Origin of the sequence: Candidatus Chlorobium masyuteum (genome assembly GCF_011601315.1) — a bacterium.
Taxonomy (GTDB): Bacteria; Bacteroidota; Chlorobiia; order Chlorobiales; family Chlorobiaceae; genus Chlorobium; species Chlorobium masyuteum.
The window spans coordinates 519,042-634,384 of the sequence record NZ_JAAORA010000002.1 but is presented as its reverse complement, the minus strand read 5'-3'; the positions used below and the strand labels follow the sequence as shown (position 1 = coordinate 634,384).

Here is a 115,343-nt window from a genome sequence, read left to right as displayed (position 1 = left end):
CATGCGGCAAACATCTTTTTGTCTGAAATGTTATGTGGGCGGCCATCCGTGCTCTGAGCATCAGCAAGCATCACAGTCAAAACGTTGCGATGCTCTGCCATAACTTTTTGTATTTATTCATTGCAGCGGCAGGCTTGAGGAAGCCATACCATATTTTCCGGCAGTCCCGGATGAAAAGGGGAATAAATCTTAAACGGCAAAAACAAACTCAGAAAGGTAGCTCTTGATTGATTGATGTGTTCCAAGCTTGAGCTTTTTATGCATCCGGTAGCGGATACTCTCCATCCCCCTGATCGAGACATCAAGAGTGCGGGCAATATCGCCAGGATCGTAGTTCATCTTTAAAAGCAGACAGACTTTCAATTCACGTTCGTTGAGCGCGGGATGTATTTTCTGAAGTCTGATGATAAAATCAGTATCCGATTCAGTCAGAGACATCTTCAGCATTTTCTCGAACTTTTCTACCTCTATGAGATTGAGACAGATATCTGTTATCATCTGCCTGGCCTCTCCATCAATCCCGAGCAGATTTAGCTGATCGAGAAAATCCCTGAGTACAGCACCTTTTCCGTCAAATAGCGATCCCAGTCTGCTCAACTCCTTCTCTCTGGATGCTATTTCAGCCTTAAGCGCTTCTATCACCCTATCGGATGGATTACTCATCACTACACTGTTCGGACATGCATGCGTAATCATAGTTATTACCATCACCTATAACGGCTTTACGACCCATAAAAAGCAATGTATAAAGCACCTTCCATTCACTCTGTTTTTTAATGTACGTATAAGACACACCGCGAACAAGAAAGAAAGGAATATTCAGGAGTTGACCCCGGTCATCAGGCTCAGACTGAAAGCAACTCTTAAAAAAAAAGAATTTCAGCTCTTCAATTCCTTGTCAAATAACCCGTTTCATCAATAACAGCAGAAAGTAAAAAGAGCCATACCGCATATCGAAACACAAATAAGATAGCAGTTCATTATGATCTGAGGTGTTTATGATACATAGGTGAGGTAAATAATCATGTCGATCGATATCGGATCTCAATAACGGGAAGCAACAAAAAAAACGATACCCCGATTACACTCTTTTAGTTACAGAACATATATCAATGTATACGATATTTCAAAAAAAAGCTGATCTCTCTATTTTTTCTGCCTGTAACAATCAGATAATTAATGGCACTCAAACGTAAGAGTAGATTGGCAACAAATCGGATTAATCCGGAAAAGCTTTTAGCAGAAAAATCGAGAAGCCTCTTTTCAGCCTGAACCTAAAAAGCCCCGACTGATAGAGGGGGCTTTTGAAGCTCTTTAATTGGTCACTTTATCTTACAGAAACTGCGGCTCTGACGGCAGGTGATGATAGTCCGCCTTGATTTCAATTCGGCTTATTTGCGACCGCCAAGCTTGCGTAACAGTTCAGCAACGTCTGTATGATGGTTTGCCTCAGCAAGCTTCAACGGCGTCTCTCTGTTTTGATCTACCGGGTTGATCTTTGCTGCATGACCCAGCAGCAGCTCCACCACCTCCGGATACCCTCTCAACGCTGCAATGTGCAGCGGGGTCCTGCCGGTTTTGGTTGTAACATCAACATCTGCACCTTCACAGAGCAGCAGTTTCGCTATTTCAGCATGTCCATTATCCACTGCACAGTGTAACGGCGTCAAATCCACAATTTTGCACTTCGCATTGACATCGGCCCCCTGGGCGAGCAACTCTCTGACCCTTGGCAGATTATCGTAACAAGTTGCATCGATAAGCTCTCGATTAAGAGTGGATTGCACCGTATTATTCGGGTTTGCCGGTTATTGCAAGATTTAATTCTTAAAGCAATATAGCAACAGGAGGGAAGGTAACTATCTCTTTTTTCCGATTTTTTACGAAATATATACTCTTTTTAAACAAAAACCGGCACCTGTATACATTGCATATACAAGAGAAAGGAAGATCAGCGAAGTAATCAAATCGCGTAACAAATCAAGTGGGGTGCTCATGCTCAATACAGTCGCGACGAATGTATTGCGGGTTGTTTACCCTTGTGGAAACCGGGTAGATATCGAGAGTACCCTCAGCGGATGGCTCCAACAGTATTTCAGCACCCGGCTTTCCGGCCTGAAGCCACTTCCGCCAATTTTCCGGTTCAAGAATCACCGGCATCCGGTCATGAACGGGTGCCATTTGATGATTGGCTCTGGTGGTAATGATGGTGCAGCTTCGAACCGGCGGTGCAGCGGCATCAACCGGCTGCCAGCTCTCCCAAAGCCCGGCAAAAGCCATCGGCCTGCCATCCACGCGGTGAATGTAGTATGGCTGTTTTTTTGCTCCTCCGCTCCGCTGCCACTCGTAGAAACCGCTTGCAGGAATGAGACAGTGGTGGCGGTTGAGTATGTGACGGAAGTAAGGCTTAAACGAAAGGCTCTCGGCCCGGGCATTGATCGGGCGTATTTTCGGCATTGCACGAGCCCAGTGCGGAATCAACCCCCAGTGCGCTTCGGCAAGGGTGTAGCGGCCGCTCTCCGCAAGAAGGGTGACAATATTGGATTCGGGAGCAATGTTGTAGCCCGGATGAAACGCAAACCCCTCATCCTCCTCAAAAGGAAGCTCAAGCTGGCGAAGCTGCTCAATGAAGAACTTCAGCTCAAAAAAACCGAATCGTCCGCACATGGATGGAAATGATTGACTGCTTTTGAGAACAGTGCCCGGATATTTCAGGCTCTTGTATTGTAAATACCGTTGATCGTACAACAAATGATCAATCCAAAAAAGTCCGGATATATTCATTCATTTCGTCTTGTCGCATCTATGTTGAGTTCAGGCTGTAACAGCCGGAAATATCCAGTCGATGCTTGACGATCATCACCCTGATCCTGAACTTATAGCCCTTGTACTTCGTTTTTTAAAGTATTAATCAGAAAAAAGAGTTAACCGTTACGAAAAGTCCCATCATAGCCTGCCACCGAAGTCAAAGAACAGGCATGTATTGATCAGCGGGTCCGGAGTTTTCCACTGATCCGAGGGCAGATTTTGCCTCCGGTAGCGAATTGATGAGGGGGTGCATGACAGTGACCGGAATCAGCGAAACAGGGAGCAGAAAAATTTCCACGGGTGTTGAGCGTATTTGTAGTGGTGAAGGAGATAATTTAACCGATAGCAGAAATGAACACGATAAAGATAGTTGCGATCGTCCTGATGGCATCCGGGATACTGGGGCTGGTTTTTGGCAGTTTCAATTACACAAAAGAGAGCGAAGAGGTAAAGTTGGGACCGGTCGAACTCACCATAAAGGAAAAAAAGACGGTCAATATTCCGGTTTGGGCCGGAGTGGGGGCAATTGTTGCCGGAGGAGTACTGCTGGCTTACGGCAGCAGAAAAAGTTAATACGTTAGTCAATGGTTTAAAATCGGTTTCCTGCAGCGACCCCATGGGAGCTCTCAGAGGGAAACGGATGCCTTAACAGAAATTTTGCCGACCTGATGTCATTTGCCGCGCAAACTTTCAAATTCAATCATGTTGCATCTTCTTACGGGGAGCTGGCATCTAACTTTCCATCGCCCTTAAAGAACATCCTATGCACCGTGATAATGAAACCGTCCGTCTTGAAGCATTCAGTGATGGCGTATTTGCCATCGCCATGACCCTGCTTGTCCTGCAAATCAAGGTTCCCCGCCATGAGGTAGTCGCACTCAAAGGGCTGGCGCAATCTATTGTCGCACTTTGGCCAAGTTATTTAGCCTTCTCGACCAGCTTTATCACCATACTGGTTATCTGGATACACCATCACTGGATCTTCAAGTTGATCAACAGGGATGGTCATGCCCTGTTTTACTGGAATGGCCTCCTGTTGTTTTGTGTCTCGTTTATACCATTTCCGACGGCTTTGCTCTCAGAGTACCTGATCCACCCCGATGCAAGGGTGGCATCAACCCTCTATTCAGGAACATTTCTGGCTACGTCAATCTCCCTGTTTGCTCTATGGAGGCACGCTTCACTCCATCTGCTTTCACCTTCAGCATCCGAGCAGAAAACAGATGAAGCTGTTCAGCTCACCAATCAATACCGGTATGCTCCTCCGCTCTATTTACTGGTATTCATTTTATCGTTTTTTTCGGAATCTTGGAGTGCGGGACTCTGTTTACTGCTCGCCTTAACATTTGCGTTCGGGGGATGGCCTGACAAAGGAAATCATTGACCAAATTACTGAGGGCACCGCGCTAAAACTACTTTATCACCGTAACAATCCCGTCATCAAGGTCATAGTAAGCCTTGACGATCCTGATCTCACCCTTTTGAAGCGCTTCGGCAATAATCGGCGATTTGGTGGATAACTGACCGGCGACGATCTCCACGTTTTTATGCATGCAGCGCTCAAGCAGTTCGGCTTTGGTTGCTTTCGCTCCTTCAGCCATCACCGCCGTAATGGCCGGGTCGATGGATGTAATGAGTGAGCCGATGTTGCCTTCAACTGTGCCGCCGGAGAGCCGGGCCTCATAGGCTGCCGTAACCGCACCGCATCGCTCATGACCAAGCACCATCACCAGCCTTGCACCCAGATGCTCGACCGCATACTCAACCGAGCCAAGCTCATGGGCTCCGACAATATTTCCGGCAACCCGAACCACAAACAGCTCTCCAAGCCCCTTGTCAAAAAGGATCTCGGGAGAGAGGCGTGAATCCGAACAGGCAATGATAACGGCAAAAGGGTGCTGAGCGGTGGCGAGCGACTTGCGATAACTGACTGAAGCGTGACGAGTGAGGTTGCTGACCTCTCCTTTTTTGGCAAACTGCCGGTTGCCGTCAAGCAGCAAATTCAGTGCTTTTTGGGGCGCAACACCCTCCGCTTCAGCATGCCCGGCATGAGCCGTTTCTGCAGAGAGCAGAGAGAGAAGAGTAAAACAGATCGCAACCAGTTTTCGCATTGTACCGCTTGATTATCTGATTAATTTAATTGGAAATCCGCCACTCCGGAAACCTGATCCATTCCATAATATACGCCTGCTGATTCCATATTTCCCGGAGGTGTGCACTGGTGAATGAATGCTCTCTCTACCCGCGCAGGATTGCGGATTGCGTAATGCAGGCTCTCTTCTTTTCCGATCACAACCTGCCTACTAAGGAGTGGTTGTCAAAAGTCACAAAAAGTATTACCTTATAACAAAAGGAGAGAAGATCATGACTCAGACTAAAAGCGTCAAGTTAGACGACACAACCCAGCAACGCCTTGCAGCTTTGGCTCGTGTACGCGACAGATCACCGCACTGGCTCATGAGGAAGGCAATCGAAACATTCCTGGACAGCGAAGAAAATTACGAGCGGGAAAAACGCGAGGATTTGGAACGATGGGAACGGTATCAATTATCCGGTGAAACTATCCCCCATGAGAAAGCTGCTGCATGGATTGAAAATCTGGCGAAAGGAAAGGTGACCTCTTGCCCCAAATAAAGTGGCTTCCGGAGGCATTAGCCGATGTTGAGCGGCTTCATGCGTTCCTGCACGAAAAAAATCCCGGTGCGGCAGCTCGGGCAGCACAAGCAATTCTTGACGGAGCGGGTTTGCTCAAATCAATACCGGACATTGGTCACCCGATGAACGATGACACGGGAAGGCGCGAATTGGTGGTATCTTTTGGAACGGGCGCTTTTGTTCTTCGCTACATGCGGGATAGGAACGATACGGCTGTTATTATTCGCGTCTGGCACAGCAAGGAAAACCGGGCTTAGAGCCGGTTAAAAGTCAACTTGGGCACGTCCCCCTCTAATCAAATTGAAATTTTATCGGAACAGTCAACCATACCTTTATGGGACGGCCATTCAGAATAGCTGGAGAGTATGCAGATTCCATTACGGACTTGATAGCAACCTCATCAAATACATAACAGTCAGCCGGAATACGCTTCATAACTTTTACCTTTTCTGGTCGACCATCTTTTCCAATCAGAACATTTACAAACAACTTGCCAGTAATTCCTTCAATTCTTGCAATCTCGGGATAGACGGGTTTTTTCTGATCAAGAAAACCAGGCATTTTGTCACATGGAACAAATATAGGAACTTCATCATCGGTGGATGAACTAGATCCTTTTGAACCTAAACCCTGTCGTTCCACAGATTCAGTTCCGATAAAACTTGGATTGCAATCTAATGAACACCCATGAGCATGGTAATAGTGTAAGTTATACTGTTCTGCATTTACTGTTGCAAAAAGCAACACAGAACATAAGACCGGCATCAGTATTTTTTGTGCATTGCAAACGAGGGAGAATACCTGTCTATGGAGAATGAAGGAGTATGTGGGCATCTTGATAGATGGATTGTGCTGACTGCTGAAAAATTGAATAATTCACCATTATCACATCGAAGTTTAAGAAAAATACTTGTGACATGGAAGTAAAGACGGAAGCCTTGATGTAATATAAAAGAGTTTTTTGGATGCAAAGTGTTACATCAGGAGAGCACCAGAGCAGTATTACCCGTATGCTTATCATTTCATAAGGTTCGTCTACTCAATCCACCAGACCATACTTCCTTTCAATCCGTCTTCTCTTGACCACCGTGGCGGAGGAACAATCCAGATACTGTGCTATTTCAATCACCAGTCTACCTGCCTAAACCAAAATCGATCGATGCATGATCATCTGTTTTACCGAAGCTCAAGTCCAATTACAGACAAATAGCATGTAAAACTGTGCGGAAAAAGGTGCGGATTTTTTTAAATTCACTGCCGTCAGCCACAGGCGAAACCGAAAGCATCAGTTCAGGAGAGGTGGCAGAGTGGTTGAATGTGACGGTCTCGAAAACCGTTGTGCGCGCAAGTGTACCGTGGGTTCGAATCCCACCCTCTCCGCATAAAAAGAAAGCTTCCGTAAAACCGGGAGCTTTTTTTGTTAGTGACTGCCCCATGAAAATGAGGTGGGATGAGAACCCACGGGAAGTGGAGTTCGACAAATGGGCCGCGCACGCGGAACATTTGGACGGCGACCGAAGGGTAGCCGCCCCGCAGAGCGGGGTGAGATGCCGACGAAGTCGAGCATCGAATCAATTCCACCCTCTCCTACAGAAAACCCGCGCCCTAAGGGCTTTCGTGTTCATGCTATCAGTTAAGAATCGTTTCCTGCAGTAGTCGTGCCCCCGTCATAGATTTACAGAACATTTGGGTTTAGAAAGTTCAGCTCACGGCCCTGAGGTGCAGATTCTAGTTAATTGCATTATCGCAAAGCGGACATTTTAATACAACGTAAGCAGCCTGAGTATTTTTTGTTCCGGCTTATATTCTAAAGCAGCGAGCAAGCGAGTGGGTTCTTCCGATGATCGTGATGGCAATTCAATGATTATATTAAATTTTGCGATATCGTATTCTTCAAGAACAACAAGGTTGTAGATGTAGCTTCCTGAAATTTTGGCTTTAATAAGTTCGCCTAGTTCATTAGACGTGATCGCCTCTAACCCGGCCCGCTCAACCGAGTTCTTCTTAATGGTCTTCACGTAATTAAGTCTTGCCGCTTCCACTTCTACCACAAAATCGTCTAAGGGAAGAGGTAGGAGGCTTATTGCGTTCAATGCTAACTCGGTATCGACTTCAAAGCCAGAGAATACCGGGCGTTCGATTTTAAAGCTCAGCAGCACTCCCTCCAGATCCGAGGACACGCTTCGACAGGTGAAGCCTGTCTCCTCGAACGGATACCCACACATATTCAAATCGTCGGCATCAGGACGATCCGGTTCATGACCTTGGATAAAAATGTGGCCATGTTTGATGCCAAGATTCACCAGCATGGTCGACAAGTACAACTTGAAAGCGGAGGCATAGGTCGTATCAGCAAAGCCGACATAAGCCTCATAACCTGCCAGCCCTTCATCAAATCGGCGTACCATCGCGTCGGTCAGGTTGTTTAGGTAAACAATGTAAAACTGGGAAGGGTGCCGAAACTCGACGTTCCGACGTAGCCGCACCGATTCCTCAAAAGCAGAAAACAGCTTTTCTATCTCGCCAGGTCGATCAAGATAGTCTCCAACAAGTATGCTGTGATTGCTTCTTTTGTCTAGTTGAGGAATAATCCGCTCGAAAACATCCAACCCATACCAGCTTGATTCAATAGCTGTTGTGTCGAAAACAAGAGCTATTTCCCGGCGCTTCCTGTCGGGAACAAGCGCACTCCTCAAATTCGAATAGGAGATACCCTTCTTTGAAAGTATATCTTCCAACGTTGCACGCATGCCCTGAATCTGTCGGTGCATGTGGTGTGGAGTAAGTTTGAAATAATTGCGGATCACCTCCAGCATGACATTATCGCGTGCATTCAGAGTGTGAATTGGTTTGGTCTCAGTCATAGCCAGAGCCTATTTCTAAGGGGTTAGAATCGTGAAATCAGATAGGTTCACGCCATAGAATTTATTAAAGATCTCGTTTGCCCAGCTTGCGAAATGGCCTGAATTATAGTGGTCAGACATCCAACTAAAGTCACAGTTAAATGGTCCATCACGTAAAATCCATTGCTCAGTGAGTTCATATAGCGGCATCATTCCATAGAATTGATCAAATGTCGTCTGTACCGCCTTCTCTGATCGGTTTGGCCATTTTCGGGGATAAACGCCATCCTTGTCAGCTTTATCACTGAAGAGAGACAGATGACGAAGCCAAGTCGATTGCACGTCCATATCGCTGGGATGGTCCGCCATGTAAGCACCGGGCCAGCAGAAAAAATGGGGGGTTTGAAGTTTGTCCAGACACATTGCAATGAATTGAGCGAGAAAAACCCTGACGTTCAAATTTTTCGGTATGAATTCAAACGACCTATACTCTTCCATGAGTTGCTGAACACTTGGATAGTCTTCCACCCATTTTGAAACTTCCCTTAGTGCTGTAAGAGGGTGATCGTATCCGCAAGGGGATGTCAGTTCCGCCGCAACTTCATTATATTCATCTCGCGACAGGTCCTTTATTGCTGTTTTGAGATGCGGCTTGGCTTTGATCGTAAAACAGAACTCTGCGAAGCGTATCCCCACGTCGACGTCATGGATCAGGTTTTCAAAATAATCGACATTAAAGGGGAAGCCGCGCGTCGGATTTATTGAAATATCGCATACGAGAAGGAACAGTGGGATGATAGGATCAAAAAAACTCGTCGGCCAGTCCGTTTCCGAAAGTTTGAGGAAGCTCTCAAACGCTTGCACATATATGCCTGACAGATAACCCTCCATGCGCCACTCTTCACAGGAAAGCGGCTCACTTCTTGCTCGATTTAGGAAATCCAGTTGGATGAAACGCGCTTGTCCTTCATATATCGCCTGCAGACCGAGTGGCGGAAGTATGACGTTCGATCCCTTGTGGAATCCCGGATACTCTTCTGCATGAAGCCTAAGTGTCTCAGTATCCAAATGCTCCATGCTGGGCAGGAATTCAAATTCAGGATCAATGGAAGCTGAGACCATTCCCACCAACTGACCGTAAACGATGCTATACGTGTAACCAATATCTTCAAAATGGTTCTGCTTTATCATCCATTGAATGGCCTCCCTTGGTCTTAAAGCGTAGGATGTATAATAAAAAACATCGAGAGCATTGTTAACGGCGAAATTCGCAGCAGCAAGTTTTTCCTGCGCCACCCAGCCTTCATCTAAGAGAACATTATCTGTCCATCGCTTAAGTGATTTTATTGGACCAAATTTTACTAGAACCTCCTTTAGCTCTGCCATCGTGGAATGGCACTGTGAGAAATAGCTAAGGCTCAATAGCAGACCTGATGTCGATCCGCAATGCTGCCACCAGTGAACGGTTTCATGGATATAGGTTGAGTATGCCTGCAGAGCTTCCCAAGGAACTGGGCCGTTACCGTAAGCGTTGGCTTCGATCTTATCCATAAATGCATGATTTATGGGACTTAGCCGTAAAACAAAGCGAGTGGTTTCGTAAGACCCGTGCGCTTTAAGCGTGGCCGCAAAGGTTAGGGGCACATCAAACTGATCGCCTTGGGGATTCAGCAAGTCAGGCTGTAGGTCGGAAAATTTCAGCGAGCTAGTCATAGATCACTAAATCTTAATATAGATGTCGTCTCCAGGTTAGAGGTTCTGTTCCAATGAGCGTCACAGTGAGCTGATAAAGCATGATCTGATCGGTCAACAGTTCCATCTGACGTGAATCACCTTGAAATGTAATTATTTTCACAATGATGCGTTAAGAACAACAAAGGTACTTCCCTGTTATTCCCTGATATTTTTTTGTGTAACTGTAAGAAGCTCAGCATTGACAGGGATTGTCAGGTTTCGCGCATGCTTTAAAAAACGTAAAATTAGCTAATAATTTCCCTGTTAGCAGGGATTTCTTTGGCAGAGAGAAGTGATCGGAGGACTACCAGCACCGCGGAAGTCCGTTTCCGACGGAATTGCCCGAGAGCCCGCCGTGAGCGGGCTTTTGCATTCAAGGGGCTGAGTTCTGCACGTTTGAGGTAGCCGGACTCAGCCCTATGAACCCCGGAGTGCAGCTATGCGTTCTTCGAGGCTCGGGTGGGTTGCGAATAATTTTTTCAGGCCGCGGGCTGTTTTGCCCGATATGGCGAAAGCGGCTATTTGAGCGGGCATGACCGTAGTCTGCTGCATCAGCTGAAGCTTTTCAAGCGCCGCAATCATCTTTTGCCTTCCAGCCAGGGTTGCCGCGCCTGCATCTGCACGGAACTCCCGTTTGCGCGAAAACGACATCACAACAATCGAGGCCAGTATGCCAAGCATTATTTCGGCGATGATTCTGGTTATGAAAAATGCCGGCCCTGTGCCCCGTTTGGTGTTAAAAACCGCTTTATCCACGACGTATCCGATAAGGCGTGAGAGAAATATGACAAAGGTATTCAGCACGCCCTGAATCAGAGTCAGCGTCACCATATCGCCATTGCTGATGTGTGAAATTTCATGCGCAAGTACACCCTCAGCCTCCTCGCGGGTCATTGCACTGATCAGGCCCGAAGAGACCGCTACCAGCGAACGGTTTTTTGTCATCCCTGTAGCAAATGCATTGACTTCTGCAGAGTTGAATATGGCAACTTCCGGCATCCCGATTCCAACCCTTTGCGACTGGGTTCTCACGGTATTCAAAAGCCATATTTCAGCTTCGTTGGCGGGATTTTTAATAACAACAGCTCCGGTAAAGCGCTTGGCCGTCCACTTTGAGAGCGCCAGGGATATAAACGCGCCGCCAAAGCCGAAAATAAGCGAAACAACCATCAGACTGCCGAGATCAAGACCGCCTGCATTCAAATATGGCTGTACACCGAGCAGGCTCATGGTAATGGAGAGCACCAGAACAATGGCCAGATTGACGACAAGAAAATAGAAAACACGCTTCATAGTAAACTCCACTCTATTTGCGGTAATAGCGCATCGCTTCAGGAATTTCCGACTGAATCTGGCGAATCCGGGATTCCGGCGCCGGGTGGGTACTGAGAAATTCGAGAGGCCGGTTTCCCGGTTGTGCGGCCATACGGCGCCAGAAAGGGACGGCTTCATTCGGATCATATCCCGCCATAGCCATAAAGATCAGCCCGATATGATCAGCCTCAGTCTCCTGCATGCGGCTGTAGGGCATAAGGAAACCAAAAGTAGTTCCGATACCATATATCCCGGCCCAGAGATCTTTGGTCTTCTGTGACTGTGACGAAAGCGCCTCATTTAACGCTATGCCTCCCATCTGGCTGATCAATGCCTGACTCATCCGCTCATTGCCGTGACGGGCAATCACATGGGCGATCTCATGCGACATGACAACGGCGAGCCCCGCATCAGTTTTGGTAAAGGGAAGAATGCCGGTATAGATGACAACCTTTCCGCCGGGAAGGGCAAAGGCGTTGACATCCTTTGACTCAAAAAGCTTGAACTCCCAGAGATAGCCATTAACCTCCGCTGCCATGCCATTAGAACGTAAATAGTGCTCAACGGCGAGCTGCAAACGGGTACCGACATTTTTGACCAGAGCTGTATTTTTCCTGTCGGCGCTCTCCTGATTCGATTTTTTGAATTTGCCGTACGTTTCGTTGCTCAATGCGAGCATCCCCGAAGAGGAGACAATATTGAGTTGTGAACGGCCGGTAATCGGCACGGTCACACATGATGAGAGCAGCATGCAGTGCAGCAGCAGCAGAAGAGCCCATGAGCCCTTGTGCTTGAAAGCGCACGCCAGAGAGGTTTCAGGCTTCGTTTGCATAGAAACAGCAGTAAGTGCCAGGAGCGTTGTCGGCAATGACGACAAGGTAAATATAGCTCTTGTCCGATCAGAAAGTCAACCAGAGAACATCTGCTTTCCGCAGAGCAGGGACATGCAAAATCTGATGACGGTCATTCAGGGGGATCGATTGTATCGACCGGCAGTATTTTTGAGAGGATTTCACCGGAAGATTTAAGCAGCTCCTGACTTTTGGGGTGCAATGCCAGGGAAGCCGCCAGAACGCCGATTCCACCCACTCCAATTCCATGAATGGCATGCAATGCCAGAGGAAGGGCGAAAGGAATCGCCAAAGGGAGGGCGAGGGCGATGGGTGCCAGTTTTACAATGCCGGAAATATCCTCCTGTGTTACCTGTTCTTCTGCTTCCTGCTCTTCAAACATGACCAATGCCGGTTAGTTACCGTTACCACTCCACATAGCCTCATTAACCACCTTGAAACTTATCCTTTTTTATGCTCATGCACTAAAAAAAATAATACGCCATCACAAGACGTCAAAACAGGTAATTCATTGCAACAGCGAAACCTGATTGCCGGTTACCCGACTGCGCCTGACGAAATCCCTCTGCGGAAATAAAAAACTCCCTGGAGAGCGCTGTTTCAATACCTGCCCTGCCCGTAAACATTTGAGTGGTTCCGATAGCTGCCGATGTTGTAAAAAAGTCACTCCTGCCGTTCATGGAGGCGGTAACCTCCTGTGCATCAAGACGTTTGGCAAAGGCCCAACCGATTACGACATAGGGGGTAATTGTTTTCTGTCCATCCAGCAGGATCGCTCTTTCAAAGCGCACATCCGCCCTGCCATGCAGGGTCGCGGCATGAGCGGCTGCGACAGTCAGGTTCAGACTTTCGGCTCCGGTTTCAGTAAAACTGTTTCTTGACTGATAAAGCCACCCGAAACCGAAAGAGGGGCGGATGTTCAGCATACCGGCATTAACCAGAACACCTGCACGCAAGCCGATATCCGCATTCCATCCTTTATAATCAGCATTTGCTGTTCTTGCTATGCCGCTGAGCGGAGAGAGCAGGGGTCCATGCAAAGAGGGCAGATAGAGGGTACCGATAGCGATATTTCGCGATGTCTCTTCCGCCACTGAACCCACACTCACCTCCCCCTGCAGAAATGCCCGGTCGATAAGCACTGCCGAATAGGCCTCTGCCCGGTAATAGTCCGCAACCGCCTGCCCGCCGTTGTCAGCCCAGTAAACGGTACCATGCATCCATGCAAGCGAGATCCCTGACAGCGTACGATCGGAACTCTTTCTGTCGAAACCGAGAATCATCGCATTGATATCGCCGTCATATCCCGAGTCGGGCGAGTGCTGAAAACTCCTTGCGGCTTTTATCCAGAAACCGGGCGTTGCATTGTTCACTACAAATCGGTCGATACGGTCGTCTGTGGCTTGATTTTGCAGCTCCACAGCATAGTGTGCCGAGGAGGCAAGGTTATCAAAGCGTTGAGCCGTAAGCGTACCAAGTGCGCTGTTGAACAGGTCGCGACTCGCGGGATTACAGAGCACGTCGAGCGTATTGTAAACCGTTTCCATATCAGAGTATGCCGCAGGTATAGACGAGTCAAGGTAAGCTCCAATTTTACGACCATTATCGGTATCTGCCACGCTCTGGTAGGAGAGCGCCGCATCCATCACCGGTTGCGCATTAAAAAAAATGGTATAGGGGCCGCCGTTTGCCTGTGATTGCTGGCCGCCGCCATCTCCCCATCCCTCAATCGGACCGGCAATGCCGGTATAGAATGATTCGCCGGTGACGGATAAACCAAGCGTCATCATGGAGGGTGTGTTCGGCAGGGCAAAGAGATCGCGGATTTTTTGAGCACTCAAGCCGCGAACAGAGCTGATGCGCATCACCCAGCTTCCCTCCTGACCGGAAGCGTTTGATGAAGCTGAAGGATTATAAAAACGGATAAAAAACTGGGGCGTCGTTGTTGTAATGCTGGTCACGCTGGTGGTCAGTGCCCAGGGCCCTTTGTCTGCAGCGTAAGCGGCATTGAGCAGTGCCGGGTCGACAAGAAAAGGGGTGTTTCGGGTTCCAATCGGTTGTGTAAGGGCTCCCCACTCTGCCGCACGGGAAGGTAGAGGCAGCCCCGCAAACGTCAACAGGAGCAAAAGATGCAACACAGAGCGAATCACAGGAGCCTCACACATACTCAATCAACCGGGATAAAGCCGTTTTCAGTGAGCCTCTCCTTGCCTTCTGCGGTTGACGAGTACTCAACAAACCGCTTGAGTACGCCGAAGGGCTTACCATTCGTGTACATGTAGAGTTTTCTGCAAAGAGGATAGATCTCGTTTTTTATGGTATAGGACGTGTGATCGATACCATTGACCAGAAGCGGTTTGACTGATTTATCTATCCAGCTGTGTCCGATATATCCTATCGCATTCGGTGTCAGATTGATGCGGCTTCTGATTTCGCGATTGTTGAAGAGCGTTATAACCTTCATTGACAAGGGTGTTTTTCCCATAACGATGTCGTTGAAGGTCTCCACCGTACCGCTCCCCTGCTCCCGCTGAAGCAGCACAATCGGTCGATCCTTTCCCCCAACCTCCTTCCAGTTGGTATAGGCTCCTGAATAGATTTTGCGGAGTTGATCAATTGTCAAACTTTTCAGAGAATTACCCGGATGGACGACCATGACGATCGCGCCCAGGGCAACCGTGTGCGGAACCGGATTTACCCCCAGAGCCCTTGCCTCGGCCAGCTCTTTATCGTTCATCAACCTTGTCGTGCTGGCAATGTCACAATTTTTGTAGAGCAGCGTGTATATGCCCCGTTCAGAGTCACTCTCATTGACTCTGACAATAACTCCATCACTTTTGAGAAAATCAAAGGCAAAAAGGTTGGCGATAAGACCGGGTGAAGGGGCTCCGTCTATAACAATGGAGTTACCGGAAACAAGACCGGTTGGAGAGGCGGGCGTTCCTATCTCAAAACTCTCGGCTTTGAGCGTTCCGGCAGCACCAATGCTGAAGAGGAGAGCACGTAACAACATGCTCCTGATAACACTGAGAGTTTTTTTCATGAAACAACCCGTTTTATTAAAAAAACAAACCGCGTTCTGCCTTTCAATTAATCAAAATTCCTGATCCGGAAAAATTTTTGCCTGAGCGGAGCACGTTCAAAAGCACTCAGTCAGCGGAGACATAACCGTTTTCAATGACCGCTTTTTGGCCTTCGTACGTTTTTGAGTACTCAACAAATCGCTGGAGAACACCGAAAGGCTTCCCGTTTGTGTACATATAAAGCGGCCTGCAAAGTGGATAGGTGCCATCTTTGATGGTTTCGGGAGTGTGATCGATACCATTAACCAGAAGCGCTTTGACTGAACTATCAATCCAGCCGTGCCCGATATATCCTATTGCATTCGGAGTTTCGTTGACCCTGCTTCTGATTTCGCGATTGTTGAAGAGCGTTATAACCTTCATAGACAAGGGGGTTTTTCCCATAACGATGTCGTTGAAGGTCTCCTCAGTACCGCTCCCTTGCTCCCGCTGAAGCAGCACAATCGGGCGATCCTTTCCCCCAACCTCCTTCCAGTTGGTATAGGCTCCTGAATAGATATTGCGAATCTGATCGATACTCAACTCTTTTATGGAATTAGCGGGATGAACCACAATAACGATCGCACCCAGTGCAACCGTGTGCGGAACCGGATTCACACCCTGACTCCTTGCCTCGGCCAGCTCTTGATCGTGCAACAGCCTGGTCGTCGTGGCAATGTCACAATTTTTGTAGATCAGGCCGTAGAGCCCCCGTTCAGAGTCACTCTCATTGACTCTGACAACGATGCCATCCGTTTTGAGGAAATCAAGCGCAAAGAGATTGGCAATAAGACCGGCTGAAGGAGCCCCGTCTGCAATGATTTTATTATCGGATACCAGTCCGGAGGTAATCGCTTTGTTGCGGGCATCTACATCTACTGAAGTGAACATGCTGAAGAGAGCCGCACCGATACCTATCCTCTTAATAAAACTGATAGTTCTTGTCATGAACGGAAGATTTTATTAATAAAGAGCATGGCGTGTGAAGAGCAATTGTAAAAGAGAGAACACACAATGAGCTCTCATAATTCAATCACAAGAAATTCTTGTTACAATTACAACTATCGGGGGAGAGGATTACTCGTTGACAACGGAGGAGTTACAGCGGAAAGAAGCCCGCTGGCACGGGCTTCTTTGTTAAAACGTATGGTAAAAGTTGTTCAGATCCATCTCATTTACCGGTTTTCTGCGATAAAACCGTTTTCGCTGAGTGCTCTCTGGCCATCAGGTGTTGTTGAGTACTCCACAAACCGTTTCAGTACGCCGGTCGGCTGACCATTTGTATACATGTAGAGGAGCCGGTGAAGCGGATAGCTCTTGTCCTTGATGGTTGTCGGCGAGTGATCCACGCCATTGACGAGAAGCGTTTTGACCGAGTTATCAATCCACCCGCGCCCGATCATGCCAATGGCGTTGGGTGTAGAAGCAATGCGTCCGATGATTTCGCGATTGTTGAAGAGGGTTACCGCTCTCATTGAAATCGGTGTTTTTCCCATCACAACGTCAGTAAAGGTCTCCTGTGTACCACTTTTATTCTCGCGCTGAAGCAGCACAATCGGACGATTCGGCCCGCCAAGCTGGCTCCAGTTGGTATAGGTCCCGGTATAAATTTTGCGAATCTGGTCAATTGTTAAACCGGAGAGCGTATTAGCCGGGTGCACGACCATAACGATAGCATCATGGGCAAGCACGTTCTGAACTGGTTTTACACCCTCCCGTTTGGCCTCGGCCAGCTCCTGGGGGCGCATAGGTCTTGCGGTCGTGGCAATGTCACAATTTTTATAGATCAGGCTGTAGATCCCCCGCTCGGAGTCACTCTCATTGACCTTCACAACAATGCCTTCGGTTTTCAGAAAATCCATCGCAAAAACATTGGCGACAAGACCGGCAGAGGGGGAACCATCAATGATTATTTTATTGTCGGCAACCAGACCCGTCGGCTGAATGCGTGCAGTAACAACTGAATCCGCCCCATAGGCCACCATAGTTCCGGAAGAGAAAAGGCTGAAAAAAGCTGCGCTCTTAAAGATCTTCTTTACAATACTGATAGTTCTTTTCATGTAGGGATGATTTCATTAGATAAATCAACATGGAATCTGTAGCGAAAATTAAAAAAAGCACAACACACTGTACTGAATCTTCATATCAAGAAAAAAAATTATCTGGAAATATATAAGAATCTTAAGTCATTTGAATCAAGAGTTTCATCAGCTTTTGTTGTATTTTTTTTAATCTTCGAAAAAAGATATTGAAAAAAAAACCTGTATTGATGCCGAATTGAACCAGTAAAGTAACTTACATCCCCTATGAAAAAGCCTCTCCTGATCGTCAAAAACATCACCCACGAGGCTCCGGGACTGATTGAAACTGCTCTTTCTGACAAGGATTTCACATCGCACGTCGTGGATCTTGCTGCGGGTGACAGCTTCCCGGATCCACGAAGCTATAAAGCCGTTGTGGTACTTGGCGGCCCACAAAGCGCCAATGACCTGACCCCATCCATGCTGATGCAGCTCGCCCGGATAGAGGTCGCGCTTCAGGAAGAGATCCCCTACCTCGGCATCTGCCTCGGCATGCAGACGCTGGTTAAAGCGGGAGGCGGAAAGGTGCTGAAATGCCCCGTTCAGGAGATCGGGTTTACAGATCAGGAAGGCGAAGAGTACCGCATGCTGCTCACAGCCGAAGGAAAAGAAGACCCTCTTTTTTGTGGGCTTTCAGAGAGTATCAGGGTCTTTCAGCTTCATGGAGAGACGGTTGAACTTGCTGCGGGGATGAAGCTGCTTGCCTCCGGCAGGCTCTGCCCGATACAGGCTGTAAAGGCTGGAGAAAAAGCTTATGGATTGCAATGCCATGCTGAAATGACATTGAGCATGTTTTTGTCATGGCTTGCTCTTGATGCCGACCTGAAAAGCATGGATCGCACGGCCCTGATCGAACAGTTTGAATCATTCCGGCATGAGTACACCGCAACAGGGATACAGCTTATCAACAATTTTCTCCGTATTTCCGGCCTTGCTCATGATTGATCCCCGCCGTATAACACTCCTCAATAACTGCCGGGATAGGAGCGGCCCGGTCATCTACTGGATGTCACGTGACCAGCGGGTCCGGCATAACTGGGCACTCCTGTTTGCCCGAAAAAAGGGAGAACTGTTGCAGCAGCCGCTGATGGTGGTTTTCACCCTTGCACCATCCTTTCTCAATGCCCCACTCCGCCATTACGACTTCATGCTTAAAGGGCTTCAGGAGGTTGAAGGAGCGCTCCGGAGACTGAACATTCCCTTTTATCTCCTGCAGGGTGAACCGGAAATCGAGCTTTCCCGCTTCGCCCGTAAGATGAAGGCCGGAGTTGTGGTTACCGACTTTTCGCCACTGAAAATCAGCAGAAAGTGGAAAACAACGCTTGGAGCTCAGCTCACGCTGCCGCTCTATGAAGTCGACGCTCATAACATTGTTCCCTGCCGGATCGCATCCGGCAAACAGGAGTATGCAGCCAGAACATTCCGGCCGAAAATCAAGAGCCTGCTCGGCGAGTTTCTGACCGGATTCCCTCAGCTTGAACCGCTTGATGCAACAACTGAATCGCTTCCTGTTGATTGGAACGGGATCCGCAGCAGCCTGAAAGCTGACCACCAGGTGGCGCCTGTCGATTGGCTTAAACCGGGAGAGGAGGCTGCGGCTCACTGCCTTGAATCATTTCTCAAAAACAGACTCTCTACCTATGCAGAACGGCGCAATGATCCGAACAGCGGTGTCCTCTCCAATCTCTCTCCCTACCTCCATTTCGGTCAGATCAGTGCGCAGTTTATTGCACTTCAGGCTTCAGAAAGCAGCGTGCCGGATGAGAGCAGAAGCGCTTTTCTTGAAGAGTTGATCGTTCGCAGGGAGCTTTCGGATAACTACTGCTTCTATAATGACCGCTACGACTCCTTAGATGGCTGCCCGACCTGGGCAAAAGAGTCACTCATAAAACATGCTGCAGATCACCGGGATTACATCTATTCACAAAAAGAGTTTGAAGAGGGGGCCACACACGAACGGTTATGGAACTCAGCTCAGCTTGAGCTGGTTACAACCGGTAAAATTCACGGCTACATGCGCATGTACTGGGCAAAGAAGATTCTTGAATGGAGTGAAAGTGCGGAACAGGCCTTTGAAACAGCCATTGCACTCAATGACCGCTACGCTCTTGATGGAAGGGATCCAAACGGCTATACAGGAATTGCATGGTCAATCGGCGGAGTGCATGACCGCCCATGGTTTGAGCGGCCGGTTTACGGCAAAATCCGCTATATGAACGCATCCGGCTGCGCAAGGAAGTTCGATGTGAACCGATACATCGCCCGATTTGAAGAGATTCCGGATTTTGAATTCTGAATTTTGGATCAGGGAAAAAAGAGGGTTATCCACGAATACTGTAGGGGGCAAACCTGTGTTTTTGCCCTGTGAATGGAATGGATGGCCCACCAGAGGAAAAGGATTCCGGGTTATCATCCCGAACCCTCCCTCTGTGTCATCTTGAACCCTCCTCTTTTGTCATCCCGAACGCAGTGAGGGATCTCATGTCAATCGGAATCAAGATTTCTCACCCCCCCCCCGACCTGTCGGGAGGATTCGAAATGACACTGCTTAGAGTTACGATTCGGCTGATTTCGTGTCAGATTTGCTGTCATCGATGGCAAGATCGATGGTACGGCGCTGAATATCGACGCTGTGGACCATAACCTTGACGCGTTGACCGATCTGGAGGCGCTTCTTGCGGCGTTTGCCGACAAGTGAGTAGGTAGCCTCATCATATTCGTAATAATCGTCGGTAAGGTTGCGCATGTGCACCATCCCCTCGATAGCAAAATCAACCATTCTGACATAGATACCGTAGTCGGTTGCACCGGAAATAACACCGGGATAGACCTTGCCGACATGACTTGCCATATACTCCACCTGCTTGAGCTTGATGGATTCGCGTTCAGCTTCGACGGCACTTTTCTCGCGCTCGTTGGATATCTGGCAGACGGTCTGGATTTTATCGGTCAGCTCCGCGAGGCGCGCGCTTGTGATTTTGCGGCGTTTCTTTCTGAGACCCTCATACTCAAAGAGCAGGCGGTGTACAATAAGATCCGGATAGCGCCTGATGGGTGAAGTAAAGTGGGTATAGTGCTCGAACCCGAGACCGAAATGGCCAAGATTGTCGCCGGTATAAACCGCTTTTGACATGGAGCGGAGCACAAGCTCGCTTACGAGAAACTCGACATTGGTTCCCTTGACCTGCTGCAGGAGCTGACGGAGAGCCTTGGCGGTAACAATCGGCCCCTCTTTGCCACGGTTGAGCTTGAGATCAAAGCCGAACCGTTTGACGAAGTTGGAGAGAATGATCACCTTCTCCTGCTGTGGAGAGCCGTGCACACGGTAGATGACCGGCTGGGCCTCTTTTTTGTTCTCCTTGAAGGTGCGGGTCAGATACTCTGCCACCTTGCGGTTGGCAAGCAGCATAAACTCCTCAATAAGCCGGTGACTGCCGAGCCGCTCTTTTCTCATCACCTCAAGCGGTTCACCCTTGCTGCCGAGCTTGAAACGAACCTCTTCGGTTTCAAAGTCCAGACCGCCATGTTTGAAGCGCTTTTCACGAAGCAATACGCTGATACGGTCAAGCAGCTTAAGTTCGTCTGAAAAATCACCCTTGCCCTTCTTCAGAATCTCCTCAACATCTTCATAGGCATAGCGGCGCTTGCTGTGGATGACCGTTTTCTGAAACTCGTGCTTGCGGACTTCCCCCTCTCCGGTCATGGTAAAAAAGACCGAAAATGCCATCCGGTCAACACCGGGATTGAGACTGCATATCTCTTCGGAAAGCCGGGAAGGCAGCATGGGAATGACACGGTCCACCAGATAGACCGAGGTTGCCCGTTTGAGTGCCTCGCGATCCAGCGGAGAGTTTTCGGGCACATAATGCGAAACATCGGCAATATGTACGCCTATTCGGTAAAGTCCATCTTCAAGCGTCTCAACAGAGAGCGCATCGTCGAAGTCTTTTGCATCAACAGGATCGATAGTAAAGACAACTTTGTCGCGGATATCAAGGCGTCCTTCAAGATCCTTTTCGGTAATACCTTCACGGATGGATGAGGCAAAATCAACAATCTGTTTGTCAAAGGTTTCATCAATGCCTTTACTGCGTGCAATTGCGCTCACCTCAACCGATGAATCACCGGCCTGGCCAAGCACTTCGAGCACCTTGGCCTGTATTACCCCTTCCCCGGTAAAATCAAGCTCACCGACCAGTACCTTCTGACCAGCCTTTGCTTTTGCGGAGAGACGGATCGGCACAACGATTTCAGGAAGCAGCTTCCTCTCGTCAGCCTTGAGGGTGAACCTGCGGCCTGACTTTACGAGCGTACCGACAATGGTGGTGATGCGGCGGGAAATAACTCGCTGAACAAGACCTTCGCAGCGCTGATGGGGTGTGGATTTCGAAGAGTAGGTATCAGGAACCTTGGTAACCAGTACCTCGACTTCATCACCATGAATGGAAAAATTCAGGTCACCCGCCTTGATGAACACATCATCATCAAATCCCTCGACATCAATGAAACCGTAACCGTTGGGATGGGTGATGAGTCGACCGGTATAGCTCTTGTCCACCTTGTACTGCTCCTTTCCGGGCACGGGAAAAGGCTTTATATGAACAAGATGGTCTTCATAGGTTGCCGCATCCACACCCGACATTCCGTAACAGCGGTTGGAATCCTTGTCAACCGTACCCTCCTCCTGAAGCTTGTGGAGTACATACCAGAAACCGGGAAGCTGCTTTGACTCCGTATATCCAAGGACTTTGGCCAGATCAACCGACCGGAACCGTTCACCCTCATGGTCGGTAAAAAAGGTGATAATTTCAGCTGCAAGTGAACTTTCACCCCGTCTGAACAAAAATTCGTTGATCAGAATATGATCATTTGCCCTTACCCGCTCGCCGGTATGCGACGAAGTCTGCCGCGACCTCTTGCCCGCGACGGGGCTCTTTGATTTTCGGTTAAACCGCTGCTGTCTTGCCACTACATTCAATCGTTTATGTTAGCATTCTCCGAAAGCCATGCCTGTTTCGGATGGTTCCGGCTCCGCTCAGTCAAAAGCTCATCATGTTCCTGAAAGTTAATAACATCAGGAACTTCAGCAAAAAATCAGCACTTTGAGGGTGTGAAGAGTTGAAATCCGGATGCAGCAATCTGCCGGGGAAAAACCCGGCTCCCTGAGGAGAATGATGTACCTGCAACAAACATGAAATCCCTGTTTCAAAAGAGTTCAGGCCATATGCAGGTTACAGACTTAAACTTCAGTTTTTTAACATAATGAATAAGAGACGATAAAACACCCTTTCCTCCCGGTGATTTTCCGTATTACCGCTCCGAATAGCTTTTTATTATCGATTATTACCATCGGGGCAGCTCGCCTTATTACGTTCAAAGGCACCCTAAAACCACTTTCTTGTCCGAAAGTAAACCATCATTCCGGCAACAATCATCCCCATGAATCCAAGCAGGACAAAGAATCCCCACTGCCATTCGAGTCCCGGCATCGAACGAAAATTCATTCCGTAGACTCCGGCAATAAAAGAGAGCGGCATAAATACCGTAGCGATGGTGGTCAACACCTTCATGATTTCGTTCATCCGGTTATTGACAATGGCAAGCCATGTATCGTACATGCCGATAACGATATCACGATAGGTTTCAATGGTTTCATTGATAAAAATGACATTGTCGTAGACATCCCTGAAAAAAGGCCAGGTAGCTTCATCATCAATGACCGTATAGTGCTCCCTGCTGATACTGTTGATGATCTCCCTCATCGGTCTTACCGATTTTCTTAAAAGAATAAGCTCCTTCTTCAGTAGATAGATAGACTCAAACGTATCACGCCCTGAGGTTTCAAACAGCTCCTGGTCGAGAAGTTCAATCCGGCTTTCAAGCTGCTCAAGTATCACAAAATAACTGTCGACGATAGCATCAATCAGAGCATAGGCAAGGTAGTCCGCTCCCCGCTTTCTGATTGATGTCCCGGTGCTTGTTATCCTTGCCCTGAGAGCGTCAAACATGTCTCCCGGTTTTTCCTGGAACGTCAGAACAAAATTACTGCCGATCACCAGACTCATCTGCTCTTCAGTGATCTCGCCTGTTTGAGCATCATAATCAAGTGCTCTGAACACAAGAAAAAGGTAGTGTTCAAAGTCCTCTATTTTGGAGCGCTGCTCGGTATGCAGAATATCTTCGAGGGTAAGCGGATGGATATCGAAAAGCTTGCCAAGCGCTTCAATGACCGACACATCATGCAGACCATCAATATTCACCCAGAGAACCTTCTGCTTATCCTTTAATTCTGCACATTCCGCAATGCTCTTGAGCGGCATGTGAAATTCGTGATCTGAATCGTAACCAAAAACCGTTATGGCCGGGAAATCGGTTTTCTGCTCTCCGATGTGCTGGAGTGTACCGGCAGGCTGCCCTATGGTTTTTGAAATGTTCCGCATCACCTTTTTTATCGGCTTCACGGTCGGGTGAGCTGCCCGGACTTTACGCAAACTTTTTTTACCTTTCATAATACACCGGTTTCCATAGCGAGACTGCCGACATTGGTCCGGCTTTGCCGGAGGCAGAAGAGTAACACCGTACGATATCATTTATGGAAATATACATGCCGTACAGTCAGATTTACGATAAAACTGAAATGACCTGCTTTCAGACCTGACGATTTTGCATTAAGTCAACACACCCGGAGAAAACCATGAAAGTTCTTACAATCATCAAATATCTCTTCACGACTTTTGGCATTGCCATGCTCCTGGGCACCTTCTGGATCAGTGACAATACCCGCACATTCCTCTCAAAAGCCGTAACAACAGAGGGTAGTGTTGTGCACCTCATCGAATCCTGGTCCGGCAGTTCAAACATTTCACATAATTCAAAAATATACCGGCCTGTCATTCGTTTTACTGATGGAAATGGTTCACCGCAGGTGTTCATCTCATCAACAGGCAGCAATCCTCCTGCCTACTCGGAAGGCGAAAAGGTCGAGCTGCTCTACCTGCCTGATGACCCTCAAAAAGCTCAAATCAATGATTTCTTTTCACTCTGGGCAGGCTCCATAATTCTCGGCGGGTTGGGAGGGGTGTTCTTCATCATTGGCGCAGGTATCTTCCTCGTCCCCATGCTCAAAGGAAAGAAAAACGACTCCCTCAGAGAGCAAGGCACCTCTGTTGAGACAGAGTTTCAGTCGGTTGTAATGAATACCGCCGTTTCAGTCAACGGGAACTGCCCGTTTCAGGTCATAACGCAGTGGAAGAATCCCGCAACATCAGAGATCCATGTTTTCAAAAGCGACAACCTCTGGTACGATCCGACGCAGTACATCCAGAACAGGCGGATACGGGTGTTCATCGACCGGAGCAACCCGAAGCGATACTGCGTCGATCTCTCCTTCCTGCCAAAACTCGCCGAATAACAGACATCGCCCGGACTGAAAGGTCATACAATCTGCACGCTCAATTCCCGGATTGTATGACTCATACCGGGCATGTATCTCAATCCGCTCCCTGCTCTTCAAATCACTCCCCGAACCTGAAATAATCCCCCGGAAAAGGCTATTTGGCAAAAATAAACACACAAATCAACATTATTGTCTGATTTATTACTATATTTTACCTTATAGACCTGATTTATTTAGTGTAAAAAGGTAGATTGCCTAAATAAACACAATTACCGTACTTTACTTTTTCCGAAGTGACCTGCTGACAGAATAAAGGACTCTTATGCATACATCCGGCTCCATACCATCAAAATCCGGCATCAGGCCCTGGATTATCGATACAACCCTGAGGGATGGTGAACAGGCTCCGGGAGTAGTATTCAGCAGTGCGGAAAAAATGGAAATCGCCCTGGAGCTGGCTGATACCGGAGTCAACGAACTTGAGGTGGGGTACCCTGCCATCAGTGAAGAGGAGCGCCAAAGCATCAGAAAGATAGTCTCCCGGCAGCTTCCGCTTCGTCTTTCATCCTGGGCAAGGGCAAAATGGCAGGATATAGAGGATGCATGCCGTTGCGGCACTGAAGGTGTACATATCAGTTTTCCTGTATCAGCGCTCTACCTCCAGCTCATGGAAAAGGATTATGCATGGGTACAGCAGCAGTTACATGAACTCGTCCCGAAAGCAAAAAAATATTTCACCTATGTCACTGTGGGCGCCCAGGATGCAACAAGGGCGGAGCCTGAACTGCTGAAACAGTTTATTCTCGATGCCGATGCATGCGGCGCAGACCGGATACGGATTGCCGATACGGTCGGCATTGCCAATCCGGTATCGGTTATGACGCTTGTCGGACTCCTGAAATCAGCCAGTCCGGCGGCACTTGAATTTCATGCACACAATGATCTCGGAATGGCTACAGCCAATGCATTTACCGCTCTTGAAGCCGGATGCAGTGCCGTCAGTGTCTCGGTCACCGGACTCGGGGAGCGGGCGGGAAATGCTGCACTTGAAGAGCTGAGCGTAGCGCTTGAACTCTCCGGAAAGTATGATACCCGTATTGATATGACGAAGCTTTCGCGACTCTGCGCAACCGTCAGCAAAGCATCAGGAAGAGTGATTCAGGATCAGAAACCGGTTGTCGGAAAGTCCGCGTTTCAGCATGAATCGGGCATTCACTGCGCTGCTCTTCTGAAGCATCCACTCTCCTACCAGCCCTTTCTCCCGGATCAGGTTGGCAGGGAACATCACGAGCTGGTGATCGGAAAACACTCGGGAAGCGCTGCCCTGCAGCACTATTTTTCAGGTAAGGGGCTCGTGATAACAAGAAACGAAGCCAATCATCTGCTTCCGATTGTCCGGACCACCGCAAATGAAAAGAAAAGAGCTCTGAAAGCACATGAGCTTGAGAGGATTTACAGCACGTTAGCGGTAAAACAGTAATATTTCAGACCAGAGAGACTATGCTTATAGCCCAGGAACAGGATCACGGCAGTATCAGCCTGCTTGCCGAAGTGAGCAGAACCATCACCAATGAGAATGACATCAACAAGGTACTGCGGCTTGTTCTCTTCATCATGTCCGAGCACATGGATATGCTCCGCGGGATGATTACCATTCTTAACCGCGATACGGGTGAAATTGTGATTAATGAATCATTCGGACTGACAACAGAAGAGAAAGAGCGAGGCCGCTACCGCATTGGTGAAGGTATCATCGGACAGGTTGTCAAAACCGGCAAAACCGTCATTGTACCAAGTATCAATAATGAGCCGCTCTTTCTTGACCGTACCCGCTCCCGGACAAAAGCAAAAAAAGAGAGCCTCTGCTTTATCTGTATTCCGATAAAAACGGGCACTGAAATCATAGGGACCCTGAGCGCGGATCGACAGATTGAACAGGAACCGTCACGAGAAAAATCAAAAAAATCAAAAGCCGGCGAAGAACGCATGGATATGCTGCAGCACTATGTTGACCAGCTCTCCATTATTGCATCCATGATCTCGCAGGCGGTCCGGCTGAAGCAGCTTGCTCATGAAGAGAGTTCAAAAACCACAGCAATAGTCACCGGCAACGGAAAGCTTCCGCTCCTGAAACACCAAAAGGAGGAGCATGAGGAGGAGAGTATATCAGAAGCCGAACGTCCGGCAAATATCATCGGCAACACCAAACCGATCATCGCGCTTTTCAAAATGATCGAGAAAATTGCAAAAACCAACGCAACAACCATTGTGCTTGGAGAGAGCGGTGTTGGTAAAGAGCTTGTAGCAAGTGCCATTCACTTCAAGAGCCGCCGGTCGGATAAACCGTTTATCAAATTCAACTGTGCCGCTCTGCCGGAGAGCATTGTTGAAAGCGAGCTTTTCGGACATGAGAAAGGCGCGTTCACCGGCGCATCGGCTACCCGTCACGGCAGGTTTGAGCTCGCACATACCGGAACAATCTTTCTTGATGAGGTTGGAGAGCTGAGCCTTCCGATTCAGGCAAAACTTTTGCGAATCATACAGGAGAAGGAGTTTGAGCGGGTAGGCGGATCAAAAACCATCAAGGTTGATGTCCGGGTGATAGCCGCAACCAACCGCAATCTTGAAGAGCTGATCCGCAAGGGGCTCTTTCGCGAAGATCTCTACTACCGGCTGAATATCTTCCCGATTACCGTTCCCCCGCTCAGGGAGCGCAAAACCGATATTCTGCTGCTTGCCGATTATTTTGTCGAAAAATACAATACGGCCAACCATAAAGGGGTAAGGAGAATTTCGACAACATCGATCGACATGCTCATGCGCTATCACTGGCCGGGCAATGTCCGCGAACTTGAAAACTGCATTGAACGGGCAGTGATCCTGAGCGAAGACAATGTCATTCATGGCTACCATCTTCCCCCGACGCTCCAGACTGCCGAATCCAGCGGAACACCCTATACAGGCTCCCTCCAGCAGAAGCTTGACGCGATTGAAAAAGAGATGATCATGGAGGCGCTCAAACGTACCAAGGGAAATATGTCACGTGCGGCCATGCAACTCGGGCTTTCAGACCGGATTATGGGGCTGCGTATAAAAAAATTCGAAATCGACTACCGGAAATTCCGGATATAGCGCATCCTCCTCATATCCTCCTGAAATACCTCCTGACCGAGTTGGTATCGTTGAATGTATTGCATAATTGCTCTTTGTGCTATAAATTTCACAGGTAGTGTACAACGATCACCAACGACAGGGCAACCCCGTCTCTATTCTATCGAAGCGGCTTGTCGGCAGACAGCAACGGAGTCAAGAGCAGTTCCGGCAGAACCGGTTTGGAATCCGGTGATGTGTAGGGAATTTCACCGACCACCCGCTATATTCTCAATAGCAGAAACCATGAAGCTTCCGCCCCGCCATAAGAGCGGTTTGCAGAGTGCTGCATCAGCACAAGCAGTATTGAAAAGGTTTTGGAACGTAATAAAGAGACCATGAACCCCAATCCGAAAAACAGCACATCCGGCAATCAACTCACCCTTGAGATGGTTGATTTCAGACCCGAATGGCAATTTGAGGAGAATCAAACGGGTGTGTTCTACAAAAACGGGGTCATCCCCGGTCAACTCTTTCTCACGCTGCTTGGTGGAGATATTCAGCCTGAAAGTGCCAAAAAAGCACTTGCCGTGCTTGAAAACCTGTTTAAAAGCGGCGTGATCACCAACAGTGACTATATCAGAATTGCCGATTACTCAGCCGTTTTACGAGCGCCGATCAGCACAAGAATGATCTATGCCAATGAGCTGAACCGCTTAAACAGTGAATATCATTGCAAACCGGTTATCACCTATATCTGCGGGGCTTCCCTTCTTCTTAAAACAATGCTGCGCCTTTTTGCATCCTACGTAAAACAGCAGTTCATTTTTGTGCCGACACTTGCGGATGCCTTTACGCTGATAAACGCCCGAAGGGAGAAGAGCCGTTCAGAAAAACCACATCAGGTACGTATTACAACAGAGGATATTGAGCACTTTGCAGCCATGTGCGGTCATATCCTCTTTGACGAGTTCTATACTGTTGATGAAAAACAGAATATCGTCTCTCCGGACCATCCTCTTCATGAACTTTATACCATTATCTCCCTGCTGAACAATGATCTCAGGGAACTAAAAAAGACGGAAAAGGAACAGAAAGAGAAAATCAATGAATCCCTTGAAAATGCCCGCATACTGAATAAAAAACTTTCAGAAAAGAAAAAAAGTCTGGAAGACAAGGAACAGATCCAGCGCATTCTGATTGAAAGCCTGAAAAAATCCAGAGTAGAAGCTGAAATTGCAAACCGGGCAAAAAGTGAGTTCCTGGCCAATATGTCACATGAAATCAGAACGCCACTGCACGCAGTAGTCGGAATGACAGAGCTGCTGCTCGATACCCCGCTCAACTCAACCCAGCGGCACTATACGGACACCATACAGGCCAGTACAAAACAGCTCCATCAATTGATCAATGATATTCTCGATTTCACCAAAATCGAATCGGGACAGCTTGACAAGGTAAAATCGCCGTTCAATCTTCGTGCCCTTTTTACTGAACTCTCCTCCATTTTGACTGGCAACGCAGAAAAAGCCGGCCTGCAGTTGAGCTTTATCATTCCCGAATCAGTTGCAGGCGATCTGATCGGTTACCCGATCTATTTGAAGCAGGCGCTCATCAATCTGATACAGAATGCCATCAAGTTCACCTACAAAGGGGGGATTGATGTCCGGATTGCAACCGAATCCGAAACTCCCGGTGAAATCACGCTCCGCATATCGGTCAAGGACACAGGAATCGGAATCCCTGATGAGAAAAAAGAGCTGGTGTTCCAGCGGTTTACCCAATTGGACTCTTCGGCAACAAGAAAAGCGGGTGGAGCGGGACTCGGCCTGGCCATTTCCACTCAACTTGTCGAGTTTATGGGCGGCAAGCTGAATCTCAACAGCCGGAAAAATGAAGGCTCCGAGTTCTGGTTTGTTATCTCTTTTCTGAAACCAGTCGAAAGCAATAAAATTCAGGAGAGTGAATCCCGCAAAACACAACACTCCACACCTGTTTTGCCAAACCTGAACACTTCGACAGCAAACACCCGTATTCTGCTGGTTGAAGACAATATCATCAACCAGCAGGTTGCCATTGCAATGCTCAGCAAGCTCGCCATTCATGCAGATATTGCAGCAAATGGTTTAGAAGCAATTGATGCCCTGAAAACAAAGCCCTATGCACTGGTGATCATGGACCTGCAGATGCCTCTCATGGGAGGGATTGATGCTGCAAAAAAGATAAGAAACACCGGCACAGGAGTTATCAATGCCGATATTCCGATTATTGCCATGACCGCAAATGCAACGCAGGAGGACAAATTGAACTGTCAGAATGCGGGTATGAATGACTTTATCACGAAGCCTTTTGTCATCAAAAACCTTCGTGACATGCTGGAGAAGTGGATCCCGAGTGCTCAGGGTATCGCGGAATAGATGGATAAATGAGCCCTTTACTTTGGCATTCCGGCGATATGCTGATCAATAATGCCGATCTCCTGCTGACTCAGCCTGAACTCCCCCGCACCGATTATCCCCTCAACCTGGGAGGCATTGCGACCTCCGACTATTGCTCCGCTAACCGCCGGGTTTCGCAGGGTCCACGCTATGGCCACCTCTCCCGGCGAAAGTTTATGGGGCGCACCTATGCGCAGAAGCAGTTGAACCAGTTCGAGATTGGCCGATAGACGAGGCTCCTGAAACTCCTTGTTCTGGCGACGCCAGTCATCCACTGAAAATTGTGCTGCGCGTTCACGGGTCATGGCTCCGGTCAGCATACCGGAAAGCATCGGTGAATAGACAATAACTCCGATGTTATGCTCCAGGCAAAACGGAAGGAGTTCAACTTCAGCGGCGGGTCGAAGCATTGAGTATGGCGGCTGAACTGAAGCTACCGGTGCAAGAGCCATAACCCGCTGCAATTGAGCAACTGAAAAGTTGGAAACACCGATATGGCGAACCAGACCCTCCTCCTTTAGGCGGGCCATCTCCTGCCAACCCGCTTCCATATCAGCCTCCGGATTCGGCCAGTGGAGCTGGTAAAGGTCAATGGCGTCAACCTGCAACCGCTTCAGGCTCGCTTCACACTCACGCCGTATTGAATCAGGCTTGAGACTATTGCTGATCTGATGCTGCTCATTCCATACAAGAGAGCATTTGGTGAAAATATACGGCTTGTGCTTCATACCGGCGACAGCCCTTGCAACCAGCTCCTCCGAATGTCCAAGTCCGTAAACCGCAGCCGTATCAATCCAGTTGACGCCCAGCTCAACCGCACGCTGAATTGCCTCCACGGCATCGCCGTCATCCTGCGCACCCCAGCTATAAGCCCAGCCACCGCCCCCTATAGCCCAGCTTCCGAAACCGATGGGAGTAATGCGCATATCCGTATTGCCAAGCTCTCTTTTATGCATAACATCATGTATTAAATTTTAACATCTGAACTATTCCCCATTCACTTCCCGCAGCAGGAGCTCTCCGACCCATCAGCACCCTGATGGCATCCGCACGCACAATTCTTAACATGCAGTGTACCAATGTCAAGTCGGGCAATTCTTGCTTTACCGATAACGAGTCTGCCGATAGCCAGTGCGCCGACAGCAAGTGCACCAACAGAAAGCGCCCCCAACGCAAAGAGGCCGAATGTGGTCATAGGTGAGGAGGTGAAACCGACCGGCTTGAGGGGTTCAGCAGTTTGCGAATGCGAAATGGAACCGGAATCACTGCTCCCAAATTTTGCGCCTCTCACTCCTTTCATGCCGGGATCGAGATGACGATGCAAAAATGATTTCATGAGCAACTATAAATTTAATTGCATAACCGCCGCGTAAAAAGAGCACAGTACTATCATAACGCCTTTGAAAAGAAAATCCGCTCCCCTCTTTATAAAAAAATATTTTCCCCGCCATCCACCCATACTCCTCAGGGTTCAGGGCCGTGTTAAACGTACCGGCACAAATCCCTAAGCTGAAATCATGTCGTCACAACCGCAATACAGAATCCTCTCAAAACGCAATAATCTACATTTCTGTATTTTTTATCAGAAATCAAGCATGAGGACTCCGCAACCGCCTCACGGCTTAACCCCTCTTTCATCAATACGCTCTGATTGCCGGTTGGGATAAAAATGTTCCCGTCTCCAGAAAAATCCGGACAGCGTAGTCACCGCTATTTCCGGTAAGCACAGAAAAACTACACTTTCCGCAATATTTCATACGACTTTGTAGGTTTTCTGGTTTTCCTACAAATTTGTAGCGATTACTAACCCAGGTAAAGAGCTGCTAACCTATAATTTAAAATGCGTTATAAGAAATTCACCTTCACAGAAAACCCCGAAACCCTCTCCCTGTGCGGGGTTATGAGCGCCCCTGTTCCCGCGCTTCAACCATTCTGATAAAAACACGAAGTCTGGCACGCATATTGCTAACTAATATCATAACTATTCAGGTTAAAGATTAATAATACCTGAATATCTTACGAAGAAGGCAGCTATAACCTTAAATGTTACAAAAATGAGAAAAGTCGCTATTTACGGAAAAGGTGGCATCGGCAAGTCAACTACAACACAGAACACGGTTGCCGGTCTGGCTGAAATGGGAAAAAATGTCATGGTTATCGGTTGTGACCCGAAAGCTGACTCAACCCGTCTGCTCCTTGGCGGACTTCAGCAGAAAACAGTGCTCGATACGCTTCGCGAGGAGGGTGAAGAGGTCGAACTTGAAGATATCATCAAAGAGGGATACAGAAATACCCGCTGCACCGAATCCGGCGGTCCTGAGCCAGGTGTAGGCTGTGCCGGTCGCGGTATCATCACCTCGGTTAACCTGCTTGAGCAGCTTGGCGCTTTCGATGATGAATGGAATCTCGACTATGTTTTCTACGATGTTCTCGGTGACGTTGTCTGCGGTGGATTTGCCATGCCGATCCGTGACGGAAAAGCTGAAGAGATCTACATCGTCTGTTCCGGTGAGATGATGGCCATGTACGCTGCCAACAACATCTGTAAAGGTATCCTGAAATATGCCGATACCGGTGGAGTACGTCTTGGCGGACTTATCTGCAACAGCCGTAATGTTGACAACGAACGCCAGATGATTGAAGAGCTTGCCAAAAAGATCGGTACACAGATGATTCACTTTGTACCCCGTAACAACTTTGTGCAGCGCGCCGAGATCAACCGCAAGACGGTTATTGAATACGATCCGACCCATGAGCAGGCTGATGAGTACAGAGCTCTTGCACAGAAGATTCACGACAACAAGATGTTTGTCATCCCCAAGCCGCTTGAAATCGAAGAGCTTGAAGCGCTTCTCATTGAATTTGGTATCGCTAACTAATAAACACGGAGTACACACACATGTTAATGATCAGAACAATCGTAAGGCCGGAAAAGGTACATCAGGTCATGCAGGGGCTGCTTGAAGCAGGCTTCCCGGCTGTTACAAAAATCTCGGTTGTCGGACGTGGAAAGCAGCGCGGACTTCGTGTCGGTGATGTTGTCTATGATGAAATCCCCAAAGAGATGCTGATTGTGGTGGTTCCGGATAATGACAAGGATTTCGTGATCCGGGCCATCATCGAGAATGCAAAGTCAAGCGGTGAAGGAAAATTCGGTGACGGCAAGATCTTTATTTCAAGTGTCGAAGAGGTCTACACCATCAGCAGCGGTGAAAAAGAGACCGAACCGTTGCTCGCAACAAAGGAGGCCTGATGAAAGAGATTATTTCAGTAATCCGGATCAACAAGGTAAATGAAACCAAAAAGGCGCTTATCGATGCAGGCATCCCTGCATTCACCGCAACCGGAAGGGTTATGGGTCGGGGAAAAGGCCAGGTTCATTTCGACATTCTCAAGGGGGCCGAAGCAGGACATCCGGAGGCAATCGCTCAACTTGGCGGTGCACCGAGGCTGGTGGCAAAAAGAATTCTGACCATCGTCGTTCCTGATGAGTTGTGCAGCATGGCAATTGAGACCATCATCAAGACCAACCAGACCGGCAATCCCGGTGACGGAAAAATCTTTGTGACACCAATTGTCGAAACTCTAAGAATTAGAACCGGTGAAGCAGGCGACGAAGCGCTGAATTAATGCAGAACATTTAACAGGTGTAAAAGGAGAGAGTTACATGGAGGCGAACACACATTTTCCGGATCCTTCCCAGGTTAGGGAGGAGCTGATACAAAGATATCCGACCAAGGTCGCAAAAAAGCGGGCAAAGTCGATTATTGTTAACGATCCTCAAATCATTCCGGAAGTACAGGCCAACGTCCGTACCGTTCCGGGAATCATCACACAGCGCGGCTGCTCCTATGCCGGTTGTAAAGGTGTGGTACTCGGACCTACCCGTGATATCGTCAACATCGTTCACGGCCCGATCGGGTGCAGTTTTTATGCATGGATGACCCGCCGTAACCAGACGAGAACCGAGTCATTGATGGATGCCAACTTCATTCCCTACTGTTTTTCAACTGACATGCAGGAGGAGAATATTGTTTTCGGTGGTGAAAAGAAGCTGAAACAGGCTATCCAGGAGGCTTACGACCTCTTTCATCCGAAATCCATCGCTATTTTTTCGACCTGTCCGGTTGGTCTGATCGGTGATGACGTTCATGCAGCATCGAGAGAGATGAAGGAAAAACTCGGCGACTGCAACGTTTTCGGTTTCAGTTGTGAAGGGTACAGGGGCGTCAGCCAGTCGGCAGGCCACCACATCGCCAACAACGGTGTTTTCAAGCACATGGTTGGCCGCGACAACACCCCGAGTGAAGGCAAGTTCAAACTGAACCTTCTGGGTGAATACAACATTGGCGGTGATGCGTTTGAAATCGAGCGCATTTTCGAGAAAGCAGGTCTGACACTGGTCTCATCGTTCAGCGGCAACTCAACGGTGAAGCAGCTTGAAAACTCTCACACTGCTGATCTTAACGTGATCCAGTGTCACCGATCAATCAACTACATGGGTGACATGATGGAGACCAAGTATGGAATCCCGTGGATGAAGGTCAGTTTTGTCGGTGCCGAGTCGTCAGCAAAGTCATTGAGAAAAATTGCCGAGTACTTTGATGATGAAGAGCTGAAGGCACGCGTTGAAGCGGTAATTGCCGAGGAGATGCCGAAGGTAAAGGCGATCATTGATGAAATCCTGCCTCGCACGACAGGAAAAACTGCGATGCTCTTTGTCGGCGGTTCACGCGCCCATCACTACCAGGATCTCTTTACCGAACTTGGCATGACAACGGTTGCTGCGGGTTATGAGTTTGCTCACCGTGATGACTATGAAGGCCGGGATGTGCTGCCAAACATCAAGATCGATGCCGACAGCAAGAATATCGAGGAGCTGAAGGTTTTGCCTGATCCGGAACTCTACAATCCGAGAAAAACCGAAGCGGAACTCGCGGCGCTTAAGGAGAAGGGTCTTGAGATCAATGGCTACGAAGGCATGATGAAGCAGATGACCAAAAAGTCTCTCGTAGTCGATGACCTCAGCCACTACGAGTCTGAAAAGCTGATCGAGATCTACAAACCCGATATTTTCTGCGCAGGCATCAAGGAGAAGTATGTGGTACAGAAGATGGGTGTTCCGTTGAAGCAGCTTCACAGCTACGACTACGGCGGACCATATACAGGCTTTGAGGGTGCAGTGAACTTCTATAAAGATATCGATCGCATGGTGAACAACCCGGTATGGAAGCTGATCAAGGCTCCATGGGAAAAAGCCGGAAACGGTGCAGCGCTCGAAGCCACTTACGTTACACAGTAATCAGGAAAACGGAGATTATTCCATTATGCTACTAAGACATACGACAAAAGAGGTTAAAGAGCGTGAAGGGTTGACGATCAACCCGGCAAAAACCTGCCAGCCGATCGGCGCGATGTATGCCGCACTCGGTGTTCACGGCTGTCTGCCTCACAGCCACGGCTCTCAGGGGTGCTGCTCCTATCATCGCAGCACCCTCACCCGCCACTACAAAGAGCCTGTAATGGCGGCTACCAGTTCTTTTACCGAAGGTGCATCGGTGTTCGGAGGCCAGGCAAACCTGCTGGCTGCAATCGAAACCATCTTTTCGGTCTATGATCCTGATATCATTGCCGTCCACTCTACCTGCCTGAGTGAGACTATCGGTGATGACTTGCAGCAGATCACAAGAAAAGCAAGGGATGACGGCAAAATCCCGGAAGGCAAGCATGTCATTTTCGCCAGCACACCAAGCTTTATCGGTTCACACGTTACCGGTTATGCAAACATGGTAACCGGCATAGCTGAACAGTTTGCGGTTTCAACCGGCAGCAAGAAAAACCAGATCAACATTATTGCCGGGTGGATGGAGCCTTCGGACATGCGCGAAATCAAGCGTCTGTCAAAAGAGCTCGGCGTAAACATTGTGCTCTTCCCGGACACCTCTGACGTGCTTGATGCACCGCAGACCGGAACCCATGTCTTCTACCCGAAAGGCGGCACAACTATTGCGGAGCTTCAGAGCACCGGCGACAGCCTCTCTTCGCTTGCTCTCGGAAGCATCAGCGCTGAACCGGCGGCCATTGCCCTGGAGAAAAAGTGCAAGGTGCCGTTTGAAACGCTTGACATGCCGATAGGCCTCAGAGCAACAGACCGCTTCATCATGGCACTCAGCAAGGCCGGAAATGTAACGGTACCTGATGAGATCACTGCTGACCGGGGACGTCTTGTCGATGTTATTGCCGATATGGAGCAGTACCTCTACGGGAAAAGAGTTGCGCTCTTCGGCGACCCCGACCAGATCATTCCTCTGACCGAGTTCCTGCTCGACCTGAATATGAAGCCGGTTCAGATTGTCAGCGGCACACCCGGGCAGCGTTTTGAAAAACAGATGCGCCAGATTCTTGATGAACGCTCACCGGAGACAAAATTCAAGAATGGTATTGGTGCAGACATGTTCCTTTTGCATCAGTGGATGAAGAATGAACCGGTTGACTTGCTGATCGGCAACACCTACGGCAAGTACATGGCCCGTGACGAAGATGTGCCGTTCATCCGTTTCGGTTTCCCGATTCTCGACCGTATCGGCCACAGCTACTTCCCGAGTGTCGGGTACAGCGGCGGCTTGAGGCTGGTAGAGAAGATCCTGACCGCGATTCTGGATCGCCAGGATAGGGATGCGTTGGAGGAGAAGTTTGAACTGGTGATGTAACAGGGAACCGCTATTTATTTGTTCCGCGATTTGATTGCTTCGTTGGACGGTGGTCGAAATCCTCATGTACTCGCGTGTACACTCCGGTTTCTGCGCTCCGTCCGCCTTGCACTCAAAACGCTCACGACAACAAATAGCGGCCCCCAAAGAAAGATCAGGTACTACAACGACCTATAGGACGAATAAATCTCCCGGTTTTGCCGGGAGGTGTCCTGGAAAAGGACAACATTTTTATCAGGAGTAGCGGCTATGGAACATATTGGTATTCTTGAGGGAAGAGAGAAGCAGGTTTTCGAAAAAAAGGGGGGTATTGAGACCTCCGATATAGCTTGCGAAACCTCCAGTCTTTCCGGGTCAGTAAGCCAGCGAGCCTGCGTCTTCTGTGGATCAAGGGTCGTGCTCTATCCAGTGGCCGATGCCATTCATATTGTTCACGGGCCGATAGGGTGTGCCGCATATACCTGGGACATCCGTGGAGCCGTATCATCAGGACCTGAACTGCACCGGTTAAGTTTTTCCACCGACCTGCAGGAGATGGACGTCATTTACGGCGGTGAAAAAAAACTCTATTTATCACTCATTGAACTGATTGAGCAGTATAAACCGAAGGCTGCCTTTATCTATTCGACCTGCATTGTCGGCCTTATCGGTGACGATATAGACGCGGTATGCAAAAAAGTTGCCGCAGAAACAGGAATTCCTGTACTGCCGGTTCACTCCGAAGGGTTCAAGGGAACCAAAAAAGACGGCTACAAAGCTGCCTGCTTTGCCCTGATGAAGCTGATCGGCACAGGATCAACCGAAGGGATCAGTAAACAGAGCATAAACATCCTCGGTGAATTCAACCTTGCCGGCGAGGCATGGATTATCAGAAAGTATTATGAAAGAATGGGTATCGAGGTTGTCTCCACCCTGACCGGTGACGGTCGTATTGATGCGGTAAAGCGTGCCCACGGGGCTTCACTTAATGTTGTGCAGTGCTCCGGCTCCATGACTTCGCTTGCCAAGGATATGGAGGAGAAATATGGTATTCCCTATATCAGGGTATCCTACTTCGGTATTGAAGACATGTCAAAATCGCTCTACGATGTTGCTCTCCATTTTCCGGAGCATCCGGAAATCATGGAAGCAGCAAAGCAGGTCGTCAGTGAGGAGGTAAAAAAGCTTTACCCTGAACTGCAGAAATTCAAAAAAGCACTGACCGGCAAAAAAGCAGCCATCTATGTCGGCGGCGCATTTAAAACATTCTCTCTTATCAAAGCCCTGCGTTCAATCGGCATGTCGGTTGTACTTGCCGGATCGCAGACTGGCAATAAAGATGATTACCGGCGGCTCAAGGAGATGTGCGATGAGGGTACGGTTATCGTGGACGACTCAAACCCCGTTGAACTCTCGAAATTCATCCTTGAAAAAGAGGCCGACCTGCTCATCGGTGGCGTCAAGGAGCGTCCTATTGCCTTCAAGCTCGGCATCGGATTCTGCGATCATAACCATGAGAGAAAAATTCCTCTCGCCGGATTTGTCGGTATGTACAATTTTGCACTGGAGGTCTACCAGTCGGTCATGAGTCCGGTATGGCAGTTCGCTCCAAGAAAAGGAGGTAACCGTTGAAACACGCAAAAACAGCAACACAGAATGCCTGCAAGCTCTGCAACCCGCTCGGAGCATGCCTTGCATTCCGCGGCATAGAGAACTGCGTGCCGTTCCTCCATGGCTCCCAGGGGTGCGCTACCTACATTCGCCGTTACCTGATCAGCCACTACAAGGAACCGATTGATATCGCTTCGTCCAACTTCCATGAAGAGAGCGCGGTTTTCGGCGGCAGCCATAACCTGCAGGTCGGCCTGAAAAACGTCACTGCGCAGTACAAACCGGAAGTTATCGGCATAGCAACGACCTGCCTGAGCGAAACCATAGGTGATGACGTGCCCATGATCCTGAGGGAGTATACAAAGACGTACAGAAACGGCTCCCCCATGCCGATCATGATTCATGCTTCAACACCAAGCTATCAGGGCAGTCATATCGACGGGTTCCATGCTGCGGTAAGGGCTACCGTCGAGACATTGGCAGAGAAGGGAGAGCGGCAGAACCTTGTCAATATGTTCCCGAACATGGTTTCGCCGGCAGATCTGCGCTACCTCAAGGAGATCTTCACTGATTTCAGGCTCCCCTGCATGCTCCTGCCGGACTATTCACAGACAATGGATGGCGGCCCCTGGGGTGAGTACCACCGTATTCCGCCGGGAGGAACTCCGGCAAGCGCTATAGCAAATGCCGGAAAAGCAACAGCAAGCATTGAGTTCACCTCAACGCTTGCTGATTCAAAATCGGCGGCCGGGTATCTTGAAGGGGCTTTTGGCGTACCACGCCACAAGCTCTCTCTGCCGATCGGCATCAAGGAGAGCGACAAGTTTTTCGATCTGCTCGAAACCCTGACAGAGCAACCCCGGCCGGAAAAATATGAGGATGAGCGCCGCCGTCTGGTTGACGCCTATGCCGATGGGCACAAATATGTCTTTGAGAAAAAAGTAATCCTCTACGGAGAGGAGGATCTTGTTGTAGCCATGACCGCATTTCTTCGCGAAATCGGCATGACGCCTCTGCTCTGCGCCTCGGGAGGAAAAAGCGGGCAGCTCAAACAGCGGCTCATCGAACTGATTCCCGACCTGGAGGAACAGGGTATCAAGGTGCGTGAAGGGGTCGACTTTATGGATATAGAGGATGAGGCTAAAGTGCTGAAACCGGATTTTCTGATCGGCAACAGCAAAGGCTATACCATGTCACGCAAAAACAATATCCCGCTGCTCAGAATCGGCTTCCCGATTCATGATCGATTTGGCGGACAGAGAGCGCATCACATCGGCTACAGAGGAACCCAGGAGCTCTTTGACCGGATTGTCAACACCGTTATCGAACAGCGGCAGAATGCTTCATCAATAGGCTATACTTATATGTAAAAGGGAGGAAACCATGACACTTAAAATCGCAAATCACCCCTGTTTCAACGATGCATCGCGCCACAAGTTCGGGCGTATCCACCTCCCTATTGCGCCGAAATGCAATATCCAGTGCAACTACTGCAATCGTAAATTTGATTGCATGAATGAAAACCGCCCGGGCGTCACGAGTAAAATTCTCTCGCCCCAGCAGGCCATGCACTATCTGGATCAGGCAATGATCCTCTCTCCGAACATTGCCGTCGTCGGTATTGCCGGTCCCGGTGATCCGTTCGCCAACCCGACCGAGACCATGGAAACCCTTCGGCTGGTAAGGGCAAAATATCCCGAGATGCTGCTCTGTGTGGCAACCAACGGTCTTGACCTGCTCCCTTACATTGATGAACTTGCCGAGCTTCAGGTCAGCCATGTCACCATCACCATCAATGCAATCGATCCTGAGATCGGATCGGAAATCTATGCATGGGTGCGCCATAACAAGAAGATGTACCGCGACATTGATGCCGCAAGATTGCTTATCGGCAACCAGCTTGAGGCCCTCAAACGGCTCAAGGAAGCCGGTGTAACGGCAAAAGTAAACTCGATCATCATTCCCGGCATCAACGATACCCATGTGATCGAAGTTGCCCGGAAAGTGGCTGAACTTGGTGCCGATATTCTGAACTGTATGCCTTACTACAGCACAACCGAGACGGTGTTTGAAAACATTCCGGAACCATCTCTCGACATGGTTGCTGAAATCCAGAAAGCCACAAGCGAATATCTGCCGCAGATGAAACACTGCGCCCGCTGCCGCGCCGATGCAGTCGGCATAATCGGAGAGATCAACAGCGAAGAGATGATGCAGAAACTGGCTGAAGCCGCAGCACTTCCAAAAATCCCGACGGACGTTCGGCCCTTTGTTGCCGTCAGCTCTCTGGAGGGTGTGCTGATCAACCAGCACCTTGGTGAAGCCGACCGCTTTCTGATATACGCTATGGATTATGACAAAAATGAGTGTGTGCTGGTTGACTCAAGAACAGCGCCCCCAACCGGAGGCGGCCAGCAACGGTGGGAGGAACTGGCCGGAATTCTCAAAGACTGCCGTGCACTGCTCGTCAATGGAGCTGGTGGTTCACCGACCAAGGTACTCAACGAGCATGGCATAGAGGTGATGGTACTCGAAGGGATCATTGAAGAGGCGGTCTACGGCGTCTTTGGCGGCCAGGACCTGAAACATCTCATGAAAAGCAGCCAGATCCACGCCTGCGGTTCAAGCTGCAGCGGAACAGGCGGCGGGTGCGGGTAATATCAAACGATCTGAAAAAACAACCAAACAAAAAAACATCATGGACAAACCAAAACATCACATTCTTGTCTGCGCAAGCTTCCGTGCACAGGGCACTCCCCAGGGTATCTGCCACAAAAAAGAGTCGCTCAGCCTTATCCCCTACATTGAAAGCGAGCTCGCCGACCGCGGCATGAGCGACGTTGCCGTCTCGGCAACAGGGTGCCTCAACCTCTGTGAAAAAGGCCCGGTGCTTGTCGTTTATCCGGAAAACTTCTGGTACGGCGAAATTGACAGTGAAGGTAAAATCGACGACATTCTTGACGCACTTGAAGAGGGTGAAGCTTGCGAAGATCACCTGATCAACTGATATTTTTTTTGATTGTGCTATCTGTTGTAACCCTAACAGATAGCACTCCCCTTTTTTTAAACATCGTTATATTCCTTGATACATAGCGAAAACAACAACGATTCATGCCATGAAAAAGATCACCATACTGATATTCACCATGCTTGTGATGAGCTTGCCGGCAATGGCCGGGGAGCTGAACCTCTCGGTTGCCGCAAGCCTTAAAGAGGTCATCAGTGAATTGACCGCAAGCTATACCGCTAAACATCCGGGTACTCTGTTTCTGAAAAATTTCGGACCATCAGGAACACTGGCCGGACAGATTGAAAATGGCGGACCGGCCGACATCTTTATTGCAGCCAACACCGAATGGGTAGATTATCTGAACAACAAAAAGCTTGTCGACAGTAAAAGCATAAAGACCTTTACCTGTAACTCGCTTGTTTTTGCCGGTTCAACCGGTAAAAAAGTAACATCAATGAAGGATCTCGTAAAACTCGAAAAAATCGCTATCGGAAGCCCGAAGAGCGTTCCGGCTGGCGAGTACGCCATGGCTGCCATGACAAAAGCCGGAGTTTTCTCGAAGCTCACCAACAAGCTCGTCATGGCCAAAGATGTCCGCGAGTGCCTTATGTATGCCGAACTCGGTGAAGTTGATGGCGCTTTTGTCTATAAAACTGATGCACTGCTGGCAAAAAAAGCGAGACTGCTCTTTACGGTACCCCAGGAGCTCTATCCCCGTGTTGTTTATCCGATGGCGCTGACCAATAAAGCCGCACAAAACAAGGAGGCAAAAGCATTCATTGCTTATCTTCAGGGCAAGGAAGCCAAAGCGGTTCTCACCAAATTCGGTTTTATCCTGAAATAATTCTGTTGCACCTCTGAGTGATCGCAGAAAAACTGTATGAATTTTACCATGACGCAGCTGACACCGGAAGATATAACTGCCATCTGGCTGTCGCTGAAAGTAGCGCTTACAGCGACAGCACTCTCTTTGCCTTTTGGTTTTGCCGTCGCATGGCTGCTGGTATTCAAATCACTTCGGGGAAAGGTTGTTGTGGAAGTTCTTGTCAACCTCCCGCTCACCCTGCCTCCGGTTGTTATTGGCTATTTTCTCCTTTTGCTCTTCGGCAAAAACGGCTGGGCAGGTAAACTGCTTGCTGAATGGGGAGTGGAGTTGATCTTCACCTGGAAAGCCGCTGTTATAGCTTCTGCCGTCGTCGGATTCCCCCTGCTTGTGCGATCAATTCGCCTTGGCATGGAGTCGATCGACCGGAAACTGATTGAAGCATCTCGAAGCCTTGGGGCATCATGGTATGACAGCCTGTTAACCATTATTTTGCCGCTATCCATGAAAGGCATTTTCGCCGGCGCCTCCCTGATGTTTGCAAGAAGTCTCGGCGAGTTTGGAGCGACAATCATCGTTGCCGGCAATATTCCGGGAGTGACACAAACAATTCCTCTGGCAATTTATGACTACGCCAGTTCCCCTTCAGGCACAGCAATGGCTCTCTCACTATGCCTGGTTTCGGTCATTATTTCAGTAGTGGTTCTCTCTCTGCATGAAATGCTGGGAAAACAGCTACAGAGGAGTACCGAATTATGAGAGTGCGAATTGATGCTGAAAAAAAAATGGGCGCATTTTCCCTTCAAATGCAGGCCGATGTTTCAGGAGAGCGGATCGGAATTTTCGGAGAGTCGGGCAGCGGTAAATCCACAATAGTCAATCTTGTTTCCGGATTACTGAAACCGGACAAAGGCGAGATATTTATTGATGATGAATGCCTCTTCAGCAGCAAACAAAAAATCGATATCTCCCCTGAAAATCGGCGCATTGCCATTGTTTTTCAACACGCTATGCTCTTTCCTCACCTGAGTGTCAAAGCAAACCTTCTGTATGGCTATAAACGGTGTAGTGCTGAAAACAGAAGAGTCAGACCGGAAGGCCTGATCAATCTTCTTAACCTCGAACCGCTTCTGCATCGCGGAGTAAAACATCTTTCCGGTGGTGAAAAACAGCGTGTCGCTCTCGGCAGAGCTATTCTTGCAAACCCGCGCCTTCTGCTTATGGATGAGCCGCTCTCTGCTCTTGATGACAAACTGCGGTTCCAGATTATTCCCTACCTGAGAAGTGCAAGTGAAGAGTTCGGAATTCCCTATCTCTTTATTTCGCACTCACTGACAGAGATGCAACTGATGACCGACCAGGTTCTGGCCGTTACCAGCGGACAAATCACGGAAACAACAACTCCTGAGCGGCTGGCCCGAAACAGTATGGCTCACAGCCCGAATGGCTACCTCAACCTCCTCCATCTGGCAAATCCGGTTATACAAAGCTGCCTGTTTTCATACCGATGGGGGAAAAACACCCTCTGCATCTCGGATGGAGAACTCAGCAAAGAATCACTTTTCGAACTCTCTTCCCGCGAAATTATTCTTTTTAAAAACCATCCCGAAGCAATCAGTGCACGAAACCTTCTGGAGTGCCTGGTCACAGAGATGTTCAATTCCGACGGAAGAGTCGGTGTTGTGCTCTCTGCCGATGGAGAAAAACTTGTAGCGGAAATTGTCCGCCCGGCAGCGGACGAACTGGATATTACAACCGGTTCCACCCTCTTTGCCGCTATCAAGGCCTCTTCATTCAGAAGGCTTGGCTGAATCATCATCACAATCTGAACGTAACTGAACCTGGAAAAATGATGTTATATCACATAGCAGAGTCTGAAATTGAGCGCTTTATCGAAGAGGATCTCCCGTATGGTGATCTGACAACGTCACTCCTCGGCATCGGCTCTCTACCAGGTGAGATAATCTTTTCAAGCCGTGAGAACACCGTACTATGCTGTACCGAAGAGGCTGCCCGGGTACTTGAGCGATGCGGCGCTTCAGTGAAATCATGCATAAAAAGCGGAAGTTCAGTTTCAGCGGGAGTCACAATACTCTCTGCAAGCGGAAGTGCTGAAGCGCTTCATGGCGGATGGAAGGTAGCCCTTAACCTCCTTGAGTACGCGTCGGGCATTGCTACCAGAACAGCGGAGATAGTTTCCCTTGTCAAGGAAATCAATCCACACATCGCGGTTGTGACAACCCGGAAATCTTTTCCCGGAACAAAAAAAGTCGCACTGAAGGCTATCATGGCTGGAGGAGCACTTCCACACCGGCTTGGCCTTTCAGAGTCCATCCTTGTATTCCGCCAGCATACCGAATTTCTTGGGGGTGTTGAACGATTTCTTGGTTCGATTACCGCACTGAAGGCAAGGGCTCCGGAACATAAAATCATTGTTGAAGCAGAAAGTGCTGAAGATGCACTGAAGGCCGCCATGGCGGGTGTTGATGTCGTGCAGACAGACAAGATATCACCGGCTGAACTGGCACTACTGGTTCCTGAAATCCGGAAAAAGACTCCATCAGTAAAAATTTCTGCCGCAGGCGGCATCAATAAGAGTAATGCTGCCGATTATGCAAAAAGCGGGGTAGATATTATTGTTCTTTCATCGGTTTATTTCGGCAAGCCATCTGACATCGGTGTTGCGATATATCCCGTCTGAAACTGTCCTTTTTTCATTTCCGGCAGCAGTTTCAGAGCACTTTATCCCTGAGCCGTTGAAGTGAAGAGTTCAGGATTCTGAACTTGCAAGAATGTATTCGAATAAGCTGTGACGGTATTGTCATAATGCTTAAGATGAAAGGGGCAAACGAAACGCAGTGAAGTTTAAGTCCGAACGAGTGCCTTGTTATGTGTTTTATCGTTTTTAGTTTCTCTATGCCTGATAACGGAATAACCGGATACTCATAGTTCGTAGCCGGTACCCCCATTATTCGAAATAATGCCTATTTATTTCAGCTTTTACCCGAGACATATCAACACCGTTAGCTTCTGAAAACCCAATCAAATCCTCTTCGATCAACTGTAAAAGCTTCTGTGATTGTATTGAGATAGCTTTTATTCTACTAATCATTTTTTCTCTGGAAATATTCAAATCCCATTCATCTCGACCTTGCGCAATACTTTTATGAATAAGCCAATTTCTCTCTGACAAAAATTCTTTAAGTTCTTTCTGTAGCGACTCAGGATATAAACTTGCTCGTTCGGCAATCTTGATTGCTTTGCCAAGAGTAAATGATCGGTGTTTCTCTAAAAGTTTGTCAGCTTCTGACTTTAACCGTGGTTTTGCCTTTTTTAACACAATCGAATGACTAAGGGCATCTTCCACATGCTGTACTGCACATACTGCCTCGCCAACAAAACAATATAACGATAGCTCTTGTTGTGAAGCTGGTTTAAAGCTGTATTTTCTGCTCATTATAAACCCTCAAGGATATTCGCGGTCCGCCCCCTGTTACTTTCCCAAAATACATAACGTCGCTACGGATTTACAGCAGACGTTCACGCGAGCCTGCTCGCGAAGTTGGTTGTCTGAAATTGCAACAAAAAAATATGGCCACCCTAAGAAGCCAAAGTTATTAGTTGTTATTTAAGGCATGGTAGCTCGACAGGGGTCTTATACCTCAATGTTGAGTGCTTCCGGTTGACCGTAGGGTTCGGTCACATTTCACCCGCTACGGGAATGGCGCGTTACGTACTTACGAAGCACACCATCCATTCTCGATTGCCAACCTTCACCGGTTGACTTGAAGTATGCGATGACCTCGGGGCTATAACGCACCGACACAAGCAGCTTCCTGTTTTCAGACCTCGGACGACCACGCAGGGCGCGGATTGGCACCATCGCCTTCAGTTGCTTTGACGTGAGTGGCTGCGCGTCAGGATCACTTTTAGCTGCCGCAGTAATGACCTTGTCCTCTTCCGCAGTGGGCATGAGGATAGTTGAACGCTTAGAGATTTTCGACATAGTGTTTTACCTCGCGACGATTGGCGCGGCGCAGGCTTATGACCCTTCGCACATCGCCCCGGTCTACAAATGCCACGCAGTACAGGTTTTCTTCCAACTAAACTTGCTGTCCTATTTTTCAGTAAGCGGCTGGTTGGCAATTTTGTACAAGAATATAACCGTTAATGATTGTTTTTAGTTGGGCTTCCTTCGTCAGCAGTAGGTACAAAACCAGCAATTCGTGTTGCTCTCGTCGGTTCATAAAGGCAACAGACACGGTTATCGAAAGCCATCCGAACTACCAGCTTTTGTGAAGCAGGTATATTGAGTGCAGTCCGAATAGCGATTGCATTCTGCACCACTATATTTTGATAATGTTCAAGTTCTGCAAAAATCTTACGCAGTTTATCCTATCCTCCATAGAGTCACCAGACGCCATTGTGCCCCCTGCAAGTGGAAAATAAACAGTTCCATCAGAAACAGTAACCGGAAAGTTTGCATTATAGCTACGAAGAGTGTAACGTTTGTCTGCCGAAATAGCTTCTGCACAAAGGCCATTATGTTTTGCACGAAGAATCAGCTTTGGCCAATTCCTGTGCAAAATCTCAACAAGCTGAGTATTTACCCATAGATATTCCTCGTTATGAGGCAACGTCTGGATAACGAACACATCTGATTCTGCTACTACGCAGAATAATAGTGGATCTGATCCCTTTTTGCGGAAGTGCAGATGTTGTATCCCCCAAGAGTTGAGCAAGGCGTCATTATTATCAGGGTGCTTCTTTTTGAGAATGTCACGGCTAAGATATGGTTTGAGATCGCCACCGGCCTTGATGAGAGCCACAAGTTTTACATAGTCCAGACTATATTCATTTGGTACCGAAAGTTCCCGCGACTCATGAACGATCCTGGGCTTCATTTCCGGAATGCGTCTATACGCATTAAGATAACGCATGGTGTTCTCTTCAGGCGAGCGTATGTCCTTGTATTTGAGACCACAGGCTGGAAGTCCGGTAGTTCGTAGGTTTCCGACCCAATCATTCTTGAAATCCGCATCGATCTGGTCGGGAGCAGCATTTGCGTCGAACTCCTCGCTGGCAACGTCATTAACCATTGGAATGAAATTGTCTGAAAAGCGAAAATACAAACCCTCTTCTTGACTACGAGCAGCAATATTCCCCGCTAAAGCAGCAGAAGCATAAGGGTTTGCATTGGAGTGAATCACGAAAGTTCTTTTGAAACCCTTTATCTTTGATAGAAACTTTTCGTCCATTTTCGCTCCCTTCTCGACAATATGGTGTTGCTGATCGGCTTTGTATCAACATTGCTTAGACTGATCGGCCTAAAAATGAAAAAGCAGAGAATTCCTCTCTGTAAAAGAACTGCAATACCTGCTAATTTCAGCTCTGCTCCATCCTTCAACAGTTCGGGCCGGTAGCGCCCGTTTGCATTTATATTTATCACAAAGATATCGCTGAAATACGGCAAGTACAAGCAGATCAGCCATAGAATCACCTGTTTTTGTGCTCATAATGGCGGATTGTGTGCGTCAAAGAGGTATTCGATGATAAATCAAGTGGCAATGATGGTGACTTTTTCGCTTTCGACGATGGCGACGTTTTTTTGTAGTCTGGGGTGAGGAGTCGTTCTCCGAAGAGGCATTGGTTGCGCTATAATCGAATACGTGTAGAGTAAAATCGTAATAGCAGATTACCCGGAAAACTTATATTCCGGTTCGAGTGTGTGCGCCAGAAACCAAATACGGAACCGTTTATAACCAATGCGGGAGAAGGATTGTGAAAAGCAGAAGAGATGCAATCGGCCTTGAAGGGTCAATCTGGTTTCAGAAAGCCGAGAACAAATATCTTGGCGGAGAGAGAATTGCCCTGCTTGAAAAAATCGATGAACTTGGCTCTATCAACAGTGCAGCCAAAGCCGTCGGGATCAGCTATAAAACCGCATGGCATCTGGTCAATTTGGTGAACAACCTCGCTGAAAAGCCCCTTGTTGACCGTGTAACAGGAGGAAAAGGCGGAGGCGGCACCGTTCTGACAAGGGAGGGGAAAAAAGTTATTGAACAGTTCCGGATTGTTCAGGAAGAGCACCGGAAGTATCTCCACAATCTTGAAAGCCGTCTCGGAGACGCAAGTAATCTTTATCAATTCTTACAAAGGATATCCATGAAAATCAGTGCAAGAAACGTTTTCTCAGGTACTATTGAAAGCATCACAAAAGGGACAGTAAACGCTGAAGTCACGCTTCTGATCGGCGAAGAGACCCGCATCACAGCCATCATAACCAACGGTGCAGTTGACAACCTCAGCCTGAAAGAGGGTATGAACGCCTATGCCATCGTAAAATCAAGCTCAATCATTATCGCCCAGGAGCTGCACGATGCCAAATTAAGCGCTCGAAACATCATGCCCGGCATAATCAGCAAACTTATCGAAGGTCCGGTAAGTACAGAAGTTGATGTAGAAATCGGTGACGGCAACGTCATATCGGCAATAATCACCCATGGCAGTTCTGAAAAACTCTCTCTCAAGGAGGGTGATCATGCCTGCGCACTCTTCAAGGCATCAAGTGTGATACTGGGAGTAAACTGAACAGAAGCTACGGTTTCCCTCTGTTTTTTCTGACAGAGGGAAACAAAAAAATGAGGCTTTATTTGGAAAGTTCCGGAAAAATGGTTAACAATCGTTAATAAGCAAACAACAAAAGACGAACTCATGAAAGCAATGACCTCCAACATAATCTGTACAAGCTGTTGCTGTTGCGCAAAACAGTCAGCGTCTGATACAGGATCTTACCGGAGGAGATGGTAGCCCAACATGATTTCATGAAGTGCATACACTCGAATTATAAGCCGGTACTGACTGTCAGTACCGGCTTTTTTTATTGTCACCCGACTTTTTTACAATCGAAAAAAAACAAACAACCATGTCCAATTTATCCCCGTCAAACACTGCTGCAACAAAAGTGTGCACAGGAATACCTCTTCCAATTGTGAAACTGAACCGGGTTGTGCTGCTCACGGGTATTGTGACCGCCATTCTCGCTCAGCAGCCGGTTATCACCACACTGCTCTTTGTTATCATTCTCGGCGCTGTAGTGTTTGGGCAGAAAGGAAGCCTGATTTTCATTATCGGATCGAGAATTTTTGCAGAACAAAACAAGAGCGCTAAAACGGAAGATCCGAAACTGATGCGCTTCAATAACTCCATAGCGGCAATATTGCTTGGAAGTGCCCAGATTGCATTCCTTCTTGGTGCTGACCTGACAGGATGGATTCTTTCAGGATTTGTTGCTGTGGCTGCGGCAGTAGCCCTCGGGGGGTTCTGCTTCGGCTGCTACTTATTCTATCAGTTCAACCTGCAGCGCTTCAAACTGTTCGGTATATCCCGGGCTGATGAAGGTAAAAACTGATTCTGTTGAAACAAATGAGGCTAACGTATTAATAAAAAAAGAACAATAAAAAACAATCACCATGAGTACACCCAACTACCGTTTTGAAACACTCGCCCTGCATGCAGGCCAGAGTGTTGATGCTACCCAGTCGAGAGGAGTTCCTGTCTACCGTACCAGCTCCTATCTCTTCAAGAACACTGAGCACGCAGCAAACCTCTTTGCCCTGAAAGAGTTGGGCAACATCTACACCCGACTGATGAACCCGACAACCGATGTGCTTGAACAGCGGGTTACACAGCTTGAAGGCGGCGCTGCATCTGTAGCTCTCGCATCAGGCACCGCAGCAATTTTCAACACGATCATCACCATTGCCGAAGCCGGGGATGAGATTGTATCGGCAAACAATCTCTACGGAGGCACTTACACCCAGTTCGATGCGATTCTCCCAAAACTGGGAATTACCGTAAAATTTGTCGACCCGAAAGACCCTGCCAATTTCGAGCGCGCGATAACTGAAAAAACAAGAGCACTCTATATTGAAACCATCGGCAATCCCGTCCTTGATTACAGCGATGTTAAAGCAATTGCCGAAGTGGCTCACAGAAACGGCCTGCCGCTGATTGTCGATGCAACCTTCACTACCCCCTATCTGCTCAAAACTATTGATCTGGGAGCTGACATTGTCATAAACTCTCTCACCAAATGGCTTGGTGGCCACGGAACAGGAATCGGCGGTATTGTTACCGATGCCGGGCGTTTCAACTGGAAGGGAGGAAAGCACCCGCTCTTTACCGAACCGGACAAGAACTATCACGGACTTCGCTGGGGCATTGACCTTCCGGAACCACTGGCACCGATAGCATTTGCCCTGAGAGTGCGCACGGTTCCGCTCAGAAATCTTGGCGCAAGCATTTCACCCGATAATTCATGGATCTTTCTTCAGGGTATCGAAACCCTGCCCGTCAGAATGGTCCGTCACAGTGAAAATGCACTCAAGGTTGCTGAATACCTTTCCGCGCATCCGGAAGTGGCATGGGTACGTTATCCCGGCCTTAAAAACGACCCATCCTACCCTCTCGCCTCACGGGACCTTAAAAACGGATTCGGCGGTGTCGTGGTGTTTGGTGTTAAAGGGGGATATGATGCCGCTGTAAAAATCATCGACTCCATCAAGCTCTTCTCTCATCTCGCCAATGTCGGTGATGCCAAAAGCCTGATCCTCCACCCGGCAAGCACCTCACACAGCCAATTGTCTGCAGAACAGCAGCTTGAGAGCGGTCTATCACCCGACCTGATCCGCCTCTCCATCGGCCTTGAACATCCTGATGATCTGATTGAGGCTCTTGATGAAGTGCTGCACACAGAGGAGTCGCAAAAACAGGGGTGGTTGTCGAAGCTGATCAAGAAATAAATCCCGGGCAGCTCTATAAATCTATTTATTAACAACACAACCATGGTGAACAAGCATCTCACAGTAAAAACTCCTCACGGCCTCCATTTCAGGGCTGCTGCAAAAATCGTCAGGATTTCCAGGGAACAGCAGTGCTCCATTTTGCTTGAGAAAAAAAATGGTGAAACAGCCAGCGCTGAATCTTTACTTGAGATGCTCACCCTTTGCGCAATTTCAGGAACAAAGCTCAAGGTAACAGCTGAAGGCCGGAACGGAAGCAGAGCTCTTGCAATGATAGAAGAGGTTTTTGAAAACGGGGCAGGTATCTGACCATGAACAATCATAAAAGAAATATCTCTCTTGTAGTTGCTGATACCCAGTTTTTAACGAACGAAGCACTCAAGTCAATTCTCTCTCCGCTTTACCAGGTGGTACACCTTGTTTCAACCAAGGCCGGTCTCATGCAGTATCTGCAGCAGGAGAAGATCTCGCTGGTCATTACGGATTACACGCTTTTCGATTTTGATTCAATCGACGATCTCGGCGAGATAAGAAAGCACTACCCTGATATGGGAATAATCATATTGACCAACGCAATAACGCACATCAAGATCAAGGAGCTGAACGACAGCGGCATTAAAAATATTGTACTGAAAACGGATGATGGCGATGAGCTTTTTCATGCTATTGAAGCGGCATTAAAAGGGAAAAAATACTATTCCGGTGACGTGCTTGATATTCTTTTGAAAAAGGATGGGCCGATGGAAGATGCGAGCCTCCTGACAACATCAGAAATTGAAATCGTCCGTCTAATTGCCGCAGGCTTGTCAACAAAAGAGATAGCAGTCAAAAAACATATCAGCTTCCATACGGTCATGACGCACAGAAAAAACATTTTCCGGAAACTGAGCGTTTCAAGCAGTCCGGAGCTCATGATGTATGCCATTAAAGCCGGATTGATTGACAATATTGAATACCACATTTGATACGCATATACCATGTTTGCGGTATAAAAGATGCCCTTTACAGGGGATTTACAAAACGAGGCATATTTTTGATCTTAAACCATCCTTAAAAACTTAAACAATCAACATCCATGGGACGTATTGCAAAAAAACTGACCGACCTGATCGGTAACACCCCTCTGCTTGAACTGGGTAATTTCGCACTTGAACATGAGGCTGTTGGCTCAATCATCGCCAAACTTGAATACTTCAATCCCGGCGGCAGTGTCAAGGACCGTATCGGTTTTTCCATGATCGAGGATGCCGAGAAAAAGGGTCTGCTCAACAAGGATACCGTCATCATTGAACCGACCAGCGGTAATACCGGTATTGCACTGGCATTCATTGCCGCGGCCAAAGGGTACCGCCTTATTCTCACCATGCCTGAAACCATGAGTATTGAACGACGCAACCTGCTCAAGGCTCTTGGAGCCGAACTGGTTCTTACTCCAGGACCGGAAGGTATGCCCGGTGCCATCAGAAAGGCTGAAGAACTTCACTCGGAATATACAAACTCCTTTCTCCCCCAGCAGTTCAAGAACCCGGCCAATCCTGATATCCACCGCAGAACCACAGCCGAAGAGATCTGGAATGACACCGATGGCAAGGTCGATATCTTTGTCAGCGGTGTAGGTACCGGCGGCACGATCACCGGTGTCGGTGAGGTGCTGAAGCAGCGGAACCCCGGTGTAAAAATTGTTGCCGTTGAGCCATTTGACTCTCCGGTCATTTCAGGAGGAAAACCCGGACCGCACAAAATACAGGGTATCGGTGCCGGTTTTATTCCTGACATCCTCAATACCGGTATTATTGACGAGATCATCCAGGTAAAGAACGAGGATGCTCTGCGTACAGGACGGGTTCTGGCCAGAACGGAAGGACTCATTGTCGGTATCTCATCGGGAGCTGCGGCATACGCGGCTCTGCAACTTGCTCAGCGTGAGGAGAACAAGGGTAAAAAGATTGTCGTTATCCTTCCTGATACCGGCGAACGCTACCTCTCAACCCTTCTCTACCAGTTTGAACCAGAGCAGGTCAATATATGAGCATAAATCTCTTGCTGCTCTCTCAGGGGCATCAACAGAGAAGGATTTGCGGCAGGAGATCGGATTTCCTCCTGCCGTCCGATCCCGATGACATCAATTTTTCAAATACAATGAACTATCCGGAAAAGCATCCGGCTCGGGGAGATGGGTAATCATGGAAACAAAAAGCAGCAGTATCATTGAGAACACCATACAGCTTTTAGCCGTTTCCGGTGGTGCTGCATGTGATTTTCTGCCCGATCATGAGCGGCTGCATCCATCGATTGAAAAGCTCAAGGCGATCGTTGAATTGCTCCGTTCTATTCTCTTCCCCGGCTATTTCGGGGAGCCGATTCAGCGACAGAACTCTCTTCCCCACATCCTTGGCGTTCGTGTGGAAAAGCTCTACCTGCTGCTTGCAGAGCAGATCCGAAGTGTTCAGCAGTTCAACCACGAGAACAATCACACTGCTGACTCCGGTGAAAATTCCGAGGGAGTTGCAGAGCAGTTTATCGGAATTCTGCCGGAAATACGGAGGAAATTGTGCACTGATGTCAGAGCTATCTTTGATGGTGATCCTGCCGCCAAAAACTATGGTGAAATCATCTTCTGCTATCCCTCTATCCGGGCCATGATCAATTACCGCGCAGCACATACACTGCTCTCGCTCGGTGTACCGCTTATTCCGAGAATCATCTCCGAAATGTCTCATTCGGAAACCGGTATAGACATACATCCGGGTGCCCATATCGGCGAATATTTCTGCATTGATCACGGAACCGGTGTCGTGATCGGAGAGACCTGCATTATCGGCAACCATGTACGGCTCTACCAGGGGGTAACCCTTGGGGCAAAAAAATTCACGCTCGACAACGACGGAAATCCTGCAAAGAATGTTCCCCGTCATCCGATTATCGAGGACAATGTCGTCATCTACTCCAATGCCAACGTCCTTGGAAGAATAACCATCGGCAAAAACTCCATTATCGGAGGCAATGTCTGGCAGACAAAAAGTCTACCGCCAAACTCAAGGGTACTGCAGCAGAAAGCCGTTGAAAGCAGCTTTACGGACGGCGGCGGCATTTAGGCTGAGCATAACCCGGTATTAAACAGTCAGACTAACCCTCTTACACTCTTAAACCAGCATACAACTCATGTCAAACGCACAACGGGAATCGAACAGTCATTTACAGCGCAGTGTAACCACTACTGTAGCAAGAAATCTGGCGAACACGACCAAAACCGTTCCACAGATGATGTCAATCACCCCGAGGTGGCTGTTGAAGCTGCTCCCGTGGGTGCATGTCTCATCCGGTACGTACCGGGTAAACCGCACCAAAATAGAACTGCAGAAACCGGAACGGATCGGTATCAACTTTCAGGAAGGAATCGCCTCGTTCAAACCTGAAGCCCTTAAAAGCATTCCCCTCTTTGCATCCTTTGAAGATGATATCATCAGCCAGATCGCCAAAAAGTTTGTGCTTGAAGAGGCGGAACTTGGCAGTACCCTCATTCTTGAAGGTGAAGACCGCCATAAACTCTTCATCATCGCGCATGGCCAGGTAGAGATATTAAGCAAGGGGCTCCATGGCGAAGAGCTGCGAATCGCACTACTTTCTGAGGGTGAGTACTTCGGAGCCGAGGATCTGGTCTCCGATAAACCCTCTTCGGTTACCATCCGGACCATCACTCCCGGCTCGTTTTTCTCTCTTTCGAGTGTCGATATTGAAAAACTCTTCCGCCAGTCCCCTTCCCTGAAGGAGTCCTTCCAGAAAACCGTTGCCGAGTACCTTAAAATCCGCTCCACCGTCAACACGCATGGTGAAAAGCATATCGACCTTGTCGCTGGTTTTGCTGAAGATGTCGAGATCCCTGAAACCTATGTAGACTATACAAACAAGCCCCGCGAGTACTCGCTACAGGCAATTCAGACTGTAGTCCGCGTTCATACAAGGGTTTCCGACCTCTACAATGAGCCCTACAATCAGATAGAGCAACAGATGCGCCTGACGATCGAGGGTATCAAGGAGCGTCAGGAGTGGGAGTTTATCAATAACCGCGAGTTCGGTCTACTCTACTCCGTTGATCCCGGACAGCGTATCAGCACCCGCTATGGCACACCGACACCTGATGACCTTGACGATCTCTTGACAAAGGTGTGGAAAAAACCGGCTTTCTTTATCGCGCATCCAAAAGCCATCGCGGCTTTCGAACGGGAGTGCACCTGGCGCGGTGTTCCTCCTGCCACTATCAACCTTTTCGGAACGCCGGTTCTGACCTGGCGGGGTGTTCCGCTTATTCCGAGCGACAAACTTGAAATCAACAAAAACAACAAATCGGGTCATGGCACCACAAATATCATTCTGCTTCGTGTCGGTGAAAATGAGCAGGGTGTGGTGGGTCTGCATCAGGCCGGTATTCCCGGAGAGATCAGCCCGAGCCTCTCGGCAAGACTGATGGGTCTCGACAAGCTTGGGGTCGCATCCTATCTCCTGACCCTTTACTCCTCACTGGCTGTGCTGACCGATGATGCACTTGCCGTACTTGAAAATGTCGAAGTCGGCTACTATCACGATTACGAGCATCGCAAAACAGCAGCCAAAACCAAGTAAAGGGAACCGAAAAACCACCATACCAGTCAGGAGCTGAAAATCCTGACCGGTATGGATTACCAAATGATTTATGCCGAGAGAATACGAACAACCATACATTCCGGGAATCGAGAGTGAAGCGATCAACCCGACACTCATTGCAGAGATCGCCAGCAGGCTGTTCAATGATCTTCCCGAGGCCGGAAGCGTTCCGAAATATGAAACCGATATCACTACGGCACCCGCTTCACATGCAGAAATCCTCAGTAATAAAACAGGGGTGGCCTCTGATCACGGGGCTGTGCACCTCCCCGACAATTCGCAGCTGCAGGAGCTGCCGGCATACCCGGAAATCCCGTATTTTCAAGGTGATGCCCTCCCCTCTCCAGAGCATGATCTCTATTTTCTCTCCCCTGCTCCGGCAAAAAAAGAGGAACCGCTTGGACACCATGCCAACAAGCTGACCGACCAGCAGAACTACTCAGAGAACAGTAACGGCTCATACGGACTCGATCAGTTTATACGCCGTACTCTTCCTCCAAAACCGGAGAGTGCTGACGGGTTTGCTGAGACCAGCCCGGAGAGTATTGCCCCGTTTTTCACCACGCTGAACAGCGGTCTTCCGGGTGAGGATGATTTCTCCTTCAATTTGCTCCTTGCCGCTGCTCAGGATCCAACCTCGGCAGTTGCTCCTCGAACGGAAGTCAACCCGCAGGCTGTTACCCCCGAGGCTTTTGCTGACCACCTGCCTCAGCAGCAATTTCCCGGAGTACCGGAAACTTCCGGAGGCCCGTCAGCGGGTCAATGCTACGCCGAAAAGCTCTACCGGAACTTCGAATTTGAACAGGGGACTCCTGATCTTTCACTGGTTTTTCAGTCGCTTCGCGGTGCCAATGGAGTTACTTCTCCTGCTCTTCCCGACATCCCGGAAGCAGGGATACCGGCAAATGTCAACCCAACCTCCGCTTCCCGGCCTGAACTTCCAGGAAAAGCTCCGGCACCAGTCTGGCCGAACAGTGGTTCTTCATTGCCGGATGCAACCAGTTTCCCATTCAGCATTCCGGAATCTTCGCTTGTTGATCCCTACTATTTTCTGCGTGAACCCAAAGCTCCGGTGCATACTCCTGAAGGGTTTAATGTGGCAGCCATCCGGAAGAATTTTCCTGTGCTGCATCAGAAAATTCACGGCAAACAGCTTGTATGGTTTGACAATGCAGCCACAACCCAAAAGCCGCTGAGCGTCATCAATGCCGTTGCGCATTTCTATGCTACCGACAACTCCAATATTCACCGGGGAGCTCATACACTTGCCGCAAGAGCAACCGATGCCTATGAGGGGGCCCGTGAAAAGATCCGACAGTTTATAGGCGCTGCTTCAACCTCGGAAATCATCTATGTACGGGGCACCACCGAAGGGATCAATCTGGTGGCACAGACTTGGGGGCGCAAGTTTCTCCAGCCGGGCGACGAGATTGTGCTCTCCATCCTTGAGCACCATGCCAATATTGTTCCCTGGCAGATGGTTGCTCACGAAAGGGGTGCACGGATCAAGGTTGTACCGGTCAACGACCGGGGCGAGATTATCCTTGAAGAGTATACCAAGCTGCTCGGCCCGCGCACAAAGTTTGTCTCGCTCACCCAGGCATCAAACGGCCTTGGAACCATACTGCCCGTCAGGGAGATGATTCAGCTTGCCAAACGCTTTGACGCAAAAGTGCTGATTGATGGTGCCCAGTCGGTAGCACATATTCCGGTCAACGTGCAGGATCTCGATGCTGATTTCTTTGTCTTCTCTGGCCACAAAATTTTTGCGCCGACCGGTATTGGTGTTGTTTACGGTAAACGGGAGCTGCTTGAGCTCATGCCTCCATGGCAGGGCGGCGGCAACATGATTCAGGATGTACGGTTTGAAGAGACCATCTACAACGAACCGCCGGCAAAGTTTGAAGCCGGTACTCCCTCAATCGGTGACGCTGTCGGTCTCGGAGCGGCACTTGACTACGTGCGTAAAATCGGCCTTGAAAACATTGCCCGCTACGAGCATGAGCTGACCGAATACGGAACCGAACGCCTCAAGGGAATTCCCGGACTGCGTTTGATCGGTACCGCGCGCAACAAGGTCGGAGTTCTCTCCTTTGTACTGAACAATCTTCCCAATGAAGAGGTCGGAAAGCTGCTTGACCAGGAGGGCATTGCCGTACGCACCGGCCATCACTGCACACAGCCCTCACTGCGACGCTTCGGAGTGGAGGGCACCATACGCCCCTCACTTGCATTCTACAACACCAAAGAGGAGATCGACCGGCTGGCGGAGGTCATCAATCATATACAGCGCCGATGAGGGTTATCTCTATAAATTTATTCCGCGATTCGATTACTTCGTTTGGCGGTGCTCGAAATCCTCATGTACTGCGTAGTACATTCCGGTTTCTGCGCTCCTTCCGCCTTGTACTCAAACCGCTCATGAGAATTAATAGAGATAACCACACGAGTAATTGTTAAAAAGTGTTTTCGGTAAAAAAGGAAAAGAACGGTTATCTTTGTTCCCGGCGACTCCGGAAAAACCGGAATCCGGGCACAAAGAATAACCGATTGCAAGGCAAATATTATGCAGTTTGAAACCATAGCCATTCATGACGGACAGGCCCCCGACCCCCATACCGGTTCGGTAACTGTTCCTGTCTACCAGACATCAACATTCGAACGTGAAGACCTTGAGCATCACCGTGATTTTTTCTACTCAAGAATCGGCAATCCCACAAGAAAGGCGCTTGAATCAACCCTTGCCCTGCTTGAAAACGGCAAATACGGACTGGCTTTTGCGTCAGGAGTTGCGGCAACCATGGCAGCTCTCCAGGTTCTCAAGCCGGGTGACCATGTTGTAGCGAGCAACGATATCTATGGCGGCTCCTACCGCATCTTTGAGCAGCTCCTTCGTCCCTGGGGTGTATCAACCACCTATGCGGAAAACGAAACTACCGAAAGCTATGCTGCCTGCATAACACCGGCAACAAAGCTTATCTGGCTTGAAACCCCATCCAATCCCCTGCTCCAGCTTTCGGACATCTCAGCCCTTGCAGAGCTTGGAAAAAAACAGGGAATCATCCTTGCAGTCGATAATACCTTTGCCAGTCCCTACTTTCAGCGCCCGCTTGAGCTCGGAGCGGATATTGTTGTGCACAGCACCACAAAATACCTCGGAGGGCACAGCGACGTGATCGGAGGTGCAGTGGTGACCTCTAACCCTGCACTGCACACCATCATAAAAAACTATCAGGCAGCAGCGGGCGCGATACCTGCTCCCTGGGACTGCTGGCTTATCCTGCGCGGACTGAAAACCCTGAAAATCCGCATGAAGGAGCATGAGGCAAATGCCCTGCACCTTGCAGGAGTTCTTGAGCGGCACCCTGCTGTGGAACGGGTCTTTTACCCCGGTCTCCCCTCTCACCCGCAGCATGAACTTGCGAAACGACAGATGAGCGGCTTTGGAGGAATGCTGACCATTGCACTCAAAGGCGGGCTTTCGGCAGTGAAAACATTAACCGCAAACCTGAAGCTCTTCATTCTGGCCGACAGCCTCGGCGGAGTGGAGTCGCTCATCGCCTCACCGCCGAAAATGACGCTCGGGGCACTTACCCAGGAGGAGAGGCGGCGCAGAAGATGCACCGACAACCTTGTTCGGCTCTCTGTCGGCCTTGAAAACGCGGCAGATCTTGAAGCGGATATTTTGAACGCACTCGATATCCCCATATCAATTTGACGATGAAAGAAATGGCACAAATGATTACTATTGAGCTGAATGGAAAGGAAGAGCAGCTCCCGTCGGGTTCTGACCTGAACGGGCTACTCTCAATCATAGGATCTGACGGAAAAAACGTGGCAGTATTAGTAAACGACCGAAGCGTCCGCCCCGAAAACCGCTCAACGCACCTGCTGCAGGAAGGTGACCGGGTTGAGATACTGATTTTTGCCGGCGGTGGCTGATCTGCCCCAGAATAGATACAACAGTTATGGACTCATTGCAGTTAGGCTCTTACAGCTTTACCTCCCGCCTGATTCTCGGAACTGGTAAATTCAGCAACGCCAGGGTTATGCTTGATGCCGTCCGGGCTTCCGGCACCCAACTCGTCACCGTGGCTCTGCGCCGCTTCAACCGCGAACAGCTTGAAGACGATCTTTTCGGTCCACTGTCACAGCTACCGGGAATAACCTTGATGCCGAATACTTCCGGAGCATCGACAGCAGCAGAAGCTGTCCGTGCTGCCCATATTGCACGGGAACTCTCCGGAAGCCCTTTCATCAAGGTTGAAATTCACCCGAATCCCCAGCATCTGATGCCGGACCCGATAGAAACATACGAGGCTGCCCGGATTCTGGCAAAAGAGGGATTCCTGGTCATGCCCTATATTTCCGCTGACCCTGTTCTGGCCAAACGCCTTGAGGATGCAGGCTGCGCATCGGTCATGCCGCTCGGCTCGGCAATCGGCAGCGGTCAGGGGCTTTCGACCTCAGAAATGCTCGGCATCATTATCCGCGAAAGCGGCATTCCGGTCATCGTTGATGCAGGGCTGCGCTCCCCTTCAGAGGCTGCCGCAGCCATGGAGATGGGGTGCGGAGCCGTGCTTGTAAACAGTGCTGTTGCGGTTGCATCTGACCCCCCGAAAATGGCGGAGGCCTTTGCCGGTGCTGTTGTTGCCGGAAGAAAGGGATTCAACGCCGGATTGATGCAAAAAAGCGGTTCCGCTGTAGCAACCAGCCCTCTCACCTCTTTTCTCGGAGCAAAAGCGTGAGCACAGTACCGGAGTGGCTGACCGACGAGCGGGAGTCGGCAGCCCTTGCCTCCATGCTTTCGCCCTCTTCGTCAGCCTCACTTGAAGCTCTGGCCGCTGAGTCAAAAGCGATCACCCTTCGCCGTTTCGGACGAACCATTTCGCTCTACGCACCGCTCTATCTCTCAAACCACTGTTCAAGCGGGTGTATCTACTGCGGCTTTGCATCCGACAGAACAACCCTCCGGCGACGGCTTGAGCCGGATGAGATCGAGCGGGAACTGATCGCCATGAAAAAACTCGGCATCAGTGATATACTGCTCCTGACCGGCGAACGGACAAAAGCGGCAGATTTTGACTATCTGCGCAAGGCAGTCGAGATTGCCGCCAAACGCACACAAAAAGTATCGGTTGAAGCCTTCCCCATGAGTGTCGCTGAATACCGAACTCTTGCAGAGTGCGGCTGTACCGGCATCACCATCTACCAGGAGACCTACAACCGCGAGCGCTACGAAGCACTTCACCGCTGGGGTCCGAAAAAGGATTTTCTTGACCGGCTTGAAACCCCGGCAAGAGCGCTTGAAGGAGGAATAAAAACCGTAGGCCTCGGCGCGCTGCTCGGCCTTTCGGAACCGGTGGAAGACGCCCTGATGCTCTACCGCCACGCGCGCCATCTCAGCCGTACCTACTGGCGTGCAGGCATCTCAGTCTCCTTTCCCCGCATGAGGCCGCAGACCGGAGGCTACGAGCCGCCTTTTCCGGTTGATGACCATCTTCTTGCCCGCATAATCTTTGCTTTCCGGATTGCGCTGCCCGATATTGAACTGGTACTCTCCACCAGAGAGAGTGCTGCCTACCGTGACGGAATGGCCGGACTCGGCATAACACGCATGAGCATAGCAAGCCGCACCACAGTTGGTGGTTATGACGATAACAACACCGACAAGGGGCAGTTCGATGTTTCTGACGACCGCTCGGCTGAAGAGTTTTGCGCGGCCCTTCGTGCAAGAGAGATTGAACCGGTATTTAAAAACTGGGAACCGGTTTTCAACGGCCCTTCAGGTACGCAAAGCCGCACGGTAATACAGGAGGAAATGCACTCATGCCACTGAACGACAACCAGCGCCAGCGTTATCTGCGCCACCTGACACTGCAGGAGATCGGTGAATCCGGACAGGAAAAACTCGCTCAGGCAAAAGTGCTCGTGGTCGGAGCCGGAGGTCTTGGCTCACCGGCCGCTTTTTATCTTGCAGCAGCCGGTATCGGCTCGCTCGGCATTATGGATGGTGACACGGTTGAGTTGAGCAATTTGCAGCGCCAGATCCTACATACGACAGCTTCACTCGGAGAAGAGAAAGTGAACTCGGCAGCAGAACGGATTAACTCTCTTGACCCCGATATCCGCCTCTCACTCTACCCCTTCCGGCTTACTGAAGAGAACGCCCCGGAACTCCTTGCCGGTTTCGATTTTGTGCTTGACGCAACCGACAATTTCGAATCAAAATTCCTGATAGCAAAAGCCTGCCATAATGCGGCTAAACCATACTCGCACGCCGGAATCCGGCAGTTCCACGGCCAGATGATGACGGTTCACCCCGGAAAAACCGCCTGTTACCACTGCGTTTTCCATGAAGAGGGAATCCCTGCTGCTTCCACACCCTCCGGACCGATCGGGGCTCTCCCCGGGGTCATCGGCTCCATGCAGGCTATCGAAGCGATAAAGTATATTCTTTCCATTGGCACACCACTCGTCAACACACTCCTGACATACGACTCACTTACCACAGAGTTCCGGAAAGTCCCACTGAGCCGCGACCCCCGCTGCCCCCTCTGCGGAGTTGAGTAACCGTTCAAACCTGCATCTGATACCTCAAAAAAAAACCTTGATCTCTCAGGAACAATCCAGCAAAGAAAAGAAGCTTCAAACCCGCCTGAAAAATCTGATCAAAAACAGCAGTAATACGGCACCGATCGTCGCTGACACTATTGTACCTAAAATACCTCCACCCAGGCTTATTCCCAGCAATCCGAAAAGGTACCCGCCTAAAATCGCACCGATAATACCAATAACGATATCACCCAGAAGACCAAAACCATACCCTTTCACAATAAGACCAGCCAGCCAACCCGCCAATGCGCCGATCAGAATAAAAATCAGCAATCCTGTGATGCTCATAATGGCCTCCCCTTCATTTGTCGTTATGATGCAAATCATGACAAACAATAGGAACACTGGTTTAACACCTTAAATTCCCAAAACGAAGGGGGAGATGATCGACTTCATGCCCGCTACAAGATAGTAAGCTGTTTGCAGGTAAAACTCCAGAGGAGCGCCATATCGGCAGGAGTCCCGACAGGATCAGGACTCAGCAGATACGCGGAAGCTGTTCGCCGAGAGGCAGATCGACAATGCGGCGGCTGCCGAATGCGGTTCGCATGACTACCATGCCGTGGTGGTCGTCAACAACCGAGCCGATAATGACGGCATCCCGACCCTCTTCGGTACCGCGCATCACCTCAAGAACCCTGTCGGCATCTCCGGCGGCAACTGCCAGCACAAGTTTGCCTTCGTTGGCAACATGAAGGGGATCAATCCCGAGCAGCTCACAGGCACCACGGACATCGGGTTGTACCGGAATTGCGGTCTCGTTGATCTCAATGCCGACTGATGAGGCTGCGGCAAGTTCGTTGAGTGTTGCCGCCACACCGCCTCTTGTTGGATCTCGCATGGCATGAACCCCGGGCACGGCATCAAGAACTGCTCCAATCATCCTGTTGAGAGAAGCACAGTCACTCTTGATTGTCGACTGAAATGAGAGATTTTGACGGGAGGTCATGATCGCCATACCATGATCCCCGACCGATCCTGAAAGAATGAGGCTGTCTCCCGCCTTCAGGTTTCGGCAGGAGAGATCTACACCCTCCCTGATTGCGCCAACCCCCGCTGTATTGATAAAGATCCTGTCACACTGACCTTTACCGACAACCTTGGTATCGCCGGTGACAATCATAACCCCGGCTTTCAGGGCTGCTGCAGCCATACTCATGACTATGGTTTCAAGATCGGCAAGGGGAAAACCCTCTTCAAGCACAAAGCCGGCGCTGAGGTAGAGGGGCCGGGCACCGCCTACCGCCAGGTCGTTCGCCGTACCATTGACCGCAAGCTCGCCGATGTTGCCGCCGGAAAAAAAAACCGGACTCACTACATAGGTATCGGTTGAAAAGGCTGTTCGACCTGGGGGGAGATCAAGCTTTGCCTGATCGTCAAGCAGATCGAGAAAATGGTTGTGGAGGTGCGGCATGAATACCCTCTGCATAAGTACCTGCGACAGCCGTCCACCCGCGCCATGCGCCATCTGGACGGTTTCATGCTGTGTAATGGGAGCCGGACAGACCGGTGCAATTGTCATGGAGTGAAGTTCCTGTGATAGTTATAATATGCTGCACACGCCCCTTCGGAAGAGACCATGGTCGCTCCGAGAGGATGCTCCGGAGTACACTCTTTTGCAAATGCCGGACAGCCGTCAGGCTTGAGTGCACCCTGAAGAACCCGGCCGCTCATGCATAGGGGTGATTCCGAAGCACAGATATGGGAAACATTGAACTTTTTTTCAGCATCAAAACGGGCGTAGGCATCTCTCAATCCAAGACCGCTCGCCGGAATCATGCCGATACCGCGCCACTGCCGGTCGATCACCTCAAACACGTTACGGATAATCTCTGTGGCCGCCCGGTTCCCCTCACGGCTCACCACCCGGGCGTAGCGGTTGACCACCTCCGCCCTGCCAGCTTCAAGCTGTTCAACCGTTGCAAGAATTCCGGCAAGAAGATCAACCGGTTCAAAACCGGTAGGCACAATCGGCACATGAAACTCGCGCGCTACAGGCTCATACTCTTCATATCCCATCACAGCGCAGACATGACCGGCGGCAAGGAAGCCCTGAACCCGGTTTCCGGGAGAGGAGAGAATGGCACGCATGGCCGGAGGCACCATGACCTGGCTCACCAGAACACTGAAATTCTCAATACCTTCTCTCTTTGCCTGCCAGACCGCCATGGCATTGGCCGGTGCCGTGGTTTCAAAGCCTACCGCAAAAAAGACCACCTCTTTTTGTGGATTGTCGCGGGCTATCTGCAGGGCATCCAGCGGTGAAAAAACAATGCGCACATCCCCCCCCCGGCTCCGCACCATGAAAAGATCCATTGCACTGCCGGGAACACGGAGCATATCGCCGAAACTGGTAAAAATCACCTCTTTTTGGATGGCAATTGCGAGCGCCCGTTCAATCGACTCAAGCGGAGTAACACAGACCGGGCATCCCGGACCGTGAACCAGCTCTATTGCGTCAGGCAGCAGTTGATCAATGCCGTTGCGGATAATCGAATGGGTCTGTCCACCGCAGATCTCCATAATGGTCCATGGCCGTGTGGTAACTCTGTGGATCTCGGCCAGAAGATTACGGGCAAGCTGCGGGTCGCGGTATTCGTCAATATATTTCATGGCAACCTGCGTCAAACATCCCCGGATTCCCCGGATTCCCCGGATGAAGGCGGCTCTTCAAGAGGTTCAAACGCCCCTTTCTCTACCAGCTCCTCCCAGAGTTTCAGGCTTTCTGCAGCTTCCTCCTCATCGATGATTTTCAGGGCAAACCCCGCATGAACAATGGTATAATTGCCAACCTGAATTTCCGGTACATACTCAAGACATGCTCTGGTTTTAGCACCGTTCACATCAATGGTGCCCATCATCAGTCCGTTTTCAGAGCTGATTTCAAGAAGTTTTCCGGGAATAGCGAGGCACATTGCTGCGTTGGTTTGGTTTAATTGGAAAAGATAATAATAAAAACAAGGACAATAAGGACTACAACGACAGCAAGGACGAATAATACGAGATCAGATTTCTAATAAACTCCACGATAGTTGCCTTTGAGGTATTCGCGGCCGATCATGGCCTGACCGAGGGAGAGACCTCCGTCATTTGAGGGAACAAGGGAGTGGGCAAGCACCCGGTATCCTCCGGTTTCAAGCTCCCGGATCAATGTTTCAAAAAGAAGCGCATTCTGGAAAACTCCGCCGCTCAGGGCGACTGTTTTTATTCCGGTTACCATCGAAGCCTTGGCGATGATCTCCTGAAAACAGTCAAGAAGAGTCCGGTGGAAGCAGCGGCTGATTTCAGCAGCACTCACGCCACTCAGTACCGCTGCTGCCGCATCGCGGATAATCGGTGAAACAAGCATGATCCAGCGGCCGTTGTCCTCCTGAAGTCCGTAACTGAATGCGCTGTCGCCGACGCTGCCTCCTGCTGCATGCGTCAGTGCAACTGCGGCCTCTCCCTCATAGCTGATCTCTCCCTTCAAGCCGCAAAGAGCAGCTATGGCATCAAACAGTCTTCCGCAGCTCGATGTTTCATAAATACCGACATGTTTTTGCAGCAGTTCGACTACCGGGTCAACGCACCTTTCGTTCATAAACGGCAGTTCAGGCATCTCCGGAAAGCTTCTGAACAGGTAGCCGATCGCAGCCCGCCATGGCTGCATGATGGCCGCTTCCCCGCCCGGCAAAGGCATGGGTTCCAGGGATGCAAACCGTTCGGCTCCTCCGGCGTCGCCAATGAGCAGCTCTCCGCCCCAGATCGTGCCGTCACTGCCGTAACCTGTTCCGTCAAGGATAAGCCCGATTACCGGCCCATCCTCTCTCTGTTCGGCAAGGCAGGATGCAAGGTGCGCATGATGGTGCTGAACACCAAGCCGGGGCAGTTCCTGCCGGGCTGCCCAGAGCGTTGTCATGTAGTCGGGATGCAGGTCATGCACAACGAGCTCGGGTGAGGCCTGAAAAAGGTGCTGCAGATGCAGGGCTACATGCTCGTAATGGCGATAGGACTCAAAGTTTTTCATGTCGCCGATATGCTGGCTCAGGATAGCATGAGAGCCCTTCAGCAACGTTATGGTGTTTTTCAGCTCTCCTCCGGTTCCAAGCACAGAGGGACCGCTCTCCCGAAGGTAGACCGGTGCGGGAACATACCCTCTGCTCCGCCGTAACTGTCGGAGCTTGCCCGAAAGGTAAATGGTTACCGAATCATCACACTTCAGATAGATCGGCCGGTTATGCACAAGAAAGGCATCGGCAATACCCTGGAGTCTCTTGACCGCATCATCATTTTCACTCGTAATCGGCTCCTCACTGAAATTCGCGCTGGTCATCACGAGAACCTCCGGACTCCCATCGAAAAGAAGCGCGTGCAGAGGTGAATACGCAAGCATAACGCCAAGCCGGTCACTGTCAGGAGCCACAGAGGGTGCAAGAGCAGTTCCATCTCTCTTTTTAAGGAGCACAATCGGCGCTTCCGCTGCGTTAAGCGCAGCAAGCTCCCCGTCACTCAGCTCGCAATATCTGACGGCAAGAGATGCATCAGGCATCATGACGGCAAAAGGTTTGGCTTCACGACCCTTTCTCGCTCTGAGCCGCTGAACCGCTTCCTCATTGGAGGCATCAACAGCCAGATGAAATCCACCCACTCCCTTCAGAGCAATAATACCACCGCTTCGGAGAATGGCAGAGGCTTCCACCAGAACATTATCAGCATCAGAAGTTCTGCCCGATGCATCAAGCAGCTGAATGGCAGGGCCGCAAACCGGACAGGCTGTCGGTTCCGCATGAAAACGGCGGTCAAGTGGATCCATGTACTCCCGCTCACACTCCCCGCACATCGCAAAGGCGTGCATGGAGGTGAACTGACGATCATAGGGAAGCCTGCTGACTATGGTGTAACGGGGGCCGCAGTTGGTGCAGTTGATGAAGGGGTACCGGAACCGGGGGTTTGCCGGATCGAAGAGCTCTTTCCGGCACTCTTCGCAGATAGCAATATCCGGCGGGATGAGTGTTTCAACCTCACTTCCGGCACTGGAATATCCGATAACAAAATCCTCTTCCGGGAGAGAATCGATGCGCTTCTCCTCCACTGTTTCTATCCTTGCAAGCGGAGGGGCATCCTGGCGAACTGCATGGCTGAAGAGGTCGAGATGGGCTGATGCACCCTGCACCTCAATCAATACTCCCGATGGCGTGTTCCTGATAAACCCTTTCAAACCTGACGAGACGGCAAGGCGGTAGACAAACGGCCGAAATCCTACCCCCTGCACAATACCACTGATACTGAGACGCCTCCTCTCTTCGACGGCGACAGCCGCGCTACTCAGCGCTGTTTCAGTTTGCTTTCGATCCACTGCTGCCATACATCAAACCCTTCGCCGGTTTTGGCTGACACTTCCATCCATTCGAGATGGTGATTAACACGAAGAGCATTCTCCCTGCACTTCCGGGCATCAAAATCAACATAGGGAAGGAGATCAATTTTGTTGAGAATGCAGAGATTCGCTTCATGAAACATATTCGGGTACTTCAGCGGCTTGTCGTCACCCTCGGTAACACTGATAACAACCACTTTCAGTGCTTCTCCGAGATCAAACATAGCCGGACAGACAAGATTGCCGACATTTTCGATGCAGAGCAGAGAGTTATTCTGCAACTCAAGCTCCTTCACTGCACGATTGATCATCATCGCATCAAGATGACATCCGGAACCGGTATTGACCTGAATGACCGGGACACCAAGTGCATGAATCCGCTCAGCATCATTGGTGGTCTGCTGGTCACCCTCTATAACGGCAACCGGAGAGTGTGGAAGAATCAAGGGAATGATTTTTTCCAGCAGAGTGGTTTTTCCTGAACCGGGAGAGCTCAGAAAATTAAGCGCAAAGATGTTGCGTGCCTCAAAAAAACCACGGTTTCTTTCAGCCAGAAGATTGTTCTTCAGTAAAACATCCTGCTCAAGCAGAACCTTCCTTCCACTGCTCTCTTCATGGTGATGGTGATGCGAGTGATCATGACTATGAGCCTCATCATGGCTATGGATCAAGCTTTCGTGATCGCTCTCGATGATATGTAGATGGTAACCGGTCTCGCCGGGCTTACGGAGCACCACCCCGCCCTCGGTTGAACAGCCGCAGGTATCGCACATAGGTATTAATCTCCCTCTTCCGCTATTGTGATTGTCTGAATTGTAAACTCCTCACCCGACACAATCCCGATCTTCAGAGAACGGCATTCGGGACACTCCGCATAATAAAAAGAAACCGGAAACTTCCGGCCGCACTCCATGCACTCTCCGATACCTTCAGGTTCCTCTATCTGAAGCAGTGCTGACTCCGCCATACTCCCTTTTGCCGCTGCCGAAAAACAGAATCGCAACGATTCAGGCTGAATACCAGCCAGTTTGCCGACAACCAGATCTATACCGGAAATCCTTTCGGCTCCCTCTTCGCGAGCTTTTGCCTCCACTGCCTCAATAATTGAAAGCGCAATACTCATCTCGTGCATAACTTCATTCAGGAACGGTTCGTTCAAAATAAACAGATAAAACTGCCCGGATAAAATTTCCGGAACCCCTCAAAAGGTAAGGTAGTTCTTGATCATCAATTTTTTTGTAACTTCGCGGAAAGAATCTTTTTTGAACAGCTACAATTATAAGTCGGATTTGAAGCACCTAACAGGACTATGCAATGTTCCGGCCTCTGAAATCACCGGACTTCTCGACATGGCTGCCGGGTTCAAGAAAGAGTTGATAACCGGCTCACCCTCTTTTGAAGCCACACTCAAAAACAAACGCATTGCCCTGGTTTTTTTTGAAAACTCAACCCGAACCCGATTTTCCTTTGAAATAGCCGCACGCCATCTTGGTGCAGGAACACTCAATTTCAGCGCCTCTTCAAGCAGTGTCACCAAGGGAGAAACCCTGAGTGATACCATCAGAAACCTTGAGGCCATGCAGGTCGATGCCTTTGTACTGCGCCACCCCTCTTCGGGAGCTGCGGATCTCATCACAGGAATCACTGCAAGAAACGTCATCAACGCCGGAGACGGTGCACATGAACATCCTACCCAGGCTCTACTCGACATGTTTACGCTCCGGGAGTATTTTGGCACAATTGCCGGGCTTAAGGTTATTATTATCGGCGATGTTCTGCACAGCCGTGTTGCACGATCCAACATCTTCGGACTTCTGACTGCCGGAGCAGAAGTGGGACTCTGCAGCCCCGTAACCCTGCTGCCTACCGATCCCGACAGACTCGGAGTAACATTGTTCACCGATCTTGACGAAGCCATTGGATGGGCTGACACCGCTATCGTGCTTCGCCTTCAGCTTGAGCGCGCAACGGGAGGCTACCTGCCCTCTCTTGAAGAGTATTCCGTCCACTATGGATTGAGCGATGAACGGCTCGAAAGGATTCAGAAACATCTTCTGGTACTTCATCCCGGACCGATAAACCGCGAAATAGAGATATCCAACCATGTTGCTGACCGCATACAGCCCCCCGGATATTCAAAAAGCATGCTCCTTGAGCAGGTAACAAACGGCGTTGCCGTGCGCATGGCGGTGCTGAACACCCTGATAGCCGAATCATAAAACTTCATCTTCATGACCGGATACCACACTATAATGCAACAACTCCCCACCATGAAAAGCAACTGCTGGCGCTACTGCAGGGCATGCTTCACGCTTGCACTCCTGATCCTGATCTCTGTAAAAAAAGGGGAAGCTGAACCACTCCTTAACCCGACTTTTCAGACAATCTTCACCCCGCTTCAGGCCGATCCGATGGAGCCGAGAATAGCTGTAATGCCTTCGTTAAGTGACCGAACGCTCCAGCTCGACATCGGCTCCTCAGCAGATCTCTATCAGAGTAAAAACATGGATTTTGCAGTCGGGGTTGATTTCGGTACCTATTCCCGCCTGCGCCGGAGCGAAAGCTTCAAATTTCCGGTTGATGCAATCGACTACATTTTCGGTATCAACACAAGCTGGAAAAAGCCAATAACCAGCGACCGTCTTCCGTTTGATGAATTCAGTGCAAGAGCCAGATTCAGCCATATCTCCGCCCATTTTGAAGATGGCCACTACGATGCTGCTGCCGGTCAGTGGATTCAGGGTGACTGCCCCTTTCCTATCCCCTTCACCTACAGCCGGGAGTTTATTAATCTCGTTTTCGCATTGAGCTCGCCGAATAACCGTATCTATGCAGGTTACCAGTTAGTCTATCACACCATTCCCGGCGGCATCAGCCCACACTCTTTCCAGGCAGGCGCTGAGCTCAACACTCCGGGCAACACCTATGTGGCGGCTGATCTGAAATTACTGCCGATCTGGCATGATAACCTGAATGAGACCAAAGGATACAGAGGCACATGGAACCTTCAGGCGGGAGTGCGGCTCAAGGCGGCAGGTCTTGAAAACGTTCGGGTCGCTTATAACTATTTTTCCGGAATGAGCCGCCACGGCATGTATTTTTACCGTCCGGAGAGCTTCAGTACGGCAGGAATTATCATCGATTTCTGAAGGGCACCTCTATCAATTTATTCCGCGATTCGATTGCTTCGTTGGGCGGTGCTCGAAATCCTCAAGTACTCTTGTGTACATTCCGGTTTCTGCGCTCCGTCCGCCTCGCACTCAAACCGCTCACGACAATTTATAGAGGTGCCCTGAAGAAAAAGAGAGTGGACGAGAACGCTTCTCTCTTGTCCACCACGTCCACTCAGTCCATAATTTCTTCGTCCATTCCGTCCACTGCGTTTCACTTCTTCTTTTATTCCGGGGATCGAAAAAACTCCGGCACTCCCTTTTCAAACCCCTCTTCGGGTTGAGTGCGAATATAGTCGGCAAGAAATGGAGGATAGAGATCATAATGGTCAAGATCATGCAAAGGAATCCAGCTCACCGTTATAATCACCTGTTTGTCATCGGGATATTCCGGATCCTTTCCGGTTATCATCCGGCCTCCCGTCACCTCACAAAAGAACCCGAGTGATACCGAGTGATGTAGGGTACCCTGTGCCGAAACTCCAGGATGGGGATAGAGCAGCTCCTTTATAAACAGCAGGTTACCCACCCTGCACTCAAGACCGGTCTCTTCCATCATCTCACGCTGAACAGCCGCTTCAAGCGTCTCTCCCCTCTCAACAACTCCTCCGGGCAGAATCCAGTAACTGGAAGGAAGCTTCGGATCATCCGGAGCAAAGCTTTTGTGTTCAACAAGCAATACCTGACCATCCTTTATACATAAAGCACTGACCCTGAGCCTTACCTGTGACATGCGCTAATTACTGCATAGTTATAAAAAGCAAAAATAGATTCTGTCTATTTTTTTTACGCTTATTCTATTTAATAAATAAATGAGATATGAAAGGATCCGCAGCAGAATTCTCAAAATATAAAATATTAGCCGGAGGTACTTCTGTCACAATCAACATTTGACCCTGATAGATATTTTTATTATTATTGAAAATATTGTTACCAAAAAGTTCTTTTTTGATTTCTTCTGCAGAACTATATTGAATAATTATTGTAGGATTTTTTCTGTAAAAAAGCACACACACACAAACCTAACGGAGAAAGTTATGAAAAAAATGCTATCACTTGCTGCAATGTTTGCAGTACTGTCATACGCATCACCCGCATCTGCTGAACTGAAAATCAGCGGCGATGCTGCAGTTCGTGAAAGGGGCCAGTGGAACAACAAAACCACCGACAAAGATCTTAAAACCCAGTACCGTGTTCGTTTGAATACAGCTGCTGACCTTGGCAGCGGCTATTTCTTCAAGGCTATGATACAGAATGAAGGTGTTGCAGGTGGATGGCAGACTGTAGCAGCCAATAACAGTGAAAGAAATCCGCTTGAAGTTTCAAATTTCTATTTCGGCCGTATGCTTGAGGATTGCCACTATATGCTTGGCCGCATTCCTCTGAACAGTGTCAATAACCCGATTTATGACATCACCCTCTATCCTGTCCCGACTGCATTTACCTCAGCTGGAATTTATGCGGTTGATATCCCGGTCGCCACATGGAACTACGATCGTGTATTCGGCGTCAACTACGGCACCAAGGTCGGCGGTGGCGAACTGAATGCAACCATTGTTATTTTTGACAACAACTCAGTCACTGAAAACACAACGGCTACCGGTGACGGTCTTTTCAATGACGGCTATGCTCTGAACCTTGCATACAAAACAACTCTCGGTGATGTCACATTCGAACCGCAGGCAATCATTTCGCTGACTGATGTGAGAGGCGTTACCTATCAGAAGGTTTCACCGAACACAGCCGGTGCCAACGTTACGATTCCTGCCGGCAAGTCCAAAATCGGCCTCAGCGGATTCTACACCATCTGCCGTGACACGAAAGGCGAGAGCAACCTTGTTGCAACCAATGTCAACTATGACGGTTATCTCCTCAGGGCAAAAGGTGAATCCGGTCCTGTAAAGGCATGGGTTGACTACAACAGAACCAAAGACAAATCACCTGCTGCAGATGTAACCTATAATAACGTCTTTGTCTGGGCACAGTACAACGTCAAGCTGCATGAATCTGCAGCCGGAACCCTGAGCCTGACTCCGACGGTGCGCTACCGTGCAAGCGGAAAAGATGTTGTGGGGTCTGCCACAGTGAATAACAACCAGCTTCGCACAGAGCTCTATGCGACGGTAACCTTCTAAGCAGTACTTTTCGACGAAAAAGCCGCAGGCAACTGCGGCTTTTTTTTGCTTGCCCGAACGGCTTATTAATATGACAAAGCCGCACTACATAACAATTGTTGTGTTGTTTTTTTTTTAAGATATTATTAAGTTCGTATTACAAAAGATGTGTGCCGCATGAAACAGATCTCACACATTTTACTTCACCCTGATTTTATTTAACAGATAAAGAGATTTCCCTCATCTCTCTTTTGTTCTGTTGCGCTACGTATACTCTCATTTTTTTGCATAGAGAGTTCAGTCTCTCATAATTGAATGCCCTGGCGTTTTTTCGGTACAACTCGATTTTCTGGGAAATATTTTTCAACTGTTCTTGTTATATAATTTTCATTCCAACAACCAAACAACAATAGCGGAGCTATGATTACAATTAAAAAAATCATCTGCCCGGTTGATTTCTCTGAGCTGTCGCGCAAGTCGTTGCAATACGCCAACGAGTTTGCAAAACTGTCAGGCGGAGAGGTCTTTCTGGTCGGCGTCATCGAAAACGATCCAACCATCAATTATTCACATGGACTGGATGCTGAACGAGCCGAAGCTGAAAAAAAACTTGCCCTGCTTATTGATGAAGAACAGATGGCAGGTATTGTGTCCGACTATGTCATTTATGAAGGATTTGCTGAAGAGTGCATCATTGACTATGCCAAACGCAAGGAAGCCGATGTCATTGTGATGGGATCACATGGGCGCCGCGGACTGAAGCGTATGATTCTCGGAAGCGTTGCTGAACACGTCGTTCGCCGTGCACCATGCCCGGTGCTTATCGTCAAGGAGAACGAGCACGAATTCATCAAGTAATAGTCGCAGCATGCCACTGGCATCCTGAGAAAGAGCTTACAACTACTATTTTTTAACATTCAAAGAAAACCTTTATGGCACAAAATGTCACAAACGTTTCCCATACCGAAGAGGTGTCCAGCACCCGGCGGGTTATTGCCGCGTCTTCGGTCGGAACGCTTATCGAGTGGTATGACTTTTATATCTTCGGTACTCTGGCAAAAATCATTTCCGAACAGTTCTTCCCCAAAGACAACCCGACAGCCGCACTGCTGGCCACACTGGCGACATTTGCCGCCGGTTTTGTCATCAGACCTTTCGGTGCACTTTTCTTCGGTCGCCTCGGTGACCTTATCGGCAGGAAGTACACCTTCCTTGTTACTCTTGTTATCATGGGTGGTTCAACCTTTGCCATCGGTCTTGTTCCCGGTTATAAAACAATCGGATTTTTTGCTCCGGCAATAGTATTTATTCTTCGGCTTCTGCAGGGTCTTGCTCTTGGAGGTGAGTACGGTGGTGCTGCAACCTATGTAGCCGAACACTCACCCGAAGGAAAAAGAGGCTTCTGGACCAGTTTTATCCAGACAACAGCTACCCTTGGTCTCTTCCTTGCACTCGGTGTCATTCTTACCGTCCGCCAGATGCTCGGTGTTGAAACCTTTACCGACTGGGGATGGCGTATTCCGTTTATTCTTTCCGCACTCCTTGTTGGTGTCTCGATCTTTATCCGCATGAGAATGTCGGAATCACCGCTCTTTGCAAAGATGAAAAAAGAGGGAAAAACTTCCGCAAATCCTCTGGCTGAGAGCTTCAAACAGAAAGATAACCTGAAGATGGTTCTTATTGCACTGCTCGGCGCAACCGCCGGTCAGGGTGTTGTCTGGTACACCGGTCAGTTCTATGCACTCTCCTTCCTGCAGAATGCCTGTAACATTGAGTTTGTACAAAGCAACATAATCATCTCTATCGCACTGCTTATCGGAACGCCATTCTTCATTGTATTCGGTGCGCTTTCCGACAAGATCGGACGCAAGTACATCATGATGGCCGGTATGCTGATCGCTGTTATAGCCTACAGACCGATCTATACCATCATGTACAACGATGCCAATCTCAAGACCAAAGAGGTGATCGAAGACAAAACGGTCAACAAGATGAAGTATGAGGTCAAAGGTACCGACTCGCTGATCACCTCCGTCACAACCAAACTTTATACCGACGGAACCAGCTACAAAGAGACCGTCAAGAAAAAGTTTCCGGTTGATCCTGCCGTTAAAGCTGCAATGCCGAAAGACAAGCTGAAACCTGAAACAAAGAAGGAAGTAACCCTTCCCCAGAACCTTTACTACAAGATGATCGGTCTGGTTCTTATCCAGGTTATTTTTGTGACCATGGTATACGGCCCGATTGCTGCGTTCCTGGTTGAGATTTTCCCGACCCGTATCCGCTATACCTCGATGTCCCTGCCCTACCATATCGGCAACGGCGTCTTCGGCGGTCTGGTTCCGCTTATCTCGACCCGTCTTGTTGAAGCAACCCGTCCCGGTCCGGATCTTCCGCCTGCCGACCCGCTTGCCGGTCTCTGGTACCCGATCCTGATTGCTGGCGTCAGCTTTGTCATCGGTTCGCTGTACATATCAAACAAGACAAACAACCTTGACGTAGAGTAATCAAGAACATTTAAAATCAATCTATTATGTCAGCAATAAAAAGGATTTTCGGTCTGCTCTGGACGGTCATGGGAGTGGGAATTATCCCGCTTGTGATCATGCAGGCGATGAAAGAGATCGCAGCAAAACCCAGTGAAGAGAACTGGATATTCTGGTCTATCGTGATTGTCGTGCTTATGCCGATTATCGCTTTCAGCCTGATTACCTTCGGGATCTTTGCTCTGAAAGGTGAATATGATGTTATTGCATAGCATTCACCAGTAACTGCATGTTCTTTTTTTCAAGGGAAAGCCGCATCTTTCGTGCGGCTTTCCCTTTTTTTATTTATTGTTTTTTTACCCCGGGCATCGGGAATAAACATCACTTTCCAACCGCATTTGATCATGGATAATCATGATGAGCATGATGAACATAACGGCAGAACAAAAGTTCTGAAAGAAAAGCTCTCTACCCTCCCCTCATCTCCCGGTGTCTACCAGTTCATCAATGACAAAGGGAGAGTTATCTATGTCGGAAAGGCAAAAAACCTCCGGAACCGGGTGCGCTCCTATTTCAGAAATCCTCAGCAACTGTTCGGCAAAACGCTTGTCCTTGTATCGCATATTGACAATTTTGAAGTCATCATAACCTCTTCGGAAGTTGAAGCGCTTATTCTTGAGAACAATCTCATCAAGGAGCTGAAACCGCGCTACAATGTTAATCTGAAAGATGATAAAACCTATCCCTACCTGGTCATCACCAATGAACCTTTTCCAAGAATCTTTCTGACCCGTCAGGTCAGAAGGGATGGATCAACCTGGTTCGGCCCCTACACCGAGGCAGGACAACTGCGAACCATTCTTGATCTGCTCGGCTCTCTCTTTCCCATCCGGAGCTGCAAGCATCGATTGAGTCCGGAAAATATTGCCGCACATAAATTCAAGGTCTGTCTGGACTACCATATCCATAAATGCAAAGGCCCATGCGAAGGGCTTCAGCATGAAGAGGAGTACCTTTTCATGATAGAGGAGATCATCCGGCTCCTTAAAGGAAGAACCTCCTCAATGATCAGAACCCTCGCTGAACGCATGCAGCACTTCGCGGCAGAACTGAAGTTTGAACAGGCGGCAGAACTGAAGGCACAGCTTGACAGCCTGAAACGATATGCTGAACGCCAGAAAGTAGTCTCCGGTGACGCACTCGACCGGGATGTATTTGCGGTTGCGTCCGGAGAGGATGATGCCTGCGGAGTGGTGTTCAAAATACGGGAAGGAAAACTGCTTGGCTCACAGCGGATCTATATGAACAATACCTTCGGAGAAACCGATGAGGTACTGCAGTCGAGAGTGCTTGAAAAATACTATCTGGAAACCCTTGAGCTTATTCCCGTTGAGATTCTGCTCCGTAAACCACTCACTGATGAGGAGGAGAGTGCTCTGCGGGCGCTCCTGACAGAAAAACAGAAAGCGGAGAAACAGGAGAAAAAACAGATCCGGTTCCTGGTTCCGCAGATCGGCGAAAAAGCTCATCTCATGGAGATGTGCCACCAGAATGCGCGTCACCATCTTGAGGAGTACCTGATCCAGAAACAGAAGAGAGGGGAGGCCGCCAGAGAACACTATGGCCTTATCGCTTTAAAGGAGCTGCTCCATCTCTCCGTTATGCCACAGAGGATCGAGTGTTTCGATAACTCTCACCTGCAGGGTACGGATTATGTCAGTTCGATGGTCTGTTTTGAAAAGGGAAAACCCAAAAAATCCGATTACAGAAAATTCAAACTGAAAAGTTTTGAGGGTTCGGATGACTATGCCGCCATGGAAGAGGTTATCCATCGCCGGTATGGCGGCTCTCTGGCAACAGAACTCGCGCTGCCTGATCTGATCGTTGTTGATGGGGGCAAAGGCCAGGTCAATGCCGCCTTTAACACACTCGATGCTCTCGGTATTGATCTCCCTGTAATCGGTCTTGCCAAGCGCATTGAAGAAATCTTTACCCCGCATGCCCGGGACCCGTTCAATCTGCCAAAAACCTCTCCGGCGCTTAAACTGCTGCAGCAGCTTCGCGATGAAGCTCACCGGTTTGCCATCACCTATCACAGAAAACTCAGAACAGAACGGACACTTCAAACGGAACTCACAACAATAGAAGGAATTGGAGAAAAAACCGCATTCAAGCTGCTGAAACGGTTTGGTTCGGCTGATGCGGTGTCAAGGGCAAGTATAGAGGAACTACAGGCTGCAACCGGAGCAAAAAGTGCCCAATCCATCTATCTCTTTTACCATCCCTGAATGCTATCGATCTTCCCCATCTCCTCTTCTCATTTATATTTTCTTAAGAAAATTCTGTTATATTTGCTTATGATGATTATGATCGACGATAGAGAAACTCTTATGTTTGCTTATGAACCTGCCTGATTTCTTTGACGATAACCACCGCCATAGCCAATCGGATCCATCAGGAAAGGAACTGCCCGACCTTGATGGTCTTGATGCGATGTTTGACTCAGAGGAGCTGGTTGACCGGCTCAATCAGTACAATGAGGACGGCTTCGTTATTGAGGCTCTTGCGGTAGCTCGTCGTCTTGAAGAGATTACCCCTTATAATACCGAGACCTGGTTCCACCTTGGCAACTGCCTGACACTCAATGGCTCTTTTGAAGAGGCGCTTGAAGCTTTTCAGAAAGCGGTTGTTCTCAGCCCTTCAGACAGCGAAATGGCTCTGAATCTTGCCCTTGCCTGGTTCAATACCGGACATCTTGATGAGGCGCTTGAAGAGCTTGAAAAAATGATTATCGACTCCTCCATTGAAAAGGAGTACCATTACTACCGCGGAATAGTCCTTCAGCGCCTTGAACGCTTTGTTGAAGCTGAAGAGGACTTTGAACGGGCTCTTGAGCTTGACGCCGAGTTTTCAGACGCATGGTATGAACTTGCATACTGCAAGGATATTCTCGGCAAACTTGAGGAGAGTACCTCCTGCTACCGCAAAACCCTCGATCAGGATCCATACAATATCAACGCATGGTACAACAACGGTCTTGTACTGAGCAAAATGAAGCGTTACGATGAAGCGCTTGACTCCTACGATATGAGTCTGGCCATCTCCGAGGACTTCAGTTCGGCATGGTATAACCGGGCAAATGTTCTTGCCATTACCGGTCGTATCGAGGAGGCTGCTGAAAGCTACATAAAAACCCTTGAACAGGAGCCGGATGATATCAATGCGCTCTATAATCTCGGCATAGCCTATGAAGAGCTTGAGGATTACAGTGAAGCTGTTCATTGCTACCGCCGCTGTATTGAGATAAACATTGAGTTTACCGATGCATGGTTTGCTCTTGCTTGCTGCCACGAAGCCCTTGAAGAGTATGAAGAGGCCATTGCCGCCATTGACCAGGCACTGACGGCCCTGCCGGAGAGCATTGAGTTTCTTCTTCTGAAGGCAGAAATCGAGTATAATCTCAATGATCTGGAAAACTCCATATCGACCTATCGGGAGATCATCATGATTGATCCCGAAAGCCCCCAGATATGGGTCGATTTTGCCATGGTACTCCGCGAAGCGGGTGATGTCAACGCCTCCATTGATGCATTGCAGCAATCACTGAAACTTCAGCCCTTTTCAGCCGAAGCCCATTTTGAAATTGCTGCCGCCTATTTTGCAATGGGCGACAAACTCAGCACACTCAAAGCGCTGAGCAAGGCATTCAAGATCGATCCGGATAAAAAACTGCTCTTCCAGAGCACCTTTCCGGAACTTTACCAGCAGGATTCCGTCAGGCGGATGCTCGGCATTTCATGATCACATACAGACCGGAACACCTGCATGACGAAAACAAGAAAAATTCTTGGCCTTATCGGCCGTGCCGTTGATTATTCCTGGTCTCCGCTTATTCATAACACCGCCTCTGAACTGCTCGGTCTTCCCTACTGCTACACCATTTTCAACATTGCTGATCCTGAAATGATCGGCGATGCGCTCCGGGGCGCAAAAGCTCTTGGTATAGCCGGGTTCAACGTAACCATCCCCTACAAGAAAACGGTTGTCCCCTTTCTTGATGAGCTTTCAAGGGAAGCGTCAACAATCGGTGCGGTCAATACCATCATTATTCGTGACGGCAAAATGACCGGCCATAATACAGATATTGAAGGATTCGCAACACCGCTTAAACCATACGCCAGCCTGATAGAGGGAAATCCGGTCTCTGTTTTCGGCTGTGGTGGCGCCGCACTTGCCGCCATTGAGGCATTCAGGCTGTTTTTCTCTCCCCGTAAGATCATTGTATATGCGAGAGATCCTGACAAGGCAGCAGCGATGCTTGACGGGTATGAATACAAGGAGCTGGTGACGATCTGCCATCAGCGTCTCGTAGAAGAGCAATTGCGGAGCTGTGCCGTTATTGTCAATGCTACGCCGATCGGCACAAAGGGTGGCAATAATGACCAAACAGAGAGTATTGTTCCCCTCGACCGGGAATTGATTCACAAGGGTCAGATTGTCTATGACATGGTGTACAACCCTCTTGATACCCCTCTGCTTCTGGAGGCAAAACGCAAGAGTGCCACAACCATTTCAGGCATTGAGATGCTGCTCGGTCAGGCCGCACTCTCCTTTGCGCTCTGGACCGGCAAGGCTATGCCTGTAGAAGCCGTAAAAAAAGTGATCATGCAGGAGATCAAACAGAAAGAGAACGACTGAACTGACCACCTGACTAACTAACACGCTTATTCCTCCAGAAAATGAAACTGTTTCTCTCCCTTATTCTCCTTGTCATCACTGCTGATCAACTGACAAAAAAACTTGCAGTCACGCTGCTTCGGGACAGCGCTCAAACCTTCACCATCATCCCTAACCTTTTCTCCCTGACCTATGCTGAAAACAAAGGTGTAGCCTTCGGTGTTGAATTTGCTCCACCGGCGGTACTCCTGCTTCTGACCGGCCTGATAACCGCTACTGTCGTTTTCTATGTTATTCGCTCCAAAAACAGGAGTCCGCTCTTTCTTCTCTCTTTCGGCCTCATTGTCGGCGGAGGAATCGGCAATATGATTGATCGCGTAAGCATCGGCCATGTCATTGATTTCATTTATTTCGACCTCTATCACGGCAATATTTTCGGAACCTGGGTATCCCTTTGGCCCATATTCAATGTTGCGGACTCCGCTATCACCACAGGTGCATGCATGCTGATCCTGTTTTATAATCGGGTCTTTCCTGACGCAACAGCAAGAGAGCAGAACAATGCTGGTTGATACTCATGCTCATCTCTCTTTTCCTGATTTCGATAATGACCGGAAAGAGATCATTGAACGACTTTACCGTGAAGGTGTTCGACTGCTGATTGATCCCGGTATTGATCTTCCGACAAGCCGGAAATCTATTGAACTGGCCTTCGGATATGATTTTATCTATGCCAACGTCGGACTCCACCCGCATGAAGCTTCGAGTCCTGTAGATGAAGAGATCTTTGCTGAACTTGCATCACTTGCCCGCTCACCGAAAGTTGTAGGCATCGGCGAGATTGGGCTGGACTATCACTACCCTGATCATAACAAAGCCGCCCAGCAGGATGCATTCCGCCAGATGCTCAGAGTTGCCCGTACACTTGACCTTCCTGTCGTTATCCACTGCCGGGATGCCTGGGAGGATATGCTGCGTATACTTTCCGAAGAACAGCACGCATCAATGCACGGCATGATGCACTGTTTTTCGGGTGACACAACCATTGCCAGAGAGTGCATCAGAATGGGATTCAAGCTCTCCATTCCCGGAACAGTAACCTACAAGCGGTCACTGCTTCCTGAAGTTATCAGGGAGGTTTCACTTGATGATCTTCTCACTGAAACCGATGCTCCCTACCTTGCACCTCTCCCCTTCCGCGGAAAACGAAACGAGCCCGCCTATGTCCGGTTCGTCACCGCAGCCATTGCCGAAATCCGCGGGATCACGCTGCATGAGACCGCGAAACGTATAGCAGAGAATAGTATCGAATTGTTTAGATTACCGGCACTTTGAGCGGTGAGGAAACAATCACGACGGCCATAAACCCGGACCTTATTACATTGTTTTGAAATTCATGCAAACTTGCTTAGGTTTGTGGCCGGAATAGCGGGGTTGAAATCCCCCGAACATAACCGAAGCAGCAACCAGAAAAACCAGTTATGAACGATATAAAAACAACTACACAGGCTCCTCAAACCGTTAAACCGGCGGCAGAAGAGAATCTTCTCTACATTGCCATCAAATATAAAAACGCCCTCATCGGCGTTGTTCTCTTCCTTCTCTGTCTCGGTGCCGGCACCTATTTCTGGATGCAGCAGCGACAGGCAAACGAACAGCAGGCATCACTCCAGTTGTCGAGAGTGGCGCCGTTTCTTGACAGCGGCAAATTCAGCTCAGCCATCAATGGAGAAGGGAAAATTCCGGGACTGAAAAAAATTGCAGCGGAATACCCTGGAACACCGAGTGGAAATATGGCCGCCCTGCTGCTGGCCAATGCCTGGTACTTATCCGGCGACTATACCAACGCCCTGAATACCTTCAAAACAGTATCGATTGCCAACAAAGACCTTGCGGCGGCCGCACTTGCCGGTGCAGGTGCCTGCTACATCAACAGAAATCAGTTTATTCAGGCGGCAGAGAGCTACCAGGAAGCATCAAAAAAGGCTGAAAATGAAGTGCTCAAGGCACAATATCTTGTCAAGTCGGCAGAAAGTCTCCAGCAGACAAACCAGATTAAAAAAGCAGCCGAACTCTATACAAAAATCATAGCCGATTATCCCGGTTCAACAGCAGCAGCTGTTGCACAACGATCACTCTGGCAGGTTTCAGGAAAACTTTAATCAACCCGTCTCTTAACTACCCGTTCCTATGCCCGAAAAATTCACGATCAAAACAAGCCTTGGCGATATCACCATCGCCCTCTATGACGACACCCCCCTTCACCGTGACAACTTTTCCAGACTTGTCAGCGAAAACTACTACGATGGTATCCGCTTTCACCGCGTTATCGAAGGGTTCATGATCCAGACCGGAGATCCTCTCTCGCGCCATGAGGAGAAGCGTGCACTGCATGGTACCGGCGGTCCGTCACAGCAGATACCTGCCGAAATCCGCCATCCGAACAAAAAAGGAACACTTGCTGCGGCTCGCAACAACAATCCACAGAAAGCGTCTTCTGGCAGCCAGTTCTATATCAACCATAAGGATAACGGTTTTCTTGACGGAGAGTACACCGTATTCGGCATTGTAGAAGCAGGTATCGATGTAGTGGATAAAATTGCCGTTGTCAAAACCGACCCCAATGACAACCCGCTTGTTCCGGTCATCATTGAGACCATTGTTCCTGCTGTAGAGCCATAAGCGGAACCACTCATGCAAAGCATTGCAGCAAATCTTCAGTCCATACGTGAACAGATAAAGGCTGCCTGCATCAAAGCAGGCAGGCAGCCTGATTCGGTTCGCCTGATCGCTGTCTCCAAAACCAAACCGGCAGCGCAGGTAAAAGAGGCTCTTGATGCCGGCCAGATAGAGTTCGGGGAGAGCTATGTCCAGGAGTTTCTGGAAAAAGCAAGGGATCCCATTCTTGAAAACACTCCGATAGCATGGCACTTTATCGGCCATCTGCAATCGAACAAGGTACGCTCAATCATCGATAAAGTGACTCTCGTTCACGGTATCGATAAACTCTCAACGGCCGAAGAGCTTTCAAAACGTGCACAGCAGCACAACCTGCAGATCGACTACCTCCTTGAAGTCAACACCTCCGGTGAATCTTCAAAGTACGGCATGCCGCCGGATGAGCTGCTTTCAACAGCAGAATCCCTCTTTAAACTTCCGAACATCACGCTCCGGGGGTTGATGACCATCGCTTCTCCCGAGATAGAATCGGCAAAGAAGGAGTTTCGCAACCTTCGCCTGCTGCTTGAATCGTTGAAAAACATCGCTCCTGATCCACAAAAGCTTACCGAACTCTCCATGGGTATGAGCGGAGATTTTGAAGTAGCTATTACAGAAGGCGCTACCATGATCCGCGTAGGTTCCTCCATCTTCGGCTGGCGCTGAAACAGGAATACACAGCAGAAGCTCTCCCGCATTTTTTTCTGACATCTGAAGAGATTATATTACGAGTCAAATTTTACAGGCAGTTACCGCCTGCCGCCAGATGCCTCAAGGGGAAGGAAAAGAGTCTCCCTGTTTCGGCTCTTTACCGTTTTCTGACAGAGGAATCAGAACGGTCTTTAATTATCTCATAGTCAATTAACCAGTAAACCTGACCTACCATGATCTCACAGAAGGTAAAAATCGAGGAAGCAGTTGCCTTTATCAGAAAGAAAACCCAGGATAACTACCCTGTCGGTATTGTTCTTGGAACAGGACTCGGCGCACTGGCAAAAGAGATCAAGGTAGAGTTTTCGCTCGACTATGGCACCATCCCGAATTTCCCTATCTCAACGGTTGAAACCCACCATGGAAAACTGATTTTTGGAACCCTTGCGGGGAAAAAAGTAGTAGCCATGCAGGGCCGCTTCCATTTTTATGAAGGCTACACCATGCAGCAGATTGCCTTCCCGATCAGAGTCATGAAACACCTCGGTGTTAAAACCCTCGGCATCACCAATGCCTGCGGCGGCCTCAACCCTTCCTACAAAAAGGGCGATATCATGCTGATCGACGACCATATCAACCTCCTTGGCGGCAATCCCCTCATCGGCCCCAACGATCCGGAACTCGGCTCACGCTTCCCTGACATGTGTGCCCCGTACTCCATGCGACTGCTTGATCTGGCTGAAAAGGTGGCTCTTGACCTTAAGCTCAAGGTTCAGCGCGGAGTCTATATTGCACTTTCAGGACCCTGTCTGGAAACGCGTGCCGAATATCGCATGCTGAGAAATCTCGGCGCAGATGTAGTCGGCATGTCAACAGTGCCTGAAGTTATCGCTGCCGTACACCAGGGAACAGAGGTTTTCGGCATGTCCATCATTACCGACGAGTGTTTCCCGGATAACCTGAAATCGGTCAGCATTGAAGAGATCATCGAGGTTTCAAACCAGGCAGAGCCGAAAATGACCGCGATATTCAAGTCCGTTGTTGAAAATCTTTAACCCTTTTTTACAGCATGATAGACGCCATCTCGTTCAGTAACGACACGCTTCACTACCTCGACCAGCGGTTCCTGCCGCTCAGGGAGGAGTATGTCTCAACAAAGAGCCATCAGGAGGCCATTGAAGCCATTAAGACCCTTGCGGTTCGCGGCGCACCCCTGATCGGTGTTGCAGCAGCCTATACGATCATTCTCGGGATCAACAGCTTCAGGGGGAGCAAGGAGGAGTTCCCTCTCTTCTTCAAAACACTTATTGCGGATGTGGAAGCATCAAGGCCGACTGCGGTCAACCTCTTTTTTGCCTCTGCCCGTCTGCAAAAGGTCTATGACGACAATTTCGAGAGCGATACGATTGACGTGCTCTTTGCAAAAATGAATGAAGCCGCAAAGAAAATCCATATTGACGAGATTGCCAACTGCGATCTGATGTCGCGCCACGGTGTTGACCAGATCAGGATTGACCTTGCCGATATCCTGAAAAAACGAAAACTCAACGTGCTGACCCACTGCAACACCGGCACCCTTGCCTGTTGCGGCACCGGTTCTGCATTAGGAGTTATCAGACTTGCCTGGAAGGAGGGGCTGATCGAGCGCGTCATCACCTCCGAAAGCCGTCCGCTTCTTCAGGGACTTCGTTTGACTGCATGGGAGCTTCAGCACGACGGCATACCGTTTGTCTCTATTTCCGACTCCTCATCGGCATTCCTGATGCAGAGAGGCATGATTGATTTCGGCATTGTCGGTGCCGACCGGATTGCCGCCAACGGCGACACCGCCAACAAGATCGGAACCTGTGCCCATGCAATCAGCGCCTACCATCACAACCTGCCGTTCTACATTGCCGCACCGGTATCAACCATCGACATTACCATTCCTGACGGGACACACATCCCGATCGAAGAACGGAATGCCGATGAGCTGAGAACTATTTTCGGTACACAGGTTGCAATGCCCAACACACCGGTACTCAATTATGCCTTTGATGTCACTCCGGGCAAGTTCCTCCGCGGCATCATCACTGACAAAAAGGCTGTTGTCGGCAACTATGTCGAAGAGCTGAAAACACTCTTCGGACAGTAACACAACTGCACACAACACAGATCACTTCAATAAAAAATCCGGATGATAAAAATCCGGATTTTTTATTTCTCGCATGATTAAATCCCTCTTTATCCTTACATTTATAGTATAAAGTGAACTTTCAAAAGTTGTTCACCCCGTTCTCTCTCTATACTTTTTCACCAAGAGCACCTCTCTTGATTGCTCTATCTTTCGACTGAGTCACATCAGTGCGGAATAATGAACAGAGGCGCAAAAAGAACTGGAGTAAGGCATGAATGAAGCAGTAGTGTACAATTACAAAACTGTTCGCGGTTTTGCCTGGTCAGCGGTATTCTGGCTGGTCATCGGCCTTCTTGTCGGACTGTGGATAGCATTTGAAATGTTCAATCCGGCGCTGAATATCACGCCATGGCTCAGCTTCGGCCGTCTCCGGGTCGTCCATACCAACGGTCTGGGGCTTGGTTTTGCCCTTGCCGGTATTTTTTCTGCATCATACTACATGCTCCAGCGACTGACCAGAGCACCCCTTGCCTTTCCCCGTCTCGCCCAGGCACACCTCTACTTTTTCAATGCCATCATAGCCCTGGGAGCACTGAGCCTCTTTGCGGGAATGAATACCACAAAAGAGTATGCCGAGCTGGAGTGGCCAATTGATATCGGTGTGGTGGTTTTCTGGGTCATGTTTGCCGTCAATGTCTTCGGCACACTCATCAAGCGCCGCGAAAAACAGATGTACATCTCTCTCTGGTACATTATCGCCATGACGGTTGCCATTGCCATCCTCTACATAGTCAACAATCTTGAAATACCCGTCACCCTCTTCAAATCCTACACCGTCTATTCCGGAGCAAACGATGCCAATGTGGAGTGGTGGTACGGCCATAACGTTGTTGGCTTCATCTTTACGGTTCCGATACTGGCGATGTTTTACTATTTCCTTCCCAAGTCAACGGGTCTTCCTATCTACAGCCACCGCCTCTCCATAGTCTCGTTCTGGGCACTGAATTTTGCCTATCTCTGGACCGGAGCACATCATCTCATGCTGACACCCCTGCCGGAGTGGATCCAGACCGTCGCGATGGCCTTCAGCATCTTCATGATTGCACCATCATGGGGTTCAGTTGTCAACGGCTATTACACCCTACAGGGCAACTGGGATCAGATGCGCTCCAACTACCTGGTCAAATTCTTCATCGCAGGCATAACCTTCTACGGTCTCCAGACCCTCCAGGGACCTCTGCAGGGACTCAGAACCATCAATGCCTTCTTCCACTATACCGACTGGGTTGTAGGGCATGTACACATGGGGACGATGGGATGGGTCACCATGATAGTCTCGGCATCATTCTACTATATGATTCCGAACATCACCAACACGGTGATCTACAGCATCAAACTTGCAAACATACAGTTCTGGCTTATGATGGTTGGTCAGGTTATCTGGACTTCCGCCATGTGGATTGCAGGTATCCAGCAGGGGGCAATGTGGAAGGCCACCAACCCTGACGGATCACTGATGTACAACTTTCTTGATACCGTCGCATCGCTCTATCCCTACTACCAACTGCGATTTGCCGCCGGACTCATATTCTTTATCGGTATCCTGATCTTCGTCTGGAATCTGGTCATGACCGTACGCCAGGAACCACGTCAGGCTGAAGCATAACCGACAAATCAACAAACAGGAGCTGTAATCATGGGGATCACTTCAAAACCGGTTGTTTTCGCACTGCTTTCAACCGTTGTCATCCTGATCGGCACAACCGTAACCGTCTTTATTCCGCTCTTCATGCCCTCAACTCAGCCGGTGAGCGCCTATATCAAGCCCTACACGGCTGTTGAACAGGAGGGACGGGACATCTATATGCGTGAAGGGTGCAACAACTGCCACACCCAGACCGTCCGGCCACTCCGGACAGAGGTGCTGCGCTACGGCGAATACTCAAAACCTGAAGAGTTTGCCTATGACCGGCCATTTCTCTGGGGCTCCCGCCGCACTGGGCCTGACCTGAACAGGGTTGGAGGCAAATATCCCGATTCATGGCACTACACCCACTTCCGGAGCCCGCAAGCCATGTTTGAAAAATCAAATATGCCTCCCTATGCCTGGCTTGCAAACAACCGGCTTGACGTCGCGAACTCATTCAAAAAAACATCAGTTCTCGGTTATGGCTACTCTGAAAACGAGGTTCAGCAGCAGATCGACCAGTGCCGCTCAACGGTGACCAATGATAACTATCCATCAAAAGTGAGTCGCGACAAGGTCACTCCTCCTGAACTGCAGAAGGAGCTTACGGAGATGGATGCCCTCGTTGCCTACATCCAGAAGCTTGGACGGGATGTAAAAAAAATGGAGGCCAATAAATGAATTTTTCCGGAATAGCATACCTCATTTTCACCATCGCTCTGGCTACTGTTCTTGCCGGAATAATTTTTTACTACTACAATCCGAAGCGAAAAGAGAAGGTCGAGAAACCAAAGCAGAGCATGCTTGATGACGACCAGTGAAACCTCGAACAGCTCAAACAGATCTTTAAATGGAGACCTCAATGCATGATTCCGGTGAGCCCCAGGATGGCCATAACAAAATCCCCAAAGGGTGGCTGCTGTTTTTTTTCGGAGGAGTTATCTTTCTCGTCGGCTACACGGTATCCTATACCCCGGCCATCTCGGGATGGTCATTCTACAAGGAGTATGAACAGGAGATGGTTGCTGCATCCAAAACGGTAAAAACGGATACGGTCAAGGATTATGCCGGGGACAACGATGCCATTGAGGATGGAAAGGAGATTTTTGCCACCACCTGTGCACCATGCCACAATGCCGATGCAACCGGAGGCATCGGCCCCAATCTTACCGCAGCAAAACTCAAATACGGCTCTGCCCGGAGCGATCTCTACGAAACGATTACCAAAGGGAGACCAAACGGGATGCCCTCTTTTCTTCCCCAGATCGGAGCCGAAAAGATCAGCAAGGTTATAGCATATCTGGAAACCCTGAGAAAACCATAATCTCCGCAAACTCAGGAGCCTCTCATTTTGTGGAAAAAAAAGAGAAACGTTATAGCAATCCTGCAGGCGGTCATCCTGACCGGCCTGCCGTTTCTTTTCATAAACGGCCAGAGTGCCTTCCGCTTTGACATTGCGACCCTAAAGCTCCATCTTTTCGGATCAGTTATATGGATGCGGGAGTTTTATCTTATTCTTGCCGCTGCCCTCTTTTTTCTCCTCTTTATCGGCCTGGTTACCATCATTTTCGGAAGAGTCTGGTGTGGCTGGTTCTGTCCGCAAACCGTCCTGCTTGATTTGAGTGAGCGTATTGCAGGGAAAGAAAAACGACGGAAACCCTTGCAGAAAATTGTACTGCTCCCCCTCTCTGCCCTCGTGTCGATTACCATGATCAGCTACTTTGTTCCACCTGCAGAAGCATTCAGAACCCTTTTTTCAGAACCGGTCATTACCACTTTTTTCCTTGTTCTCTGGCTGCTCGTCTACCTTGAACTGGCCTTTCTCGGAAGAGGTTTCTGCACCTCAATATGCCCTTACGCCATGCTCCAGAATGTGCTTTTTGACAAGGAGACTCTTGTTATCGAGTATGATGCCACACGGGATGCGACCTGCATGAGATGCGATGCCTGCGTTCAGGTTTGCCCTGTCGGCATCGACATCAAAAAAGGGTTGAGCTCCGCCTGCATTGCCTGCGCCGAATGTATCGACGCTTGCCGGACCATGACTGAAAAGAGGGGTATGCGCCCTTTCCCGAACTATAAAGGGCGAATCGTCCGACCGAAAACATTCTGGCTCGGCGGGGTAACCGGCTTTGCCGCCATTGCCCTTATAGTGCTTCTGCTCTGCCGTCCTCCGGTTGATTTTCTTGTCATCCGTGACAATGCATCACTGCCACCGGGACTGAACCGTTACTCCTTCACTATCCATAACAACGGAGCGGAAAAACTGACGCTGGAGCTATCCTCATCTGATTCCGGTGTAACCCTTATTGGGGAGCACACCCTTCAGGTGGAGCCATTTTCAGCACTTCATGGAACTATTCTGGTCAAATCGACCGGCAAACGGGAGCTGCTCCATCTCAAAATTTCCGGTAACGGTATGGTCATCAACAGGGAGGCCGGTTTTCTATGAAGCTCTTTTTCTACATCATCTATCCGCTTTTTTTCTTTGCCATGGGCTGCGGCATCTATGTAGCATTCAGGGATGCCGAAGGGATGGTGGACAACAACTATTATGAAAACAGCAAACGCTATTTTCAGGCAAAGTCGGCAGAAGAGCGCCTTGGTATAGCAATCCAGTCGCCAGCAGCACTGAAGAGGGGAGAAAATGAGATCAGAATTTCCGTCACCTCAAAGGGAGTGCCGCTTGAACATGCCGATCTCACCCTCTTTATCGGAAACCTCTCCTCTTCCGGTTATGACTCCACCATAACTATGCGTGAACGCTCACCCGGAGTCTATCAGGCAACTGCTGACATTCCATTCAAAGGTGTCTGGTTCACACGAATTGACCTGAAGCAGCAACAACAACTCATTGCCACAAAAAAATGGTTTTCAGAGATAAAATAAAAGGTATGGCGGCTCTGGCGCTCTTTGTATCGCTGTTGAGCACAGCAACTCCACTCCCGGCAAAAGAGCTGGAGTGCAACATCAATGATGGCCCCTGCTCGGTTACCTCCGCTCAGCGCACGGTCACACTGAACATTGAGCCAAAGCCGGTAAGTCCGATGCAGGAACTCAGCTTCACGGTAACCATTTCGCCATGCGACAGGCTTCCAGACAAACTGCTGCTTGATCTCAGCATGCCGGGTATGATGATGGGCAAAAACCAGGTCACTCTTCAGAGAACAACCGGTTGTACCTACAAGGGCAAAGGGGTAATTGTCCGATGCATGAGCGGACGCACTCTCTGGCAGGCAACATTGCTTTCCGAGCTGCTTGACAATCCGGCATTTATCTTCAATGTCAGAAAGTGAGACCACCGCGGCTGAATGCGTGCAATGCGATCACTGCATGCAGGAGACCGGCAGAAATACAGCCGTAACCGCAAGAATTGACGGCCAGACGAAATATTTCTGCTGCCATGGCTGTCTCGGGGTCTACGAGCTTGTCAACAGCAGCTCGCTTGATGCATTTTACCGCCAGCGGTGCGACTGGCAGCCCGGCCCTCCGGCCACCGGAGTAAAGCTCCAGAGTGCCCACTTCAGCGATACCGTTACCATTGCAGGTGATGAGCACCGCATTGAGCTTTTACTCTCCGGCATACGATGCGCTTCATGTGTATGGCTTATCGAAAAGTTTCTCGTAAAAGTTGAAGGGGTACTTTCAGCAAGAGTCAACTATGCAACCCACAAGGCCATCATCACCTGGAGTGGGCGTAAAACAACGCTCGACACCATCCTGAATGCTGTACGGGATATCGGCTACCTTCCTCACCCCTGCCATCAGAACGCAGGCAGCACTGTTTTTGCTGAGGAGAAGCAGGACCTGCTCCTTCGCTTCGGAACTGCCGGATTTTTCTCCATGCAGCTCATGCTCTTTACGGCAGCGCTCTATGCCGGTTTTTTCCAGGGCATGGAGAGCCGCTACAGAGTCGCGTTTCAGCTCATCTCCTGGGCTCTTGCCTCCCCGGTTCTCTTTTATGCCGGATTTCCATTCCTCTCAAACGCATGGCGTTCGCTGAGGCGGCTCACACTCAACATGGATGTTCTTGTAGCGCTCGGTTCACTCTCGGCATACCTCTACAGTATTGCGATGATCCCCCTCGGAGGGGAGGTGTTTTTTGACAGTGCCGCCATGATCATCACCTTCATCCTTCTCGGCCGTTTCCTTGAGGCCGGTTCACGCCTCAAGGCGGGCAACGCCATGGCTGAGCTTGCCGAACTCCAGCCGCAGGAGGCCCTGCTTCTTTCCGAAAGCGGCCAAACCACGATGGTGCCGATTTCTGCGGTCAATCCCGGCGACCGGATCGAGGTGATCCCCGGTGACCGGATACCGCTTGACGGCGTCGTGATTGAAGGCGAAGCCGAAGTAAATGAATCAATGCTTACCGGGGAGTCCCGCCCCGTTCTGAAAGAGCCTGGCAGCAGCATCTTTGCCGGAAGTTTTTCCATGAACGGACGGCTCACGATCAAGGTCACCGGAAAAGCATCCGCTACCCTGCTCTCACGGATCATCAAAACCGTCGAGGATGCACACGCCCGCAAGGCACCAATACAAAACATTGCGGATAAAACCGCCGGCTTTTTCGTGCCGGTAACCATTCTTCTGGCTTTCGCCACCTTTCTCTACTGGAAACTCTCCAGCGGCAGCACGGTCAGTGCACTCCTGAATGCCGTCTCGGTGCTCGTCATTGCCTGCCCCTGTGCTCTCGGTCTGGCAACACCACTCGCTATTCTGGTCGGCACTTCCGCATCAGGCAAAAAAGGCATTCTTGTAAAGGGGGGAGATATTTTTGAAACTCTCTCAAAAACCACGACTGTTGTCCTCGACAAAACCGGCACCATCACCAGGGGAAAACCCTCCATAACCGATCTTCACGATTTTGCCCGAACCCCTGCTTTTCTGCAGCATGCAGCATCACTTGAAGCCTCTTCGGAACACCCGACGGCTCATGCTCTTGCCGGAGCATGGGATGGTGATCTCCTGAAGGTTGAGCGCTTCAGGGCAATACCGGGCAGAGGTGTTTCCGGCACTATCGAGGGCGAATCCTGGCTGGCTGGCTCGGAAGCGTTCATGCAGCAGGAAAACATAGAGATCACTCCTGAACAGCAAGCAATTGCATCACGGCTTGACACCGAAGGAAAAACCGTGGTGATGGTTGCCTGCAACAAGAGAGTTGCCGGAGTGATCGGCCTGATCGACGACCTGCGTGACGACGCCCTTCCCATGATTAAGCTGCTCCGTAAAAAGGGGATGAAACTGAAGATCCTGACCGGCGACAACCGGGGAGTGGCCGACTATATCGCAGCAAAATGTGGCATCACCGATGTTCAGGCCTGCCTGGGTCCGATTGAAAAGGCAGCGGTTATCCGCGAGCTGAAAGAGAGGGGTGAGTGTGTCATGATGGTCGGAGACGGAATCAATGATGCCCCTGCCCTCACAGAAGCCGACACGGGAGTGACCGTCGGCCAGGCATCGGGCATAGCGCTCGAAAGTGCTGGAGTGGCCATTCTCAAGGATGACCTCCGGCTCATCAGCACCCTCATTGACAGCTCTTCAAAATGTTTTTCCGTCATCCGGCAGAACCTTTTCTGGGCCTTTGCGTATAATCTGATAGCCCTGCCGCTTGCCGTCACGGGTGTGCTGCATCCCATCATCTCCGCAATGCTGATGGCGACAAGCTCGCTGGTGGTGGTGAGTAACTCTCTTCGATTGAAAAAACCTTGACAGCAGAGCCATGTACACTATATTTTTTCTTATCGGTATCGGGCTGTTTGTCGGTGTGGCGGCATGGTTCCTCTTTATCTGGGCAGTCAAAAGCGGGCAGTTTGACGACCCCGAGGCACCCAAGTACCGGATGCTTGACGATGACGATGAACCGGCAAAAACAGCCGAACATGGAAAGAGAGAAGAAAAATAAAATGAAAAGGGCATCTCTATAAATTGTCGTAAGCGGTTTGAAGATTTTTGGACCACAAAACAGACGAAATTACACGAAATTGCGCCAAGGAAAACCATCCAGATGTTCTCTTCGTCCCTGACGTCCTTGTTCTCTTTTTGAGCACCGTCCAACGAAGCAATCGAATCGCGGAACAAATTAATAGAGATGCCACTATGACTATTCCACCACTGCTGGCCATGATGCTCTCCGGGATCGCCGGAGGATTCGGCCACTGCATCAGCATGTGCGGCCCGGTTGTCGGCGCTCTCTCGGTCGGCGAAACCCGAAAAGGTCTACTTCATCTTCTGCTCTACAACCTCGGCAGAGTAACCACCTATACCATACTTGGAGGTATTGTCGGCCTCTCCGGCTCATTTCTTCTGCTTGCCGCCTCCATTGAGGCTCTACAGCGCACAATCATGATCATTGCAGGGCTCACTATCATCCTTATGGGGCTCTCAACAGCAGAGTGGCTGCCGCTGCCAGTTAAAAGCAGTGGTTGCAGCTCCGGCGGCAGCGTGATGCAAAAGATCATGTCGCTCTTCAAGGCCCCCCGCTCAATCGGCAGCTACTACCCGATGGGTATCGTCCTCGGATTTCTCCCCTGCGGCCTCACCTACACCGCCCTGCTCGCCTCAGCAAGAGCCGCCATGGATGCGGAAAACCCCTTTGCCGGAATGCTCATGGGAGCCCTCATGATGCTCCTCTTCGGCATCGGTACCGCCCCTGCCCTGATTCTGGTAGGAAAGGTGGTCAACACCATCAGCCACACCACCCGCAAACGCTTTTACCGGTTTGCCAGCCTGATTATGATTGCCACAGGCGTATGGTTTATTGTTTCGGCATGGTGAGGGATGCAAGGCATCCGCTGGAAAGAGTTGAAATTTTATAGTGCCTGATATTTGCGTATTTTATAGCATAAAATCTATAAAACCATTTGTTATGCGAACAAACCAATCTATGGTTCGGTGATATCACACTGAAAAATAATCATTTTTTTAAATCTCTATGGACGATAAAATTCCGAGTTGGCTAAAAGCAATGCAAAATGGCGCTTTAGGGGAAGTCAGAGCGAAAGCATTCCTAATGGATAGATTTTGGATATTAGAACGGTCTATTGACATTGATGGTGCCGATTTAATAATTCAAAGACGTATAACGAATAAAAACTTGTTGGATAAAAACCCTCCTATACTTGGATTCATTCAAGTCAAGTTTTTTGAGTCAGAATAAACGACACACTATATTCATCAAGATTACATATTTGATAACGACAATAAGCCGAGAGACGAATTTTTTCTTTTATGTCACACCGGATTTGAAGAAAATTCTCGAATATTCTTTTTAACTTCAGAAATGATTAATTCTGACTTTGAACTTGTAAAAATATCAGATATCAACAAATTTAAAATAAGTGGTTCAAAAGTGCTAAAAAACAAAAAGTATCTCGTACAATCTAAATCATTTACCTTAAGTAGAATAGAAAGAAATTTATCCTTTGCAGACTTCAAAAGAAATAGGGAATTTATTTCATGGAAATTACCTAAAACACAACTCGACTTATCAGGAATCATGCCTGACTATAGCGAACCTATTGAAAATTCTTGGGGAAATATACCTATTGAATTTCAAAAGATCAAAGAGAACGCATTAAACGCAATGGAAAAAAAAGAATCACTGTACCTCTACCTAAAAGCTATTGCAGAAGAAATCGATCCACTGAAAGCTTTCGATAAAATAGAACTAATATGTAATGAAATCAGTACTTTTTATGGCTATTTTGGCACAGAAGTAATTAATAGTTTATATGACGAAAACTTTTATTACACGTGTAAAAATCATAAAGACAAAGTTAAGAATCTAAAAGAAGATGGCTTACTCGATATATTTGTAAAATCCAAAACAACCCTTAAAAAAAGCGTGATCGACTTTTTATGTAAAAACCTTCCAATTGATGCCAATACGATTCATTCTATGACAATTGAGTTCTCACTAGAAAACTTTAAATTTAAGTCCATTAAACATGAGCTCATTAAGGCTAATGAATACTTTCATATTCCCGACACCTTAAATCAATATGGGCATATAGATGTCTCATCTTCTAACTATAGAGGAATAAAAAATATTTCCGGAAACACTTTCGAATATTATTGGCTCGCAGGAAGAATACACATTTCCGATAAATTAACAAACAAATTACCGCAGTATTATTCAGAAGAAGACTTTTGGATTTATAATGACTGCTTAGATATGATGTACGACTTGAAATATTGCAATGAATGAGTTCAATACTTAGTCTATAAGCATTAATAAACTGTAGTGATACATATGAAACCACTCGCCCATAAACAAGTTGAGATAGCCAGAAGCATGATTTTGGAGAATGCCAGGTCACTTCTTGAAGAGGCAAAGCTTCTTTATGTTCACGGTTTTTTCGCCCGTGCATACACATTGGCACATCTATCTTCTGAAGAGATTGTTAAAATTCCAATGATAGTCCGGGCCGTACTCGACGAGGCTTCGGGTATTCCATACGATTGGAAAAAATTGGCTAAACGCTTAAACTCACATACAAAAAAAATTGAGGCAACCCTTTTTCACGATTATCTCCAAACTGAGATTAGAGCTGATGATAGTGATGTTAATGATTATAAGGCTGCATTGGAAACAATCCCTGATTTAAACAATGAGAAAAACAACTCTATTTATTGCAATTTTAACAATGGTATTGCAGTGAGCCCATTACAACAAATAAGCGCAGACTCTGCACGCGTAATGATAGCGGTCAGTAATGCGCGTATTGAATGGATCAAATATCAAGAAAAGCATACCAAGGGTTTTCTTGATGGAACGTTTTCTGAAGATTTTCTTGAACGACTTCGAAAGATTCGAGAAATAATGGATACATTGAAAAATCCGTAACTATTGATCAAACACATCTTTCATTAAAAATGAGATGGAAATTACCAGCGGAAGCGCTAAAAAGCCAATTTATCACAAGCCAAAACAAATGAACTAAAGGAAATTTAGGGTTCGCTTGCTTATGCTTACAAAAAACGAGTTAAACACCAGGTCAAAAACAGGAAGTAAACTCTTCAAATCTGCGAATCAGACACTTGACTATGCTCGCGGCAATAATACTGAAGGCTTTGTCACTCATGTCCCTGAAGGTGTCGACATCAAAACAATTCGTAACAACTTTCGCCTTACGCAACCTGAGTTTTCAGCTCGATTCGGCTTTGAACTTCGATCAGTACAAGATTGGAAACTAATACGCCTTCAGCCTCAACGATCAGCGAGGATTCTGTTGACGGTCTTTACGCATGAGCCAGCGGCTGTCAGAAGAGCGTTGAAACGTAGGCGAATGAACGCGGTAAATCATTGATAAACTTACCTATAAGCCAGTTAAATACAACCACGAAGCCACCCTTCGTAAGGCAATGAAAGACGTGGAGTTCCGGAAGAAATATGAATCTTTGAAACCAACCTATGCTTCTGTCAGGGCGTTGCTTCTTGTCCGTCAACAAAAATCCCGAATGAAAGCAAGTCCCGAGGATAACCCGGAAGTTCAAGCTGAAGGCAAATGAACGGTTATGTGAAGATACTCACGAAGAAATCGTAATTTTAACGAATTTTGTTTTGATAACCAGCCAGCATATATTTCAGAATTAAGAGGCATGACATGGCTATTTACACGTTATATGTTGTGTGTCTCTTTTCAATTCAGGAGGTGTTTCATGACTCAAGTCATTATTTGTAAAGTCGAGGATAAAGTCAACAGACTTCTTATAAAGCGGGCAACCATGCACGGCTTGAGTGTAGAAGAAGAGGTTGGCCAGATTCTGCGGTGTGCTGTCACGGAAACGGATCAGACCCAGAAAAAACTGGGTTCACGCATCGCTGCGCGCTTTAAAGATATAGGTCTGACAGAACCACTGACTGAGCTCCATGGACATGCCCTTGAACCGGTGAACTTTGGTTCATGATAATTCTGGACACCAACGTCTTGTCCGCACTGATGCAGCAGCAACCAGACCCTCAAGTGATTGCCTGGCTGGACAAACAATCATCCCAATCTATCTGCCTGAACAGCATCACCCTGTTTGAAGTCCGCTTCGGTTTACACCTGCTGACATCTGGCAATCGTAAAACATTACTACAGAAGCGCTTTGAGGAACTCCTGCAAGATGACTTCAAGAACCGTGTCTTGCTCTTTGATGCCAAATCAGCAAATCAAGCAGCGCAATTAGCTGCCGATCGCAAAATCAGCGGACGTCCCGTCGATATGCGCGACACTTTTATTGCCGGTATTGCTTTGGCGCACAACGCCATCATCGCTACTCGTAACATCCGACACTTCAGTGATTTATCTGTCACTGTAGTCAACCCTTGGGATGAACAGGTCTGACAGGTTATGTATAAACCTTTGAAAAGAAACTGACCGATCTTGCACAAAATCCAACTGTTGCATCCGTTGCAACAGTTCAGAACAAAAGTGAAGTTTAATCAGGCATTACTGATGCTCCAACACCATCAGCCACATTTTTCAAACGGAGACGATTTATGAAAAAGAGGAATTTTCTGGTCAGGATACTCTCTGTTGTCACGCTTTGCACATGTCTGAGCTTCAGCGCTTTTGCCGGGGAGATCACCTCCGGAGCGGCAAAGCATGAGCCGATAACGGAGGAGTTGATCACCATGGTAGAGCATAATTCGGAACTGCGGAATATGCTTGTCGAGTCCATCAATAAAACTACCAGAATCAATCCGGACAGGGTAACCAACCCGGTCAGGACGCTGGAGGAGTATTACAATTTTATCGACTGGGCGACAAAAGCACTGCCCTGGTCAATCCTGCCCAACGCACCCTGGTCTTCGCTCTACGATCAGATTGATCAGAGTCTTGATTACTTCTACTTCGTCAACGATCAGCCGCTTACCGGACTAAAAAACAAAGGTTATTACAATAACTCACTGCAGTACCATGAACCCTATCGAACATGGCTGATCAACTTCACCAGGGAGTGGGGGCTCTATCTGAGCAGGGAGGGGTCATGGAACGATGCCTACTACAAAAAAGCTCTGGAGGATGATCGATTCGGACTGAACAAGGGGTGGTATGAGGACCCCTCAAACTGGAAAACATTCAACGATTTTTTTGCGCGCTATCTGAAATCGCCCGACCAGCGACCGATTGTCGCCCCGACTGACCAGTCAATCATAGCTTCCCCTGCCGACTCAAAGCCTCAGGGTGTATGGAGAATTGACAAACAATCCAATATTGTTGCTAAAAAAGGTGTCGCCATCAAATCCGGTGTATTCAAATCCGTAGCTGCTCTTGTGGGTGAAGGGAGTGCATACAAACTTGCATTTGCCAGTGGCACACTGACGCACACCTTTCTTGATGTAAACGATTATCACCGCTATCATTTCCCTGTTGACGGAACCATAAAAGAGGTCCGCACTATTCAGAGCGATGATGCTGTTGGCGGTTATTTGACATGGGATCCCGGCACAAAAAAATATATGCTTGATGCCAACACCCCCGGCTGGCAGAATATTGAGACCCGTGGATGCGTCATTATCGATACCCCGAAATATGGCGTGGTAGCACTGCTGCCGATCGGCATGTCGCAGGTTTGCTCCGTTAATTTTGAAAAGAGTGTCAACGTGGGCACTACCGTCAAAAAGGGTGATATGCTCGGATATTTCCTCTTCGGCGGCTCAGACTTCGTGATGCTCTTTCAAAAGAATGTTGACTTCAACCTTACAGCCCCTAAAGAGAGTAGTGACACCTTTAAACACCTGCTGATGGGCCAGGAGTACGGCAGAGTGACCATAAGGAGATGAGCTGAACTGCACATATGGATGAGCCGGTCACGTATGGCCCGATTGAGTGACCGGCATTTTACCTCTCCCTTTCGTCGTTTTCCCGCTTAATGTTTATCTTCCCCTTTCAGAGCATCTTCCTGCTGCTTGACAGGATGTATCAGAAAATAAATTACGTTATTAAAGGAAAACAGACTATTTTAAACCTGTTTCAAAACAAGAACCCGCGTACAGGCTGTAACCCCTTTGGTACCACTCTGAATCGTAGTGAGTCCACCCCCTGTCAGTAGAGTGTATTCCGACACAGTCGGAAACAAACAAAGCAATCGGAGCGCGGAATAGATTTATAGTGGTGCACTCATGGCCACAGTTCAGTTTCAATATTGTTTTATGGATACCCTTTTTCTTGCACGGGCTCAATTTGCCTTCACTGCTGTTTTTCATTTCTTCTTCATACCGCTTACACTCGGCCTGTCAATCTTTACGGCTATTCTTGAAACGGCCTGGGTGAAAACCGGAAACGAGCGGTATAAACAGCTTGCAAGGTTCTGGGGCAATCTCTTTCTGATCAACTTTGCCGTCGGTGTGGTAACCGGTATTGTGATGGAGTTTCAATTCGGCATGAACTGGTCGGAGTACTCGCGCTTTGTAGGTGACATTTTCGGTGTTCCCCTCGCTATCGAGGCCCTGCTTGCATTCTCGGTTGAAGCGACCTTTATCGGCATCTGGCTCTTCGGATGGAACAGGCTGCCCAAAGCACTCCATGCCGCCACAATTTGGATTGTCGCCCTCGGCTCCACCCTCTCTGCCTTCTGGATACTTGTAGCGAACTCCTTTATGCAGTACCCTGTCGGCTATAAAATGGCTGCAGATAGCTCAAGAGCGGAGATGGCGGATTTCTTTGCCTTCATCTTCAATCCCCATGTCTGGAAGCAGTTTCCGCATGTGCTTGCCGGAGGTGTGGTCACCGGAGGATTTCTGGTAATCGCCGTAAGCATATGGCATCTGGTGCGTGCAACAACAGAGCGAGAGGCTTTTAAAACCTCCCTGAAGTTCGGGGCTTTTTATGCCGTTACAGGCGCAATTCTCGTTACGCTTGCCGGACATGCACAGATGCAGGATCTCCTGAAAACCCAGCCGATGAAGGTTGCTGCTGCCGAAGCGCTCTGGGAGAGCGAAAATCCGGCAAGTTTTTCGTTGCTCACCATAGGAGATGAAAGGGAACTCAGGGATATTTTTGCCATCCGCATTCCCCGCCTGCTCTCCTTTCTTGCTTATGACCGCTTTGAAGGCGAGGTAAAAGGGATCCGGGAGCTGCAGAAAACATATGAAACAAAGTACGGACCAGGCAACTACATCCCCTCCGTTGTGACTGCCTACTGGAGCTTCAGATTCATGGTCGGAGCCGGAACCGTGATGCTCATGACCTCTCTCTTTGTGCTCTACCGGGTAGTAAAGGGCAACTATACCTTTTCGTCAAGAGTCGGCACCCTCATTATCTGGTCATCTATTCTACCCTGGATTGCAAACTCGTCAGGCTGGATACTGGCAGAAATGGGCCGTCAGCCATGGCTTGTGTTCGGTCTTCTGAAAACCGAAGAGGGTCTCTCACCCGCCTCGGTGGTCAGCAGCACTGAACTGATGCTCTCACTTGGAGTGTTTATCGTGATCTATGGCGTGCTTACTTTCACGGATGTCTACCTCTTGAGAAAATATGCCATAGCCGGGCTCGATTCATCGGAATAAACTGTAACGAACTTCACATAATGGATTTACACTCGATCTGGTTCATATTTATTGCGCTTCTTTTTACCATACTGTTTCTGCTTGAAGGCTTTGATTTCGGCACCGGCATTCTCCTCCCGTTTATGGGAAGTGATGATCGGGAGCGACGCAGTGTCATCAACACCATCGGTCCATTCTGGCTCGGTAATGAAGTGTGGCTGGTAAGCGCAGGAGGCGCAATGTTTGCCGCATTTCCGGGATGGTATGCCTCACTCCTCAGCGGCTTTTATCCGCTCTTCCTGCTGATGCTGCTCTCGCTGATTTTTCGGGGTGCAGCCTTTGAATTCCGCAGCAAGTTCAGTAACCCGGCCCTGAAAAGAGTATCAGAGTGGATTATCTTTGGCGGCAGTCTTGTTCCGGCACTGCTCTGGGGAGTTATCCTCTCCAATTTCATCGGTGGAGTGCCTGTTGATGCATCCGGGAACTATACCGGAGCTCTCTCCAACCTTCTGAATCCCTTTGCCCTTGCCGGCGGCGCTGCCTCTGCATTGACCTTTACCCTTTACGGCGCACTCTTTCTCTCGCTGAAAACATCCGGCAGCGTGAAAGAACGGGCTGTCGGTATCGCAAAAAAGCTCTGGGCTCCGGCCACACTCTCCCTGATGGTTTGCATCGCCTGCAGCGTAACCGTTACCTCCATAAAACCGGGTATCCTGCCACTGCTCTCACTGCTCTCACTTGCTGCGGTTCTACTCCTGCTGCAGAAAAACAGATCCGGAGTGGCATTCATCATGACCGCCCTTGCTATTATTTTTTCCGCACTCGCCATCTTCACGAACCTTTACCCGAGAGTGCTTGTTTCAAACCTCAATCCGGCCTGGAGCCTGACCATATACAACGCCTCTTCAAGTGAGTACACCCTCGGCATCCTCACCGTTGTGGCACTGATATTTACGCCACTGGTCATCATTGCCCAGTGCTGGAGCTACTGGGTATTCCGGGAAAGAGTTTCAACAGACTCGGAACTTGAATACTGACAACCGGTGCTCAAAGGAGTGAACCGGTTGCATCGAACTTTTTTATTATGTAGACTTAGTGCGATTTTGACACTGAACAAGACCATGAACCATGAACATTGACCGGCGACTTTTTCAACTCATAAAAGAAGAACGAGCGCCGTTTATTCTGTCAATTATTTCAGGATCTATCACGTCCGGAATGCTGATCGCCCAGGCGTTTTATCTGAGCAAAATCATTGATGGCGCGTTTATACAGAAAAGCACAATAAACAACCTCATCCCCTTGTTCGGTTTTTTCGGACTTTTCAGCATCCTCCGCATGTTGTTCAACTGGAGTTCACAGACTGAAGCCAACCGGGGAACCCTTACTATCCGTACAAAACTCTTCACTCGCCTGACTGAAAAAGTGGGGGTTCTCGGACCGATCTACACCCGTTCGGTGCAAAGCGGAAAGCTCAGCACAACGCTGATCAAGGGTGTCGAAGCACTCGATGCCTATTACAGCCAGTACATTCCACAGATCTTTTTTGCTCTCTTCACACCTCTGCTTATCGTTGCAGCCATCTTTCCTGACGACTGGATTTCAGGGGTTATCCTCGTTGCAACAGCACCCCTTATTCCGCTCTTCATGATCCTGATCGGGAAATCAGCCAGTGCCATGACTGAAAAGCAGTGGAAAACCATGAGCAGGATGAGCGGCTACTTTCTTGATGTTCTGCAAGGTCTGCCAACACTCAAGCTCTTTGCACAGAGCAGGGAGCAGCGAAAATCCATTGAAGAGTCCGGAGAGAACTTCCGCCAGGCAACCATGAGGGTATTGAAAGTTGCATTCCTCTCGTCCCTGACGCTTGAGCTGGTCGGCACCATTGGCACCGCCGTTATTGCTGTCGGGATAGGGTTGCGTATCATGAAAGGCCAGATCGGCTTTCAGCCTGCGCTTTTCGTTCTGCTGCTTACCCCTGACTTTTATCTTCCCCTTCGCCAGCTCGGTACAAAGTTCCATGCCGGAATGGAGGGTGTCAGTGCTTCGAAAGAGATTTTCGCCATTCTTGAACAACCAGCCCCGCTCGACAGCCCTGGCGTGCCTGCAATACAAGCCGAACCATTTGGCAGGTACCCTCTCATCCTGAACAATCTGAGCTACAGCTATCCCGGCTCTGAAGTTGCTGCTATCGACAACATTACCGCAACAATTCCTGCCGGAAAAACCACAGCAATCATCGGGCCGAGCGGTGCAGGAAAAAGCACCCTGATCAATCTCCTTCTCCGCTTTCAGGAACCCGCCACAGGCAGCATAACCATGAACGGGCGACCGGTTCATGAAATCCCTCTTGAAGAGTGGCACCGGGAGATCTCCTGGGTGCCGCAGCACCCATACCTCTTCAATGCCACACTGCAAGAGAATATTCTCCTTGGCAGAGCTGATGCATCGGAACAAGAGATCTCCGACACCCTTGAAAAAACCGGTCTTTTGAGCTTTGTCGGGACACTGCCGAAAGGACTTGAAACCATGATTGGCGAACAGGGCTCCCGACTGAGCGGAGGAGAGGCCCAAAGGGTCGCACTGGCAAGGGCATTTCTTAAAAACGCCCCCCTTCTGATACTCGATGAACCAACATCGCATACCGATCCGGAACTTGAAGCTGCACTGCGCAGTTCGATCCTGGAACTCATGAAAGACCGTACAACCGTAGTTATTGCCCACCGGCTTGAAACCATCATGAGGGCAGAACAGATTATTGTTGTCAGTAAAGGGCGGATTACCGGAACAGGAACACATGATGAGCTGATCGAAGCCGGCGGATTCTACCGTGATGCCCTGAAGTTGCAGCAGGAGGAGTGCTTATGAAAACGTTTATTCGACTGACCGCTATCGTCAGACCATACTTCTGGTGGATGGCACTTGCCGCCCTGATCGGCTTTGCCACAACCGGAAGCGGTATCGGCCTCCTGATGACCTCTGCCTACATCATCGCAAAGGCAGCACTTCAGCCCCCGATGGGTGCCCTTCAGCTCGGTATTGTCGGTGTGCGTTTTTTCGGCCTTGCCCGCGGAGTGCTGCGCTACGCCGAGCGGCTCGTATCCCATAACACAACCTTCAGGATACTGGCAAAACTCCGGCTCTGGTTTTATGATGCCCTGGAACCTCTTGCACCAGCCCGGCTCATGCACTTCAGAAGCGGTGATCTCCTTCAGCGGATTGTTGATGATATCCAGAGCCTTGAGAACCTCTACACAAGGGTTTTGGCTCCCCCGGTCACCGCAATTCTTGTCGCGCTGCTCATGTGGGTGCTTGCAGGAACCTACTCCCTTCAGGCGGCACTCCTTATCCTCTGCTTTCACCTGCTGGCAGGTATCGCCGTCCCGCTGCTTACCATGCTGCTCGGCCGCGGCCTCTCAGTCGGCATCATGAACCGGAAGACCGATCAGCAACTCCTTGCACTTGATCTCTTTCAGGGGATCGGGGAGCTTCAGGTATACGGCAGACTTGCCGGGCATCTTGAGGAGATGCGCTCTGTCGAATCAGCCAAACTCCAGCTCCAGAGAACAAACGCCATTGTTGAAGGGTTGCAGGAGTCACTTACCGGTTTGCTTATGAATGGCGCGGTACTAACGATACTCTGGGCACTCATACCGACAGTCTCAACCGGAGCCATGAACGGCATCTCACTTGCAGTCATAACGCTTGCGGTCATGGCCTCTTTTGAGCCGTTTATCCCCCTTCCGGCAGCAGTAAAACACCTTGAGGCTGACAGACATGCAGGAGAGCGCCTTTTTGAAATCCTTGATGCCAAGCCTGAAACCTCAAGCCCGGCAGCGCCGTTTCCTTTCCCTGCAAACCGTGCCATCAAAATCGAAAAGCTCAGCTTCACCTATCCGGGAAGCCTCACGAAAGCGCTCGATTCAATATCCTTCTCGGTTCCGGCAGGTCAGCACATTGCCATTGTCGGACCAAGCGGCGCAGGTAAATCAACCATCACCTCCCTCTTCATGCGATTCTGGAACAGTTCAGAAGGCGCTATCGCTATCGGTGATGTCGACATCACCCTCCTTGACCCGGAGGAGCTGCGTCGAAATATCTCTCTCGTATCACAGCGAACCTACCTCTTCGCCGAAACCATCCGGGAAAACCTTCTGCTCGCAAAACCCGATGCAACTGACGAAGAGCTCCGCCAAGCCCTCTCTCAGGCGGGACTCATCAACTTTGCATCCAAACTTGACGAATGGATCGGCCAGCACGGCATGAAACTCAGCGGAGGCGAACGCCAGCGCATCGCCATTGCACGCATTGTGCTGCAAAACGCTCCGATGATCATCCTTGATGAAGCAACTGCCAACCTGGACGGCATCACTGAAAAAGAGGTTACTGACACCCTTTCCTCCATCAGCAGAGGCAAAACCATGATCACCATCACCCACAGACTGAAGGCCATGGATCAGTACGACAACATCATCGTACTTGATAAAGGGAAAATTGTAGCACAGGGCGTTCACGAGCGTCTCATGAGCACAGAAGGGCTTTACCGCAGAATGTGGGAGCTGCAGCACTCAACTCCTGCTGTATTAACGGAAGTGCCGGAGTGAACAGAAAAGCAGAATGCCCCGTAAAGAGCAAATGAGCAAACGAATTCTTGTCATTCTTGGTCACCCGGCAAAGAAGAGTTTCTGTAGCGCACTTGCTGACTCCTATGTGAATGGAGCCAGAGCTGCCGGTAACGAGGTTCAATTACTCAATCCCGGTACCCTCACTTTCGATCCGATACTCCACAACGGTTACAACTCAATTCAGCCGCTTGAGCCTGATCTGGTTGCCGCCCAGGAGGCAATCATATGGGCGGAGCATCTGGTCTTCGTCTATCCTGTCTGGTGGGGAGCAATGCCTGCCTTGCTGAAAGGGTTTATCGACCGGATTTTTCTTCCCGGTTTTGCCTTCAAATTCAGGGATGGATCGGCAATGTGGGACCAGTTGCTCTCCAATCGATCGGCGCATCTGCTCGTCACCATGGACACCCCGATATGGTACTACCAGTTAGTCTATCGGATGCCGGGCCACAACCAGATGAAACGCACCATTCTTGAGTTCTGCGGTATCAAACCGGTGAAAATTTCAGGTTTCGGGCCGATAAAAAATGCAACCCTCCAAAAGCGAGAAAAGTGGCTTGCCAAGGCACATGCCTATGGCAAGAATGCCTGAGCTGATATATTCCAACGACAGCCAATTACTGCACGTTAAAAACAGTTATAAATTGTAGTGTGCCCCCATTATGCAAGCAGTGTCAGTTTATTGAATACCTTCTCGGCTATATGGCCATCTACAGCTTTTTGGTAGGCTTTGAACCCCTCTGTAGCCATATGCTTTTCCAGTAAAGCCTGGCTCTCCCATATTTCATAAAAAATAAATACTGCCGGATCACTTTTGTCTTCGTGACAGGAGTACTGTATGCACCCCTCCTCTTCTCTGGCAAGAGCAACAAGTTTAAGCAATTCGCTTTTGACCAGTTCAACAGACTCATTTTTTGCAACTACTTTTGCTACAAGTATCAGATTTGACATTAATTACCTCTTTGTTTTAATTAACTCACCCATGCAATTCAATTACAAAACGCACCAGCAATCAGCAGAAAATTGAACCTCATTATAATACGTTTTTCAATTCGGTGCCTGTTTGGAATACACAAAAAATAACGTACTTTATCGTCAGTATTAATACGGTTATTTTTTAAGACAGCCCCCGAAAAAATCTCCCTTTTTTACAGTAACAAACCAACACAAAGCATTTAAACATGGCAATTACAATACCTGAGTCAATCCCTCATGACATTCAGATCGTTATCGGATGGTATCTTTTTGCCGGAGGAGTTGCACTTGCTGTTTTACTGAATAAACGAAAAAGCTGAAAGTGCCCAAAACTCAAATTGCAATACTTTTATCAGGCCATGTCATAACCTCACGCTACAGTCCTGCCATCACTATCTTATCCTGAATGCAGTCATAAACGGATCACTCTGTCTGCTGCTGTGCAACCCTGCGAATCTTCGTCGTATCAAATCCCATAGAACCAGCCTTCCCGACAAGCTCATCGAGAAGCTCCCTCTCCATCAGCGGTGTTCTGGAAAGGATCCAGAAGTACGAACGGTTACTTCCGCACACAACAGCCCATGAGTAGTTTACCCTGTCAAGGTCTATAACATTGTAACTCGCATAAAATGGGCCGAAAAAGGAGACCTTCAAAGCTCCTCTGCTGGTATCATCAATAAAAACGCCGCGGCCTTCAATAGTTTTCCATTTGCCCTGTTTCGCCTTGTAACCGCTGTTCAAAACTTTGACGCTGCCATCGTCAGCCAGCGAGTAAACCGCCGTAGCCTGCTCAATTCCCTTCTCAAACCGGTTATCAATTCTGGCAATTTCGTACCATTTGCCCAGATAACGATCCAGAGCAAAATTATCGACCACGGTAATCCCCTGCGGTATACCGGTACATCCGGCAAGCAGCAGAAATCCAAGCAAAAAGAGTTTTTTCATCGAGGTAGCTCCGGTTATGATCATTTCGGCACAAGATAACGATAGTAACAGATTGTGAGACCAGAGAGTTGCCATTCTGTCATTTCAACTCCTCACGAACGCAAGCGAGGGAACTTTCGGGGTAAGAAATCTCTCTCGTTCATGGCTCACAAGAGATCCCTCTGCCGACAGCCCCTTATCGGGATGACAAAAAAAATGCGTGATCACAAAACCATTGGGAGGATGATGGGCACCTCTAAAAATCGTCGTGAGCGGTTTGAGGGCGAGGCGGACGTAACGGAGAAACCGGTGCGTACACAAAGTACGTGAGGAATTCGAGTACCACCAAACGATACCATCAAATCGTGTAACAGCTTTTTAGTGGTGCCCGGCAAGGGTGTTGCGGCAAGCCTCACCGGGATACTCAATCTCAACGGTTGAATGGTAAAGACCATGACGTTCAACCAGCGCTCTGATTCGCTCCTTGAGCTGCATATAGCTTTCAGCAGCAAGCATGGTGTCAACTTCAAGGTGAGCGGTAAAGACCGTATGCACCCCGTCCAGAGACCAGATATGGGCATGGTGTACGGCATGAATATGCTGCAACTCCTCAATTTCACGGGTGATTGCATCAAGATCCTGCTCATCGGGCACCGCCTGAAGAAAAACAGGAATCATAGCCCTGAGATTTTTGATAACTCCTCCAAGAATATAGAGGGTAATAAGAATGGCAAGTATAGGATCAAGCACCGGAACATCCCAGAAGAGCAGAATAACCGCCACAACAAGCACCGCCACCCATCCGAGCACATCTTCCAGAAGATGGAGCGCGACAACCCGCGCATTCATCCCTTTCTCTTTGGAGAGCTTTGCCATGGCAAGGCCGTTAACGGCTACTCCGGCGATGGCGAGGATGATCATGCCTCCTGCATCGGGGTGATGAGGTTCAAAAATCCTGGGGATGGCCCGCGAAAGCACAAAGAGCGAACTGGTGAGCAGTACCACCGTACTGATCAGTGCACCAAGAAGCGAGAAGCGCTTATAACCATAGGAGTATCGGGAACTGCTTGATGCGTCAGATATTTTCTCAAAATACCATGCCTGACCAAGAGCAATGGAGTCGCCAAGGTCATGCACCGCATCAGCAAGAATTGCCGTACTGCCTGTCAGGATTCCACCGACAATTTCGACAACGGTAAACCCGAGGTTCAGAAAAAAAGCCGTCCTGATGTTTCCCGATGCATGATGATGGTGGTGATGATGGTCATGGTGGTCATGGTGGTCATGGTGGTCATGAAGCTCTTCTCCTGAAGGGTTACTGCTCATAAAATCCTCGCTGATCCCGTTTACAGGTTATGGTATTTGCCCGCCTCATCATCATTTTACCTTTCAGAATGCTCTGCATATTGACAGATGTGTACGAGCAAGAAATTTAATGTATTTTCAACTGCAAGCGTTTAATTCGGCAAAAAAATGTATTGGCTGTTCATGAACACCTATCTCCGATGGACACTCTCTTTCTGTTTTGTACTCCTGCTCTGCATTGCAAGCTGCGCGGTTGCCGATATTCCTGCAGCAGACTGGTTCAATGCACTGAAAGAGAGCCCGGTTTTCCAACTCTTCAGCTTCATAACGCTTTTTGGTGAATCGCAATGGTATCTTGTTCCCGGTTTCCTGCTTTTTATTGCTCTTCGAAAAAAAAATCCGTTCGTTGCACGCCAGGGACTTTTTCTCTTCACTGCAGTTGCCGTGTCGGGGATAGCGGCTGACATCATCAAATTTATAGCCGGGCGGGCGCGCCCCAAACTCTGGTTCAGTGACAAACTCTATCTCTTTGACTTTTTCCATACAGAAGCTGAGTGGACCTCGTTTCCATCCGGACATTCGGCAACCGCATTCAGCGCGGCAATTGTACTCTCGATGTATTACCCCCGATGGCGGGTGCTCTTTTTTTCTGCTGCCATCCTGATCGCATGCAGCCGGATCGTGCTGACCAAACACTATATCAGCGATGTCATTGCCGGTTCATTCCTCGGCATCGCATCCACAGTTCTGCTCTATAACCGATATTTCAAAACGACACTCAATGCAGTTGAATCTTCCGAAATCTGAAACCACCCGTTTTCTGACACTGCTCGGACTTCTTGTTGCGGTCAGTTTCTTTGCCGGCCTTGGATCTGCTCCGCTTTTTGATGTCGATGAAGGAGCTTTCAGCGAAGCAACCCGTGAGATGATGGTGAGCAAAAACTATCTGACTACATGGCTGAATGGTGCTCCCCGTTTTGATAAACCCATACTCATCTACTGGCTCCAGCTTTTATCGGTCAACTTGTTCGGAGTGAACGAGTTTGCATTCCGCCTCCCCTCTGCACTGGCAGGAACCGCCTGGGCCGCTTCAATTTTTGTTGTTGTACGCAAAGTATCCGGCAACCGGCAGGCCTTCCTTGCTGCTGCACTGATGGTGCTCTCGCTCCAGGTCAACGTCATCGCCAAAGCTGCCATTGCCGATGCGCTGCTGAACGCCCTGCTCGCCATAACCATGTTTGCCCTCTTCCGGCATTTTGAAACAGGCTCAAAGCGGGCACTCTATCTTGCCTTTGCCGCAGCCGGGTTCGGCATGCTCACCAAGGGACCGATTGCCGTCATCATACCGGTGTCCGTTTTTTTTATCTTCTCACTCATTGAGGGAGAGTTGAAAAAATTGGTACGAGCCTCTCTTTCTCCCTGGGGCATCATCATCTTTCTTTGTATTGCTCTCCCCTGGTATCTGCTTGAATACCGTGAACAGGGCATGGCCTTTATTGAAGGCTTTTTCTTCAAACACAATATCAGCCGCTTCAACACCTCATTCGAGGGCCACTCGGGCTCCCTCTTTTACTATTTCCCGGTACTCATCATCGGTTTGATGCCCTTTACCGGACTTCTCTTTACCGTGCTGTTCAACCTGAAAAAACTCTTTGCGGAACGTGAAAACCGCTTTCTTCTGATCTGGTTCGGTTTTGTCTTTATCTTTTTCTCGCTCTCCGGCACAAAACTTCCTCACTACGTCATTTACGGCTATACACCGCTCTTCATACTCATGGCGAGGGCTCTGCCTCTGAGCCGCCACCCCCGGCTTCTTGCCCTCTGGCCGCTGATGCTCCTCATCCTGCTTGCGTTCCTGCCTGTTCTTGCCCTCACAGCAATGAACTATACCGATGACCTCTATCTGCAAACTCTGTTTGCCGAGGGAATTACGCTCACCGGAACGTCACACATCCTTGTAATCATTGCATCACTTCTCGGGATCCTTGCCATAGAGTTTCTTTCCCGGTTTGCGGTAGCGGACAAACTGATTGCTACGGGAGTGATTTTTGCACTCATCATCAACATCCATCTGATGCCTATTGCAGGAAAACTCCTCCAGGAACCGGTGAAGGAGGCCGCCCTCATGGCCAGAAAAGCGGGGTATAAAATCGTGATGTGGGAAGTCTATTACCCCTCTTTTTTCGTATATTCTGAATCTTTTGCTGAAAGACGGGAGCCGCTTCCGGGAGAGATTGCCCTGACTACAGTCAAGCAACTTGCAACCCTTGACACTCCTGCCCTACTCTACAGCAAACGCGGCATTGTGCTGGTGAAAATAAAGCAATAAAACCGGATAATCATGAAGCTCTCTGTCGTCATCCCGGTCATGAATGAGGTTGAGAACATCAAACCGCTGTTTGCTGCTCTCGCTTCATCGCTTGCCGGCATCGATCACGAGATCGTTCTGGTTGACGATGGTTCTACCGATGGAACGGTAGCTGAAATCCAGGCCAATGCCCCCTCTAACCTGCAACTCGTTGTACTGAACAAAAATTATGGTCAGACAACAGCCATGGCTGCCGGTATTGATCATGCAAAAGGGGACTTGATTGCCACCCTTGACGGTGACCTGCAGAACGACCCTTCGGACATTCCGATGATGATACGCTACCTTTTTGACAACGATCTCGATGTTGTTGCAGGCCGGCGAGCAGGAAGGCAGGATGGCATGATCCTGCGAAAAATCCCCAGCAAGATCGCCAATGCTCTCATCCGGACACTTACCGATGTGCACATCCGTGACTATGGATGCACGCTGAAGGTTTTCAAGAAAGATGTTGCGAAAAATCTCGGTCTTTACGGCGAGCTTCACCGGTTTATTCCGGTACTGGTTCAGCTCTATGGTGCCAAAATGGCGGAAGTTGATGTCCGTCACCATGCACGGAAGTTCGGCAAATCCAAATACGGAATCGGCAGAACCTTCAAGGTGATGAGCGACCTGCTCTTTATGGTCTTCTTTCAGAAATACAGTCAGAAGCCGATGCACCTGTTCGGTTCGCTTGGATTTTCTTCGCTGTTTATCGGTCTGGCGTTGAACCTCTACCTGCTCTTTGTGAAAATCATGGGCGAGGAGATCGGTGGCCGCCCGCTGCTCTCGCTCGGCATCATCATGACCTTTATCGGCATACAGCTTATTACGACCGGGTTTATAGCAGAATTCATCATGCGCACCTATTACGAGTCACAGAACAAGAAACCCTATATCATCAAAAAGATCATTGGCAAACAGTAACGCCCGGCTGAAAAAGCTGCTCAAACCACTTGTTCAGCTTCTTTTTACCTCTCTGGCCCTCTATCTGGTGCTGAAAAAGACCGATATAGCAAAACTGGCCGATATTATCCGCAGTGCAAACCCGTGGTATCTTCTGCTCTCCCTTCTTTTCTTCAATATCTCCAAGATATTCAACGCTATACGCCTGAACCGCTTTTTCAAAGCTATTGATCTTGAGCTCTCCTTCATCTACAATCTCAAGCTCTACTATCTGGGCATGTTCTACAATCTGTTTCTTCCGGGAGGTATCGGAGGGGACGGCTACAAAATCTTTGTATTGAAGAAAAACCACGGCCTTAAAACAATCAATGTCTTTCATGCCGTGCTGTGGGACAGAATCTGCGGGATGGTTGCACTGGTGTTTCTGTCGGTCATTCTCCTGCTGCCCAGCAGTTATGCCACACTATTTCCCGATCTGATTCCCTGGGCATGGGTGCTGCTCACGAGTATCTATCCCCTGTCAATTTTACTGAACAAGCTGTTCTACAAACAGTTTCTCGGCATATTCACGATTACGGCAATAGAGTCAATGCTTGTGCAGGTCACCCAGATTATATCTGCGTATTTCATTCTCATGGCACTCTCGCAGAATGCAAACATCATCGACTACCTGGCCATCTTTCTGATTTCGGCTGTTGCAACCATTCTGCCGATCACCATCGGAGGAGCCGGAGCACGCGAAATCACCTTCTACTATATGCTGGATGCCATAAATCTCGCAACAGGCACAGGCATTGCCCTGTCGCTTATTTTCTTTGCCATCTCCGCAATCTCATCACTTGCCGGAATCCTCGGCAAAATCAGGCATGAAAAAAGTGTGCCTGATCAGATGGAAAAGTGACCGGCTACAACAGAAACAGCAGCGTACCGCTATAGTCAAAAACAGATTCTGGGCACCTCTATTAATTGTCAGTGAGAAGCCCGAGAATAAGGCGGACGGAGCGCAGAAACCGGAATGTACACGGAGTACATGAGGATTAAGAGCACCGCCCAACAAAGTAATCGGGTTTCGGAACAAATCAATAGAGGTGCCCTTCAGCTCTTCGGTCTGTTGCACAGTTCAAGGTCCCGAAGCCTTATCTGTATCTGCTCCCTGTTATTCCACATCCTTTTTTCAACCGAATAGAGCATAACAAATACCGGACGGGATTGGGAGGAAAGTTCGTCGAAAATATCCGGGCGGTCAAAACCGATAACATCGAAAATCCGGCCGGCACTATCCCTGACAGTAAACTTCACATGCCTCTTGCTGAGAAGCCTCGGAGTACCGAAGAGCTGAAGTTCAACGGAAATAAAGAGTGGTTCCCTGTTTCCATAACCTAAAGGGGCAAACTGACCGAGTACATTGATAAAGTTCGGTGTGATCTCCTCAAGAGGAAGCCGTGCATCGACTGCAAGCGCTTTCTGTTGCTGCTCAATGGAGAGGCGCGCAGCGCAGACCTCATTGAACTTTTTACGGAATCCGGCAAGATTTTCAGGGCGAAGGATAACACCAGCAGCCTGATGATGGCCGCCAAACTGTTCGAGATACGCACTGCACTCCTGCAGTGCCTCATAGATATTGAATCCCTCAATACTTCTGACCGACCCCTTGATGAATCCATTCATGCTCCCGAGAATTACGGTCGGGAGATAGTGTTTTTCAAGCATTTTGGATGCCACAATACCAAGAACCCCAAGATGCCATGACTCATCATAGAGCACAATCGAAGAACAATATGATGCAAAATGGCTTTCAACCATCTTTTCCGCCCTGGTCATGATGTCACTGTCAATCTCCCGTCGAAGAGCGTTCATGCGATCAAGTTCCCCGGCATGGCGTACCGAGTCATCCATTGATTCCGAAACAAGCCACTCCATGGCAAGATGTGCTGAACCCATTCTGCTGGCAGCATTAATACGGGGAGCAATACCGAATGCAATATGAAACATGCCGAGCTCTGAAGAAGCCACCTTCATGAGAGAAAACAGAGCCTTGAACGTACCTCTCGGTTTTACCCGCATTCTTTTCAATCCTTCACGAACCAGGGTTCGATTTTCCTGTTCCAGGGCAACCATATCAGCCGCAGTAGCAATCGCAACAAAATCAAGATATTTCTGCCAGCTTTCAGCATCTCCCCCCGAATCCCCGGCTATTGCCTGAATAAGCTTGAATGCGACACCACAACCGCATAACTCGCGGAATGGATAGGTCGAACCCGGGACCTTCGGATTCAGAATAGCGTAGGCTGGCGGCAGTTCATCAGGCTCATGGTGATCGCAGACTATCACATCAATACCAAGCTCTCCGCACCGCTTGATCTCCCCGTTAGCACGTATACCGCAATCAACCGTAATGATCAGCGAAACCTGCCGTCCGAGAGCGGTATCAATACCTTCGTCAGATAAACCGTACCCCTCCGTAAACCGGTCATTAATGTACCAGGAAACCCCGGCGCCCTGCTCTTTCAGAAACAAAAAAAGCATCGCTGTTCCGGTTGTACCGTCAACGTCATAATCGCCATAGATCATGATTTTCTCATGCATCCTGACCGCCTCAAGCACACGATCAACCGCTCGCTGCATTTGCTGCATCAGAAAGGGAGAGGGGATATGCTCGATTGATGAGCGGAAATAATCCCTGGCTGCATCAAACGTCGTGACACCACGATTGCACAAGGCTCTTGCAACGGGCTGACTGACATTTATCGCTTCAGTCAGAGCCTGAACAGTCTCATCGTCAGGAGCGAGTAAATTCCATCGGTATCGTTTCATGAAACAGGGAAGAGAGTGCTTGCTTTGAAAAAGTGTCAAGGTATATAACACTTCGGCATTTCTTTACAAAAACGGCTCAACGGGCAATTGCGCTCTCAATTTGAAAGCGAGGCTGAATATTTCTACATTTAAGATCTCAATGTCGCTGATTAATCCCCTACCACCTAATCATCAGGAAGAGTGAGCATGAGCAATTTGATTACCATTGAACGACATATCCTCGAACAGCAGAAGTATTTCCCCGAAGCACACGGCGAACTTACCGACCTGCTTACGGATGTCGCCTTTGCGGCAAAACTGGTACGAAGAGAGGTTGTCCGTGCCGGACTGGTCGATATTCTCGGTTTTGCAGGAAGCACCAATGTTCAGGGTGAAGAGGTCAAGAAACTTGACTTGTTCGCCAATGAAAAAATCATCTCCGCCATCGGTCAGCACGGCCGGTTTGCCGTCATGGGCTCAGAGGAGAACGAAGGAATCATTATACCGCCGAAAAATGAGACCGGAAGCTATGCACTTCTCTTCGATCCTCTCGA

The 115,343-nt window shown here is 49.1% G+C and carries 113 protein-coding genes, 1 tRNA gene and 1 pseudogene (2 of these 115 cut by a window edge); 80 read left to right on the top strand and 35 right to left on the bottom strand.

From position 1 onward, the window contains the following. The 4 genes from G9409_RS06550 to G9409_RS06535 form a co-directional block, all read right to left on the bottom strand. Positions 1 to 101, bottom strand: the 5' portion of a protein-coding gene (locus G9409_RS06550; protein ID WP_166807987.1) for a hypothetical protein. The gene continues 79 nt to the left of window position 1, outside the view; the window shows 101 of its 180 coding nt (coding positions 1-101); its start codon is at positions 99 to 101; its stop codon lies off the left edge, out of view. Positions 102 to 189: 88 nt separating this feature from the next. Then, entirely contained in the window at positions 190 to 663 is a 474-nt protein-coding gene (locus tag G9409_RS06545; protein WP_166807986.1) for a helix-turn-helix transcriptional regulator, read from the bottom strand. A 728-nt stretch (positions 664 to 1,391) separates the two neighbouring features. After that, a complete protein-coding gene (locus G9409_RS06540; protein WP_166807985.1) occupies positions 1,392 to 1,787 on the bottom strand; it encodes an ankyrin repeat domain-containing protein in 396 nt (131 codons plus the stop codon). 193 nt (positions 1,788 to 1,980) lie between these two features. Further along, positions 1,981 to 2,667, bottom strand: coding sequence for an SOS response-associated peptidase (locus G9409_RS06535; RefSeq protein WP_166807984.1), 687 nt, complete (start codon positions 2,665 to 2,667; stop codon positions 1,981 to 1,983). Positions 2,668 to 3,159: 492 nt separating this feature from the next. Here G9409_RS06535 and G9409_RS06530 point away from each other — a divergent pair, with 492 nt between their 5' ends. Together G9409_RS06530 and G9409_RS06525 are read left to right on the top strand one after the other, a co-directional pair. Beyond that, positions 3,160 to 3,381, top strand: coding sequence for a hypothetical protein (locus G9409_RS06530; protein ID WP_166807983.1), 222 nt, complete (start codon positions 3,160 to 3,162; stop codon positions 3,379 to 3,381). Positions 3,382 to 3,571: 190 nt separating this feature from the next. Beyond that, positions 3,572 to 4,192: a TMEM175 family protein gene (locus G9409_RS06525; protein WP_166807982.1), complete on the top strand. Its 621-nt coding sequence runs from the start codon at positions 3,572 to 3,574 to the stop codon at positions 4,190 to 4,192. A 28-nt stretch (positions 4,193 to 4,220) separates the two neighbouring features. Here the strand turns inward: G9409_RS06525 and G9409_RS06520 are convergent, their stop codons facing one another. Further along, the gene (locus G9409_RS06520) at positions 4,221 to 4,919 is read right to left on the bottom strand and encodes a carbonic anhydrase (RefSeq protein ID WP_166807981.1); all 699 of its coding nucleotides are present in this window, start codon (positions 4,917 to 4,919) and stop codon (positions 4,221 to 4,223) included. A 253-nt stretch (positions 4,920 to 5,172) separates the two neighbouring features. Between G9409_RS06520 and G9409_RS06515 the strand changes: the two genes are divergently transcribed. Next, positions 5,173 to 5,442: a CopG family ribbon-helix-helix protein gene (locus tag G9409_RS06515; protein WP_166807980.1), complete on the top strand. Its 270-nt coding sequence runs from the start codon at positions 5,173 to 5,175 to the stop codon at positions 5,440 to 5,442. Further along, complete coding sequence (locus G9409_RS06510; RefSeq protein ID WP_166807979.1) at positions 5,430 to 5,720, top strand: type II toxin-antitoxin system RelE/ParE family toxin; 291 nt, start codon at positions 5,430 to 5,432, stop codon at positions 5,718 to 5,720. The genes G9409_RS06515 and G9409_RS06510 overlap by 13 nt, the downstream gene beginning before the upstream one ends. Positions 5,721 to 5,754: 34 nt before the next feature. Here G9409_RS06510 and G9409_RS12150 read toward each other — a convergent pair whose 3' ends face one another. After that, positions 5,755 to 6,297 carry an energy transducer TonB gene (locus G9409_RS12150; RefSeq protein ID WP_166807978.1) on the bottom strand — a complete coding sequence of 181 codons (543 nt, stop codon included), beginning with the start codon at positions 6,295 to 6,297 and terminating at the stop codon, positions 5,755 to 5,757. A gap of 459 nt (positions 6,298 to 6,756) precedes the next feature. On the opposite strand from G9409_RS12150, the gene G9409_RS06500 reads away from it, so the two are divergent. After that, positions 6,757 to 6,843: transfer RNA gene (locus G9409_RS06500), tRNA-Ser, on the top strand. 380 nt (positions 6,844 to 7,223) lie between these two features. Here the strand turns inward: G9409_RS06500 and G9409_RS06495 are convergent. The 9 genes from G9409_RS06495 to G9409_RS06455 all read right to left on the bottom strand — a co-directional run bounded on the left by G9409_RS06495 (position 7,224) and on the right by G9409_RS06455 (position 17,327). Next, positions 7,224 to 8,327 carry a hypothetical protein gene (locus G9409_RS06495; protein WP_166807977.1) on the bottom strand — a complete coding sequence of 368 codons (1,104 nt, stop codon included), beginning with the start codon at positions 8,325 to 8,327 and terminating at the stop codon, positions 7,224 to 7,226. Positions 8,328 to 8,342: 15 nt separating this feature from the next. Then, positions 8,343 to 9,857 (bottom strand): hypothetical protein, encoded by a 1,515-nt coding sequence (locus G9409_RS06490; RefSeq protein ID WP_208019672.1) that lies wholly within the window; start codon positions 9,855 to 9,857, stop codon positions 8,343 to 8,345. A 600-nt stretch (positions 9,858 to 10,457) separates the two neighbouring features. Beyond that, positions 10,458 to 11,333: a protease HtpX gene (htpX, locus tag G9409_RS06485; protein ID WP_166807975.1), complete on the bottom strand. Its 876-nt coding sequence runs from the start codon at positions 11,331 to 11,333 to the stop codon at positions 10,458 to 10,460. Between the two features lie 13 nt (positions 11,334 to 11,346). Continuing rightward, positions 11,347 to 12,186 carry a M48 family metallopeptidase gene (locus tag G9409_RS06480; RefSeq protein ID WP_166807974.1) on the bottom strand — a complete coding sequence of 280 codons (840 nt, stop codon included), beginning with the start codon at positions 12,184 to 12,186 and terminating at the stop codon, positions 11,347 to 11,349. Positions 12,187 to 12,317: 131 nt separating this feature from the next. After that, complete coding sequence (locus G9409_RS06475) at positions 12,318 to 12,587, bottom strand: hypothetical protein (protein WP_166807973.1); 270 nt, start codon at positions 12,585 to 12,587, stop codon at positions 12,318 to 12,320. A gap of 112 nt (positions 12,588 to 12,699) precedes the next feature. Continuing rightward, a complete protein-coding gene (locus tag G9409_RS06470) occupies positions 12,700 to 14,370 on the bottom strand; it encodes an autotransporter outer membrane beta-barrel domain-containing protein (RefSeq protein ID WP_166807972.1) in 1,671 nt (556 codons plus the stop codon). A gap of 2 nt (positions 14,371 to 14,372) precedes the next feature. Continuing rightward, positions 14,373 to 15,248 (bottom strand): phosphate ABC transporter substrate-binding protein, encoded by an 876-nt coding sequence (locus G9409_RS06465; protein ID WP_166807971.1) that lies wholly within the window; start codon positions 15,246 to 15,248, stop codon positions 14,373 to 14,375. 106 nt (positions 15,249 to 15,354) lie between these two features. Further along, entirely contained in the window at positions 15,355 to 16,215 is an 861-nt protein-coding gene (locus G9409_RS06460; protein ID WP_166807970.1) for a phosphate ABC transporter substrate-binding protein, read from the bottom strand. 227 nt (positions 16,216 to 16,442) lie between these two features. Continuing rightward, positions 16,443 to 17,327: a PstS family phosphate ABC transporter substrate-binding protein gene (locus G9409_RS06455; protein ID WP_166807969.1), complete on the bottom strand. Its 885-nt coding sequence runs from the start codon at positions 17,325 to 17,327 to the stop codon at positions 16,443 to 16,445. A gap of 246 nt (positions 17,328 to 17,573) precedes the next feature. Here G9409_RS06455 and G9409_RS06450 point away from each other — a divergent pair, with 246 nt between their 5' ends. Beyond that, the gene (locus G9409_RS06450; protein WP_166807968.1) at positions 17,574 to 18,293 is read left to right on the top strand and encodes a type 1 glutamine amidotransferase; all 720 of its coding nucleotides are present in this window, start codon (positions 17,574 to 17,576) and stop codon (positions 18,291 to 18,293) included. After that, the gene (locus tag G9409_RS06445; protein ID WP_166807967.1) at positions 18,286 to 19,644 is read left to right on the top strand and encodes a deoxyribodipyrimidine photo-lyase; all 1,359 of its coding nucleotides are present in this window, start codon (positions 18,286 to 18,288) and stop codon (positions 19,642 to 19,644) included. Before G9409_RS06450 ends, G9409_RS06445 begins: the two co-directional genes overlap by 8 nt. Positions 19,645 to 19,902: 258 nt before the next feature. Here G9409_RS06445 and rnr read toward each other — a convergent pair whose 3' ends face one another. Both rnr and corA read right to left on the bottom strand, forming a co-directional pair. Beyond that, positions 19,903 to 22,317, bottom strand: a complete 2,415-nt coding sequence (gene rnr / locus G9409_RS06440; protein ID WP_328700118.1) for a ribonuclease R — start codon at positions 22,315 to 22,317, stop codon at positions 19,903 to 19,905. Between the two features lie 415 nt (positions 22,318 to 22,732). Beyond that, on the bottom strand, positions 22,733 to 23,857 hold the full coding sequence (corA, locus tag G9409_RS06435; protein ID WP_166807965.1) for a magnesium/cobalt transporter CorA: 1,125 nt from the start codon (positions 23,855 to 23,857) through the stop codon (positions 22,733 to 22,735). A 185-nt stretch (positions 23,858 to 24,042) separates the two neighbouring features. Between corA and G9409_RS06430 the strand changes: the two genes are divergently transcribed. From G9409_RS06430 to G9409_RS06415, 4 genes are all read left to right on the top strand, one after another. Continuing rightward, positions 24,043 to 24,759, top strand: a complete 717-nt coding sequence (locus G9409_RS06430; protein WP_166807964.1) for a DUF3592 domain-containing protein — start codon at positions 24,043 to 24,045, stop codon at positions 24,757 to 24,759. A 307-nt stretch (positions 24,760 to 25,066) separates the two neighbouring features. Then, on the top strand, positions 25,067 to 26,224 hold the full coding sequence (gene nifV / locus G9409_RS06425) for a homocitrate synthase (RefSeq protein WP_166807963.1): 1,158 nt from the start codon (positions 25,067 to 25,069) through the stop codon (positions 26,222 to 26,224). Positions 26,225 to 26,244: 20 nt separating this feature from the next. Further along, positions 26,245 to 27,876: a sigma 54-interacting transcriptional regulator gene (locus G9409_RS06420; protein WP_166807962.1), complete on the top strand. Its 1,632-nt coding sequence runs from the start codon at positions 26,245 to 26,247 to the stop codon at positions 27,874 to 27,876. Positions 27,877 to 28,211: 335 nt separating this feature from the next. Next, positions 28,212 to 30,251 (top strand): ATP-binding protein, encoded by a 2,040-nt coding sequence (locus tag G9409_RS06415; RefSeq protein ID WP_235923245.1) that lies wholly within the window; start codon positions 28,212 to 28,214, stop codon positions 30,249 to 30,251. Positions 30,252 to 30,268: 17 nt separating this feature from the next. On the opposite strand, the gene G9409_RS06410 is transcribed toward G9409_RS06415, so the two are convergent. Both G9409_RS06410 and G9409_RS06405 read right to left on the bottom strand, forming a co-directional pair. Continuing rightward, positions 30,269 to 31,228, bottom strand: coding sequence for an aldo/keto reductase (locus G9409_RS06410; protein ID WP_166807961.1), 960 nt, complete (start codon positions 31,226 to 31,228; stop codon positions 30,269 to 30,271). A 41-nt stretch (positions 31,229 to 31,269) separates the two neighbouring features. Continuing rightward, positions 31,270 to 31,608, bottom strand: a complete 339-nt coding sequence (locus G9409_RS06405) for a hypothetical protein (protein ID WP_166807469.1) — start codon at positions 31,606 to 31,608, stop codon at positions 31,270 to 31,272. A 718-nt stretch (positions 31,609 to 32,326) separates the two neighbouring features. On the opposite strand from G9409_RS06405, the gene nifH reads away from it, so the two are divergent. The 13 genes from nifH (at position 32,327) to modD (ending at position 45,106) form a co-directional block, all read left to right on the top strand. Then, on the top strand, positions 32,327 to 33,151 hold the full coding sequence (nifH, locus tag G9409_RS06400; RefSeq protein ID WP_006365172.1) for a nitrogenase iron protein: 825 nt from the start codon (positions 32,327 to 32,329) through the stop codon (positions 33,149 to 33,151). A 20-nt stretch (positions 33,152 to 33,171) separates the two neighbouring features. Further along, entirely contained in the window at positions 33,172 to 33,525 is a 354-nt protein-coding gene (locus tag G9409_RS06395) for a P-II family nitrogen regulator (protein WP_166807960.1), read from the top strand. Further along, on the top strand, positions 33,525 to 33,902 hold the full coding sequence (locus G9409_RS06390; protein ID WP_166807959.1) for a P-II family nitrogen regulator: 378 nt from the start codon (positions 33,525 to 33,527) through the stop codon (positions 33,900 to 33,902). Before G9409_RS06395 ends, G9409_RS06390 begins: the two co-directional genes overlap by 1 nt. Before the next feature lie 37 nt (positions 33,903 to 33,939). Next, positions 33,940 to 35,574: a nitrogenase molybdenum-iron protein alpha chain gene (gene nifD, locus G9409_RS06385; RefSeq protein WP_166807958.1), complete on the top strand. Its 1,635-nt coding sequence runs from the start codon at positions 33,940 to 33,942 to the stop codon at positions 35,572 to 35,574. 25 nt (positions 35,575 to 35,599) lie between these two features. After that, the gene (gene nifK, locus G9409_RS06380) at positions 35,600 to 36,982 is read left to right on the top strand and encodes a nitrogenase molybdenum-iron protein subunit beta (protein WP_166807957.1); all 1,383 of its coding nucleotides are present in this window, start codon (positions 35,600 to 35,602) and stop codon (positions 36,980 to 36,982) included. Between the two features lie 249 nt (positions 36,983 to 37,231). After that, on the top strand, positions 37,232 to 38,593 hold the full coding sequence (gene nifE / locus G9409_RS06375) for a nitrogenase iron-molybdenum cofactor biosynthesis protein NifE (RefSeq protein ID WP_166807956.1): 1,362 nt from the start codon (positions 37,232 to 37,234) through the stop codon (positions 38,591 to 38,593). Next, positions 38,590 to 39,942, top strand: coding sequence for a nitrogenase component 1 (locus G9409_RS06370; protein ID WP_166807955.1), 1,353 nt, complete (start codon positions 38,590 to 38,592; stop codon positions 39,940 to 39,942). The genes nifE and G9409_RS06370 overlap by 4 nt, the downstream gene beginning before the upstream one ends. Before the next feature lie 13 nt (positions 39,943 to 39,955). Beyond that, a complete protein-coding gene (gene nifB, locus G9409_RS06365; RefSeq protein ID WP_166807954.1) occupies positions 39,956 to 41,230 on the top strand; it encodes a nitrogenase cofactor biosynthesis protein NifB in 1,275 nt (424 codons plus the stop codon). A gap of 40 nt (positions 41,231 to 41,270) precedes the next feature. Continuing rightward, positions 41,271 to 41,579: a (2Fe-2S) ferredoxin domain-containing protein gene (locus G9409_RS06360; protein ID WP_166807953.1), complete on the top strand. Its 309-nt coding sequence runs from the start codon at positions 41,271 to 41,273 to the stop codon at positions 41,577 to 41,579. Positions 41,580 to 41,688: 109 nt separating this feature from the next. Next, the gene (gene modA / locus G9409_RS06355; RefSeq protein WP_166807952.1) at positions 41,689 to 42,426 is read left to right on the top strand and encodes a molybdate ABC transporter substrate-binding protein; all 738 of its coding nucleotides are present in this window, start codon (positions 41,689 to 41,691) and stop codon (positions 42,424 to 42,426) included. A 48-nt stretch (positions 42,427 to 42,474) separates the two neighbouring features. Next, positions 42,475 to 43,164, top strand: coding sequence for a molybdate ABC transporter permease subunit (gene modB, locus G9409_RS06350; RefSeq protein ID WP_166807951.1), 690 nt, complete (start codon positions 42,475 to 42,477; stop codon positions 43,162 to 43,164). Next, positions 43,161 to 44,216: a molybdenum ABC transporter ATP-binding protein gene (modC, locus tag G9409_RS06345; RefSeq protein ID WP_166807950.1), complete on the top strand. Its 1,056-nt coding sequence runs from the start codon at positions 43,161 to 43,163 to the stop codon at positions 44,214 to 44,216. Before modB ends, modC begins: the two co-directional genes overlap by 4 nt. 41 nt (positions 44,217 to 44,257) lie before the next feature. Further along, positions 44,258 to 45,106 carry a ModD protein gene (gene modD, locus G9409_RS06340; protein ID WP_166808043.1) on the top strand — a complete coding sequence of 283 codons (849 nt, stop codon included), beginning with the start codon at positions 44,258 to 44,260 and terminating at the stop codon, positions 45,104 to 45,106. A 267-nt stretch (positions 45,107 to 45,373) separates the two neighbouring features. Here modD and G9409_RS06335 read toward each other — a convergent pair whose 3' ends face one another. The 4 genes and pseudogenes from G9409_RS06335 to G9409_RS06320 all read right to left on the bottom strand — a co-directional run bounded on the left by G9409_RS06335 (position 45,374) and on the right by G9409_RS06320 (position 47,663). Then, on the bottom strand, positions 45,374 to 45,862 hold the full coding sequence (locus tag G9409_RS06335) for a hypothetical protein (RefSeq protein ID WP_166807949.1): 489 nt from the start codon (positions 45,860 to 45,862) through the stop codon (positions 45,374 to 45,376). A 249-nt stretch (positions 45,863 to 46,111) separates the two neighbouring features. Next, the gene (locus G9409_RS06330) at positions 46,112 to 46,411 is read right to left on the bottom strand and encodes a BrnA antitoxin family protein (protein ID WP_166807948.1); all 300 of its coding nucleotides are present in this window, start codon (positions 46,409 to 46,411) and stop codon (positions 46,112 to 46,114) included. Continuing rightward, positions 46,395 to 46,502: pseudogene (locus G9409_RS11995) on the bottom strand (BrnT family toxin); the annotation flags it as partial. The pseudogene G9409_RS11995 and the gene G9409_RS06330, both read right to left, overlap by 17 nt. A 249-nt stretch (positions 46,503 to 46,751) precedes the next feature. Further along, positions 46,752 to 47,663, bottom strand: a complete 912-nt coding sequence (locus tag G9409_RS06320) for a hypothetical protein (protein WP_166807947.1) — start codon at positions 47,661 to 47,663, stop codon at positions 46,752 to 46,754. A gap of 520 nt (positions 47,664 to 48,183) precedes the next feature. Here G9409_RS06320 and G9409_RS06315 point away from each other — a divergent pair. From G9409_RS06315 to G9409_RS06250, 14 genes are all read left to right on the top strand, one after another. Next, positions 48,184 to 48,996 carry a TOBE domain-containing protein gene (locus G9409_RS06315; protein WP_166808042.1) on the top strand — a complete coding sequence of 271 codons (813 nt, stop codon included), beginning with the start codon at positions 48,184 to 48,186 and terminating at the stop codon, positions 48,994 to 48,996. A 334-nt stretch (positions 48,997 to 49,330) separates the two neighbouring features. Then, positions 49,331 to 49,816: a DUF4395 domain-containing protein gene (locus tag G9409_RS06310; RefSeq protein ID WP_166807946.1), complete on the top strand. Its 486-nt coding sequence runs from the start codon at positions 49,331 to 49,333 to the stop codon at positions 49,814 to 49,816. A gap of 61 nt (positions 49,817 to 49,877) precedes the next feature. Continuing rightward, the gene (locus G9409_RS06305; protein WP_166807945.1) at positions 49,878 to 51,209 is read left to right on the top strand and encodes an O-acetylhomoserine aminocarboxypropyltransferase/cysteine synthase family protein; all 1,332 of its coding nucleotides are present in this window, start codon (positions 49,878 to 49,880) and stop codon (positions 51,207 to 51,209) included. A 42-nt stretch (positions 51,210 to 51,251) separates the two neighbouring features. Beyond that, on the top strand, positions 51,252 to 51,518 hold the full coding sequence (locus G9409_RS06300) for an HPr family phosphocarrier protein (RefSeq protein ID WP_166807944.1): 267 nt from the start codon (positions 51,252 to 51,254) through the stop codon (positions 51,516 to 51,518). Positions 51,519 to 51,520: 2 nt separating this feature from the next. Next, positions 51,521 to 52,174, top strand: a complete 654-nt coding sequence (locus G9409_RS06295) for a LuxR C-terminal-related transcriptional regulator (protein WP_166807943.1) — start codon at positions 51,521 to 51,523, stop codon at positions 52,172 to 52,174. Positions 52,175 to 52,284: 110 nt separating this feature from the next. Further along, on the top strand, positions 52,285 to 53,238 hold the full coding sequence (gene cysK / locus G9409_RS06290; RefSeq protein ID WP_166807942.1) for a cysteine synthase A: 954 nt from the start codon (positions 52,285 to 52,287) through the stop codon (positions 53,236 to 53,238). 154 nt (positions 53,239 to 53,392) lie between these two features. Continuing rightward, positions 53,393 to 54,304 carry a serine O-acetyltransferase EpsC gene (gene epsC / locus G9409_RS06285; protein WP_166807941.1) on the top strand — a complete coding sequence of 304 codons (912 nt, stop codon included), beginning with the start codon at positions 53,393 to 53,395 and terminating at the stop codon, positions 54,302 to 54,304. 67 nt (positions 54,305 to 54,371) lie between these two features. Continuing rightward, on the top strand, positions 54,372 to 55,829 hold the full coding sequence (locus tag G9409_RS06280) for a family 2B encapsulin nanocompartment shell protein (protein WP_006365191.1): 1,458 nt from the start codon (positions 54,372 to 54,374) through the stop codon (positions 55,827 to 55,829). Positions 55,830 to 55,899: 70 nt separating this feature from the next. Next, entirely contained in the window at positions 55,900 to 58,149 is a 2,250-nt protein-coding gene (locus G9409_RS06275) for a cysteine desulfurase (RefSeq protein WP_166807940.1), read from the top strand. A gap of 267 nt (positions 58,150 to 58,416) precedes the next feature. Then, positions 58,417 to 59,568, top strand: a complete 1,152-nt coding sequence (locus G9409_RS06270; RefSeq protein WP_166807939.1) for a trans-sulfuration enzyme family protein — start codon at positions 58,417 to 58,419, stop codon at positions 59,566 to 59,568. A gap of 11 nt (positions 59,569 to 59,579) precedes the next feature. Beyond that, positions 59,580 to 59,792 (top strand): sulfur carrier protein ThiS, encoded by a 213-nt coding sequence (gene thiS / locus G9409_RS06265; RefSeq protein WP_328700117.1) that lies wholly within the window; start codon positions 59,580 to 59,582, stop codon positions 59,790 to 59,792. Between the two features lie 26 nt (positions 59,793 to 59,818). Then, the gene (locus tag G9409_RS06260; RefSeq protein WP_166807938.1) at positions 59,819 to 60,598 is read left to right on the top strand and encodes a thiazole synthase; all 780 of its coding nucleotides are present in this window, start codon (positions 59,819 to 59,821) and stop codon (positions 60,596 to 60,598) included. Next, positions 60,595 to 61,689, top strand: a complete 1,095-nt coding sequence (gene thiH / locus G9409_RS06255; RefSeq protein WP_328700116.1) for a 2-iminoacetate synthase ThiH — start codon at positions 60,595 to 60,597, stop codon at positions 61,687 to 61,689. Before G9409_RS06260 ends, thiH begins: the two co-directional genes overlap by 4 nt. Next, positions 61,680 to 62,423, top strand: coding sequence for a HesA/MoeB/ThiF family protein (locus G9409_RS06250; RefSeq protein WP_166807937.1), 744 nt, complete (start codon positions 61,680 to 61,682; stop codon positions 62,421 to 62,423). Before thiH ends, G9409_RS06250 begins: the two co-directional genes overlap by 10 nt. A gap of 75 nt (positions 62,424 to 62,498) precedes the next feature. Here G9409_RS06250 and G9409_RS06245 read toward each other — a convergent pair whose 3' ends face one another. The 7 genes from G9409_RS06245 to hypA form a co-directional block, all read right to left on the bottom strand. Continuing rightward, complete coding sequence (locus G9409_RS06245) at positions 62,499 to 62,753, bottom strand: GlsB/YeaQ/YmgE family stress response membrane protein (protein ID WP_166807936.1); 255 nt, start codon at positions 62,751 to 62,753, stop codon at positions 62,499 to 62,501. Between the two features lie 190 nt (positions 62,754 to 62,943). Further along, positions 62,944 to 63,987: a hydrogenase expression/formation protein HypE gene (gene hypE / locus G9409_RS06240; protein ID WP_166807935.1), complete on the bottom strand. Its 1,044-nt coding sequence runs from the start codon at positions 63,985 to 63,987 to the stop codon at positions 62,944 to 62,946. Next, positions 63,984 to 65,078 carry a hydrogenase formation protein HypD gene (gene hypD, locus G9409_RS06235; protein ID WP_166807934.1) on the bottom strand — a complete coding sequence of 365 codons (1,095 nt, stop codon included), beginning with the start codon at positions 65,076 to 65,078 and terminating at the stop codon, positions 63,984 to 63,986. Before hypD ends, hypE begins: the two co-directional genes overlap by 4 nt. Before the next feature lie 11 nt (positions 65,079 to 65,089). After that, positions 65,090 to 65,380 (bottom strand): HypC/HybG/HupF family hydrogenase formation chaperone, encoded by a 291-nt coding sequence (locus tag G9409_RS06230; protein WP_166807933.1) that lies wholly within the window; start codon positions 65,378 to 65,380, stop codon positions 65,090 to 65,092. A gap of 98 nt (positions 65,381 to 65,478) precedes the next feature. Further along, entirely contained in the window at positions 65,479 to 67,809 is a 2,331-nt protein-coding gene (gene hypF, locus G9409_RS06225) for a carbamoyltransferase HypF (RefSeq protein ID WP_166807932.1), read from the bottom strand. Further along, positions 67,770 to 68,594, bottom strand: coding sequence for a hydrogenase nickel incorporation protein HypB (hypB, locus tag G9409_RS06220; RefSeq protein ID WP_166807931.1), 825 nt, complete (start codon positions 68,592 to 68,594; stop codon positions 67,770 to 67,772). The genes hypF and hypB overlap by 40 nt, the downstream gene beginning before the upstream one ends. Before the next feature lie 5 nt (positions 68,595 to 68,599). Then, complete coding sequence (gene hypA, locus G9409_RS06215; RefSeq protein WP_166807930.1) at positions 68,600 to 68,953, bottom strand: hydrogenase maturation nickel metallochaperone HypA; 354 nt, start codon at positions 68,951 to 68,953, stop codon at positions 68,600 to 68,602. 157 nt (positions 68,954 to 69,110) lie between these two features. Between hypA and G9409_RS06210 the strand changes: the two genes are divergently transcribed. Beyond that, the gene (locus G9409_RS06210; protein ID WP_166807929.1) at positions 69,111 to 70,040 is read left to right on the top strand and encodes an aspartate carbamoyltransferase catalytic subunit; all 930 of its coding nucleotides are present in this window, start codon (positions 69,111 to 69,113) and stop codon (positions 70,038 to 70,040) included. A gap of 51 nt (positions 70,041 to 70,091) precedes the next feature. Further along, positions 70,092 to 70,970: a DUF1207 domain-containing protein gene (locus G9409_RS06205; RefSeq protein WP_235923243.1), complete on the top strand. Its 879-nt coding sequence runs from the start codon at positions 70,092 to 70,094 to the stop codon at positions 70,968 to 70,970. A gap of 247 nt (positions 70,971 to 71,217) precedes the next feature. On the opposite strand, the gene G9409_RS06200 is transcribed toward G9409_RS06205, so the two are convergent. Next, the gene (locus tag G9409_RS06200) at positions 71,218 to 71,724 is read right to left on the bottom strand and encodes an NUDIX domain-containing protein (protein WP_166807927.1); all 507 of its coding nucleotides are present in this window, start codon (positions 71,722 to 71,724) and stop codon (positions 71,218 to 71,220) included. Between the two features lie 304 nt (positions 71,725 to 72,028). Between G9409_RS06200 and G9409_RS06195 the strand changes: the two genes are divergently transcribed. The 35 genes from G9409_RS06195 (at position 72,029) to G9409_RS06020 (ending at position 106,131) form a co-directional block, all read left to right on the top strand. Continuing rightward, on the top strand, positions 72,029 to 73,126 hold the full coding sequence (locus G9409_RS06195) for a porin (protein WP_166807926.1): 1,098 nt from the start codon (positions 72,029 to 72,031) through the stop codon (positions 73,124 to 73,126). A 399-nt stretch (positions 73,127 to 73,525) separates the two neighbouring features. Further along, on the top strand, positions 73,526 to 73,963 hold the full coding sequence (locus tag G9409_RS06190) for a universal stress protein (protein ID WP_006365207.1): 438 nt from the start codon (positions 73,526 to 73,528) through the stop codon (positions 73,961 to 73,963). A 74-nt stretch (positions 73,964 to 74,037) separates the two neighbouring features. Next, positions 74,038 to 75,612: an MFS transporter gene (locus tag G9409_RS06185; RefSeq protein ID WP_166807925.1), complete on the top strand. Its 1,575-nt coding sequence runs from the start codon at positions 74,038 to 74,040 to the stop codon at positions 75,610 to 75,612. A 26-nt stretch (positions 75,613 to 75,638) separates the two neighbouring features. Next, entirely contained in the window at positions 75,639 to 75,863 is a 225-nt protein-coding gene (locus G9409_RS06180; protein ID WP_006365209.1) for a DUF6814 family protein, read from the top strand. A 132-nt stretch (positions 75,864 to 75,995) separates the two neighbouring features. Further along, positions 75,996 to 77,879 carry an excinuclease ABC subunit UvrC gene (gene uvrC, locus G9409_RS06175; RefSeq protein ID WP_166807924.1) on the top strand — a complete coding sequence of 628 codons (1,884 nt, stop codon included), beginning with the start codon at positions 75,996 to 75,998 and terminating at the stop codon, positions 77,877 to 77,879. Between the two features lie 112 nt (positions 77,880 to 77,991). After that, positions 77,992 to 79,392, top strand: a complete 1,401-nt coding sequence (locus G9409_RS06170) for a tetratricopeptide repeat protein (protein WP_166807923.1) — start codon at positions 77,992 to 77,994, stop codon at positions 79,390 to 79,392. Positions 79,393 to 79,416: 24 nt separating this feature from the next. Beyond that, on the top strand, positions 79,417 to 80,289 hold the full coding sequence (gene aroE, locus G9409_RS06165) for a shikimate dehydrogenase (RefSeq protein ID WP_166807922.1): 873 nt from the start codon (positions 79,417 to 79,419) through the stop codon (positions 80,287 to 80,289). 41 nt (positions 80,290 to 80,330) lie between these two features. Next, positions 80,331 to 80,840, top strand: a complete 510-nt coding sequence (gene lspA / locus G9409_RS06160; RefSeq protein WP_166807921.1) for a signal peptidase II — start codon at positions 80,331 to 80,333, stop codon at positions 80,838 to 80,840. Next, entirely contained in the window at positions 80,830 to 81,603 is a 774-nt protein-coding gene (locus G9409_RS06155; protein ID WP_166807920.1) for a TatD family hydrolase, read from the top strand. The genes lspA and G9409_RS06155 overlap by 11 nt, the downstream gene beginning before the upstream one ends. Positions 81,604 to 81,749: 146 nt before the next feature. Further along, the gene (locus tag G9409_RS06150) at positions 81,750 to 82,430 is read left to right on the top strand and encodes a tetratricopeptide repeat protein (RefSeq protein ID WP_166807919.1); all 681 of its coding nucleotides are present in this window, start codon (positions 81,750 to 81,752) and stop codon (positions 82,428 to 82,430) included. Between the two features lie 28 nt (positions 82,431 to 82,458). Next, positions 82,459 to 82,950 (top strand): peptidylprolyl isomerase, encoded by a 492-nt coding sequence (locus G9409_RS06145; RefSeq protein ID WP_166807918.1) that lies wholly within the window; start codon positions 82,459 to 82,461, stop codon positions 82,948 to 82,950. A gap of 12 nt (positions 82,951 to 82,962) precedes the next feature. Next, positions 82,963 to 83,652 carry a YggS family pyridoxal phosphate-dependent enzyme gene (locus G9409_RS06140; RefSeq protein ID WP_166807917.1) on the top strand — a complete coding sequence of 230 codons (690 nt, stop codon included), beginning with the start codon at positions 82,963 to 82,965 and terminating at the stop codon, positions 83,650 to 83,652. A 218-nt stretch (positions 83,653 to 83,870) separates the two neighbouring features. After that, complete coding sequence (locus tag G9409_RS06135) at positions 83,871 to 84,692, top strand: purine-nucleoside phosphorylase (protein ID WP_006365218.1); 822 nt, start codon at positions 83,871 to 83,873, stop codon at positions 84,690 to 84,692. A 14-nt stretch (positions 84,693 to 84,706) separates the two neighbouring features. Further along, a complete protein-coding gene (gene mtnA / locus G9409_RS06130) occupies positions 84,707 to 85,771 on the top strand; it encodes an S-methyl-5-thioribose-1-phosphate isomerase (protein WP_166807916.1) in 1,065 nt (354 codons plus the stop codon). Between the two features lie 253 nt (positions 85,772 to 86,024). Then, the gene (locus tag G9409_RS06125; protein WP_166807915.1) at positions 86,025 to 87,419 is read left to right on the top strand and encodes a cbb3-type cytochrome c oxidase subunit I; all 1,395 of its coding nucleotides are present in this window, start codon (positions 86,025 to 86,027) and stop codon (positions 87,417 to 87,419) included. A gap of 30 nt (positions 87,420 to 87,449) precedes the next feature. Then, the gene (locus G9409_RS06120) at positions 87,450 to 88,121 is read left to right on the top strand and encodes a cbb3-type cytochrome c oxidase subunit II (protein ID WP_166807914.1); all 672 of its coding nucleotides are present in this window, start codon (positions 87,450 to 87,452) and stop codon (positions 88,119 to 88,121) included. After that, positions 88,118 to 88,261 (top strand): cbb3-type cytochrome c oxidase subunit 3, encoded by a 144-nt coding sequence (locus G9409_RS06115; protein ID WP_166807913.1) that lies wholly within the window; start codon positions 88,118 to 88,120, stop codon positions 88,259 to 88,261. The genes G9409_RS06120 and G9409_RS06115 overlap by 4 nt, the downstream gene beginning before the upstream one ends. Before the next feature lie 41 nt (positions 88,262 to 88,302). Beyond that, a complete protein-coding gene (locus tag G9409_RS06110; protein WP_166807912.1) occupies positions 88,303 to 88,764 on the top strand; it encodes a c-type cytochrome in 462 nt (153 codons plus the stop codon). 27 nt (positions 88,765 to 88,791) lie between these two features. Beyond that, a complete protein-coding gene (locus tag G9409_RS06105; RefSeq protein WP_166807911.1) occupies positions 88,792 to 89,892 on the top strand; it encodes a 4Fe-4S dicluster domain-containing protein in 1,101 nt (366 codons plus the stop codon). Continuing rightward, positions 89,889 to 90,329, top strand: coding sequence for a FixH family protein (locus G9409_RS06100; RefSeq protein WP_166807910.1), 441 nt, complete (start codon positions 89,889 to 89,891; stop codon positions 90,327 to 90,329). Before G9409_RS06105 ends, G9409_RS06100 begins: the two co-directional genes overlap by 4 nt. Beyond that, positions 90,308 to 90,736 carry a hypothetical protein gene (locus G9409_RS06095; RefSeq protein ID WP_166807909.1) on the top strand — a complete coding sequence of 143 codons (429 nt, stop codon included), beginning with the start codon at positions 90,308 to 90,310 and terminating at the stop codon, positions 90,734 to 90,736. Before G9409_RS06100 ends, G9409_RS06095 begins: the two co-directional genes overlap by 22 nt. Beyond that, entirely contained in the window at positions 90,723 to 93,149 is a 2,427-nt protein-coding gene (locus tag G9409_RS06090; protein ID WP_166807908.1) for a heavy metal translocating P-type ATPase, read from the top strand. The genes G9409_RS06095 and G9409_RS06090 overlap by 14 nt, the downstream gene beginning before the upstream one ends. Before the next feature lie 10 nt (positions 93,150 to 93,159). Further along, on the top strand, positions 93,160 to 93,342 hold the full coding sequence (gene ccoS, locus G9409_RS06085) for a cbb3-type cytochrome oxidase assembly protein CcoS (RefSeq protein ID WP_166807907.1): 183 nt from the start codon (positions 93,160 to 93,162) through the stop codon (positions 93,340 to 93,342). Between the two features lie 194 nt (positions 93,343 to 93,536). Beyond that, a complete protein-coding gene (locus G9409_RS06080; protein WP_166807906.1) occupies positions 93,537 to 94,214 on the top strand; it encodes a sulfite exporter TauE/SafE family protein in 678 nt (225 codons plus the stop codon). A 157-nt stretch (positions 94,215 to 94,371) separates the two neighbouring features. Beyond that, the gene (locus tag G9409_RS06075) at positions 94,372 to 94,596 is read left to right on the top strand and encodes a hypothetical protein (RefSeq protein ID WP_166807905.1); all 225 of its coding nucleotides are present in this window, start codon (positions 94,372 to 94,374) and stop codon (positions 94,594 to 94,596) included. Between the two features lie 123 nt (positions 94,597 to 94,719). After that, positions 94,720 to 95,646: a hypothetical protein gene (locus tag G9409_RS06070; RefSeq protein WP_166807904.1), complete on the top strand. Its 927-nt coding sequence runs from the start codon at positions 94,720 to 94,722 to the stop codon at positions 95,644 to 95,646. A gap of 45 nt (positions 95,647 to 95,691) precedes the next feature. Further along, positions 95,692 to 96,285: an AbiV family abortive infection protein gene (locus G9409_RS06065; RefSeq protein WP_166807903.1), complete on the top strand. Its 594-nt coding sequence runs from the start codon at positions 95,692 to 95,694 to the stop codon at positions 96,283 to 96,285. Between the two features lie 815 nt (positions 96,286 to 97,100). Beyond that, the gene (locus tag G9409_RS06055) at positions 97,101 to 97,349 is read left to right on the top strand and encodes a FitA-like ribbon-helix-helix domain-containing protein (RefSeq protein ID WP_166807901.1); all 249 of its coding nucleotides are present in this window, start codon (positions 97,101 to 97,103) and stop codon (positions 97,347 to 97,349) included. Beyond that, positions 97,346 to 97,771, top strand: a complete 426-nt coding sequence (locus G9409_RS06050; RefSeq protein WP_166807900.1) for a type II toxin-antitoxin system VapC family toxin — start codon at positions 97,346 to 97,348, stop codon at positions 97,769 to 97,771. Before G9409_RS06055 ends, G9409_RS06050 begins: the two co-directional genes overlap by 4 nt. Positions 97,772 to 97,926: 155 nt before the next feature. Next, positions 97,927 to 99,213 (top strand): phosphatidylserine decarboxylase, encoded by a 1,287-nt coding sequence (locus G9409_RS06045; RefSeq protein ID WP_166807899.1) that lies wholly within the window; start codon positions 97,927 to 97,929, stop codon positions 99,211 to 99,213. A gap of 369 nt (positions 99,214 to 99,582) precedes the next feature. Then, positions 99,583 to 100,938 (top strand): cytochrome ubiquinol oxidase subunit I, encoded by a 1,356-nt coding sequence (locus tag G9409_RS06040; RefSeq protein WP_166807898.1) that lies wholly within the window; start codon positions 99,583 to 99,585, stop codon positions 100,936 to 100,938. A 20-nt stretch (positions 100,939 to 100,958) separates the two neighbouring features. After that, positions 100,959 to 101,954 carry a cytochrome d ubiquinol oxidase subunit II gene (gene cydB / locus G9409_RS06035; RefSeq protein WP_166807897.1) on the top strand — a complete coding sequence of 332 codons (996 nt, stop codon included), beginning with the start codon at positions 100,959 to 100,961 and terminating at the stop codon, positions 101,952 to 101,954. 91 nt (positions 101,955 to 102,045) lie between these two features. Further along, complete coding sequence (gene cydD, locus G9409_RS06030) at positions 102,046 to 103,785, top strand: thiol reductant ABC exporter subunit CydD (protein WP_166807896.1); 1,740 nt, start codon at positions 102,046 to 102,048, stop codon at positions 103,783 to 103,785. After that, on the top strand, positions 103,782 to 105,521 hold the full coding sequence (gene cydC / locus G9409_RS06025; RefSeq protein ID WP_166807895.1) for a thiol reductant ABC exporter subunit CydC: 1,740 nt from the start codon (positions 103,782 to 103,784) through the stop codon (positions 105,519 to 105,521). The genes cydD and cydC overlap by 4 nt, the downstream gene beginning before the upstream one ends. 31 nt (positions 105,522 to 105,552) lie before the next feature. Further along, a complete protein-coding gene (locus G9409_RS06020; protein ID WP_166807894.1) occupies positions 105,553 to 106,131 on the top strand; it encodes an NAD(P)H-dependent oxidoreductase in 579 nt (192 codons plus the stop codon). 68 nt (positions 106,132 to 106,199) lie between these two features. On the opposite strand, the gene G9409_RS06015 is transcribed toward G9409_RS06020, so the two are convergent. The 3 genes from G9409_RS06015 to G9409_RS06005 form a co-directional block, all read right to left on the bottom strand. Continuing rightward, on the bottom strand, positions 106,200 to 106,490 hold the full coding sequence (locus tag G9409_RS06015; protein ID WP_166807893.1) for a putative quinol monooxygenase: 291 nt from the start codon (positions 106,488 to 106,490) through the stop codon (positions 106,200 to 106,202). A 447-nt stretch (positions 106,491 to 106,937) separates the two neighbouring features. Continuing rightward, positions 106,938 to 107,459: a lipocalin family protein gene (locus tag G9409_RS06010; protein WP_166807892.1), complete on the bottom strand. Its 522-nt coding sequence runs from the start codon at positions 107,457 to 107,459 to the stop codon at positions 106,938 to 106,940. A 357-nt stretch (positions 107,460 to 107,816) separates the two neighbouring features. Continuing rightward, a complete protein-coding gene (locus G9409_RS06005) occupies positions 107,817 to 108,764 on the bottom strand; it encodes a cation diffusion facilitator family transporter (protein ID WP_166807891.1) in 948 nt (315 codons plus the stop codon). Positions 108,765 to 108,926: 162 nt separating this feature from the next. Here G9409_RS06005 and G9409_RS06000 point away from each other — a divergent pair, with 162 nt between their 5' ends. From G9409_RS06000 to G9409_RS05985, 4 genes are read left to right on the top strand one after another with little or no spacing between them, the layout of a single operon-like run. After that, the gene (locus G9409_RS06000) at positions 108,927 to 109,550 is read left to right on the top strand and encodes a phosphatase PAP2 family protein (protein ID WP_166807890.1); all 624 of its coding nucleotides are present in this window, start codon (positions 108,927 to 108,929) and stop codon (positions 109,548 to 109,550) included. Then, on the top strand, positions 109,525 to 111,072 hold the full coding sequence (locus G9409_RS05995; protein ID WP_166807889.1) for an ArnT family glycosyltransferase: 1,548 nt from the start codon (positions 109,525 to 109,527) through the stop codon (positions 111,070 to 111,072). The genes G9409_RS06000 and G9409_RS05995 overlap by 26 nt, the downstream gene beginning before the upstream one ends. 12 nt (positions 111,073 to 111,084) lie before the next feature. Beyond that, complete coding sequence (locus tag G9409_RS05990; RefSeq protein WP_166807888.1) at positions 111,085 to 112,017, top strand: glycosyltransferase family 2 protein; 933 nt, start codon at positions 111,085 to 111,087, stop codon at positions 112,015 to 112,017. Beyond that, the gene (locus G9409_RS05985; RefSeq protein ID WP_166807887.1) at positions 112,004 to 112,897 is read left to right on the top strand and encodes a lysylphosphatidylglycerol synthase transmembrane domain-containing protein; all 894 of its coding nucleotides are present in this window, start codon (positions 112,004 to 112,006) and stop codon (positions 112,895 to 112,897) included. Before G9409_RS05990 ends, G9409_RS05985 begins: the two co-directional genes overlap by 14 nt. Positions 112,898 to 113,091: 194 nt before the next feature. Here the strand turns inward: G9409_RS05985 and recJ are convergent, their stop codons facing one another. Further along, positions 113,092 to 114,810, bottom strand: coding sequence for a single-stranded-DNA-specific exonuclease RecJ (gene recJ, locus G9409_RS05980; RefSeq protein WP_166807886.1), 1,719 nt, complete (start codon positions 114,808 to 114,810; stop codon positions 113,092 to 113,094). A 186-nt stretch (positions 114,811 to 114,996) separates the two neighbouring features. Between recJ and fbp the strand changes: the two genes are divergently transcribed. Next, positions 114,997 to 115,343, top strand: partial view of a class 1 fructose-bisphosphatase gene (fbp, locus tag G9409_RS05975; protein ID WP_166807885.1) — the 5' portion only. 655 nt of this gene lie beyond the right edge of the window; the window shows 347 of its 1,002 coding nt (coding positions 1-347); it begins with the start codon at positions 114,997 to 114,999; its stop codon lies off the right edge, out of view.

Coding starts and splice junctions, on each gene's coding strand:
- G9409_RS06430 (WP_166807964.1), top strand. CDS start 24,043: ATGAAAGTTCTTACAATCATCAAATATCTCTTCACGACTTTTGGCATT.
- G9409_RS06180 (WP_006365209.1), top strand. CDS start 75,639: ATGTCAGCAATAAAAAGGATTTTCGGTCTGCTCTGGACGGTCATGGGA.
- G9409_RS06135 (WP_006365218.1), top strand. CDS start 83,871: ATGATCTCACAGAAGGTAAAAATCGAGGAAGCAGTTGCCTTTATCAGA.
- G9409_RS06080 (WP_166807906.1), top strand. CDS start 93,537: ATGACTATTCCACCACTGCTGGCCATGATGCTCTCCGGGATCGCCGGA.
- G9409_RS06230 (WP_166807933.1), bottom strand. CDS start 65,380: ATGTGCCTCGCTATTCCCGGAAAACTTCTTGAAATCAGCTCTGAAAAC.
- G9409_RS06090 (WP_166807908.1), top strand. CDS start 90,723: ATGTCAGAAAGTGAGACCACCGCGGCTGAATGCGTGCAATGCGATCAC.
- hypA (WP_166807930.1), bottom strand. CDS start 68,953: ATGCACGAGATGAGTATTGCGCTTTCAATTATTGAGGCAGTGGAGGCA.
- G9409_RS06310 (WP_166807946.1), top strand. CDS start 49,331: ATGTCCAATTTATCCCCGTCAAACACTGCTGCAACAAAAGTGTGCACA.
- G9409_RS06145 (WP_166807918.1), top strand. CDS start 82,459: ATGCCCGAAAAATTCACGATCAAAACAAGCCTTGGCGATATCACCATC.
- G9409_RS06460 (WP_166807970.1), bottom strand. CDS start 16,215: ATGACAAGAACTATCAGTTTTATTAAGAGGATAGGTATCGGTGCGGCT.
- nifD (WP_166807958.1), top strand. CDS start 33,940: ATGGAGGCGAACACACATTTTCCGGATCCTTCCCAGGTTAGGGAGGAG.
- G9409_RS06075 (WP_166807905.1), top strand. CDS start 94,372: ATGGACGATAAAATTCCGAGTTGGCTAAAAGCAATGCAAAATGGCGCT.
- G9409_RS06005 (WP_166807891.1), bottom strand. CDS start 108,764: ATGAGCAGTAACCCTTCAGGAGAAGAGCTTCATGACCACCATGACCAC.
- G9409_RS06070 (WP_166807904.1), top strand. CDS start 94,720: ATGATTAATTCTGACTTTGAACTTGTAAAAATATCAGATATCAACAAA.
- G9409_RS06125 (WP_166807915.1), top strand. CDS start 86,025: ATGAATGAAGCAGTAGTGTACAATTACAAAACTGTTCGCGGTTTTGCC.
- G9409_RS06515 (WP_166807980.1), top strand. CDS start 5,173: ATGACTCAGACTAAAAGCGTCAAGTTAGACGACACAACCCAGCAACGC.
- G9409_RS06305 (WP_166807945.1), top strand. CDS start 49,878: ATGAGTACACCCAACTACCGTTTTGAAACACTCGCCCTGCATGCAGGC.
- G9409_RS06185 (WP_166807925.1), top strand. CDS start 74,038: ATGGCACAAAATGTCACAAACGTTTCCCATACCGAAGAGGTGTCCAGC.
- G9409_RS06115 (WP_166807913.1), top strand. CDS start 88,118: ATGAATTTTTCCGGAATAGCATACCTCATTTTCACCATCGCTCTGGCT.
- G9409_RS06050 (WP_166807900.1), top strand. CDS start 97,346: ATGATAATTCTGGACACCAACGTCTTGTCCGCACTGATGCAGCAGCAA.
- G9409_RS06535 (WP_166807984.1), bottom strand. CDS start 2,667: ATGTGCGGACGATTCGGTTTTTTTGAGCTGAAGTTCTTCATTGAGCAG.
- cydD (WP_166807896.1), top strand. CDS start 102,046: ATGAACATTGACCGGCGACTTTTTCAACTCATAAAAGAAGAACGAGCG.
- G9409_RS06045 (WP_166807899.1), top strand. CDS start 97,927: ATGAAAAAGAGGAATTTTCTGGTCAGGATACTCTCTGTTGTCACGCTT.
- G9409_RS05995 (WP_166807889.1), top strand. CDS start 109,525: ATGCAGTTGAATCTTCCGAAATCTGAAACCACCCGTTTTCTGACACTG.
- nifK (WP_166807957.1), top strand. CDS start 35,600: ATGCTACTAAGACATACGACAAAAGAGGTTAAAGAGCGTGAAGGGTTG.
- aroE (WP_166807922.1), top strand. CDS start 79,417: ATGACGAAAACAAGAAAAATTCTTGGCCTTATCGGCCGTGCCGTTGAT.
- uvrC (WP_166807924.1), top strand. CDS start 75,996: ATGGATAATCATGATGAGCATGATGAACATAACGGCAGAACAAAAGTT.
- lspA (WP_166807921.1), top strand. CDS start 80,331: ATGAAACTGTTTCTCTCCCTTATTCTCCTTGTCATCACTGCTGATCAA.
- G9409_RS06405 (WP_166807469.1), bottom strand. CDS start 31,608: ATGAAATCATTTTTGCATCGTCATCTCGATCCCGGCATGAAAGGAGTG.
- G9409_RS06275 (WP_166807940.1), top strand. CDS start 55,900: ATGCCGAGAGAATACGAACAACCATACATTCCGGGAATCGAGAGTGAA.
- G9409_RS06360 (WP_166807953.1), top strand. CDS start 41,271: ATGGACAAACCAAAACATCACATTCTTGTCTGCGCAAGCTTCCGTGCA.
- thiS (WP_328700117.1), top strand. CDS start 59,580: ATGGCACAAATGATTACTATTGAGCTGAATGGAAAGGAAGAGCAGCTC.
- G9409_RS06000 (WP_166807890.1), top strand. CDS start 108,927: ATGAACACCTATCTCCGATGGACACTCTCTTTCTGTTTTGTACTCCTG.
- modA (WP_166807952.1), top strand. CDS start 41,689: ATGAAAAAGATCACCATACTGATATTCACCATGCTTGTGATGAGCTTG.
- G9409_RS06205 (WP_235923243.1), top strand. CDS start 70,092: ATGAAAAGCAACTGCTGGCGCTACTGCAGGGCATGCTTCACGCTTGCA.
- modC (WP_166807950.1), top strand. CDS start 43,161: ATGAGAGTGCGAATTGATGCTGAAAAAAAAATGGGCGCATTTTCCCTT.
- ccoS (WP_166807907.1), top strand. CDS start 93,160: ATGTACACTATATTTTTTCTTATCGGTATCGGGCTGTTTGTCGGTGTG.
- G9409_RS06480 (WP_166807974.1), bottom strand. CDS start 12,186: ATGCAAACGAAGCCTGAAACCTCTCTGGCGTGCGCTTTCAAGCACAAG.
- recJ (WP_166807886.1), bottom strand. CDS start 114,810: ATGAAACGATACCGATGGAATTTACTCGCTCCTGACGATGAGACTGTT.
- G9409_RS06280 (WP_006365191.1), top strand. CDS start 54,372: ATGTCAAACGCACAACGGGAATCGAACAGTCATTTACAGCGCAGTGTA.
- G9409_RS06420 (WP_166807962.1), top strand. CDS start 26,245: ATGCTTATAGCCCAGGAACAGGATCACGGCAGTATCAGCCTGCTTGCC.
- G9409_RS06490 (WP_208019672.1), bottom strand. CDS start 9,857: ATGGATAAGATCGAAGCCAACGCTTACGGTAACGGCCCAGTTCCTTGG.
- G9409_RS06015 (WP_166807893.1), bottom strand. CDS start 106,490: ATGTCAAATCTGATACTTGTAGCAAAAGTAGTTGCAAAAAATGAGTCT.
- G9409_RS06520 (WP_166807981.1), bottom strand. CDS start 4,919: ATGCGAAAACTGGTTGCGATCTGTTTTACTCTTCTCTCTCTGCTCTCT.
- G9409_RS06150 (WP_166807919.1), top strand. CDS start 81,750: ATGAACGATATAAAAACAACTACACAGGCTCCTCAAACCGTTAAACCG.
- G9409_RS06475 (WP_166807973.1), bottom strand. CDS start 12,587: ATGTTTGAAGAGCAGGAAGCAGAAGAACAGGTAACACAGGAGGATATT.
- G9409_RS06110 (WP_166807912.1), top strand. CDS start 88,303: ATGCATGATTCCGGTGAGCCCCAGGATGGCCATAACAAAATCCCCAAA.
- G9409_RS05990 (WP_166807888.1), top strand. CDS start 111,085: ATGAAGCTCTCTGTCGTCATCCCGGTCATGAATGAGGTTGAGAACATC.
- nifE (WP_166807956.1), top strand. CDS start 37,232: ATGGAACATATTGGTATTCTTGAGGGAAGAGAGAAGCAGGTTTTCGAA.
- G9409_RS06200 (WP_166807927.1), bottom strand. CDS start 71,724: ATGTCACAGGTAAGGCTCAGGGTCAGTGCTTTATGTATAAAGGATGGT.
- cysK (WP_166807942.1), top strand. CDS start 52,285: ATGGGACGTATTGCAAAAAAACTGACCGACCTGATCGGTAACACCCCT.
- corA (WP_166807965.1), bottom strand. CDS start 23,857: ATGAAAGGTAAAAAAAGTTTGCGTAAAGTCCGGGCAGCTCACCCGACC.
- epsC (WP_166807941.1), top strand. CDS start 53,393: ATGGAAACAAAAAGCAGCAGTATCATTGAGAACACCATACAGCTTTTA.
- G9409_RS06445 (WP_166807967.1), top strand. CDS start 18,286: ATGATTGATCCCCGCCGTATAACACTCCTCAATAACTGCCGGGATAGG.
- hypF (WP_166807932.1), bottom strand. CDS start 67,809: ATGGCAGCAGTGGATCGAAAGCAAACTGAAACAGCGCTGAGTAGCGCG.
- nifV (WP_166807963.1), top strand. CDS start 25,067: ATGCATACATCCGGCTCCATACCATCAAAATCCGGCATCAGGCCCTGG.
- G9409_RS06065 (WP_166807903.1), top strand. CDS start 95,692: ATGAAACCACTCGCCCATAAACAAGTTGAGATAGCCAGAAGCATGATT.
- G9409_RS06465 (WP_166807971.1), bottom strand. CDS start 15,248: ATGAAAAAAACTCTCAGTGTTATCAGGAGCATGTTGTTACGTGCTCTC.
- mtnA (WP_166807916.1), top strand. CDS start 84,707: ATGATAGACGCCATCTCGTTCAGTAACGACACGCTTCACTACCTCGAC.
- G9409_RS06545 (WP_166807986.1), bottom strand. CDS start 663: ATGAGTAATCCATCCGATAGGGTGATAGAAGCGCTTAAGGCTGAAATA.
- G9409_RS06390 (WP_166807959.1), top strand. CDS start 33,525: ATGAAAGAGATTATTTCAGTAATCCGGATCAACAAGGTAAATGAAACC.
- G9409_RS06320 (WP_166807947.1), bottom strand. CDS start 47,663: ATGGACGAAAAGTTTCTATCAAAGATAAAGGGTTTCAAAAGAACTTTC.
- G9409_RS06260 (WP_166807938.1), top strand. CDS start 59,819: ATGGACTCATTGCAGTTAGGCTCTTACAGCTTTACCTCCCGCCTGATT.
- G9409_RS06170 (WP_166807923.1), top strand. CDS start 77,992: ATGAACCTGCCTGATTTCTTTGACGATAACCACCGCCATAGCCAATCG.
- G9409_RS06525 (WP_166807982.1), top strand. CDS start 3,572: ATGCACCGTGATAATGAAACCGTCCGTCTTGAAGCATTCAGTGATGGC.
- G9409_RS06395 (WP_166807960.1), top strand. CDS start 33,172: ATGTTAATGATCAGAACAATCGTAAGGCCGGAAAAGGTACATCAGGTC.
- modD (WP_166808043.1), top strand. CDS start 44,258: ATGTTATATCACATAGCAGAGTCTGAAATTGAGCGCTTTATCGAAGAG.
- G9409_RS06455 (WP_166807969.1), bottom strand. CDS start 17,327: ATGAAAAGAACTATCAGTATTGTAAAGAAGATCTTTAAGAGCGCAGCT.
- G9409_RS06300 (WP_166807944.1), top strand. CDS start 51,252: ATGGTGAACAAGCATCTCACAGTAAAAACTCCTCACGGCCTCCATTTC.
- G9409_RS06190 (WP_006365207.1), top strand. CDS start 73,526: ATGATTACAATTAAAAAAATCATCTGCCCGGTTGATTTCTCTGAGCTG.
- G9409_RS06140 (WP_166807917.1), top strand. CDS start 82,963: ATGCAAAGCATTGCAGCAAATCTTCAGTCCATACGTGAACAGATAAAG.
- G9409_RS06410 (WP_166807961.1), bottom strand. CDS start 31,228: ATGCATAAAAGAGAGCTTGGCAATACGGATATGCGCATTACTCCCATC.
- G9409_RS06270 (WP_166807939.1), top strand. CDS start 58,417: ATGCAGTTTGAAACCATAGCCATTCATGACGGACAGGCCCCCGACCCC.
- G9409_RS12150 (WP_166807978.1), bottom strand. CDS start 6,297: ATGCCCACATACTCCTTCATTCTCCATAGACAGGTATTCTCCCTCGTT.
- G9409_RS06530 (WP_166807983.1), top strand. CDS start 3,160: ATGAACACGATAAAGATAGTTGCGATCGTCCTGATGGCATCCGGGATA.
- G9409_RS06450 (WP_166807968.1), top strand. CDS start 17,574: ATGAAAAAGCCTCTCCTGATCGTCAAAAACATCACCCACGAGGCTCCG.
- G9409_RS06495 (WP_166807977.1), bottom strand. CDS start 8,327: ATGACTGAGACCAAACCAATTCACACTCTGAATGCACGCGATAATGTC.
- hypE (WP_166807935.1), bottom strand. CDS start 63,987: ATGACAATTGCACCGGTCTGTCCGGCTCCCATTACACAGCATGAAACC.
- modB (WP_166807951.1), top strand. CDS start 42,475: ATGACGCAGCTGACACCGGAAGATATAACTGCCATCTGGCTGTCGCTG.
- G9409_RS06155 (WP_166807920.1), top strand. CDS start 80,830: ATGCTGGTTGATACTCATGCTCATCTCTCTTTTCCTGATTTCGATAAT.
- G9409_RS06040 (WP_166807898.1), top strand. CDS start 99,583: ATGGATACCCTTTTTCTTGCACGGGCTCAATTTGCCTTCACTGCTGTT.
- cydB (WP_166807897.1), top strand. CDS start 100,959: ATGGATTTACACTCGATCTGGTTCATATTTATTGCGCTTCTTTTTACC.
- G9409_RS06245 (WP_166807936.1), bottom strand. CDS start 62,753: ATGAGCATCACAGGATTGCTGATTTTTATTCTGATCGGCGCATTGGCG.
- nifH (WP_006365172.1), top strand. CDS start 32,327: ATGAGAAAAGTCGCTATTTACGGAAAAGGTGGCATCGGCAAGTCAACT.
- G9409_RS06250 (WP_166807937.1), top strand. CDS start 61,680: ATGCCACTGAACGACAACCAGCGCCAGCGTTATCTGCGCCACCTGACA.
- G9409_RS06095 (WP_166807909.1), top strand. CDS start 90,308: ATGGTTTTCAGAGATAAAATAAAAGGTATGGCGGCTCTGGCGCTCTTT.
- G9409_RS06470 (WP_166807972.1), bottom strand. CDS start 14,370: ATGTGTGAGGCTCCTGTGATTCGCTCTGTGTTGCATCTTTTGCTCCTG.
- G9409_RS06020 (WP_166807894.1), top strand. CDS start 105,553: ATGAGCAAACGAATTCTTGTCATTCTTGGTCACCCGGCAAAGAAGAGT.
- G9409_RS06295 (WP_166807943.1), top strand. CDS start 51,521: ATGAACAATCATAAAAGAAATATCTCTCTTGTAGTTGCTGATACCCAG.
- G9409_RS06330 (WP_166807948.1), bottom strand. CDS start 46,411: ATGTCGAAAATCTCTAAGCGTTCAACTATCCTCATGCCCACTGCGGAA.
- htpX (WP_166807975.1), bottom strand. CDS start 11,333: ATGAAGCGTGTTTTCTATTTTCTTGTCGTCAATCTGGCCATTGTTCTG.
- G9409_RS06195 (WP_166807926.1), top strand. CDS start 72,029: ATGAAAAAAATGCTATCACTTGCTGCAATGTTTGCAGTACTGTCATAC.
- G9409_RS06055 (WP_166807901.1), top strand. CDS start 97,101: ATGACTCAAGTCATTATTTGTAAAGTCGAGGATAAAGTCAACAGACTT.
- nifB (WP_166807954.1), top strand. CDS start 39,956: ATGACACTTAAAATCGCAAATCACCCCTGTTTCAACGATGCATCGCGC.
- cydC (WP_166807895.1), top strand. CDS start 103,782: ATGAAAACGTTTATTCGACTGACCGCTATCGTCAGACCATACTTCTGG.
- G9409_RS06010 (WP_166807892.1), bottom strand. CDS start 107,459: ATGAAAAAACTCTTTTTGCTTGGATTTCTGCTGCTTGCCGGATGTACC.
- hypD (WP_166807934.1), bottom strand. CDS start 65,078: ATGAAATATATTGACGAATACCGCGACCCGCAGCTTGCCCGTAATCTT.
- hypB (WP_166807931.1), bottom strand. CDS start 68,594: ATGTGCGATACCTGCGGCTGTTCAACCGAGGGCGGGGTGGTGCTCCGT.
- G9409_RS06120 (WP_166807914.1), top strand. CDS start 87,450: ATGGGGATCACTTCAAAACCGGTTGTTTTCGCACTGCTTTCAACCGTT.
- G9409_RS06335 (WP_166807949.1), bottom strand. CDS start 45,862: ATGAGCAGAAAATACAGCTTTAAACCAGCTTCACAACAAGAGCTATCG.
- G9409_RS06100 (WP_166807910.1), top strand. CDS start 89,889: ATGAAGCTCTTTTTCTACATCATCTATCCGCTTTTTTTCTTTGCCATG.